Raw genomic sequence first — 112,994 nt, 5'->3', positions numbered from 1 at the left:
CCGGCCCCCCGTTCTAGCACCGTGACCTCCAGGCCCAGGCCGCTCGCGCCGTAGGCGACCTCGGAGCCGATGAAGCCTCCGCCGATCACGCCCAGGCTCCGGGACCCGCGCAGCGCAGTGCGCAGCCGGAGGGCGTCGTCGCGGGAGCGCAGCGTGTGCACGCCAGGGGCCGGCACGGGTGTCCCCGGAAGCGTCCGCGCACCGGCTCCGGTGGCGATGACCAGCCCGTCGTAGGCGACGACCTCGCCGTCGGCGAGACGCACCTCGTGGGCGGACGCGTCGAGCCCCACGGCTCTGCTCCCGAGCCGGACGTCGACCTCGAGCTCGTCCCACTCCTCCTGGTCGAGCAGGGCGATCTGCTGGACCGGCCAGTTCTCCGTGAGCATCCGCTTCGACAACGGCGGCCGGTCGTAGGGGAGATGCGGCTCCTCGCCCACGAGCACGATCCGCCCGGTGTGACCTTCTTCGCGCAGGGCCTGTACGGCACGGACGCCGGCCAGCGATGCGCCGACCACCACCACCTGCTCGGGCACCCTCACCACACCCATGGCAGCAGGCCGATCGGGATGATGGCTCCGGTGACCGCGGGCAGACCGATGACACCTTCGACGGCCGCCGCCACCGTGTCCGGGTCCAGCACCATGCCGCCCAGGTTCCGCGCGGCCCGAGCGCTGTCCGTGCCGGTCCCGGTGGCTCTCGCCTCGACCAGCATCCCCGTCTCGGTGGCGCCGGGCACCACCACGTTGACCCGGATGCCGCGCGGCGCCAACTCGGTGGCGAGGGTGCGTGACCAGCTCACGAGCGCGGCCTTGGTCGCTCCGTAGGCGCCGAGGCTCGGCTTTCCGAACGCCGCTCCGGAGGCGACGTTGACGATGGAGGCGTGGTCGTCGCGCAACCGCTGCGTGGCGGCCTTCACCAACGACGCCGACCCCACGACGTTCACCTCGAAGGTGCGCCGCCAGTCGTCGTCGGAGACCTGGGTGGCCGGACCGGTCGGACGGATGGCCGCCGCGTTGACGATCGCGTCCACCGGGCCGCTCACCCGGTCGAGGGCCGCCCGCGCGGTGTCCGGATCGGAGATGTCACCCGTCACACGGTGCTGGGCCTTTCCGGAGGTGGCTTCGGGGAACGATCTGTCGAGTGCGACCACCTCGTAGCCGGAGGCGGTCAGACGGGTCGCCACAGCGGCTCCGATGCCGGATCCGGCACCCGTGACGATCGCGGTGCGTCGGATCTCAGCCATGGTTCACCTCGGTCTGGTGGCGCGTGCCGGCCGGCTTCATCAGGGATTCCCAGCTCTCGCCCTGGACCAGACGGGCCCAACGGGCGTAGAAGTTGCGCGCGTTCTCCTCGGTCGACCAGTGGGTCGACTCCAGCGCCCCCTCGACAGAGGCGGGGCGGGTCATGCCCAGGCCCTGGGCGTAGTTGTACGGCAGCTCGCTCGCGCGCGTGCCGCGGCTGGCCTGTGTGGCGTAGTCCCAGTTCTCCAGGTCGTCCTGCTCGGTCAGCCCGCCCGGGCCGGAGTAGCGCAGGTAGTAGTGGCGCAGCCACTCGCGGGCGTCGCCGCGGGCGTCCTTGTCGACGACGTACCACCGCCAGATCTCGGTCTCGTGGGCCGAGACGGGATGGGCGACCATGATGGTCTTGGGGAAGCCCAGTGCGTGCAGGGACATGTTCGGGAACATGGTGGCGGGACCGTTCGCACCGACCGGGTGACCGGCGGCGAGCCGGGTCTCGCGGCGCGAACGGGAGAGCTCGGCGAAGTACTCGGTCAGTTCGGGGTGGTCGGCGAACGTCGGCGAGGGCCGGTCCTCGTCGGGCGAGTCGCAGGCGCCGTGGCCGAGCTCGGGCCAGGAGACCGAGCGCTGGAACGTGGCCCGCCGGGCGGCCAGGGCGCCCGGCCCCGTCCCGTGCCGGGTGCCGCCCGCCCCCGCGGGACCGATACCGACCGCTTCGACGCTCGCGTGGGTGGTGTCGGCGTGGTAGGAGTCGCCGAGGAAGTTCTCCGCCACGAACTTCCAGTTGGCGGGCACCCGCCACTTCTGCACCCCGGCGATCGTCTCGGCGCCGGCCTCGATTCCGCCGAGGCTGTCGGCGAGGTTGTTGAGCCAGAAGCGGAAGCTGCCGACATAGTCCTCGAAGGAGGGGGCGTCGGGATCCCAGGTGGCGAAGATCAGCCCGCGGTAGTTCTCGGTCCGTCCCGGCCGCACCAGGCCCCAGTCCTCGCGGCGGAGCTTGCCGCCGTAGGCGTTGCGCAGGTGGGGCACTCCGAACAGGTCCCCGGGGGTGTCCACCAGCTCGCCGTCGACCGAGTAGGACCAGCCGTGGTAGGGGCAGGTGAAGTCCAGGGTGTTGCCGGAGTCGTAGCGGCACACCTTCATGCCCCGGTGCCGGCAGGAGTTGAGGAGGACGTGCACCTCGCCCTCCGTGTCCCGGGTCAGCAGTACCGAGTCGGTGCCCATCCGTGAGGAGAAGAAGTCCCCGGGCTCCGGGATCTGCGACTCGTGGCCGACGAACAGCCAGGCGCGCCGGAACAGGTGGGCGAGCTCGGCCTTGAAGACGTCGTCGTCGACGAAGATCCTGCGGCTGATGATCCCCTGCTCGGCGTCGACCAGCGTCGAGAGGTCGAGAGGATCGTTGCGTTCACCGGGTGTCATCGTTGTTGCTCTCATTTCTGCTCGGCCGCTGGCCCGTCCCGTCGGGTGCGCCTCGGCATGCGTTACAGGAAGATCGTCAGGTTCTTGGCGAGGAGCACGCTCTGGTCGACCAGCACCACCCGCTTGCGGACCAGCCACGAGCCCGCGGCGGGTACGAGCGTGTCGTGGCGCCGCCCGACGAACAGGTCGCTCTCGGTGTCGACGCGGTTGCGCTGGACCACGAAACGGCTGGTGACCTCGACCCGGTCGTCCGCCACGAGGACCGGGCGGACGTTGGTGACCAGGTGCGAGACCCGGGAGACCGGCTCCTCGGCCCAGTGCTCGCCGGTGCTCAGCTGGGTCACCCGCATCGTCAGGGTGCGCTTGTCGTCGTCGAACCACATCGCGTCCTGGCCGCCCCTTGTGTTCTCGCGGGCGAGGTCGCCGGAGTGGACGTTGCGGCGGATCGGCACCTGGTACTCGACGTTGTCGTGGAGCAGGGTGAGCCACTCGTCGAAGCGGCGCTCGTCGAGCAGGTCGGCCTCCCGGTACAGGAACTGCGCGATGCTCCACTGCAGGGCCATGGCGCGCGGGTCGACCTGCTCGAGGGTGTGCTCGACGGTGTCCTTGCCGAGCTCGTTGACGACGGAATTCATGGGGGGCACCTTTCCTGCCTCAGCTGCTCACGGGCCGGCGGCCCGATCCGAAGGCCACGCCCATCCCGGTGATCCACTTCTCGACCAGTTCGTACGAGGTGTGGGTAGCCGGTGTGGAGCCGCCTGCCGCCCAGGCCGCGGCCCAGGTGCGGATCTCGTTGGCGCCGCCGCCCCGCGGGTCGATCTCGGGCTGCTCGACCCGGGCGAACAGGTCTGCCTGCCCCCCCGCCATGCCGGCCAGCAGCGCCTGGTCCCACTCCGGATCGACATAGTCCAGGGCCGTGGCCAGCGAGGCCGCGCGCTGCTCGGGGTCGAACCGGCGGGCGCCGGGCTGGGGCTCGGGGAACGGCGGGTGGTGGCTCAGGCCACCGGTGCCGATGTAGAGGACACGCTCCTCGCGTGCCGCGAGCGCCTGTCCGAAGGCCTCTCCGAGACGTACCGCCCGGGAGACCGGGAAGAGCGGGAAGCCGATGGCGTTCACCACGACGGGCAGCAGCGGCACCGCGCCCGGCTCGTCGAAGAGCTGCAGCAATGTCAGCCCCGTGCCGTGGTCGACACTGACCCCCTCGCCAACCGCGAGGTCGACGCCGTTCTGCACGACGGAGGTGTAGACCTCGGCGGCGAGCGGGTGGACGGTGAGCGGAATCCTCGGGATGTCGAACTCGGGCAGGGTCGAGCCGGACAGGACGCCGGTGAACGGGGGCCGGACCTCCATGAGCATGTTCATGTGGTCGGGCGCGAACATCACCACCAGGTCGGGTGCGAAGTCGGCGATGAACTTCTTCACGTCCTCGACGGCGGCGCGGTAGTCGGGCCCCGCGTCCTGGTTGCCGGGAAGGGTCATGAAGGGGCTGTGCGACAGGCACACCCAGGCGCGATCCGTCTCGACCCCGCTCTGGACGGTGGTCTGACTCACCTCGGCTCCTTTTTTCGTATTCCGAAAGTTTTTTCAGATTAATCACGGATGACTTGTGACGTCAAGACATCGTTCGGGCTTCCAGTGGCGGGCCTCGCGCGCTGCCGTGTGCCGGCCGGGCGCAGCACCATCGGCACAGGGAGACCGGTGGGGGGTGATGCGACCGCGGCGGAGCGCTGTGGACGCACCCCGCCGGTCGCAGGATCCGGAGCGATGCGTCAAGCCCCCTGCTGATCCGTGTTGCCGCGCTGCCGCTCCACCAGCTCCGCCCAGGTGATGAAACCCTCCGAGGCCCGGTAGTTCAGCCCCAGGGCGTCCAGCAGCCGGGAGTTCTCCACCAGCAGCATCCGGACCGGATGCTCGTCGCTGCCGTTGTAGTGGCGGTGCCACTCCATCGGTGGGACACAGACGAAGTCGCCCGCCTCCCACTCCCAGCGCTGGTCACCGATCTCGCTGTACCCGCTGCCGGACAGGATGCAGTGCACCGCCTCGTGATGGTGCTGCTGCATGTCCGAGGCCATGCCGGGGGGCAGCTCCTGCATGAACAGCTCGAAGGAGCGGATGGGGGTGCCCAGCACCGGTGCGAGATGCGAGGGGTTGTGGCCGGGTGGGGTGTACCACTTCAGGTCGGCCCCCCGGATGACCATCCGCGTCTGCTTGTTGCCGCGGGGCAGCGGCTCACGCTGCTCGGCGATGCCCCGACGGAACTCGGCGAGCTCGTCGTCTGTCGTCACGTCCTCGTCTCCTGTTTCTCGGCTCAGGAACCGCTCGGCTTGATCCAACGGATCGCATGGTCTTCCACGTACTCCTGCAGCCCGAGGGCCGTACGCTCACGGCCGATGCCGCTCTGCTTGACGCCTCCGAAGGGCATCGCGAACGACAACGACCACAGGTTGTGGCTGTTGACGAAGGTGCATCCCGCCTCCAGCCGCAGTGCCACCTCGCTGGCGCGGCGGACATCCGTCGCCCACACCGAGGACGCGAGCCCGAACTCGCTGTCGTTGGCCAGCGCCACCGCCTCGTCCACGGTGTCGTACGGGAGCACCGGGAGCACCGGCCCGAACTGCTCGGTGGCGACCAGTTCGGAGTCTTGGCCGATGCCGGTCACCAGGGTCGGCAGGAGGTAGGCGCCACCGCTCGTGGCCGCCTCGTCGGTGAGCGACCCCAGCTCGGCCACGCTCGCCCCGCTCGCGCGGGTACGGTCGACCAGCTCCCGAAGCCGGACTACCTGGGCCTGGTTGATGACGGGGCCGAAGGACACCTCGTCCGTGAGGCCGTGACCGACGGTGAAACCGGCCAGGTGCGCGTGCAGCGCCTCGACGAGCTCGTCGTACCGTGAGCGGGCGACGTAGACCCGCTTCACGCCGAAGCAGATCTGCCCGGCGCGGGTGAACGCGCCCGCGGCCAGTGGTCCGACCACGGACTCGACGTCGATGTCGTCGAGCAGCACCGCCGGGTCGTTGCCCCCCAGTTCCAGACTGATCCGCTTCAGGTTGCTCGCCGCGCCGGCCATGACCTGCCGGCCGACCTGGGTGCTGCCCGTGAAGGAGATCTTGCGGACATCCGGGTGGGCGGTCAGCGCGGGGCCGGCGTCGCCGGTGCTGTTGACGACGTTGACGACGCCGTCCGGCAGGGCCCGGGCCAGCAGCGCCAGCGCCCGGGTCAGCGCCACCGGCGCCTCCGGGGACGGTTTGACCACCACGGTGCTGCCGGTGACCAGGGCCGGAGCGACCTTGCTCGCGGCGAGCACCATGGGGGAGTTCCAGGGCACCACGACGCCCACCACGCCGACCGGCTTCTTGTGGATGGTCACACGGTCGGCCGGGCTGTCGAGCACGACGGGTTCGAGGTGGGCCGGGGCGAGGCCGAGCATGCTGCGGAACAGGGCGATGCTGCGGTCGATGTCCAGCCGGGCCTCGCGCCGCAGGGCGCCGTTCTCGCGGGCCAGGGTCTCCGCCAGGTCGTCTCCGGCGGCGGTCACCGTCTCCAGCCCGGCCTCGATCCGGGCGATCCGCTCGGCGACGGCGGTGGCGGCCCAGCCGGGGCCCGCGGCACGGGCCGCGGCGACGGCTCGGTCCACTTCCGCCGCGCCGCCGTCCGCGACCACGGCGACCACGTCACCGGGGCGGCCGGGATCGCGCACCTCGAAGCTGCCGCGCCCCTCCTCGTGCGACCCGCCGACGAGGTGCGGCAGTGTCCCCACGGTCTCGTGCGCCGTGGCCGTCATCGCGCGGCGGTGGGGACGGCGGCGTACTTGCGGTGCAGCTCGGCCAGTCGCCGGCCGGACTCACGGGCCCCCTCTGCGTACGCGTCGGGGCACTCCACGTACGGCGGCCGGCTCGGACCGGCGTGCAGGTAGCCGGCCTCGTCGATCCGGATCTTCTCCAGCTGCACGTTGTACTTGGAGAACAACTCGAAGCTGCCCTGGGGGAAGAAGGTCTGCGCGGCATGGCGGTAGCCACGGGCGATGGCCTCGGCGTCCTCGGCGCGTCCCTCGCGGATGGCGTCCCGCAGGGCGATCGCGGGAGCGGGCCCGCAGGAGGCGCTGCCGCTCCAGCACGCGGTCATCGCGTCCGGCGCCCAGCGCCAGGTGTAGTACCAGTCCCGTTCGACCGGCAGCAGTCGCATCCGGCCCGTCATGGCGTCGAGATCCGCGAGGAAGGACGGGCCGAGGACGGGGTACTTCGCGGCGATCACCTGAGGGATGGCGGCGAGCTGGGCGTAGGCCTTCGGGGAGATCTTGCCGCCGAAGGAGACCGGGTTGTCGTACACGACGATGCCGAGGTCGGGGACGGCGGCCGCCACGTCACGGTAGTACCCGACCACCGCGGAGTCGTCGCAGGGCGACCACATGGGACGTCCCAGCAACAGCCCCGAGACGCCGATGTCGGCGAAGACCCGGGCCCGCGCGATGGTGTCGCGGGTGTTGAGCGTGGTCGCGCCGGCGAACACCGGCACCCGGCCGGCTGCCTGCTCGACCACCGTGGTCACGAAGGCCCGGTGCTCGTCCCAGGTGAGCGTGGCGCACTCACCGAAGGTGCCGGTGATCATCACGGCGTCGACCCCGTCGGCGATCAGGGCGTCGACGGCCCGCCGTGACTCCTCGTGGTCGACGGTGTCGAGCGCGGAGGGATCCGCCGCGTCCGGGGTCGCCGGGGTCGGCATGATCGCCAGTACCCCGGTGATGTCGTCGAGCTGGATACGCATGCTGTGGCTCCTTCGTGGGTCAGCCGGCCTGGACGGCGGAGGACGCCCTGCCCAGAGCCTCTAGCTCGGCGTCGTGGTCGTACAACCAGAGTCGCAGGTCGACGGTGTTGGTGATCTGGCTGTCCCGCTCCTCGAGGTCGTCGAAGTGGGAGTCGTAGCGCCGGCCGTTGAGCCGAGCCTCGTGCTGCACCCGGCTGGTGCGCGGGCGGCGCTGGGCCTCGTAGGCCTGCAGGGCGGAGGCGATGTCGGCGGCGGTCGCGAGGTGGGCGGCCAGGGCGAAGCCGTCCTCGATCGCCTGGTTGGCGCCCTGGCCGAGGTGCGGGAGCATCGGATGCGCCGCGTCGCCGAGCAGGGTGAGCCGGCCGGAGGTCCAGCGGTCGAGGGGCATCCGGTCGTAGAGCCCCCACCAGTAGGTGGTCTCGACCGCGTCGAGCAGGGTGGTGACGGGCTCGTCCCAGCCCGCGAACGCGGCACGCAGCTCGTCTGCGTCACCCGGCGCCGACCAGGACTCCGCGGCCTGCCGCTGTGAGGGCACGAAGGCGATGTAGGTGATCAGCTCGCCGCGGCGCAGCGGATAGGTCAGGAAGTGTTTCCGTTCGCCCATCCACAGCTGTGAGACGCTCGGCCGCCAGGACGGCACCGCCTTGGCGGGCACGAGACCGCGGTAGGCGACGGATCCGGAGTCGATGACCTCCACGGGGGGTACGACGTGCAGGCGCAACGTGGAGTTGATGCCGTCGGCGGCGATGACGACATCGGCACGGACCTCCTCGCCGTTCGCGAAGATCACCGTGCAGCCGTCGGCGTCCTGGCGGAAGTCGACACACTGGTGACCGGTGTGTATGCGCTCCGTGGGGAGAGCGTCGGCCAGCACCCCGAGCAGATCGGCGCGGTGCATGCCGTACATGCCGTTCCAGCCGTTGGAGTCGGCGGTGAGGATCCGGGAGACCGGTTGACCGTCGTGCCGGTAGTAGGTGGATCCCTCTCCGACGGGCCCGCCCACCCGGGCCAGCTCTTCGGCGAGGCCGACGCGCTCCAGCAGCCGGAGACTGTTGGGGGTGACCAGGACGCCGGCGCCCACCTCGCCGAGCTCGGGTGCCTGCTCGTACACGTGGACGTCGACGCCACGGTGCAGCAGGGCCCCGGCCGCGGCCAGTCCTCCGATCCCTCCTCCGACCACCGCCACGCGGATCTGATCGACCACAATGCACCTCGTTTCGCTATACGAAATATATTCGCTAAGCTATCTTCGGTGTCATGGCCTGTCAAACAGTTCGAGCATCCTTGTCCCTGAATGGGCGGGGCCCGCGGGCGTGGCCCCTCTCCTGCGAGACCCCGGGCGAAGCGTCGCCGCCAGCGCTGCGGGAGCGGGGGCGACGGCTCGCCCCGCGCGGGCGGCACCGGGCTGCCCGGTCTACTGGAAACCGGTTCGCACGCACCGCGGCATGTCGGCCCCTGCGGACCTCGGCGGTGGAGTCATGAGCGGCCCGCGGAACGGGCCCTCGACAGCGCGCCCCGCGCAGGCCGACCGCCCCGGCGTCAGCGCCGCGACGACCTCCGCCGGTCTGGAGGCGCCCTGTGTCATCGTCGGTGGCGGCCCGGTCGGCATGAGTCTGGCTCTCGACCTCGGCTGGCGCGGCATCCCCGTGATCCTGCTCGAACAGAACACCCACACCACGGTCAACCCGCGCTGCAACACCACCAACGCCCGCTCGATGGAGTACTTCCGGCGCTGGGGACTGGCCGACCGGATCCGGCGTGCCGGGCTGCCCGGCGACCAGGCCACCGACGCCGTCTACACCACGAGCATCACCGGGTACGAGCTGACCCGCTTCCGGCTGTCCTCCTCCGACGAGGTGTTCGCGGGCACCGCGCCCGAGGCGGCCGAGTGGCCGACGCCCGAACTCCAGCACCGGATCTCCCAGATCTACCTGGAGCCGATCCTCGAACAGGAACTGCGACGCTACGCGAGCGTCACCGTCCGGCGGGGTGTCCGGGTCGAGGGGCTCACGCAGGACGAGGACTCGGTCACGGTGCACGGGACCGAGGTGGCCACCGGGCGACCCGTGAGCTACCGCGCCGGGTACGTGATCGGCTGCGACGGCGGGGCCAGCGAGGTGCGCCGGGCCGTGGGCGCCAGGTTCGTGGGTGACCCGAGGGTGGGCGACCGACGGATGTCCATCCACTTCCGCAGCGAGAAGCTCGAGATCCCGGGGCCCCGGCCGGGGTGGTGGTACTGGTGGCACGGCGAGCACCACCACGGCGCGTTCATGCAGCTCGACGGGCATTCCCAGTACCTCTGTCACGCCCGGATCCGGGAGGGTCAGGACCTCGCAACCGCCGATCCGCACCTCGCCCTGCGCGAGGCCGTCGGCCGCGACTTCCCCTACGAGATCATCGACGTGGTGCGCTGGACCCCGCGCCGGATGGTCGCGGACACCTTCCGCCAGGGCCGGGTGCTGCTCGCCGGCGACGCCGCCCACATCTGGGTCAATCTGGGGGGCTTCGGGATGAACGCCGGGATCAGTGACGCCGTGGCCCTGAGCTGGCGGCTCGCCGCGATCCACGCCGGGTGGGGGACCCCGGACCTGCTCGACGACTACGCCCTGGAGCGGCGGTCGGTCGGAGAGTCGACCTCACGTGCCGCGGCCTCGATCGGCAGCTACCTCGAAGACGCCCTGGCCGATCCGCTGCTCCACGAGGACACCGCCGAGGGGGCGGCCCTGCGCACCAAGGTCGGCGCACGGCTGCACGAGGTCGACCGTGCCCAGTGGCACAGCCTCGGCATACAGCTCGGCACTCGGTACGTCGGCTCGCCGGGGCTGGCCGCAGGCGCTGACGCGGAGCCGCCGGAAGAGGGGGGAGGTATGGGCAGCTACGTGCCCAGCGTGCTGCCGGGAGTCAGGCTGCCTCACTTCTGGCTCGCCGAGGGTGAGGCGGTGTTCGACCGGCTGGGCCAGGGCATGACCCTGTTGCGGGTCGGCTCCGAGGCCCCCGAGCCGGCCGAGCTGGTCGAGGCCGCCAGGGACGCCGGGATCCCCCTCACGGTCCTCGACCTACCCGACGAGGCCGGGACCGTGTACGACCCGCGGCTGGTGCTGGTGCGTCCGGACATGCATGTCGCGTGGGCGGGCGACGAGGCGCCCGAGGACGGCCGACGCATGCTGCGTCTGCTGTGCGGCTTCGACCGCACGCCTTCCGCGATGGCGGGCCAGGGGGTTTCCTAGGATCTTCGCGGTCCCGCCCGCTCAGGGACCTTCATGTGCCCGCGACGCCGCGGCATACATCCCGTCTGGGCTGTATGCCGCGGCGTCGCGGCTTGTCGGCGAGGGCCTGCGGGGGCGGTTCTGGTTGACGGCGGGTGCCGTCGGGGCGTCCGCCCGGGTTGCCTGGCTTCATGGCGAGCGTCGGCCGGTCGGGGACGGTCTGCGGGGGCGGTCCTGATTCCGCGCGGGCACCCTCAGAGCATCCGCCCAAGGCGCTTGGCCTCCCGGTCGAGGACCGGCCAGTACTCCTTGCGCATCTTTGCGATGCTCACCTGTGCGGCGAAGGCACTCACGCTCATGGCCCCGTGCAGGACGCCGGCGATGTCCCGCACGGGGACCGCCATGGTGCGCACGCCGAGGTCGAGTTCCTCGTCGGTGTAGGCGACGCCCTCGCGGCGCGCCTCTTCGACTCGAGCGAGCAACTCGACCGGGTCCACCACGGTGCGGGGGGTCTTGCGTTCGACGGGGGTCGTTGCGATGAGTTCCTCGACCTGCTCGTTCGGCCATCCGCTCAGCAGGATCCGGCCGGTGGCCGAGGCCAGCAGAGGGAGCGTGGCTCCGAGCCGCACCCCCGCCGAGACAATGCGAGTGGCCTCGGCGCGTGCGACGAACAGTGACTGACCGCCCTCGAGCACCGCCAGCGAGGCCGACTGGCCGAGTTCGTCGCGGACAGCCACCAGACGCGGCTGGGCGAGGGAGGGCAGCACGGCGGTGGCGGTCCAGGCGGCGGTCAGCCGCATCACCCGTGGTGTGGGGGTGTAGTACTTGCCGTCGTGGCTGAGGTACCCCAGCTCCATGAGGGTCAGCAGGCAGCGTCGCGCGGCCGCAGGGGTCGTTCCCGAGGCCTGCGATGCCTCCGTGACCGTGAGCCGGGGCCGCAGCGGCGAGAAGGCCTCCAGGATGGCCAGCCCCTTGGCCAGGCCGCCCATGACCTCCTGGCGCGCCGGGCTGCCGGACGCTGCCGGAGGGCTCTTCTGCTCACCACGGTTCAGCACAGTTATTCGTTATACGAACATCGGAGGGCTGTGTCAAACTCGCCTCCGCTTCGGCTCCAGAGAGACAGGTCAATTCTGGAAGCAGATCGACCCGGAGTTCGTGGGGCAAACCCATGTTCCCGAAGCAGTGCCCCGAGCGAGCCCGCTGCCGCCGCCCCCGGGCGGTCGAGGGCGGCGAGTCTTCCGGCGGCGCTCGCGGTGCCGCCCACGTTCACGACGACGTTGCCGCGAGCCCGGAAGGTGACTCAGATGAGGGCGTTCACCGCCGGGGCGGCGGTGTTCTTGATCCCTCCGTAGAGGGAGTCGATGAAGTCGGTGTCGTCGATGTCCCGCAGGTAGCCGGTGTCCCAGATCTCGAGCGGCCCGATGTGGTTGGACCGCTCGTCCTTGAGGGTGTCGAGCTGGTAGACGTTCCAGATGGCCAGGGGGTGCGGGTAGGGCTTGGGGCTGAGTGCCTGCGACCAGAAGCGCTGGAGGTGGGCGATGTCCTCGGGGTCCTCGATCCCGATCTGGGGGGCGAGGTGCTCCTGCAGGATGTCGCAGACGTCCTGCGGGCGGGTCTTGAAGAAGTGCACGGTCTCGACCATCGAGCGCAGGAACGAGCGGGTGAGGTCCTCGTTCTGCTTCACCCACTCGCGGTTGGCGCAGATGGTGGTGTTGTGGATCACCGGCATCTGCGGAAGGCCGAGCACCTGCAGGCCGCGCTGGGTGCCGTAGCGGTCGAAGGGGATGTCCACGTCGGCGGCGTCGGCCTCACCGTCGAGGACGGCCTGGACCGCGCGCAGCGCCACTCCGGTGCCCTGCTCCTTCCAGACGTCGAACTCCACCGCGTCCACGTCGACGCCGGCGTGGGTCAGCGCCCGCCGGAAGTTGCCGTAGACGCAGGGGGCGGAGGTGCTGACGATGACCCGCTTGCCCTCGAGCCCCTTCAGGCCGTCGACCGCGGGCGAGGCGACCAGGACGTCGTCCCAGTCGTTCTGCGCCTGGGCGAGGTAGACGAAGCGCTTGTCGCCCCGGGCCCGGTAGGCGTAGGTGTCGTGGTGCAGGCCGCTCATGAAGTCGTACTCGCCGGCGAGGACCTTCGGCCCGCGCTCACCCATCTCCACCCGGGGCTGGCCGGGAACGTCGGCGTTCGCGACGTGGGTGACCAGGTCGAAGCCGTGCTTCTGGGTCACGCCGCTCTCACGCCAGACATGGCCGATCGCCATGTGCGAGATGTCGCTGCAGAGCATCCGGACGGTGGTGTTGGCCACGGGGGCCCTCCTTGGTCTTTCGCTGTACGAAGGATTCACATGCGTTGCCCGCCCCGTGCGCCGTCTGACAACCGGCACGCGGGGAGGTGGGGGTCAGGATCGCGCGAGGGCGCGCAGGTCGGTGCCCGGGTCGGCGAGCTGGGCGACCGGGAACGAGGCCGACCGCGCGATCAACCGTCTCGCGGCCACCACGTCCCGGACGGTGTCGAGACCGGCGGCGGCGACGACCCCGCCGTCCCGCAGCCAGAACGCCATGAACTTGCTGGGTGTGGCGTCCTTGCGCAGCACCTGTGTGTCGCCGGGGCGCGGCCGGCCCACCATCTGCAGTTGCAGGCCGTACTGCTCGGACCAGAAGTACGGGACCGTGTCGTGGTCGTGGAGCTCGCCCAGCATGGCCCGCGCGGCGACGACGCCCTGCTGCTGGGCGTTGTCCCAGTGCTCGATCCGCCCCGCCGCTGCCAGATGCGGGTGCGGCTGGACGGTGACGTCGCCGGCGGCGAAGATCCAGGGATCGGAGGTGCGCCCGTGCAGGTCGACGACGATGCCGCCGTCGCAGCGCACGCCCGCCTCGGCGGCGAGCCGGTCGTTCGGTACGACCCCCACCCCGACCACCACCGTGGTCGCGGGGATCCGCTCACCGGAGGCGAGGACCACCGCCTCGACCGCGCCGTTCCCGTCCAGCGCCGTGACCTTGGCGTCCGTCAGCACGCGGACGCCTCGTGCGCGGTGGAACGCGGTGACGAGGTCGGCGAGCTCCCGGCCGAGCGCGGCCAGCATCGGCGCCGGCGCGGCCTCCAGCACGGTCACCTCACAGCCCGCGGTCCGGGCCACCGCGGCCACCTCCATGCCGATGAAGCCACCGCCGAGGACGACGACCGGGCCGCCGTCCCGGATCGCCTTGCCGAGCCGCAGCGCGTCGTCGGGGTCGCGCAGACTCAGTACGCCGTCCAGGCCGATACCCGGCAGATCCGGGCGGCGGGCCGCGACTCCTGTGGCGAGCAGCACCTTGTCGGCGTGCAGCGACGTGCCGTCGGCCAGATGCACCGTGCGGGTGGCCGGGTCGAGACGTTCGACGCGGGTACCGAGGCGCAGGTCGATGCGCCGGTCGGCGTACGACTCGGGGTCGGCGATGGGACGAAGTGCGTCCGGGGTGTCCCCGAGCACCTTCGACAGCTGCGGCCGGCGGTACGGGGCCTCCGTGCCGGCCTCAAGGAGGACCACGGAGCCCTCGAACCCGTGCTGGCGCAGGGCGAACGCCGCCGAGACGCCCGCGGCGCAGCCTCCGACGACGACGTACTGCTCGGTGCCACTCATGCTTCCTCCGGAAGTCGACGTACGGGCCTGGACCGGTGAACGGGGATGGTGCTCACGCGCCCTCGGGCTCCCAGTACGCGAGGCCCAGGCCGGTGACCGCGTGGTGCAGCGGGATGTAGTCCACGACCGTGCCCGCACGGCCGGCGAACGCCCCCGCGACGGTGACCCAGGCGCGGATCTCACCGCTGCCGCCGCGCAGGGTGTCGGAGTCGAAGGCGAACAGCTGCGCGAGTTCCTCGCCCCGGCCCTCCGAGATCCGGCTGAGCACCCACCGGTCCAGCCGCTCGTCGATCCAGCCGGCCCGCGGGCCCATCGGGTCGTGGGTCAGTCCGCCCGACGCGACGAGCACGACGCGCTTGTCGCTGGCCTCAGCGATCTCGCGGAGCGCCTCGCCGAGCTCCCAGCAGCGGCGCCCGGTGGGCAGCGGGTCGTGGTAGCCGTTGAGGAAGACCGGGACCAGCGGGATGTCGGCCTCGGCGATCCCGAGCCTGTGGGCGGGGCGGGTGAACGCGTGCCCCAGGCCCTCGGGGCGGCTGAGGGGGCGCAGTTCGCTCATCACCGCCGGGTCGAAGCCGCGGTCGATCAGCCCCGTTGCGAGTTCGAGTCCGAAGTCGGCGTCACAGGTGAGCGTGAGGTCGTGGTTGATGCCGGGCTTGTCCTGGAAGCGGCGCAGGGTGACTCCGCTGACCTTGGGCCCGGCGTACACGGCCAGGGTGGGGTTGAACGCCTTGCCGAAGACCTCGCTCTGGTCGTCCCCGACGATCACGACCACGTCCGGCTCGGCTTTGGCGATCTTGGCGCTCAGGGTGTCCAGGCCGGCGTCGATCCGCTCCTTGGCGACGACGTTGGCCTCCGGCGTCTCGTCGGCGAGCGCCCTCGGCTGAGGTACGTCGCCGACCAGGGACTTGTGAAGGTCGGGCCACTCCTCGACCGGGACGAACATCGTCGGTGAGTGGGAGAGGGCGATTCCCAGGGCAAGCATGGTGTACCTCCAAGGGGGGCGTGGCCGGGCGGGACGGTGCCGCACCCGGCTCCACGACCGTAGGAATCCGGCACCGGTCACCGCCAGCGTTCCGGGTCGGCCAATGGAACGATGCACCTCTGACCTCGGCTGTCATCCAGCTGTCATCGGAATGTCTCGGAGCCTTGACAGGCGTGGAAGCCGAGCTCACGATCCCGATATGAGGATCACCGACGAGAGGGTCGGCACCACCGTGCTCGGCCGGGCCTTCACGCTCCTGGACGTCCTACGCGAGGAGGCTCCCGGGCTCGGCCTGGCCGAGCTGGCCAGGCGCGCCCGGCTGCCCAAGGCGACCGCGTTCCGGTTGGCCACCCAGCTCGTCGAACTGAAGATCCTCGAGCGCAACGGACTGGAGTACCGGCTCGGCCAGAAGCTCTTCGAGCTCGGCGCCGGCACCCGAAGCCAGGCCCTGCGCGCGGTGGCCACCCCGTATCTGGAGGATCTCTACGAAGCCGTGCACGAGACCGTCCACCTGGCGGTCCTCAACGGCACGGAGGTGCTGTACCTGGACAAGATCTCCGGACGCCGCCGCCCCACGGCCTCCACCGAGGTCGGTGACCGCAAGCCGCTGCACTGCACGGCCCTGGGCAAGGCCATGCTCGCGTTCTCGAGCACGGAACTGCTCGCCTCGGTGGTCGAGCAGGGGCTGGAGCGTCGCACGCGCCACACCATCGCGGTCCCGGGCCTCCTGCACCAGCAGCTGGTCCGGGTGCGCGAGAGCGGGGTCGCCTATGACCGAGAGGAGTACGACCTCGGCGTCACCTGTGTCGCCAGCCCCCTGCTGGACCGTCACGGCCGCGGGCGCGGCGCCATCTCGGTCACCGGTCCGACCAGCCGCTTCCAGCCCGAGCGGGTCGCCGCGGCGGTACGCACGACAGCCCTGGGCATCAACCGCCAGTGGGTCGGGTCGACAGGACACCAGGAGAGCGGCGGTCGGTGAGGGGTACGACACCGAAAGGTGTGGGTCGGGCCCCTCAAGGCCCGACCCACACCCGTTGCAGGCCTGTTTACGCCGAGAAGTCGATGACGTAGTCGGGCTTCATCAGCTCACGGTCGAGCGGGCCCTTCATCAGCACGCTCTCGAGCACGAAGCCACCGAGGTCCGGCGCGGTGTCGAGGTAGGCGAACTCGACGCCGCCTCCGTAGAGCACCGCGCCCATGGCCAGCGGGACGCCGGCGTCGATCAGCCACTGCTGGTCGTCGTGCCAGGCCTTCTCGTCGTCGGTCATGTGCAGCATCAGGTGGTGCACGCCGGAACCGAAGCGGTCGCCGAACTCCCGGTTGTAGTGGCTCGGACCGAGCGTCGGCTGGATGATCTCGAACCCGAAGTCGCTGATCTGGGCGCGGGCCGTGAAGTACTCGTGGTCGACCGACTCGCCCCGGTAGTGCGGCTGTTCAAGCCGGTTCTTCTCGGTGCGCCAGTCGCGCATCTTCCAGGCGGGGACACCGAGGAGCCGGTCGTAGTGGGGCAGGGCGGCCATCACGTCCTGGACGACGATCCCGAGGTGGTTGACCCCGCTGATCCCCAGCGGCTCCCTGCCCTCGGGCCGGGTGTAGCTGCCGGAGTGGTCCCAGAGTTCGGTGACCTCGAGCGCGCCGTCCCCGGCCAGCGGCACCTGGATCTCCACCAGGTAGCCGCCGAGCGTGGACCGGGTGTCGACGAAGTGCCGTTCGAGACGGTCGTCGAGGGTCAGCGAGCCGGCCAGGGACAGCCCCTCCGCCTCCAGCCGGGCACGCAGCCGACTGAACTCCTCGCGGTCACGCACCGCCAGGGTCAGGTGGCTCACGCCCTGTCCGCGGACGAAGCGGAACTCCTGGAACGGGCTCTCTCCCGTCAGAGGCTGCACCAGCTCGAAGGTCACCGGGATGAGCGGGTTGCCCATCAGCGAAGTGCCCTCACCCGGCGGCACGGAGGTCCCGGTCGCCGTGCGGAATGTGGGGGTGGTGGGCCGCCCGTGCGCCGTCGCCGAGGTGACGCGCTCCTGCCCGAAGTCACGTACCTCCCACTTGTCGATGCCGAACAGCTCGGCGTAGCGCCTCGTCGCCGCCTCGAGGTCGCGGACGACCACGCCCATCGAGTAGAGGCGGTCGACCGGTATCAGTCCGGACATGGATGGATCCTCCTTGACGTCCGGACGGGATCGCCGTCTGCACGGGACCCGTCCTGGTGCGGGGCAGCCGCGGTGCGCGGAGTCCCCTCCTGGCCACGGGACCGCCGACGGTGTGCGGGGGCCCGTCCCAGGACGGGCCCCCGCGTGCGCCGCGGGGATCCGTCCTGTGTGGTGTGCCGTCCTCCGGACGGCGGTGTCAGTCGGGCCAGGCGACCGTGTCGGACCAGGCCTCGGGATCGGCGGGAAGCCAGCGGTCGTAGAGGTGGACGAACGACTGCCGGCGGTAGAACTCCACCCCGTTGTCCCCCTGCCCGCGCTCGTGCTGGACGGGCCGTGCGCCGCCGCCTCCCGCTCCGCCGGCCTCACGCACCCGTGTCCGCAGCCGCCAGTGCGCGTCGTACCTGGCCTGGTCGTCCCAGAGCTCCAGGAGCAGTCCGTCCTGGTCGAACTCGACACCGGCGAAGACCTCGAACTGCAGGCAGCCCGGTTCGCGGCGGGTCTCCAGCAGAGCGTCGACCCCGCCGGGCCACGGCTCCTCGGGGGTCGGGCGGGTGCTGGTCTGGATGACCACACGTACCGGCCCCCGGGCCGGCCACGCCACCCGCCAGGCCTCGTCGGCCCGGCCGGTCGGAAGCCAGTTGCCGGAGGCGCGGTCCGTGTAGCCGTGCCGGTAGAACTCGGACACCGAGCCGTCCCCGGCCACGCCTTCGGGCGGACCGGAGGACAGGCCGGGCGGCAGCGTGCCCTCGGTGAGCAGCTCGCCCCAGGCCCGGCCGAACGCAGTGTCGTCGGACCAGAGTTCGACCAGCGCCAACCGCTCCGGGTCGTCGAGCGAGCGGTAGACCTCCGCCTCCAGGCACCCCTTGCTGTCGCGCAGTCCGGCCGCGTGCGCCGACCATGCCGCCTGTGCGGCGGGTTCGACCACACGCTGGTGGACCACGCGCAGGCTCATGCCGGCCTCACGATCGCCGGCGACATCAGGAATTCTCCTTGAGGAGGATGGCGTCGGCCGGGCAGAGCCGCACGGCGTCCTTGACCGAGGGCAGCAACGACTCCGCGGGGGACTCCTGGAGCACCACGGCGATGCCGTCGTCGTTGACCTCGAACACCTCGGGGGAAGCGGCCTCGCACAGCCCGTGTCCCGCACACAGCCATTCGTCGACGGAGACCTTCATGTCCGTCACTCTCCCTTCAGAAGAAGATCGCCAGGTTGGACGACTCCAGCACCGGGGAGGGGTAGAAGATCTTCCGCTCCTCCAGCTTCCAGGGGTCCTCGCCGATGTTGATGGTGTCCTCGCGCCGGAACACCCAGCGGTCGGACTCGTTGGCGAACCGGCTCCGCTCGACGCTCGCGACCGACCGGACGACGGCCCGGCCGTCGACGACCGACGCGATCTCGATGTTGCTGACGGAGTGCACCGTCCGCCCGGCGGGGTTGTCGGTCCACGACATCCGGTGGCGCGTCTTGGACACCCGCATCGCCAGGGCCTCGTAGTCCTCGTCGAGGAAGGAGACGCCCCGCTCCAGCGTGGCGAACTCGAGGTCCCGCTCGGTCGCCTTGCGGACGAACCGGGTCGGCATCCAGTAGCGGATGTCCGGCGACATCCACTCCAGCCACTCCTCGAACCGGGCGTCGTCCAGCAGCCACGCCTCGCGGTACAGGCAGGCGGTCACCCGCCGGTACAGCGCAGGGTCGTCCACGACTCCGTCGGGCGTCCCGACCGAGCCGGGGTCGAGGACCAGGTCACTCTTGCTCGTCGCCATGTCAGGGAGTCCTCATCATGTCGTGCCAGCGCTCCAGCAGCGCGCGCTGTCCGTAGTCGTTGAAGCCGCCGTCCATCCGGTCCGGGACGCCCGGCTCCGAGATCACCTTCTCCCGCCCGAAGCCCATCTGGTAGTTGAAGGGCAGCCGCGAGGCGACCACGCCCCGGGTGGCGGCGGTGGCCTGCTCCCAGTTCTCGCCGTCGTCCTCCTCGAAGAAGCCTCCGGGACCGAAGTGGGAGTCGGTGTGCCGGCGCACCCAGTCCTTGACGTCCTGGGGGGCGGCCTTGTCGACCAGGGGGAGCAGCCACACCTCGGACCGGCCCGGCCCGCGCGGGTGGAAGATGTGGATGGTCTGGGCGCTGGAGTGGAATCCGGCGTTGGGGAAGATGTTGGCGTTGTAGCGCCGGATCGTCGTGCCGCGGAAGTCGCCGAGATGCTGCCTGGTGAGCTCCCGGTTCTCGCGCAGGTACCGTGCCAGCGGCGTCTCGTCCGGCGGGACGGGGGCGCCGCCCTCGGGCTCGGGTCGGCGGTCGCTCCAGTTCACCCCGTGTCCGAAGGAGCTGGTCATGGTGCCGCCCGGGTCGAGCTCCTCGTCGGTGGTGTGCTTGGGGTCGTTCTTGCCGGTCGCGATCGCCCGGTGGCCGATGTCGACGGCCGAGCGGTGGGTCGTACCGCCGTGGTAGAGGTCGCCACCGGAGTTCTCCGCGCCGAACTTCCAGTTCGTCTTGATGTTCCAGCGCAGGAAACCGCCGGCGACCTCGACGCCGCCGGGCCGCGGGTCGAGACTCATGTCGAGGAGCCAGGTGAAGTCACCCAGGTACTCCTCCAACGGCGGAAGGCTCGTGTCGAACGTGGCGAAGATCAGCCCCTTGTAGAGCGCCACCCTGGCCCGGTGCAGACCCCACTTCGACTTGTCGAGGTCGTTCTCGTAGACCTTCTCGAACTGCGGGGCGCCGACGAAGTTCCCGTCGATGTCGTACGTCCAGCCGTGGTACTGGCACATGAAGGCGCGGGTGGTGCCCAGCTCGGCACGGCAGACTTTGTTGCCGCGGTGACGGCAGGTGTTGAGCATGACACGGATCTCGCCCTCCCGGTTGCGGGTGACGATCACCGACTCCTCGCCCATGTAGGACTCGATGAAGTCCCCGGGGCGGGGAATCTGGGTGTCGTGGCCGACCACCAGCCACGACCGGGCGAAGATGAGCTCCTGCTCCATCCGGTAGATGTCGGGATCGCTGTAGATCCGGCGGTCGACCATCCCCTCGGCCAGCAGCTTGGCGGAGTGACCCACCAACTCCTGTGGCCCCGATGTCAGTGCGGTCATGGGTTCAGTGCTCCTCGCGTCGAAGCCCGGATACCGGGCAGGTCGGGAAGGGTACGGCTCGGGAGGGAGACGGACCGGGAAGCGGCGGATCCTCCGGATCCCCGACTCTCCGATCGTGCGACCCGGGCGCCCCTGACAAAAGCGAATCGGATCGGTGAATGGAAAGGCATCCTCCGAACGAGGCCGGGCGCCGTTCGCCGGAAGGCGACCGACCGTGGCCTCAGTGCGGCAGGAAGTCCGCCAGGATGCGGTTGAACGTCTCCGGGTCCTCCCACTGCGGCCAGTGTCCGCAGTCGTCCATCACCTGGAACTCGCACTCCGGCAGGTAGGCGGCGGCCCGCTCGGCGGTGGCCGCGGTGTTGGAGGGGTTGTGGGAGCTCCACAGCATCAGGGTGCGGTGCGTGACCTGCTTCAGCACGTCCGGGGTGAAGTCCAGACCGTCCTTGCGCTCGGGGTTCTTGCCGAGCATCTTCCCCGACTCCTTCATGGACGCGACCGCGTCGGTGCGCTGGTACATGCGCCACCGGATGTCGACGAGTTCCTCGCTGAGGTCCCGGTCCGGCTTGTGGAAGAGCCACTCCATGCGCCGGCGCGTGTTCTCCCGCGTGGGGTCCTTCACGAACTGGTCGGTCAGCCGGCGCAGTTCGTCGCGGCCGGCGTCGGTCCACTTCTGCGACTCCGGGTCCGTCTCGACCTTCAGCCGTGCCCCACAGATGGACACCAGGTTGTCGACCCGCTCGGGCTGGCGCAGCGCCAGCCACATCGCGATCCAGCCGCCCAGGGACTCCCCGCCGAAGTGCGCCTTCTTCACACCGGCGGCGTCCATGAAGGCGGTCATGTGGGAGAGATACGCGTCCAGGTCGGCCGGTCCCTCCGGCTTGTCGGTGAGCCCGGAGCCGAGCAGGTCCACCGCCAGAACCCGGAAGTGCTCGGAGAGCGGGACGACGTTGCGCGCGAAGGCCTCCGCGTGGCCCCCGACCCCGTGGAGCAGGATCAGCGGCGGCCCGTCACCGGCCTCGATGCACCGGGTTCGGATGCCTCCCGCGTCGTACCACCGGACCTCCGAGCCGAGAAGGTCGGCCCATACCGTGCTCCTGGGGGTCGCTGGGGTTGCTGCGCTCACTGGCTGCTCCTCGTCGTCCGTGACGTTCACCAGAACGATGCGGCCCGGGGCAGCACAACGCCCAGCGATCCGGTTCGCTGAACGGATCGCCGGGCGGTGGCGGAGATCAGGAAGTGAACTCCTTCATGATCTCTTCGGCGCAGCTGACCTGGCCGAACCAGTCGGCGATCGCACGCAGCGCTCCGTCGTGCAGCTCCTGGGAGTCGGCGCTGCAGCAGTCCTCGACGACCAGGACCCGCAGGTCACGGTCGCTGGCCGCACGCGCCGTCGACTCCACGACCCGCTGCGTCGACATGCCGGTGAGAATGATCGTGTCGACATCCAGCGACCTGAGGATGAGGTCGAGGTCGGTTCCGTAGAACGAACTGCTACGACGACGAGTCAGCAGCACGTCCCCCTCTTTCGGAGCCAGCTCGTCGATGACGGCGCAGCCCGGCGTACCCTCCACCAGCAGGCCGTGTTCCTTGATCGGGGCCGCCAGCCGCGGGATCACGTCGACGTAGTCGGGCCGGTAGCCCACACAGGAGTAGATGACGGGCATGCCCTGTTCCCGTGCCCAGGCGATGAACTTCCCGATCTCGCCGACCACACGGTCGGCCTCCTCGGGCCGCTGGTGAAAGCGCGCGATGTCGTTCTGCATGTCACACACCATCACGACTGCGTTGCCCATGAATTCGCTCCTTGTCTCCTGGTGGATCGACGTCGGGTCGCGGACGGACGGGGCGGGCGCCGGGAATGCCGCCACCACGACCGGGCCATGGACGGTCCGGGTGATGCCGGGTCCGACCGGCATACCCCACAGGCCTCGGACATGGGGCGGCACTCGCCGTGGACGGCTGTCCACGGCCGGTGCCGTCCGCGCGGGCGCGTACCGGGTTGTCCTCGCGGGCCGGGCCCCGGCGGCGGAGACGCGTCCCCCGCGGCCGGAGTGACGCGGTCGGGTGTTCCCTCTGGTCCCCATCCAGCGTCCGGTCCTTGTCGAACCCGACATCTGCGGCTCCCGGAGGCAGGGCGTGTGACCCACCTCATGGAGGTGCGGTCAGGGTAGGGCCGTGACGCCCACCCGCCCAACCCTGCATTCCGCTCACCGGTACGCGATATGTGTAGCGCCTGGCGATGCCCGGGTCCGCCGAGCGCCCTTCTCCGCCGCCGGCGCCGGTGTCCGCCGACGGACGGGGCGGGCGTTGCCGTCGATGCCTGTGTGCGCCCGTGATCTCGCGGGTCCGGGCGTCGCGGGCGTCGGCGGGATTGACCTCGCTGTCCGGAACCGGCTTGCCGTCCCTGCCCGGCCTCGTCCGCTCCAGGGCTCCACGGCAGAGCGCCGACGGTCGGACCACGGGCGCTGTTCTGAGCGTCGGGGCGCCCCTCGCGAACCCCTCGCTCAGGCCCCGTAGACCGGAGCCGGAGCCGGGGCGTCGGCGAGTAGTTCGCGGACCGCCGATCCGACCTCGTCGGGAGCCCAGCGGCGGTCGCGTGTCCGCTGCGGGCCGTGCTGCCAGCCGTCGGCGAGGCCAAGCACCCCGCCCTCGGCCTCGAACACCCGGCCGGTCACGTCGCCGGAGTCCGTGGAGGCCAGCCACACCACGAGCGGTGAGATGTTGCCCGGGTGCATGGTGTCGAAGCCGGACTCCGGTATCCGCATCCTGTCGGTGAAGGCCTCGACCGCCTCCGTCATCGGCGTGCGGGCGGACGGGGCGATCGCGTTCACGGTGACGCCGTAACGGGCGAGTTCGGCGGCGGCGATCACCGTGAGGGCGGCGATGCCGGCTTTCGCGGCACCGTAGTTGCCCTGGCCGACGCTGCCCATCAGCCCGGCGCCCGAACTCGTGTTGACGATCCGGGCGTCTACCGGGTCCCCTTGCTTGCTCCGCTCCCGCCAGTACGCGGCGGCGTGGCGCAGCGGCGCGGCATGCCCCTTGAGGTCGACCTTCAGCACCAGGTCCCACTCCGCCTCGGTCATGGAGACCAGCATCCGGTCACGGTTGAGACCCGCGTTGTTGACGAGCGCGTGCAGCGTGCCGAACTCCGCCACCGCCCGGCCGACCAGCCGCTCCGCGTAGTCCCAGTCGCTCACGTCCCCCAGGTCGGCGACAGCCGTCCCACCGGCAGCGGCGATCTCCTCGGCCACGGCCTTCGCGGTCTCGCCCAGGTCGTTCACGACGACCCGCGCGCCCTCGGCGGCCAACGCCAGGGCGTGCTCCCGGCCCAGCCCCTGACCGGCGCCGGTCACGACAACGACCCGGTCCCGGCAGATCCCGTCGTCGTTCGCGCCTCCGCTCACGGTCCGCTTCTGGACCCCGCTCACCATCCCGCCCTCCGCCTCCCTGTCGTTCCCACTCACAGTTCCGCTCCTTCGCAGATGCCCTCGGCCGCTCCGGTGAGTCCGAGCCGCCGCGCGATGAACTCCCGGTGCTCCGCCGGGCCACCCCAGTCCGCGGCGAGCGCCCAGGCCCGCTTGGTGTACAGGTGGAGGTCGTACTCAGTGGTGTAGCCCATGGCGCCGTGGCACTGGATCGCCGTACGGGCCACCGCACGCGCCGCGTCCGAGGCGAGGACCTTCGCCATCGCCGTTCGCACCGCTGTCTCGGGGTCCCCGGCCGCCTGAGCCCAGCCCGCCGCGAGGACCGCCGGGCGGGCGAACCGCACGGCGAGCTCCGCATCGGCCAGGGCGTGTTTCACCGCCTGGAACGAGCCGACCGGCACGCCGAACTGGTGGCGCTGCCCGACATAGCTCACCGTCAGATCGAGCATGCGCCGGCTGAGCCCGACGAGGAGGGCGGAGGTCGCCAGCACCCCGCGCCACCGTGCGGCGGCCAGCGCGTCCGCCCCCTCGGCGAGCGGCAGCCCCACGCCGGCCGGGGCGGTGACCCGGGCGAGCGCGCGGGAGCCGTCCAACGAGCCGACCGGCTCGATGCGCACCTCGTCCTGCCGGTACAGCAGCAGCCGGTCCTCGCTCGCTACGGCGATCAGGTCGGCATGCGCTGCGAAGGGCACCGGGGCCCCGGGCAGGAGCGAGACCGTCAGCGTCGCCGATCCCGCGAGCACGTCGGGGAGTTGACGCGCTCCGGCGGCGGCGAGCAGCGGAGCGCCGACCGCGACACTCTCCGCCGCGGGCACCGGCAGGCCGCTGTGGCCCAGGGCCTCCATGAGCGGGGGCAGTGCGTTTTCGTCGAGCCCGAGACCGTCCGCGCTCTCCGGCACCAGCGCGGCGGTGACACCGACCCCGGCGAGGGTGCGCCACACGGCATCGACCTCCTCGGCACGGCCGCCGGGCCAGCCGGCCCTGATCCGGTCGGGACCGGCCAGCTTGGCCAGCACCTTGCCGGCGGCCTCGGCGAGGGCCGTGTCCTGTTCGGCCACTGCGAAGCGCATGGTGCGCTGTCACCTCCTCGGCAGGCCGAGCAGCCGCTCGGCGACGATGTTGCGCTGGATCTCGTTGGTGCCGGCGTAGATGGGGCCCGCCAGGGAGAACAGGAAACCGCGGCTCCAGGGGCCGTCGACCTCGGCCTCGGGCCCGAGCAGGTCGATGGCGGTCTCGTGCAGGGCGATGTCGAGCCGGGACCAGAACAGTTTGTTCAGGCTGGACTCCGCGCCGATCTGCCGTCCCTCGACCATGGACGTGACCTGGTCCAGGGTGAACAACTCGTAGGCCTGCGCCTCGATCCACGACTGCACCACCCGGTCCCGGTGTGCCCCGGGCCCGCTCGGCGTGCCGCGGGCCAGGTCGAGCAGCCGGTCGGCGGCGTGCAGGAAGCGGCCGGGGGAGCGCAGGGTCAGACCGCGCTCGGAGCCGGTCGTCGCCATGGCCACCCGCCATCCTTCCCCGACCGCGCCCAGCACGTCGGCGTCGGGGACGAACACGCCGTCGAGGAACACCTCCGCGAACCCCTCGTCGCCGTCGAGGCGTTCGAAGCCGCGGACGGTGACACCGGGGGCGTCCAGGGGGACCAGGAAGTAGGTCAGCCCGCGGTGGCGCTCGGCGTCAGGGTCGGTGCGGAAGAGACCGAAGAGGTGGGTGCAGAAGGCGCCGCGGGTGGTCCACGTCTTCTGGCCGGTCAGCCGCCAGCCGCCAGACTGCTCGTCACGGACCGCCCGGCTGCGGGTCGCGGCCAGGTCGCTGCCCGCGCCGGGCTCGGACCAGCCCTGCGCCCACAGGTCCTGGGCGGCCGCCATCCTCGGCAGGATGCGCTGCTGCTGCTCCTCGGTGCCGAACGCGAAGACGGTGGGCGCCAGCAGGAAGATGCCGTTCTGGGTCACCCGGGAGGGCGCCCCGGCCCGGTAGTACTCGTCCTCGAAGATCAGCCACTGCCACAGGGAGGCGTCCCGGCCGCCGTATTCCTCGGGCCAGGAGACCACCGACCAGCGGGCCTCGAACAGGGCGCGTTCCCACTCCAGATGGGCGGCGAAGCCTTCCCGGGTGTCACCCGACGGCAGCGGCCCGTCCGGCACGTTCGCCGCGAGCCACTCCCGGGCCTCGGCCCGAAAGGCCCGCTCCTCGTCGCTCCAGGTGAGGTCCATCGGTCACCTCTCCTGGTCCGTGGCGCGGCCGAAGGTGTCGCGGACCTCGGCGGCGACGCCCGACAGGTTGACCTCGAAGGTGAAGCCCTGCTCGTAGCGGTAGCTGCGCTTGACGTCCCACAGGTCGATGCCGTTGAAGGCCTCCTTGGCGGCGCGGATCACCGCCGTGTTCTTCCCGGCGATCTCGGCGGCGACCTCCAAGGCCCGCTCGCGCAGCCGGGCGCCGGGCACGACGTCGAGCACCGAGCCGAAAGCGTGCAGTTCGGCGGCGGACGCGGTCGCGCAGGTGTACATCATGGCCCTGGCCTTGTGCTGCGGGACGAGCCGGGACAGGTGCGTGGCGGCCCCCAGCGCGCCGCGGTCCACCTCGGGCAGCCCGAAGTACGCGTCCTCGGCCGCGACGATCACGTCCGAGTTGCCGACCAGGCCGATCCCGCCGCCCACACAGAAGCCCTGGACCGCGGTGACCACGGGCACCGCGCAGTCGTAGACCGCGGCGAACGCGGCGAAGCAGCCGCGGTTCACGCCGATGATCGCGGTGTGGCCGGTGTCGGCCTGGAGTTCCTTGATGTCCACGCCGGCGTTGAAGCCGCGGCCCTCGGCCCGCAGCAGCACGACCCGTACGTCCGGGTCGCGGCCGAGCTGCTCGACGGTCTCGGCCAGCTGGAACCAGCCCGCCACCGGCAGGGCGTTGACGGGCGGGCAGTCGACGACGACCTCGGCGATACCGTGCTCGTCGATCGTGGTCCGGATGATGTCAGTGACCATGGGGACTCCGTGGGGTGTCGGGGCGCCCGGGGAGGGCCGCTGGGATGGGGGCTGGAGGGAAGGCGGGAGGGTCGGGTGGCTTGCGAGCGCCGGGGCGTGCGGGAGGGCGCGAGGTGTCGAGGCTGCCGGTCCGTGGCGGTGAGCGAGGGGCCGGGGCGGCCGGGAGGGGGAGCGGGCCGCGGTGGCCGGGACGGCGAGAGGGGCCGGGCCGGGAACGTCGGGCCACCCAAGCGCCTGGGCGCCAGGGATGACCGGGGCGGCGGCCGGGGACAAGGGCGGGCCGGGGCGGTGGCCGGAGGAAGGCCGGCGAGCCGTCACCCCCGCGCTCCCGGCGCGGTCAGGCGCCTCAGTACGGCGTCGGCTTCCGCGACGATTCCCTCGATGAGCTCCTTGCAGCCGGGCAGGTCCTCGATCACGCCCGCGATCTGGCCGGAGGCGAGTGTGCCGAGGTCTGTCCGGCCGTCGACCATGCTGGCCCGCAGCATCATCGGCGTGTTCGCCGCCATCATGACCTGGGACCACCCCAGGTCATGATGGCGGCGCATGGCCAGGCCTTCGCGGACCATGTCGGACCACGACGTGCCGGATGTCCTGCGGAAGGCGACGGCGTGCCGCAGGGAACGGACGAGACGCGCCGGCGCTCGTTCCTTCAGGAGTCGTTCCACCGGTTCGGTGCGCAGCACCCGCTGGGGTATGGCGTCGAGAACCGCAGTGACGACGGTGTCGGTGACCCCGCGTCTGAGGTACTCGGCCTTGACCGAGTCGCGCACCGTGCTGTCGCTGGTCAGCAGGAAGCGGGTGCCCATCGCGATACCGACGGCGCCCTGTGCGAGCGCGGCCACCAGGCCGCGGCCGTCACGGAAACCGCCGGCCGCGATGACCGGGATGTCGACGGCGTCCACGACCTGCGGGACCAGGATCGAGGTGGGTACGCCACCGGTGTGCCCGCCCCCCTCGGCACCCTGGACGACTACCGCGTCGACGCCCCATGCCTGCACCTTCTCGGCGTGGCGGCGGGCGCCGATGGACGGGATGACCACCAGCCCGGAGTCCTTGAGTGTGCGGATGACGCGTTCGTTGGGTGCGAGCGCGAAGGACGCGATCCGCACGCCTTCGCGCACCAGTAGGTCCCCGCGCTCCAGCACGTCCGGCGCGTCGCCGCGCATGTTCACGCCGAACGGGGCGTCGGTGCGTTCCCGTACGGCGCGGATCGCGTCCCGTGTCTGTTCCAGGGTCAGTGTCGCGCTCGCCAGAATGCCGAGCCCGCCGGCCGCCGCGGTCGCGGCGGTGAGCTCGGGGCCAGAGACGTACCCCATCCCGGTCTGCACGATCGGGTAGCGGACGCCGACCAGGTCGCACAGCGGGGTGCGCAGGGCGGGGTGAACGGGATCGACGGGGTCGGTCATGCCGGTTCTCCTTCTCGCGCCGCTCGCCCGGACCGGGGCGGTCTCGGCAGGCCGGAGGGAATCCTGGGGCCCGTTGTGTGTCAGCAACGTCCTTCGGAACGCAGGGAGTTCGCGCTTTGCCGGACTGTCGGGCCCGGCATCGGAAGACTCCCCCCTCGGGATCGTGCGGATACGCACTTTACCAAGCGCTTGATTGGTTGCGTAGGCCTTCGCGCAGGTCGGGCGTTGAGGTGGGGCGGGACGAGCACCGGCTCGGCGTCTCCGTCCGCCCTGGCGAGCGCCGGCGTCGTCGGCGCCGCCCCGGCCGACGCCGGATGTGGCCGGACGGGGGGCCCGGCTCACCGCCGGTGGCTCTCAGGGGGCAGAGGTGGCGTGGGGGACGATCTCCTTCTGCTCTGGCACGGCGTCCTCGGAGACGGCCGGACGGACACCGGTGAACCGCTCGATATCGGCCTGCAGGTCACCGGCGACGCGCACTGCCCCCAGCGAGTCGTCCCCGCTGACCACGAGGGGCGCTGAACGCCGCGCTCTACGGCACAGACCAGGCCTCCTTCGTCTACACCACATCGCCGTCGTTCCTCGTTCCGCCCGGTGACGAGCCGTTGTTCCGCGTGTACTTCACCGAGGTGGCCGCGCTCGCCGAACGGAGGGTGGTCTGACATGGATCCGGCGGAGCCGCGGGTCTTCCGGCAGGAGCGTGTGCACAACCAGGTCGACCGCGGGATCCTCGAGGCCTTCCGCCGCAGTAACGTCGACGGGCCGTACCCGTTGGACTGGGTGACGGTGCGTGCCGAGGCGCGCCGAGGCGGTGTGACCCGGCTGTACTTCGGCATCGCCGAGGACCTGGGCGAGCCGATCCACGGGAGCGAGCCAGGCGCCGCACCAGTGTTCTTCCGGCACGAGATCCCGACCGCCGACGAGCCCCTCTACCGCGCCTCCTTCGCCGAACTCGCCCATCTGGCCCACCGTCCGATCGCCTCGTAGGAGCGGAGCCGGGCTACCGACGGCCAGGGCCTCGACGCCGGTTGTCCCGAACACCGTTGTCCCGGGTCCGGTTGTCTCGACGGAGGCTGTCCCGAATGCAGGCTGTCCCGGCTCCGGTTTTCCCGGACACCGGCTCCCGCGTCCCGGCCGCACGCGGAACACGGCGGCTCGGCTCGCCGAAGCAGCGCCCGGGTGGGCGGACGACTGGTTCCGGGTCGGCGGCTCAGCTGACCGGCTCGGCTAACCGGCCCGCCCGAAACGAACCCGCCCGCCTGTGAGTACGGCGTCCCTCTCCCGGGCCACCTCGAAGGCCGCTCCGTCCCCCTCGGCGTCCCGCCAGGCGGCGACATCGAGGGTGTCCCCGGGCAGGACGGGCGACGCGAACCGCCCGTCCACCTCGGTCAGGTCGGCGGGATGGGCGCCGAGGACATCGGCGAGCCGCAGAACGGTGCCCGCCAGGGTGCACAGGCCGTGCAGGATCGGGCGCGGCTGTCCGATGGCCGCCGCGGCAGCCGGATCGACATGGATCAGGTGCCGGTCGCCGGTGAGACGGTACAGCGCCGCCTGTGCCGGGAAGGTGTGCTGCCGCGTGCGGTGGCTGGGGTCGCCGTCGTGCGCGGGTGGCCGGCCCGGCCCCCGTTCGCCGCCGAACCCGCCCCGGCCCGGGGCGAAGACGGACCAGACCGCGTGGAAGTACGCGCTGTCCACCGCCACTTCGAAGACGGCCGCACCGCCCTTGTCCCACACGTCGGTCACGGCGGCCGAGCACGTGACCTCCCCGGTCGGGGGCAACTCCTTGTGGACCATCAGCCGTTGCGCCCCGTGCAGGGCGGTGGCGTCGCCGAACGCCCCTTGTCCGGCCAGGACGTCCGGGGCCCACTGGGCCAGGGAAAGCGCGAAGGTGGGCAGCACCCGCAGCCCGCGCTCGAACACCAGGTCAAGGTCCTCGACGGGCCGGGCGCCCACGGCAAGCGCGTAGAGGATCGCGTCCCGCTCGTCGTAGGAGACCGTCCTGGTGCCGAGGTCACGTCCACACCAATCGCCGGCCGATTCGAGTCGTCCTTCTCCCGGGCCGGTCACATCACCCATCGGGTAGTCCATCGCATCGCCCATCCCGTTGACCAATCAAGCGCTCGCTTGGTGTGCGGAGGGTAAGGAAAGGGCCCGGGAGGAGTCAACGGCGCCGTGGCGTGGCCCTCGCGTCTCCCGGCCGGCTCCCGCTCAGTGAGAGTGGGCCGATGCCTTGTCGGGGCGGTCGCGGTAGGCAGGGGGATGCGGAGCGAAGGGAGCCGGAGATGCTGATGGTTCGGGAGCGTCGGGCCTCGCGGCGGCCGGAATGACCGCGCGGCCGTGCCGTGAGGCCGACCTACGTGAGTGGGACGGCGAGGCGGAGGTCGTGGTCGTCGGATACGGCGTGGCAGGTGCCGCCGCCGCGATCGGCGCCGCCGTGGAGGGCGCCGACGTGCTGGTCCTCGAACACACCGGAGGCTGGGGTGGCGCCGCCGCGCTCGCGGGCGGGTTCGTCTACCTGGGCGGCGGCACCGGGGTGCAGAAGGCCTGCGGCTTCCACGACACCCCGGAGGCCATGCACCGCTTCCTGACCGCCGCCATGGGACCGGCGGCCGACGCCGCCAAGATCGAGGTCTACAGCGAGCGGAGCGTCGAGCACTTCGACTGGCTGGTGCGCTGCGGAGTGCCCTTCCGCGCGGCCTTCCACGACCGTCCGGCCTGGGAACCTCCGGGCGACGAGGGCCTGATGTACTCCGGTGGTGAGAACGCCCACCCGTTCGCCGACATCGCCCCGCCCGCACCCCGCGGACACCTGCCGCGCATGGCGGACAAGCGCACCGGCGAACGGGGTGCCGGCTACCAGCTCATGCTGCATCTCGCCACCAACGCCGAGCAGACGGGAGCCCGAGCGCGCTACGGCATCCGCTTCCGGCGGCTCGTCGTGGCCGACGACGGCCGGGTGCGCGGAGTGGTTGCGCGCAGCCTCGGCGAGGACGTGGCGATCCGGGCACGCCGAGGTGTCGTCCTCGCGGCCGGGAGCTTCACCTTCAACGCGGACATGGTCGCCCGGTACGTCCCGGCGCTCGGCGGGCGCCCCGGCTCGGCGGTCGAGCAGCACGACGGCCGGGCGATCCGGGCCGCGCAGGCCGTCGGCGCGGACACCGCCCACCTGTGGGCCTGCGAGGCAGCCGTGCACGCCGACCCCGGCCTGATGGTCCGGGGCGTCGTCGTCAACGGCCGCGGTGAACGTGTCATCAACGAGGACACCTACCCCGGCCGCATCGGCCAGGAACTGCTCCTCCACCACGGCAGCCAGAGCTTCGTGGTCGCCGACGAGGAGGCCGCCGAAGCGGCCGCCGCCGACCGCGCGGCCACGTCGATGCGGGTCCCTCCGCCGACCTGGGTTTCCGAGGACATCGCCGAACTGGAGCAGGCCATGGGCGTGCCGCCCGGAGCACTCGCGGCCACGCTCGGCCTCTACAACCGGCACGCCGCCGAGGGCCATGACCCGGTCCACCACAAGGCCGCCCCGTGGGTACGTCCGCTGCGCCCGCCGTACGGGGTCTACGACCTGCGCGGCCAGACCTCCGGATTCACCCTGGGCGGCCTGCGCACCGACATCGACGGCGCCGTCCTCGACGTCGACGGCGAGGCGATCGAGGGACTGTATGCGGCGGGGCGTACGACCGCTGGGATCGCCGCGGGCGGATACGCGAGCGGGATCTCCCTCGGCGACGGGAGCTTCTTCGGCCGCCGTGCCGGACGCGCGGCGGCACGCGGGTGAGACGGCGGGGCGGGTGCCCGGTTCGACGTATGCACACAGGCCAGGGGCCGGAAGGGAGAGGCCATGCCCAGTTCGGTGGAAGTGTTCGGCGGTGGAACCGCCGTGATCACGGGGGCGGGCGCCGGCGTCGGAGCGGGGCTCGCCCGTCACGCCGCGCTCGCCCTCGGGATGAACGTCGTCCTCGTGGACGTCGACGAGGCCGCGCTGGAGCACACCTGCGCCGACATCACGCGCGACGGGGGGCGGGCGACCGCGGCCCTCGTGGACGTGCGGGACGCGACCGCCGTACAGGCACTCGCCGACCGCGTGGTCAAGGAGTCCGGACCGGTGCGCCTGCTGGTCAACAACGCGGGCATCCTGCAGTTCGGTTACCTCTGGGACACCCCCGTGGCCAACTTCGAACGTCTCGTATCGGTCAACATCAGCGGCGTGTTCCACGGGATACGGGCCTTCATGCCACATCTGTTGGCCCAGTCCGAACCGGCCTGCGTGCTCAACATGGCGTCCGTCGGCGCCGTGACCGCGTGGCCGCTGCAGACCCCGTACATCATGAGCAAACACGCCGTCCTGGCCATGACCGAGTGCCTCCACCAGGAGGTCGGCCTGGCCGGAGACGGGCACATCCAGGTGGGCGCGGTGCTGCCCGGGGCCGTGACCTCACGCATCTTCGACCGGGCGGGCGGGGTCGACAGCGGTGACCTGGCCGCGGCCGAGAAGGAGCGCGAGGCCATGTTCCGGGTCCGCGAACGGGCCATCGGCGCCGAGGAGGCCGCCGCGACCATCCTGCAACAGGCCGCCGACGGGGAGTTCTACATCGTCACCCAGCCCGAGTCGGTGCTGGCCGCCATGCGCGACCGCGCCGACCAGCTGACCGCGCGCCGCCCACCGGCCCCCGCACGCAGCCGCTTCACCCCACCGCCTTCCCAGTGAATCCGGCCGCCGTCCCAGTGAACCCGGCCACGACACCGAGGAGATGAGCCATACATGGCCACGAAGAACCCCGCACCCGAGCGCACACCGCCGACGACGGTCCCCCTGCCGAGCACGAGCCTGGGGCACCTCGCCCTCCACTTCCGCCCGGGGGAACGGGCGCTCGCGACCCGGTTCTTCGAACTGCTCGGGGCCAGAGTCCAGGAGTTCCCCAACCAGTTCTCCGACGAGCCGCTTTACGTCATCGCGATGGACCGGGACACCCCCGCCCGCGCCGACAACATCGTCTACCTGTTCGCGCTGAAGCCCGCACAGCTCGAACTCGAAGCCGTCATCGCCCGGCAGTTGGGCGCCGGCACCGACGACGAGCACCCCGCGCTCACGGCGTTCCTCGAACAGCGGTCCCAGTGGCCGGAGTCGTACCTGCACTTCGGTCTCCATTACGGCCGGCTGGAGGACCTGGAGGCCGCGGTGACCGGGCTGCGCGAGGAGATCGCGGCGAACCCGGAGTTCGCCGCCCGTGTTCAGGGCCTGCAGGTCCTCAAGGCCCGCGGTGAGGACGGCGACCGGGAGATCGACGAGCGCATGGCCGCCTCCGAGGTGTTCTCCCGGACCGAGGAATACGCTTACGGTCGTCACGGCGCCCAAGTCCACATCCGCACCGACCTGTTCGCGACCGGACTCAGTCTCTTCGGCTCGGTGGTGGAACTGGACTTCGTCTTCACCGGTCCGGGACGCGAACGCAACGCGTTCAACTCGCCCATTTCCTAGACCTCGTCGTCACCGGCGTGCCAGGCGATCAGGCTCATCGCGTCGTCGAGGCGCTGAGCTGCCGACAGGTACCGACAGCGCGCCGGCACGGTCCGGATCTCACACGCGGCCTTCCTTCCCGGCGAGTCGGTGCCGCCGGGACCGGTGACAGCCCCCCGGATCATCGAGGACAGGGGCGAAGAGTCGTGCCGGCCCCGAAGACCACGAACCCGAACCGGGTTCCGCAAAGAAGGCGATGGGGGAAGGAAGCCGACCCCAGGAGCGAAGACGGACCCGCGGCGCCTCCTCGCCGCAGCGGTTCCAGCGCCATGGTCTCCTCAGAGAGAACTCACCGCATGACGACGGCTCTCTACGCTCCAGTGGCTGTCAGCCAGGTCCAGACACCGGTCTCGCCGAGGTCCGCCGCTCGCCGGCCGAGTGCGTCGGCCCAGTCCCGTTCGGTGGCCACGGCGTCGCGCCAGGCCCACAGCCGGCGGGTGAGGTGGTGCAGCGGATACTCCTGGGTGATGCCCATGGCGCCGTGCAACTGGTGTGCCATGCGCGCGACTTCGGTCGCCGTGCGCGCGGTGGTGAGGCGCGCCACGGCGACGGCGTCCGGAACCCGCGGCCCGGCACCGGCCGCGTCCGGGCCGCCCGCCGTCATCGCCTCCCGGGCGAGGGCGAGTGCGGCGTCCGCCTGCAGCAGGTGCACCTTCATCAGCGCCAGCCCCGACGACACCGCTGGCAGACGTGTCAAAGGGGCGCCGAACTGATGGCGTTCGCAGACGTAGGCCTTCGTCAGCAGGTACGCCCCGCGCGCGGTACCGGCCACCGCCGCCGACCACAGCAGGGCCAGACGCGCGCGCACCGCCTCGTACCCGGGCCCGGCGGCGACCGGCAGGGCGGGCGTACCGTCCAGCAGTACGGTGTCCCGCGGCTCTCCGGCCAGGTTCTCACCCGGCACCACGCTCACCGACGCGTGCCGCAGGTCGACGACCAGGGCCTCCAGCCCGGGCCGGCACACCACCAGGAACGCCGCGTCGCGTGCCCAGGGGACCAGTGGGATCTCCCCGGTGAGCGTCCCGCCGTCCATGTCGTCCCCTACCGTCGGCGGCCCGTCCGGCAGCACCAGGGTGGCGGGGGAGTCGTCCAGCGGCCGACCGTGGCAGATCACCCAGTCCGCGACCGACGACTCCACCACCGGCACGCCGACGCCGCGGGCGGCCAGCGCCCCGACGACCACCAGCAGGTCCTCCAGGGCGCCGCCCGAGCCCCCGCGTTCCTCGGGCACGCCGATCCGGGGCAGCCCCAGACCGCGCAGGCTCTCCCACACCTCCCGCGCCCCGTCGGGCCCCGTCGCCGACGTGCGGTCGGGGACGACGGACGCCACCAGGTCGCGCAACTCCTCCGCGTACTCGCTCATGCACGTGTCTCCTGACGGGCGACGAGGGACAGCAGGACCTCGGCGGCGCCACCGCGCAGCCCGAAGCCGGGGGAGGCTAGCAGGGCCTGGCCGTAGACACCGTCGGGGGAGGGCTCGCGGCACCGGCCGGTACGGCGCAGGGCCTCCACGACGTCGACCTCGAAGGCGTTCCCGAGGTACTTCAGCGCGGCAGCCTCCTGTACGGGCGCCTGCCCGGCGTCCAGCCGACCGGCCACCTCCCGGCACAGCCGCCGCAACACGGCGAGTCGCGCGACCAACGACCCCACAAGAGAGCGGAGTTCGGCGTCGTCCCGCTCCTCGGCTGCGTGCGCGACCAGCTCGGCCAGGACCGGATAGCTGGACAGGACGCGCTCCGCGCCGCCGCGCTCGAACGACAACTGCTCGACGACCTGCCGCCAGCCGTCGCCGACCGTCCCGATCACCCGGTGGGCGGGTACGAACACCTCGTCGAAGCGCACCTCGTTGAAGTGGTGTTCACCGGCGAGGTCCGGGATCGGCGTGGTGGACACACCGTCGGCGTCCATGTCGAGGATGAACTCCGTCAGGCCCTCGTGCTTGCGTTCCGTCCGCGCGGTGCGCGCCAGGACGTAGGCGTGGGTCGCCCGGTGGGCGTGGCTGGTCCAGATCTTGTGTCCGGAGATCAGCCATCCGCCGGTGACCGGGGTCGCGGACGTGCGCACGGCGGCCAGGTCGGAGCCCGCCTCGGGCTCGCTCATGCCCAGGCAGAACACGGCCTCGGCGGCGGCGATCCGAGGCAGGATCTCCGCACGCAGCGCAGGGCTGCCGTGCCTCAGGATCGCCGGGCCGATCTGCCGGTCGCCGATCCAGTGGGCCGCGACCGGCGCCCCGGCCCGCAGCAGTTCCTCGGTGACGGCCAGCCGCTCCACGTTGCTGCGGCCCGCGCCGCCGTACTCCTTCGGGTACGTCATGGCGATGAGCCCGTCCGCGGCGAGCGCCTTGCTGAACTCCAGGTCGAAGGAGCGCAGCCAGGAGTCGCTGCGCGGCACGTACCGGCCGGCCGCACGCCAGGACGCGGTCAGTTCCCTGACCCGGGCGCGGAGTTCGGCGCCGGCGTCGAGGGGCGGAGGTGGGCTCATGACGGGCCTCTCTGGGGTTCGGGACATCGGCGGTCAGCCTCCGGTGAAGACCCCGGCACGCTTTTCCCGGAAGGCGGCGTACGCCTCGGCCGAGTCCCGGGTCGACGTGATCACGGCCTGGTGGGAGGAGATGAGGTCGAGGGCGGTGCGCAGATCGTGCCGGGCGCCCTGGTGCACCGCGCGTTTGATCATCTGGATGGCGGCCGGGGGCCGTTCGGCGAGCCGTGCCGCGAAGGCGTACACACGGTCGAGGAGCTCCTCGGCCTCGTACACCTCCTCCACGAGGCCGATCCGCAGCGCCTCGTCGGCCGCCACGAAGTCGCCCGTCCACAGCAGCCGCAGCGCGGTCGCGGTGCCCACCGCGCGGGGGAGCAGCCAGCAGCCGCCGTCGCCCGGCACGAGTCCCACCTTGATGTAACCCTCGCTGAAGCGGGCCGTGCGCGACGCGAAACGGATGTCGCACAGCAGCGCCATGTCCATCCCGGCGCCCACGGCCGGCCCGTCGACCGCAGCGAGCACCGGCTTGGAGACGTCCTCCAGGGTCAGCGCGACCCGGTGCACCCGGCGGGTCAGCAACTCCTTCTCGCCCAGCGGGTCGCGCTGTTCGCCCTTGAAGTCGGACAGGTCCACCCCGGAGCAGAAGGAGCCGCCCGATCCCGTGACGACGATGACGCGGACCCGCGGATCGTCCTCGGCCCGGCGCAGCCGGTCCGCCCAGGCGTCGACCATGTCCAGGGTGAACGCGTTCCTGCGGTGCGGACGATTCAGCAGAATCGTCGCGATGTGGTCCTTCACGGAGTATTCGAGATCTGCCATAGCCGTCCCAGTCGGTGTCGCCAGTGGTGCGGGTGTCATGCGAGTCGCCCCGTCGAGCCCAGCGCCGCCCTGGGCGCCGGACGTCCGGTGCGCGGGGCGGCGCCACGGGGTGCGCCCAGTGCCCCCGAGGCGAGGAGCAGCCGGATCTCGGCCTCGTCCAGGCCGGCCTCACGTGCCACGGCGAGACCGTGTTCCCCGAGACCCGGGGCGTGCGAGACCTTCCCGTCCCCCGCCGTCACGGGCCGCGGGTCCGGCCCGAAGCCGACGGGCTGTCGGGGCAGCCGGAGCGGTCCCTCAGTGGGGTGCTCCACGCTCTCGAAGAAGCCGGTCGCGCGCAGATGCGGGTCGTCGAACAGGTCGGTGACGGTGTTGACCGGCGCGGCGGGGATGTCCCGCCGTTCCAGCTCGGCGAGCCACTCGTCGGTCGTCCGGCCCGCCATCTCGTCGTTGAGGAAGGCGTACAGCTCGTCGATGTGCTCGGTACGCTCCCGGATCGTGCGGTATCGCGGGTCGTCGGCGAGCTCCGGCCGGCCGACACAGTCGAAGAACGCGCGCCACTGGGCGTCCGTGTAGATCATCACGGCCAGATGGCCATCCTTGGTCCGGCACGGCCGCCGGTGCGGTGACGCCGTACGCGCGTACCCGGGCGGCCCGGCGGGCGGATCGAACACCCAGCCGCCCTGCTGCTCCAGGAGCATGAACTGGGTCATCGTCTCCAGCATGGGTACCTCGACCGCCTGACCCCGGCCCGTCACCTCGCGGCCGTGCAGCGCCGCCAGCACGGCCGCCGTCCCCATCAGTCCGACGATCTTGTCCGCCGCGGCCGTGCGGACGTACTCCGCTCCGCCCGCCCCGCCCTGCAGCGCGGCCATGCCGCTCGCCGCCTGGATGACGTCGTCGTAGGCCGGCCGGTCCTCGTACGGCCCGCCCGCCCCGAACCCGCGGAACGCGCAGTGTACGGCACGCGGATTGACCCGCAGCACGGCGTCCGCCGACAGACCGAGGCGTTCGGCGGCGCCGGGCCGCATGTTGTGCACCACCACGTCCGCCCCCGCCACCAGGCGGTCCAGGAGGTCACGGGCCCCGCCCTGCTTCAGGTCGAGCACCACACTCCGCTTGCCCCGGTTGACGTTGAGGAACACCGGCCCCATCGAGGTGCCGCGCACGTCACCGATCCTGCGGACCACGTCACCGCCCGGTGGCTCCACCTTGATCACCTCGGCGCCCCACTGGGCGAGGAGCATCGTGCAGTACGGCCCCATGAACGTGGAACTCACGTCGATGACGCGGACGCCCGCCAGTGGAAAACCCACGGTCCTGGCCCTTCCTGTTCGGTCGGTCTCGGTGAGCGGACCGGCGCCGGCACCCCTTGGATGCCGACGCCCGTCGTACTCAGCGTGTGTGGCTCCCGCCGTTGAGGTCGACCGTCTGGCCGGTGAGCCAGGACGCCTCGGGGGAGGCGAGGAAGGCGACGGCCGCGCCGACGTCCTCGGGCCGGCCGAGACGGCCGACCGGGATGCCCTCCGCGATCCGGTCGATCCCCGGGCCTCCGGCGCTCTGCATCAGCCCGAGCGCCAAGGTGTTCGCCGTGATCCCGGCCTTCGCCTCCTCCTGGGAGACGTGCCGGATGAACCCCTCGACGCCGCTCTTGCCCGCCCCGTACAGCGACACCCCGATGGCGAGGCCGGTCCGTCCCGCGCCCGACGAGATCTGCACAACGCGGCCCCAGCCGGCCTCCCGCATGCCCGGCAGAACGGCGTGCACGCAGTTCATCGCGCCGAACAGGTTGATCTCGACCGGACCGCGCCAGCGCTCCGGAGCGATGTCCCGGAACGGCCCGTAGCCCATGTCGGCGGGGATCCCGGCGTTGTTCACCAGGATGTCGACGGTCCCGTCGAGCGCGTCCGCGGCCCGCGCGACTCCCGCCCGTACGGCGTCGATGTCGGTGACGTCGAACGGAACCGGCACCGCCCGGCCCCCCGCCTTCTCGATCTCGGCGCACGTCTCCTCGGCCCGTTCCGGCCGGAGGTCGTTGACGGCCACCGCGGCGCCCTGCCGCGCCAGCGCGCGGGCGATGCCGGCCCCGGCGTTCTGGCCAGCACCGGTCACCAGTGCCACGTGTCCGGTGAGGTCGAACATGCCCATGGTCGTTCGGTTCCCTTCGTTCGTGCGATGCGGGCCCGCCCGTGCCGGGTCCTGTGCAGTGCCCTTGTCGTACTTGTGGTATGGGAGTTCAGTCCGCCGTGGTCCGGTGGGCCGAGGCCCCGGCCGGCCCCCGGTGCAGGAGCAGCGCGTCGGGGTCGGGCGCCCGGAGCATCGTCCAGAAGTCGACGAGCCGCCACGGGCAGGTGACCCAGGCCCGCCCGGCGGCGTTGCGGTAGTAGCCGTTCGCGGTGCCGGGGTGCTGCCAGACCGTGCGGTCCAGTTCGGCGTCGACCCGCTCGTTGTACTCCCGCGTCGCCTCCGGCGTGGGCTCCATCGCCGTGTAGCCGTGGTCCACGAGGTGGCGCAGGCACTCGACGGCGTAGTGGACGTGCTCCTCGCTCGTCACGTTGTGACCGCCGCCGTGGTTCGGCGCGGCGTTCGGTCCGGCGGTGACGAAGAGGTTGGGGAACCCGGGGACGGTGATGCCCAGGTGGGCGCGCGGGTCCTGGCCACCGTCCCAGCGCTCGGCCAGGGTGATGCCGTCCCGGCCCACGACGTCGAGGAAGCCGAGGAACTCGAGCCGGAAGCCGGTCGCCCAGATGATGACGTCTGCGGGAAGGAACTCCCCGTTCGTCAGCAGTACCCCGTCCGGCTCGATCCGTTCGAACGCGGTACGGTGCAGTGCCACGTCGTCACGGCGGACCGCGGCCAGGAACCCCGGATCCTTGACGATGCGCTTGGCGAACGGCGGGAAGTCGGGGGTGAGCATCTCCACCAGGTCGGGCCGGTCGCCCAGTTGCTCGTGCAGATGCTTCAGACAGATCTGCATCAGGGCGTCGTTGGCCGGTGAGGCGGAGACGTGGGTGGTGTACCACTCCTCGTCGATCCGGGGGATCGGATAGCTCTTGTCCGCGGTGAACCAGTGGGTCACCAGCCGATACCACTGCTGGTAGTACGGCAGATGCCGCATCGCCCACCGGGTGGCGTCGTCGACCGTGCCCACCACGGCCCGCTCGGGGGCGATCCAGTGCGGCTGGCGGAAGACCACGTCCAGATGGCGCGCCCGCCCGGCGAGGCTCGCCACGACCTGCACCGACGTGCATCCCGTGCCGAGCACGACGACCCGCTTGCCGTCGAGTGCGACGGAGTCGTCCCACTCGGCGGTGTGCATCGCGGTACCTGCGAAGGACTCCAGGCCGGGCACATCCGGGACGGACGGGCCGTTGAGGATCCCGGTCGCGGTGATCACGGCGTTAGCCTCGTATACCTGCGTGTCCCCGTCCGGGCCCGCGACAGAGACCCGCCACAGCTGGCGCTCGTCGACCCAGGTGCAACCCAGCACCCGGTGGGAGAGGGCGACATGCTCCCGGATGCCGTACTTGTCCGCGACATGGTGGAGATAGCGCAGGTACTCCGGGCCCGGCGGATAGTACTTCGACCAGTCCGGATTGAGTTCGAAGGAGTACGAGTAGAAGTGGCTCGGCGTGTCCACCGCAGCGCCCGGATAGGTGTTGTGCGCCCAGGTCCCGCCGATGTCGTCGCCCGCCTCGAACACCCGGTACTCGAACCCGGCCTCGCCGAGCTTTACCGCGGCGTTGATCCCGACCATCCCCGCGCCCACCACCGCGATCCGGAAGCCGGACGGCACCGGCCGGTGCCGGGGGAGGGAGTCCGGCAGGTACGCGAACCCCGCCTGCTCCCGCAGGTAGGGCACGTACTCCGGGCCGACGGCCTCGTCGGTGGCGACCCGGACCATGTCGAGGAACAGGGCGTCGTCGGGGATGTGGAGTGCGGGCACGAGCCCCTCACCGCGCAGGACCGCGTGCGCGCGTCGGCGCACCTCGTCCGCGACCTTCCCCGGGTACTGACCCGGCGCGAGTGTCTCCCCGGGGCAGGCGGCCTTCGCCGCGGCGAGGCGCTCCCGGAACTCGGTGAGCAGTGCCCGGTCCCCGGTCAGGTGCACCAGCGTCATCAGCAGGGCGCCCGGCTCGGCGGCCTCGACCGCGGCGCGCAGCTGGTCCGGGTCCGCGTCGTTCACCGGGTTCACCACCCGGGTCGGCCGGTCGTCGGGGATCACGGACGTCGTCATCGGTCCTCACATCGGGGGAGGGGGCGGGAGGGGGCGGTCAGGAGGGCTCGGTGCGGAGCGCCCGGGGCCGACGGGTGACTCCGACTCCCCGGGCGGGCGGGCCGGACCTCACAGGTGGCTCACCACGGCAGCGGGTGCTGCGTCTTCGCCCGCAGCAGTCCGGCGATCTCGGCGAGTGCCTGCCTGCCGCGCGCCAGGTGGTACAGCTGCATGAGGAAGCCGTGGCCGACACCCGGGTAGCGGGTCACCGTCGTCTGCACGCCCGCGTCGCGCAGCCGGGCCGCGTAGCGTTCGGACCAGTCCCGCAGCGGATCGAGTTCGCCCACGGCGACGATCGCGGGTGGGAGTCCGGTGAGGTCCTGCGCGTACGCTGGCACCTCGTCGGGGCCGGTGGGCTCGGGCCACCCGGCCCGGGCGAGGCCGTGCAGGTAGAAGATGTCGTCGCGGCTCAGACCCGGCGCGTCGGGCAGTTCGCGGACCGAGGCGGCGGCCATGTCCCGGTCGAGCCCGCCGTACATCAGGACCTGGCAGAACAGCCGGGGCCCGCCGCGGTCGCGGGCGCGCAGCGCGACGAGCGCCGCCAGCGTCCCTCCCGCGCTGTCCCCGGCGACGGCGATCCGGTCCGGCGCCACACCCAGCTCGGCCGCGTGCGCGGCGACCCACTCGGTGGCCGCCCAGGCGTCGTCGACCTGACCGGGGGGCGGATGCTCGGGCGCGAGGTGGTACCCGACGGCGAACACCCGGTGTCCGGTGTACGCCGCGATCGCCCGGGCGAACGGTTCGAAGGAGTGGTTCGTGCCCATCACCATGCCCCCGCCGTGGAAGTACACGACCGCGGGCACATCGGTGTCGGTGGTGGGACTGTAGACCCGGATCGGCAGCAGCCCGTGTCCGCAGGGCACGTCCAGGTCCTCCACGGCGGCCATCTTCGGCATGTCCGCCGGGTGAGGCATGGCCTCCAGCCCCGCGCGCACGGCCTCCAGCCCGGTCTCCCGCATCCCGCCGGCACCGCGGGCCCGCCGTGCCGCGTAGAGGGCCGCCGCGTCCGGGTCGGGTGTAGGGACGTGCTGCGACATTGCCGCACCCTTCTGTACGAGTACTGAGGCGGGCGCCGGGGAAGGCGGCGCAGCCGGTGCGAGCCGCGGACCGCGGGCCCGCGACGGACGCGCCTGCTCACCGCACCTGCTCCGCAGTCTGCGTCGGGGTCCGCGCGACCACGGAGGAGAGATCCCGCTGACCGGGACCGTTCGGGATCGCTGGACGGAGCCCGTCGGGCAGGGATCGCCGTCGCCGCCCACACCCGGTTCCTCCTCCGCGCGGCCCACGCCCCCCACCGCCTCGCGACAGCCGCGGGCGGGCCCGCCGGTCCGAACCACCGGCAGCCGTCGGCTGCTGCCCGCTGTCGACCCGGCCCTGCACACCGGGCGGTCGGTCCGCCGGCCGCGGCGCCGGCCGCGACCCGGGCCGAGCCCTCCGTCGACGCCCCGGCCCCGGAGTCCACTGAGCGGACCAGGGCGCTGGTCGATCGCGGTGCCGGGTACTTCAATCTCCCCACCAGGACCGCAACGTGGCGGTCGCCGCACGGGAAGGCCGAGTCGATGCCCGCATACATCATCGCCCGCAGTCACCTCAAGGACTCCAGCGAGGAGTCCAAGCGGGGGATGCAGGAGTACGTCGAGGCATATCTCCGGGTGGCCGGCGACCACCCGCACACACACCTCGCGCAGGGCGTGGTCGCCGAGGTGCTCGAAGGCGAGCCGCGGGAGGGTGCCTACTTCATCCAGGAGTTCCCTTCGAAGGAAGCCGCGTTGGCGTTCTACCACTCGCCGGAGTATCAGAAGGCCGTCGCGATCCGGCAACGGCACTCGGTCACCGAGATGATCCTCGTCGACGGGCTCTACGAGTACGAGGCCGACTGAATCGTCGCCGTCGGTCCACTCAACGATCCGGAAGAGTGGCGCCTGTTCTGTCGCCGCCGTTTCCTGTCCGGGATCCGCCCGCTCAACGACGACAGGAGGACACGATGTTCGAACCGGCCAATGACCGGCAGCGTCACATGGTGGGGGTCTGGGAGCGACATGGTTACGCCGAGTTCGCTCTCCACGACCCCGACGCGGCCATCGCGACGATGTGTGACGACCCCTACATCTACTGTGCTCCTCTGGGACAGTTGCTCAACGGTCGGGACGAGGTCTACGAGTTCTACTCCCAGCACTTCCTGCCGAACGTCCCGGCCGACGTCGAGCAGGAACTGACCACCCGGGTGATGGACGACAACCACATCTGGGACGAGTTCTTCTTCCGCTTCACACACGACCGCGAGATGCCCTGGAAGATCCCGGGTGTCCCCCCGACCGGCAAGCCGGTCGAGGTGGTGATGAACGTCGTGGTCGGCTTCGAGGGCGACCTGATCAAGTACGAGCACCTGATGTGGGACCACGCCTCGCTGCTCACCCAGGTCGGCGTGCTGGACGCCCCCATGGCCGGTATCGGGGTCAAGGCGCCCGCGCTGCTGCGTGGCCTGCACACATGAGAGGGGCGGGCGCTTCGCAGGACGGTCGGTTCCGGTGACCGGCACCGACCGGGGCCGCGGAGCCGGGGCCCGGCCGTCGCGGTCGTGTTCACCCACGGGAGGCCCGCTGACGTCGCCCGAAACCCTGGTCGAGCGCGACTCACGGTTCCGGAGGCCGCTGTGCCCGCCGAGGGCGGCCGGCTTCCCGGCCATGGCCTTCGTCGTAGGGCTCGATGGGTGCTCGTGGCCTCGGGGGCCGGTGCGACTCCTCGTTTTTGTCCTCGGCGACCCGGGGGTGCTGCCGTCGGTCCGGGCGGCGTCGGATGCCGGAGCGCCGACACCGAGGGCATGTCCGGGTGTGACGGCGCGGACGGGACGCCTTGCCCGACAGCAGGCGGTCCGGCGGCCACGGCTTCGTGGAGGACGGCCACTTCGGCGATGTGGAGGTCCTGATCCGCGGTGCGGGCACTGCCCCCGGATCATGGTCGTCTCGCGAACGGCCATCTCTCCGGGGTCGACCGGCACCGCGTCGTGGGTCGGAGCATCGGCGGCCACCGCCTTCGGCCATGGCTCTCGTGGACGGCGACGCGTGAGGGGGCGGTGTGCGCCGAAGGCGTCACGACGGCCGGACGTCCGACACCGGAAAGACCCCGGCACGGGCCGCCGTCCTCCGGTCGGCCACGGCGGGGACCCCGGCCCGGTGAGCGGGGCGCGCCCCGCGCGCCGCCGGTGGTCGTGTCGCACCGGCGACGGGCGGGGCGGTGTCGTAATCAGCGTTTGGTGTAGATGAAGCCGATCTTGTCCAACTCGTTGCCGGCGCGGCCGTGGAAGCCCGCGATCTGCCAGCCGGTCGGAGCGGTGCGGGTCACGCAGTCGGAGGTTGTCGTACCGGCCGCGAGGGTGTGACCCAGGTTGGTGGTGAATCGGGTGTAGAAGATCCGCGTGGTGTTGTTGTACTTGCCCTCGCACAGGTATGCGGTGGTCACGTACTCGCCGCTGCCCAGCGTCAGCGAGGACGCCGTGCCGCCGGTGCCGCCGTGGGTGAGCGTGGTGCCGTCGCCCAGGGTGATGCCGACCTGGTCGACGCGGGAGCCGCCACGCAGCGAGATCTGGGTGGCGGGGGCCGACGCAGGGACGCGGGCGATGTCCTGGTAGTAGTCGCCGTGCGGTCCGCCGAACTGGTCGCTCAGCTGGTAGTCGGGGCTCTGCGACCAGGTGAAGCCGACGGTGATCGGATCGTGGTCGGAGAGCATCTTCCCGTCGTCGGTGAGGAACTTGGCGTGCTCGTTGTTGTACGACGTCGCGTTGAGGCTGACCAGTCTGCTGCTGCGGTAGAGGACCTTGTCGACGACCTCGCAGGTGTTGGGCACGGTCGCTCCGGTCTGGTCGCAGACCAGCGCGTCGCTGCCCTTGGCCGGCGCGCTGCCGCCGCGGATCAGCTGGACCCAGGCGTCGGTCAGCCCGTTGGCCGCGGCGAACTCGCCGATCGTGTCGGCGGAGCGGGTGTAACGGGCGTTGGTGTCACCCATCACCACGACGGCGTTGCCCGCTGAGTGGGAGTTGATGAAGGCGGTGAGCTGGTTGAGGTTGTCGGCGCGGGAGGCCTCGTCGCCGTCGTTGGTGCCAGCGTTGGTGTGCAGGTTGTAGAAGTCGACGTACACCCCCTCGGCGAGGCGCTCCCGCATGAAGGTGAAGCCCTTCGGCGTGAGGCAGTCGCCCGAGTCGATCTGGCAGGAGTTCCACCGGACCCGCTCGAAGTCGTCGCCGTCCCACGCGTAGTCCGACACGGTGTTCAGGCCGCTGCCGACGCCGGCTCCCCCGCTGGTCGCGGTGCGGTAGGGGTGGGTGTCGGTCGAGTACAGGTAGGCGTGGTAGTTGAAGTCCTCCTCCACGTTCACGATGTCGTACGGGGCGATGCGCCGGCCGATCTCCGTGGTGCTGGTGTCACGCGGGGTGGAGGCGCTGGACAGCGCCGCGGGAAGGCCGGCGACATTGTAGGTGAGCACGCTGAAGCTGCCCGAGGCCGCGGCGGCGGCCGGGGTACCGGCCAGCGCGAGCCCGCCCAGGGCCGCGGCGGCGGCTGCCAGACAGGCGAGAAGTCTGCGCATGGGGATGTGTCTCCAGAGGAGGTGGGGAGTGGCGGTGTTGCATACATGCCAAAATGTAGCCCCGTGGAACGCGCTTGCATCCCCTTCCGGACCACCGGAAACGGAATTCCGGTTGACGCGGGGGTGTCCAACCGCCTTGACGGCGGGGCGGGTTCGGACGCACCGGTCGATGCCGGTTCAGAGCCGCTCGAGGATGGTGACGTTGGCCTGACCGCCGCCCTCGCACATGGTCTGCAATCCGTACCGGCCGCCCGTGCGTTCCAGCTCGCCCAGCAGCGAGGTCATCAGGCGGGTGCCGGTGGCGCCGATAGGATGGCCGAGGGCGATGGCTCCGCCGTTGACGTTGACCCGCGCCAGGTCGGCGCCGGTCTCCGCGGCCCAGGCGAGGACCACCGAGGCGAAGGCCTCGTTCACCTCGAACAGATCGATGTCACCGACTGTCATTTTCGCCCTGTCCAGGGCGCGCCGGGTGGCCGCGATGGGCCCGGTCAGCATCCACACCGGGTCGTCGGCGTACACGGAGAGGTGGTGGACACGGGCACGGGGCGTGAGACCGTGCTCGCGCACCGCCCGCTCCGAGGCCACCAGCAGGGCCGACGCGGCGTCGCTGATCTGCGAGGCCAGCGCGGCGGTGAGCCGGCCGCCCTCCCCGAGCGGGGCCAGCGCGGCCATCCGCCCCGGTGAGGTGTCACGGCGCGGGCACTCGTCGGTGGCGAAGTCCCCGACCGGCTCGATCTCGTCCTTGAACCGCCCCTGGTCGATCGCGGCGAGCGCCCGCCGGTGGCTGCGCAGCGCGAAGGACTCCATCTCCTCCCGCGACAGCCGCCACCGCTCCGCGATCATCTCGGCGGCCCGGAACTGGGAGACCTCCTGCTCGCCGTAGCGGGCCACCCAGCCCGGCGACTCGGCGAACGGCGTGGTGAAGCCGTACCGCTCACCCAGGGTCATGGACGCGGACATCGGGATCGCGGACATGTTCTGCACCCCGCCGGCGACGATCAGGTCGGCGGTGCCGGACATGACGCCCTGCGCGGCGAAGTGCACCGCCTGCTGGCTGGAGCCGCACTGCCGGTCGATGGTCACACCGGGCACGTGGTCCGGGAGCCCCGCCACCAGCCAGGCGGTGCGGGCCACGTCCCCGGCCTGGGAGCCGATGGTGTCGTTGCAGCCCAGGATGACGTCGTCGACGGCGGCCGGGTCGATGCCCGAACGCCGTACGAGCGCGCCGATCACATGGGCCGCGAGGTCCGCGGAGTGCACGCCGGACAGGGAACCGCCGCGCCGCCCCACCGGGGTGCGCACGGCGTCGACGATGTAGGCCTCAGCCACGCTTTTCCTCCTTCTACTCGGGGGACGGGGACTTCAGGCGTGCTGGCTGCTGACGGAGAGGACCTCACCCGTCATGTACGAGGAGTACGCGCTGGCCAGGAACACCATCACGTTGGCCACCTCCCAGGGCTCCGCGGCCCGGCCGAACGCCTCGCGCCCCTTGAGCTCGTCGAGGAACTCCTCGGTGGTGACCTTCGCCAGGAACGGGTGCAGGGCCAGGCTCGGCGAGACCGCGTTGACCCGGATGCCGTGCGGGGCCAGGTCGGCCGCCGCGCTGCGGGTGAGGGCCATCACCCCGGCCTTCGCGGCGGCGTAGTGCGCCTGCCCCTCCTGGGCCCGCCAGCCGACCACCGAGGCGTTGTTCACGATGACACCCCGGCGCTGTGCACGCACCATCCGGTTGCCGGCGGCGCGGACACAGCGGAACGTCCCGGTGAGGGTGATGTCCAGGACCCGCGACCACTCCTCGTCGGTCATCTCCAGGACCGAACGGGTCCCGCCGAGCCCGGCGTTGTTCACCATCACGTCTACCCCGCCGAACGGCTCCGCCGCGTCCAGCAGGGCGTTCACCTGCTCCTCCCGGGTCACGTCGCACAGGGCGGTGGCGACCCGTTCCGCCCCGAACTCCTCGGCCAGTTCCCTTCCGGCCTCGCCCAGCCGCCGCTCGTGGACGTCGCCGAGGACCACGGCCCGCGCCCCCTCCTCCAGACAGCGCCGTACGACCGCGGAGCCGATGCCCGCACCGGCGGCGGCGGTGACCACCACGGTCAGGTCCGCCAGCAGTCCGTGTCCGGGTACGTAGTCGGGCGGTGCCTGTCCGGCTCGTTGCGTGTTCATGCCTTCGGCTCCCTGGGCAGGCCGAGCACCCGCTCGGCGATGATGTTGCGCTGGATCTCGTTCGAGCCGCCGTAGATGGTGTCGGCCCGGCTGAACAGGAACAGCCGCTGGAAGGCGTCCAGGTCGTACGGCGGTCCCTGCGCCACCAGCGAGGAGGCGCCCGCCACCTCCATGGCCAACTCCCCGAGCCCCCGGTGCCAGGTGCCCCACAGCAGCTTGGCGATCGACGCCTCAGGCCGCTGGGAGCCCGAAGTGCCCAGCATCCGCAGCGCGTTGAGCCGGATGACCTCGAGGCCCATGTGGGCGCGGGTGATCCGGTCCTGGATCACGGGGTCGTCGATGGCGCCCGTCCGCCGGGCCAGCGCCACCACCGCGTCCAGTTCGCGGGCGAAGCCGATCTGCTGGCCGAGCGTGGAGACGCCCCGCTCGAACCCCAGCGTGGCCATGGCGACCTTCCAGCCGTCGCCGGGCGCGCCGACCACGAGCGAGCCGTCGGTCCGCGCGCCGTCGAAGAACACCTCGTTGAACTCGGAGGTGCCGGTCAGCTGAATGATGGGCCGTACGGTGACGCCCTCCTGGCGCATCGGCACCAGCAGGTACGACAACCCGGCGTGCCGCACGGAGCCCGGTTCGGTCCGTGCGACCACGAAGCACCAGTCCGCCAGGTGCGCGAGGGAGGTCCACACCTTCTGGCCGTCGATCACCCACTGGTCCGGCTCTCCCGCCCCCGCGGCCGGCTCCAGCCGGGCCCGGGTGGACACCGCGGCCAGGTCGGAGCCCGCACCCGGCTCGGAGTAGCCCTGGCACCACAGCTCCTCGACGGCGCGGATCGCGGGCAGGAAGCGGTCCTTCTGCTCCTGGGTGCCGAAGGCGATGAGGGTCGGCCCGAGCAGTTCCTCCCCCAGGTGGTTGACGCGCGCGGGCCCGTCGGCACGGGCGTACTCCTCGTGGAACACCACCTGCCGGGCGAGGTCGAGCCCTCTGCCGCCGTACTCCTCGGGCCAGCCGATACAGGTCCAGCCGTGGCCGGCGAGATGCCGGTCCCAGGCCAGCCGTTCCTCGTACGCCTCGTGCTCCCGGCCGGAGCCGCCGAGGCCCTTCAGACCGGCGAAGTCGCCGGACAGGTGGGTCTCCAGCCAGTCCCGGACCTCACGGCGGAAGGCCTCGTCCTGCGCTGTGCCTGGCAGTTGCACGCTTTCCCCCTCGAAGGTGCCGTCGGTTCACGATCGTGCTGTTCGGGAGCTGGGGCATCGCCTACACTAACCCACCAAGCACTTGTTTGGTATGCATCCGTGGTTCGTGTGAAGGAGCTGGCATGTCCGCTGCGGAGAGCCGCCCGGCCGAGGAGCAGGTCGTCACCTACGAGGTCCGCGGCCCGGTCGCCGTGGTGACGGTGAACCGCCCCCGGTACCGCAACGCGCAGAACTCGAAGGTGACGTACGCCCTCGACGCCGCCTTCACCCGGGCCGTCGACGACGACGCGGTGAAGGTCGTGGTCCTCGCGGGCAGCGGCGAGCACTTCAGCGGCGGCCACGACATCGGCACGCCGGGCCGTGACATCCACGAGAGCTTCGAGCGCAGGGCCGTCATCATGTGGGACCACACCGACAAGGAGGGCGTCGACGCCCGCCTGGCCCGGGAGTCCGAGGTGTACCTCGGGATGTGCCGCCGCTGGCGGGAGATCCCGAAGCCGGTGATCGCCATGGTCCAGGGCGCGTGTGTCGCCGGCGGGCTGATGCTGGCCTGGTCCTGCGACTTCATCGTCGCCTCCGAGGACGCCTTCTTCTGCGACCCCGTCGTGCGCATGGGCATCCCCGGGGTGGAGTTCTTCGCCCACCCGTGGGTGATGAACCCGCGCGCGGCCAAGGAGTTCCTGTACACCGGCGACCGCTTCAGCGCCCAGCGGGCGCAGCAGCTCGGCATGGTCAACCATGTCGTGCCCCGCGAGGACCTGGAGTCGACCGTCTTCGCGTTGGCCGAGCGGATCAGCGCGATGCCCCGCTTCGGCCTCGCGCTCACCAAGCGGGCGATCAACCAGGCCGAGGATCTGCAGGGCATGCGCTCCGGCATGGACTCGGTGTTCGGCCTGCACCACGCGGCCCACTCCCACAACGCCGAGGTGAGTGCCGACTCCCTGGCGGGCATGGACGCGCGGGCGATGCGCGACTCGGGACGGCAGGCGGCGGGCGACGCCTGAGGCCGGCCCGCGTTCTGCCCAGGACTCTTCCCGAAGGGGGACCGGATGACGTTCGCGCCCACCGAGGAACAGAACGAACTCGCCGTGACCGTACGGCGTCTGCTGGAGCGCCGCAGTGACAGCGGCGCGGTGCGGGCCGCCGCCGCGCGGGCTCCCGGTTACGACACGGGCCTGTGGCGCACCCTTTGCGATCAGGTGGGTGTGGCGGCCCTGGCCATCCCGGAGTGCTACGGCGGCGCGGGGTTCACCCTGTTCGAAACGCACATGGTGCTGGAGCAGTTGGGCGCCTCGCTGACGCCCTCTCCGCTGCTCGGATCCGGTGTGCTCGCGGCCCGGGCGCTGCTGCTCAGTGGCGACGAGGCGGCCTGCGAGCGGCTGCTGCCCGGCCTCGCCGAGGGCACCTCGGTGGCGGCCGTCTGCTGGGCCGGTGAGGACGGTCACTGGCGCACCGACCGCAGTGACGTGCGCGCCACGGGCGGGAGCACCTGGTCCCTGACAGGGACGGCCCCCCTGGTCCTGGAGGGAGTCCATGCCGACGTCCTGCTGGTGGTGGCCCGGACCGGCCCGGGGCGGGTCGGCCTGTTCGAGGTGGACCCGGACGACGACCGGGTGCGGCGTACGCCCACCCCGGCGATGGACACGACACTGAGCCTGGCCGGGATCGCGTTCGACGCGGCGCCTGCCGCCCCCCTGACCCTCGACGCGTCCGGCCTGCTCGGCACCCTGCACTGCATCGCCGCCGTCGCCGTGACCGCCCTACAGGTGGGCACCGCCCAGCGGGCGCTGGACATGACCGTGGCCCACAGCAGGGAGCGCGTCCAGTTCGGCCGCCCCATCGGGTCGTTCCAGGCGCTGAAGCACCGTATGGCCGACATGCTGGTCGAGGTCGAGACGGCGAGGTCCGCCTCATGGGCGGCGGCCCGCTCCGCCGCCGCGGAAGACGACCCGGAGCTGCCGGCGCGGGCGGCGCTGGCGAAGGCGTGGTGCTCCGAGGCGCTGAACAAGGTCGCGGCGGAGACCGTCCAGCTGCACGGCGGAATCGCGATCACCTGGGAGCACGATGCCCAGCTCGTATTCAAGCGGGCCCACGCGTTGTCCCAGCTGTTCGGTCAGCCCCACGAGCACCGGCAGCGGCTCTTCCGCCGGGTCATCGGTGCGGAACCTCGATGAACACCGCCTCGGCCTCGACCGTGCGCACGCCCTCGCACTCGATCCGTCCGATGACGCCGACCTTGCGGCCGGAGTGCTCCACGATCTCGGAGCGCAGCCGCAGGGTCCGCTCCAGCGGTGTGCGGGCGAGATAACGCACGGACAGCGTCCCGGTCACACACAGCAGCCCGGTGGACTGGACGAGGATGCCCAGCATGTTGTCCATCAGCCGGGCGCAAACACCGCCGTGCACCGAGTCGGTGGGGCCTTCGTACAGGGCGTTCACGACGGTGGCGGCAGTCGCGCTGCGGCCGTCCTGGGCGAAGGACACCTCCAGGGGGAGGTGCACCGGGTTGTACCGGTCGAGAAGCACTCGCCGTACGCCGACGGTCTCCGCCACGGGCAGCGGCACGCACCGGGTCCCGGCCCGCTTCTCCAGGGCCCGGGTCACGGACGCGAGGGTCTCGGTGGCACGGGCCAGCTCGCCACCGGGGACGTCGGTCACTGCGACGGCGTGGGCCAGTGCCCGCGTCGCCTCGACGAGGCCCTCCCTCGCCCGGTTCTGCTCCGTCTCCCGTGGCCCACGGCCCACCCCGCTCCTCCTGACGGTCACGCGGACTGTCCGCCGTCGACGACGAAGTCCTGGCCGGTGCAGTAACTCGCCGCGTCACTGGCGAGAAAGGCCACCATGGCGGCCACCTCCGAGGGCGTGCCGACCCGGGGGATGGGCTGCCCGGCGACCGCCCCGCCGCCCGCCCGGGTCTCCTCGCTGATCATCGCGGTGTCGACCGCTCCCGGGCAGACGCAGTTGACCCGGATCCCGTACCCGCCCAGCTCCTTGGCCGCCGACCGGGTGGCGCCGCGCAGCGCCCACTTCGACGCGGAGTAGGCGAGGCCGCCGGGGTAGCCCGTGAGTCCGGCCGTGGAGGCGATGTTGACGATGGAACCGCCGCGCCCACGCATCAGAGGAAGCACCGCCTGCATCCCGAGGACGGCTCCCACGAGGTTGACCCTGAGCGTGGCCTCCAGACTCTCCTCGGACAGCTCGGCGAGTGGCTCCCGGATCGAGATGCCCGCGTTGTTGACCAGGATGTCGACCCGTCCGAAACGGTCCGCGGCCTGTGCCATCGCGGCCGCCCAGGCGCCCTTGTCCCCGACGTCGAGCGGACAGGTCAGTGTCTCGCCCCGGATCCGGTCGGCGACCGCCTGCGCGTTGCTCTCGTCGAGATCGGTGAGAACCACCCGCGCGCCCAGACCCGCCAGGGTCCGCGCGTGCTCCGCGCCCTGTCCCTGGCCCGCTCCGGTGACGAAGGCGATCCTGTCCCTGAGGTCCACGGCGTGCACGACCACTTCCGGGCTCCTCCCGGCCGATATCCTCAACCAAGCAATTGCTTGTTAGTCTAACTCCATGAGCCGTCAGGAGGGCCACCGTGACCTACTCGGTCAACCATGTGGGAATCACCGTCAGCGACCTGGACCGTGCGCTCGACTTCTACGCACGGATCCTCGGGGGCGAGCGGGTCGGTTCCTGGGAACGCAGCGGCCCAAGGATCGACGCCGTGACCGGGTACCCGGGCGTCGTGGTCCGTCAGGCCTTCGTCCGCCTGTCCCGGGGGGCGACGCTCATCGAACTGCTCCAGTACGTCGGCGGTTCCCCGGAGGTGACCGACCCGGACCACGGCCGGGCAGGCTCGGTCCATCTCGCCGTGGACGTGACCGGACTCGACGCCCTGCTCGCCCGTGTCCGGGCGGAGGGCGTCACCGTGCTGTCGGAGCCCATCACGGCCGGAGCGGGCCCGCTGGAGGGCTGCCGTCTCGTCTACGTGCTCGACCCGGACCGGGTCCGGGTCGAACTCGTGGAGCCGCCGGACGCGGGGAGCGCTCCCTGACCGGGGCCCGATCGTCCCTCTGATCAGGGCTCGTCCCGCTCCAACCGCGCCAGTTCCCCGCCGCTGAGCGCGAGGCCGGCCGCCGCGGCGGAGTCCCGGACCGACTCCGGCCGGCTCGCCCCCGGGATCGGGACCACCACCTGTGACCTGTGCAGCTGCCAGGCGAGCACCACCTGGTACGTGCTGACACCCCGCTCCCGTGCGACGTCCTCGAACGCCGCGTACCGCGCGCCGAGTCCCTTCGCCTGACGCATCCCGCCGAACGGCCCCCAGGCCAGGAACGCCAGGCCCAGCTCCTCGCACAGCGCGATCTCCGGTTCGCTGGAGCGGAAGCCCGGCGAGTACTCGTTCTCCACCGCGACCAGCGCGTCACCGAGGATCCCGTGCGCCAGCCGGATCTGCTCCGGGTTCGCGTTGGAGATCCCGGCGCGCCGGATCAGCCCCGCCTCGTACAGATCGCGCAGCCCGCCCATGGTCTCGGCGTACGGGACCTTCGGGTCGGGCCGGTGGTGCAGGTACAGCGGCAGGGCCTCCAACCCCAGGCGGCGCAGCGAGTCCTCGCACGCGCGGCGCAGGTGCTCGGGCCGGCCGTCGGTGTCCCACTCCTGGTCGCCGGGCCTGAGGTGGCCGCCCTTCGTCGCCACGACCACGTGGTCGACCGAACCCGGGTAGTCCGCGACGGCCTTGGCCAGCATCGACTCGTTCACGCCGTACCCGGCCGCGGGGCCGTACACGTCCGCGGTGTCGAAGAGCGTCACTCCGGCGTCCAGGGCCGCGTGCACCGTACGGACCGCCCGTGCCTCGTCGTAGCCGGGCACCTGGGTCAGCGTCATCGCGCCCATGCCCACCGGGAAGACCCGGGTCCCGCCCAGGGGTCGCGTCCTCGGACTCGAAGCGGAGTCGGTCATGTGGTCTCCTTCGCGGGTGCTCCGCCCGTTCCCGGTCGCCGGGCAGTCATCGGTCGGCCCGAGTCAACCTAACAATTGCTTCGTCACCAAGCAAGCGCTAGGTTAATTTGGGAGCTTCGGCCCTCCGGACGTGAGAGGAAGTGTCCATGGGTGACAAAGCGATGTCCCTGGAGGACTTCGCCGGGACCGTCGAGTCGGGCATGACGGTCGGCATCGGCGGCTGGGGATCACGGCGCAAACCGATGGCGCTGGTGCGTGAACTCCTGCGCACCGACGTCCGCGACCTGACCGTCGTCACGTTCGGTGGCCCGGACGTGGGCCTGCTGTGCGCTGCGGGCCGGGTCCGCAAGCTCGTCTACGGCTTCGTCTCGCTGGACAGCATCGCCCTCGACCCGCACTTCCAGGCCGTACGGGAGCGGGGCGCCGTCGAGACCGCGGAGTACGACGAGGGCATGTTCGTCACGGGGCTGCGCGCCGCGGCCAACCGGCTGGACTTCCTGCCCACTCGCGCCGGCCTCGGCTCCGACGTCCTCACCATGAACCCCGATCTGGTGACGATCGCCTCCCCGTTCTCCGACGACGAGTACGTGGCGATGAGGGCCCTGCGGCTCGACGTGGCCCTGGTGCACGTCAACCGCGCCGACGCCGCGGGCAACGCCCAGTACCTGGGCCCGGACCCCTACTTCGACGACCTGTTCGCGATGGCCGCGGACCGCTGCTTCGTCAGCACCGAGCGGATCGTCGGGCCCGGGGAACTACTCGACGCCGGGCCCGCGCAGTCCGTGCTGATCAGTCGCCTCTTCGTGGACGGGGTGATCGAGGCACCCCGGGGCGCGCACTTCACGTCGTGCGAGCCCGACTACGCACGGGACGAGGCCTTCCAGGCGCACTACGCGGCGGCCGCGCGGGACACCGACTCCTGGGAGCTGTTCCGCAAGACGTTCCTCGACGGTGACGAGCAGGCGTACCACGCGGCCGTGGCGGACTTCCACGCCCGGCGCGACGGACAGGAGGAGGGCCGATGACGGAGATCACCCGGGCCGAGGTGTGCGCCGCCGCGTGCGCCGACGTGTGGCGCGACGCCGGCGAGGTGCTGGCGCACGCGGTCGGTGTGCTGCCATCGGTCGGGGCGCGGCTCGCGCGTCTGACGATCAGCCCGGACCTGGTCCTCACCGACGGCGAGGCGTACTTCATGAGCGAGCCGCCGCCGCTCGGCCGGACCGCCGCCGACGGGGGAGTGGTCGAGGGCTGGGTGCCCTACCGGCGGGTCTTCGACATCGTCGCGAGCGGGCGCCGGCAGAGCATGATGGGGGCCAGCCAGATCGACCGGTACGGCAACCAGAACATCTCGCTCATCGGCGACTGGCGACGTCCGAAACGGCAGCTCATCGGGGTGCGCGGGGCGCCCGGCAACACGGCCAACCACCGCACCGACTACTGGGTGGCCCGGCACACCCCGAAGGTCTTCGTCGAGAAGGTCGACGTGGTCTGCGGCGTTGGCAACGACCGCGCCCGCGGCGCCAGGGGCCTGGGCTTCCACCACCTGGGCGTGGTGATCACCGACCTGGCGGTCCTCGACTACGACGACGAGGGGCACCTGCGCGTACGGTCGCTGCATCCCGGTGTCACCGCGGACGAGGTCCGGATGAACACCGGGTTCGAGATCGACACGAGCGGCGCCACCGAGACCCGCCTGCCCGACGCGAACGAACTGCGGCTCATCCGCGAGGTCGTCGACCCCCGGGCTCTGCGCGACCGCGAGGTCCCCGTCACCCGGTGACGAGGCCGCCGTGCAGCATGCGCAGGTACTGCTCGGCCAGCGCCTCGGCGCGGAACTTGCCGCGCGGGCGGTACCACCGCACACTGCACCACACGGTGTCCCGGATGAACCGGTACGTCAGGCTGACGTCGACGTCGGCGCGGAAGACCCCCGACCGCTGGCCCGACGTGAGCGTCCGGAGCCAGATCTTCTCGATCTTCTTGCCCAACTGGTCGACGTACTCGAAACGGGACTGTCCGACGAGCGTGTCGGCCTCGCTCTGATAGAGGGCCACGGCCTCCGGGGTCTCGTGGATGGTGGTGAAGGCGTGGGTGATGAGTTCGTCGAGGACCACTCCCGGGTCCGTGCCCTCGTTCTCGATCTCCGCGAAGCGCTCGTGGAGCCGCTCCAGGAAACCCCGGAGGATCTCGTCGAGCATGTCCTCCTTCGAGTTGAAGTGGTGGTACAGGCTGCCCGACAGGATGCCCGCCTCGTCGGCGATGTCCCGCACGGTGGTCTGCGTGTACCCCCGGGTGGCGAACAGGCCGGCCGCGATCTGCAGCAGTTCCGCCCTGCGCTCGGAGCCGGTGCCGTTCCTGGCCGCCGTCCGTGCCGGGGCTGCCGCCCGGGCGGGGCGTCGTGCCGCCATGTCGTTCGTCCCTTCCGCCGGGGGCCTGCCCGCCCGGCGTCTGCTCGAATCCTGCCACGGGCCCCGTCCCCCGCCGTCCCGCTCAACGGGACGGCGGTTTGCGGATCGTGAGCCCGGGTCGTGCACTGCCCAGCATACCTACCAAGCATTTGGTTGTTCGGAGGCCTCGCGTGATCGAAGAGCCGGCTCCCTCGACCGTTCCCCGGCTGCTGGCCCGGGCGGCGGAGCGCCACGGTGACCATCCTGCGGTCGTGGACGGCGCCGTCGAGGTCGGTTACCGGCGGTTGGCCGAGCTCGTCGGGCGGGCCGCGCGGGCCTGTACCGCCGTGGGGGTCCGCCCGGGGGACCGGGTCGCGGTCTGGGCCCCCAACCGGCTGGAGTTCATTCTCGCCCTGCTCGGCGCCCAGTGCGCCGGCGCGTCCGTGGTGCCCATGAACACCCGCTACCGCGGTCATGAGGCCGCGGTCGTGCTGCGGCGCTCGCGCACCTCGGTACTCGTCCTCGCGAACGGCTTCCTCGGCGTCGACTACGTGGAGATGCTGCGGACGGCGGCGGCCGAGGAGGCGGTGCCGGAAGAGACCGGTCCCGTCCCGGGGCTGCCCGCGCTGCGGACCGTGGTGGACATAACCGCGGAACGGTCCTGCGACCCCGTCCTGTCCTGGGACGCCTTCACCGCCCGCGCGGACGAGGTGCCCGAGGAGGAGGGGGCGCGCATCGCGGCGGCGGTCGGCCCCGACGACATCTGCGACATCATGTTCACCTCCGGCACGACAGGTGTGCCCAAGGGGGTCATGAGCGCCCACCGGCAGACCATCGGGGCGGCCCTGGTCTGGGCCGACGGCGCGGCCTTGAGCCCCGCCGACCGCTACGCGATCGTCAACCCGTTCTTCCACGGCTTCGGCTACAAGGCCGGCGTGATCGCCGCCCTCACGGCCGGAACCACCGTCTACCCCGTGGCGACGTTCGACGCGGGCCGCCTCCTGGAACTCATCCGGTCCGCCCGCATCTCCGTGCTCCCGGGTGCGCCGACCGTCTTCGTGTCGCTCCTGGACCACCCCCGGCTGACGGAGCTGCGCCCCTCCACGCTGCGCTTCGCGACTGCCGGAGCCGCCACCGTCCCCGAGTCGCTGTTCCGGCGCATGCGCGAGGAACTGGGCTTCGAGACCGTGGCCCAGGCGTACGGCCTGACCGAGTGCACCGTGGCCACGAGGTCCCGCCCCGGAGAGGATCCCGCCCATGTGGAGCAGACGACCGGTCCCGCCGTGCCGGGTATCGAGATCCGGGTCGTCGACGCGGACGGCGAGGAGGTGGCGACCGGCCAGGACGGCGAGGTCCTGCTGCGTGGCGACAACGTGATGCTCGGCTACTTCGAGGACGAGGCCGCCACCCGGGCGGCGATCGACGCCGACGGCTGGCTGCGCACCGGGGACGTCGGGCGGCTCGACGAGCACGGCTGTCTGAAGATCACCGACCGGCTCAAGGACATGATCATCGTCGGCGGCTTCAACGTCTATCCGGCAGAGGTGGAGAACGTCCTGGCCAGCCACCCCCTGGTCGCCGAGTCCGCGGTGGTCGGCATGCCCGACGCCCGGCTCGGCTCCGTGCCCTGCGCCTACGTGGTCCCGCGCCGGGGCTCGGAACCCTCGGCGCGGGACGTCATCGCGCACTGCAGAGAACGGCTGGCCAACTTCAAGGTGCCACGCAGGGTGATCGTGGTGCCCGAGCTGCCGAGGAACGCCGCCGGTAAGATCCTCAAGACAGGGCTGCGGGAGCGGCTCGGCTGAACACCGGCCACCCGGTGACCGGGCGGCCGGGCCGCCGGGGTGACCGCCGGGCCGTTCGGTGCGGGGGTGGCTCGCCGCGTCGCGGGCCCGGCCGCTCGACCACCACGACCACGCACGCGGCCCGGCACCTGCCCTCTCCGGGCCCGGCCGCCGGGCAACCGCTCAGCCGAGCCGCTCGATCACCATGGCCATGCCCTGGCCGCCGGCCACGCACATGGTCTCCAGGCCGAACCGGCCGTCCCGCTCCTGGAGGGCGTGGATGAGTGTCGTGGTGATCCGGGCCCCCGTCATGCCAAAAGGGTGACCGAGCGCGATCGCGCCGCCGTTGACGTTGACCCGTTCCGGGTCGGCCCCCAACTGGCGCACGGAGGGGACCACCTGCGCGGCGAACGCCTCGTTGAACTCGAACAGGTCGATGTCGCCCACGGTGAGTCCGGCCTGCCGCAGCGCCTGACGGCTCGCCTCCACCGGTCCGAGGCCCATGATCTCCGGGCTGAGCGCGGACACCCCGGTGGAGACGATCCGCGCCAGCGGGGTGAGGCCCAACTCGCTCGCACGGCGGTCGCTCATCACGACCAGGGCCGCCGCCCCGTCGTTCAGCGGGCAGCAGTTGGCGGCGGTGACGGTCCCGTCCGGCCGGAACACCGGCTTGAGTGCCGACACCTTCTCCACCGTCACCCCCTTGCGGGGCCCGTCGTCGGCGGCGACCACGCTGCCGTCCGGAAGGGTCACCGGCGTGATGTCCCGCTTCCAGAAGCCCCGTGCCTCGGCCGCCTCCGCCAACTGCTGACTGCGGACCGCGAACTCGTCCTGCTCGCGCCGCGAGACCCCGCACATCAGTGCCACGTTCTCGGCGGTGTCGCCCATGCCGATGTAGACGTCGGGCAGGTCACCGGCCACCCGCGGATCGGTCCAGTCCGTACCCTCGCCTGCGGCGCGGCGGGCGGTGCGCTCGGCGGCGCGCGCGTACACCGGGTTGCGGGTGTCCGGCATCCCGTCGGCCTTGCCCCTGCCGAACCGTGAGACCATCTCCACCCCGGCCGACACGAACACCTCGCCCTCTCCCGCCCGGACGGCGTGGAAGGCCATCCGGGTCGTCTGCAGCGACGAGGAGCAGTACCGCTGGACCGTGGTGCCCGGCACGGTGTCGAGGCCGAGCCGCAGCGCGGTCATCCGGGCCAGGTTGTAGCCCTGTTCACCGGCCGGCTGCGCACAGCCCAGCATCAGGTCGGCGACCTCGGACGGATCGAGCGCGGGCACTTCGGCGAGCGCGGCCCCGACGATCTGTGCGGCAATGTCGTCGGGGCGCAGATCCCTGAGCGACCCCTTGTGCGCCCGCCCGATCGGGGAGCGCACGGCGGACACGATCACTGCTTCGGGCATGGGGACTCCCCTTGGTGGTCGGGATTCATCGTTCGCGTGACCTCGCGGCCAGCACACCGGTGTTGGGCGAGTGTTGGAGGAAGGCCGGCCACTCGCCCCCTCCGTCCACGTTCAGCACGGCGCCGGTGATGTGCGCGGCGAGCGGGGAGGCGAGCAGGAGACAGGCCCCGCCGATGTCGTCGGGCCGGGCGAAGACCCCGCGCGGGATGGTCGCCGCGACGCGGGCGGTCTGCTCCGCGTCGCCGTAGTGGTCCGTTGACCCCGGTGTCGCCACCAGCCCGCAGCTGACCGCGTTGACCCGCACCCGGGGTGCCCACTCCACGGCCAGGGTGGCGGTCAGGCTCTCCAGGGCCGCCTTCGCCGCGCCGTAGACGGCGGACCCGGGGCTGGGCCGCCGGGCGCTGATGGAGCTGATGTTGAGCACCACGCCGCCGTCGTCCTGGGCGTCCATGACCGGGAAGACCGCGCGGCTGACGAAGACCGGGGCGAGGAAGTTGAGGTCGGTGACCTTGCGGTGGAAGCGGGGCGAGGCGGTGGCGAAGTCGGCGAACGGCGCACCGCCCGCGTTGTTGACCGCGACGTCGATCCGGCCCCGGCGGGCCGTGATGTCCTCGACCCAGCGGTCGACCTGGTCCGGGTCGCGTACGTCGACCTTGCTGAAGTGCGCCGCCCGGTCCTCGACCGTTCGCGCGGCACCCGGCATGCCGCGCCCGCAGGTCTCGACCTGCGCGCCCGCCCTCAGGAACACCTCCACGATGCCCTCACCCACGCCCCTGGCCCCTCCTGTGACCAGGACGACCTTCCCCGACATGTCCAACTGGATCGGCATGGCGACACCCTAGCCACGAAGACCAATCAAGCGCTAGGTAGGTACACGGCAACAACCAAGCATTTGTTTGGTTCCTGTAGTCGGGGGCGAAGGCCGTTCCCGGTCGTCGGGACCTGTCGTGGCAGGCGGGCTGTCCCGGTCCGACACTCGCTCCACCGGCCTGTTCGTCCGTACCTGCCACCGACCGGAGGAATCACCATGACGCTCGCTACCGTCCCGCCGCCCGAGCAGGGGCCCACAGACCATGCGCACGCGGACGGCGCGGAACTGCGCGCCCTGGCCGAGCGCTACGCGGCGGCGCTGGACCGCGGGGACCGCGAGGACTACCTCTCCGTGTTCACCCGGGACGGCGTCGTGGTGATCCACGGCCCGGACGGATCCGTGGTGCAGGAGCGCCGGGGGCCGGCGGAACTCCTCAAGGAGTTCGACGACCTCGGCGGGTTCGACCGGGTCCACCACCTCGTCGGTGGACATGTGGCGGAGGTGACCGACGGCGGCGGATCGGCCACCGCGGTGGTCTCGGCGGAGGCACATCACCACAGTACGGGGACCGACGGGAACGCCACCGATCTGTACTGCCCGGTCCGTTACCACGACTCCTGCGTACGGACGGCCGAAGGCTGGCGGATCGCCCGCCGGGAGGTCTTCCCGCTCTGGTACGACCTGCGCACCGTCACCGCGCCCCGCTGGTGACACCGGCCCCGCCCATCGCTCCCTCCCCAGCCACCCGCACGACCGAGGAGTCACGGACATGACCGACGAGGCGACGACCACCGACTGGGACGAGGAGTGCGACGTTCTCGTTATCGGCTCCGGCGGAGGCGGGCTGACCGGCGCCTGCACGACCGCCGCCGCCGGGCTCGACACGCTGGTGGTCGAGAAGACCGGCTACTACGGCGGAACCACCGCGTATGCCGGCGCCTGCCTGTGGCTGCCCGGCAACGCGGCCCAGTCGAGAGCCGGGGTCGAGGACTCGGCCGAACTGGGCAGGTCCTACTTCCGGGCGATCGTCGGCGACAGCACCCCGGCCGACCTGCAGGACGCGTACATCGACAACGCGGGCCCGACAGTCGACTTCCTGGAGCACGACCACGACGTCCTCTTCGAACACCGGCCGTTCCCCGACTACTTCGACGCCCCCGGCCGGTTCCCGCTCGGGCGCGGTGTGTTCCCCGTGGAGTACCCGACACCGGAAGCCGGCGACGACCTGCTGGCGGCGGTCCGGCCCGCGGCCTGGGAGGAGCGCCTCGGCGTCCGGGGCCCGGAGGGACCGTTCACGGACGGACGCGCGCTGATCGCCCGGCTGCTGGTGGCCCTGCGGGCGACCGGGCACGGCAGGACCCGCCTGCGCACCGCCCTCACCGCCCTGGTCACGGACGCCGACGGGGCCGTCACCGGCGCGGAGCTGAGCACCTCCGACGGGGAGGGAACGCTTCGCGTCCGCGCCCGCAAGGGTGTCCTGCTCGCGGCCGGCGGCTTCGAGGCCAGCCACCGGCTGCGCCGCGAGTGGCAGCGACTGCCCGGCGCCGAGTGGACGATGGGTGCCCCCGGCGGCAACACGGGCGACGCCATCCTCGCTGCCCAGGCGATCGGGGCCGACACCGCGCTGCTCGCCGAGTCCTGGTGGTGCCCGTCGGTGCTCTTCCCGGACGGCTCGGCCAACTTCGCCCTGGGCTTCCGCGGCGGAGTGTTCGTCGACCGCCACGGCCGCCGCTTCGCCAACGAGTGCCTGCCCTACGACCGCATGGGCCGCGCGATGCTCGCCGCCAACGTCGGCAACGCGCCCGACCGGCCGGTGTGGTGGGTCTTCGACGGCCGTTGGGGAGAGGAACCGCCCGGCATCGTCGTGGTCCCGGCCGACCGCAAGTCCTTCGCGGAGGCGGGTCTCTGGCACACCGCCGACACCCTGGACGAACTGGCCGCGTCCACCGGTGTCGACGCCGCAGGACTCACCGAGACCGTACGTCTCTTCAACACCTACGCGGCCGACGGTGTCGACGCCGACCACCACCGGGGCGAGGACGCGTACGACAGGTTCTTCGCCGACGGCACCGGACCCAACCCGGGCCTTGTGCCGATCGAGCGGGGCCCCTTCCACGCGGTGCGGCTCGTGCTGGGCGACCTCGGCACCAAGGGAGGACTGCGCACGGACACCACGGCCCGGGTCCTGCGCGCGGACGGGGCGGTGATACCGGGCCTCTACGCCACCGGCAACACCATGGCGTCGGTGGCGGGCCCGTACTACCCCGGGCCCGGGGCGCCGATCGGCTCGGCGATGGTCTTCGGACACCTCGCCGGGCGTCACCTGGCCGACCGCGGAGCCGGCTCCGGGCGGATTCCGTAGCGGGGCACGGGAGGGCACGACGGAGGTGCCGCGGTGACCGGGCCCGGCGTGAGGCCGCCGCGAGCGGTCCGAGGCCGAACCGGTCCCGGACGTCCCGTGCTCCGGGGAGGGCGCAGGTTCGGCCGCCGCCGGCGCGGTGGCCGCGAATCGCCGGTCGACCCCTCGCAGCGGACCGGCGGCGAGGGGCCGGAGTGGGGACGCGGGGCGGACCCTCAGTCGTCGAGGGCGCGGAACGCCACGTCGAGGAAGGTGTCGGACGCCGTGGCCCGCAGACTCTCCCTGTACGACGAGATCGACGACACGGGCATCGTCGCCGGGACGACAGCCACGGCCCCCGCCCAGCCTTTCGCCACCGGCACGCCGGATGCCGGGCGCAGGACGGCGTTCTGGGGTGCTCCCCGCGCCCCGCTGTCGCTCGCGCTCTCCCCGGACGGGGGCCGTTCCTGGTCCCGTGCCCTGGACCTGGCCACCGGCGACGGCCACTGTCTCACCAACAACTCCCGAGACCGCCTGAACCGCGAGCTTTCCTCCCGTCGGCCCGGCAGACCCCGGACGGGTCCCTGCACGTCGCCTTCACGCACTGGCGGCAGGCTATCCGCTACCTCAGGATCCCGCCGGAGGAGATCCGCTCCGCCTGAACCGGCCAACCGGCGGCAGAGCACCACCAGGGCCCTGCCGCCGGAAGCCGCCTGCCGTGCCGTCACCGCGTCAGGACATGTTCCAGGCGAGGCTGTTCGCGCCCCGCTCCGGTGCCCTCCTGGTCCACCGCCGCGCCCTGGGCCGTCGACCCGGCCACGCCGAGGTTCAGACCGCTGCCCACGTTGACGAGCATGTAGCTGCTGCCGGAGCAGCCGTCGACCAGGTCCAGCGCCCACTGCTGGTTGGTGCCGCCGTTGCAGGTCCACTGCTGCACCTGCCACCGCTGCTCTTCGGCTGGTCCGGCACGTCCAGGCACAGCCCGCTGTTGACGTTGGTCAGCGTGTAGATGTTGTCCACCTGGGTCAGGTTCCACTTCCGGTTGGCACCGCCTGTGGACGGCCACTGGATGACGGGGCCCCCGTTGAACTTCGAGGCCCCGGAAGCGTCCATCAGCAGTGAACTGCCCGCGTTGGTGAGGGTGTGGACGCCGACGCCGGGTATGCCGCTGCCCGGCGACCAGGTTCCGGCGGCTGCGTCGAGCGACCAGGAGGGGTACTGGCCGAGGCTCACCGTCGTCCCCCGGATGGTCAGCGGGAGCCAGATCAGCTGTGAGTCGCCGAGGTCACCGGTGTTCCAGCGGTCGCCCGCGTACAAGTAGGTCGTGCCCGCGGTGCCCTGCACGGTGACGATGTTGGCCGTCTGACTTTGTACGTGTTGGTGCCGGGCGCGGCGAGCGTCCAGAAGGACGACCACGGGCCGCCGGGGGAGGTGGCGGTGGCGTAGACGTTGTCGTTGGTGCCCATCCGCTCAGGTGCGAGCCGAACGGGTAGTAGGTGCCGCCCACCTTCACCATGGCCGGCGTCTCGTAGTCGCCGACCAGCGCCACCGAGCTGGTCACGGAGAGGTAGTCGGCGGACAACGTGTCGATGCGTAGTCCGTTGGCCCGCTCCTCGCTGAGCAGGTAGGCGGTGCCGTCGGTGTTCCTGGAACAGGCCGAGGTTCCGGCTCTGGAAGCCCAGCGGACGGAAGCTGCCCTGGCTGACGATGCGCATGTACATCACGTAGGTGCTGGTCGACGCGTTGTAGATGACCTTGGGCCGCTCCACGATGCGGTTGGGGCCGATGTCACCGCTGCTCTGCTTGGCCAGCGCCACCCCCTGGTACGTCCAGTCGGACAGGTTGGTCGAGGTGGAGCAGGGGATGTCATGGAACGAGGTGTTCCCGGAGTTTGACGATGCCGAGACCGTGAAGCTGGAGGGTGTTCCTGTTCTGGTCGGTTCGGGTGGCGCCCAGGGTGAAGGACACGGAGGCCGCCTTTGCCTGGGCGGCGGGCAGCAGCAGCGCCGCGAGGGAGGCGAGCAGGGTGAGGATCGAGGCCGACACGACCCGCCACCGGCGGGTCGGGCGTCCGGGACGCGGTGTTCTGGGGGACATGGGCGTACCTCTCCTTTAGGACTGTGCGCCGCGTGGGAACGCGGCGGGGGAGTCGAGCGGCGGGGGGCCGGCCCAGGGACGGGGACGAGGTCCCGAGGCGGATCCGGGAAGGCGGCGGCCTGGGGGAGTCGGCCGGCCGTGTCTCCTCCCGCGTCCCTGAGCCGGAGTCATGGGGGTGTCTGGCTGTCCGGCGGATGCCGCGTCGGACAGCCCGGCCGGCGGAGGCGGGGACCCTCTCCAGCGACGGGGCGGTGGTGAGCCGCGTGTCCACTTCTGGTTCGCCTGACCGTTGCAGTCGTACAGCGCGAGGGGTGAACCGCCGGCGGTGGCCTCGTTGCTCACGTCGACGCAGCGTCCCGACTGGAGGCCGGCGATCGCCCCGCTCTCGGTGAGCGTCCACTTCTCGTGGGCACCGCCGTTGCAGGTGTAGATGCCGAGCTTGGTCCCGTTGGCCGTGCCCTGGCCGTAGGCCTCCCGGCACTGGTCGCCGTAGCCGCGCAGCTCACCGCCTCCGGTCAAGGTCCAGTTCTGGTTGGCGGCACCGTTGCAGCCGTGGATGATGACCCGGGGCCGTCGGCGGTGGAGGCCCCGGGGGCTTCGGGGCGGTTGACCCGGGCGGATGCGGGCCCCTATTGTTTGAAGTCAAACGATATTCTCCGAACCGTGCTCTTCGCCGTCCGTATGACCGTCGGTCTGCCGCCCGACCGGGACCCTGAGGCGCGCGCCTCGGCACTCGCGGCGGAGAAGGAGTACGCGCAGCAGTTGCAGCACACCGGAGCGTGGCTCCGCCTGTGGCGGTGCGCCGGCCAGGACGCCAACCTCAGTGTCTTCGACGTCACCGACAACGACCAACTCAACGACATCCTCTGGGGACTTCCGCTCGTCCCCTACATGGGTATCACCGTCATACCGCTGGCCCGGCACCCGTCGGCCATCGGCTGAGGCCCGGGAACCGGGTTGACCCGGTGGGAAGGGAGCGTCCACGGCCTGCCTCCGGCCGTGGACGCTCCCTTCCCGGAGGGGGCAGCAGCGCTAATTGCGCACGACGCGCCACCGGTTGTCGGCCGTGCCGTCGTCCGAGTCCTGGACCACGAACGCGCCGACGGCGGTGGAGCCGCCCGCGACTGTGAGGAGTTTGCCGCTGTTCTCGTTACGGATCTTGTAGGTGCCGTCGTTCTGGTCCAGCAGGCTCCAGCGGTGGTCGGCGGTTCCGGAGTCGGACCATTGCAGGACGGTCGCGTCGTCGGCCGTGGACATGTCCTGGACGCCGAGGACCTTGCCGCTGTGGGCGTTGCGGATGCGGAAGGCGGCGCCGTCGTTGACCAGCTCCCAGTTGTGGTCGGCCGTGCCGCTGTCGTTCCACTGCAGGGCCCGGCCGCCGTCGGCCGTGGACATGTTCTGGATGCCCAGGACGAGACCGCTGCTGGCGTTGAGGAGGCGGACGGTGGGGGCAGAGCCGATGCTCCAGTAGACCGTGTAGTTGTGGCCGTGCGCGTCATGGAACGGTCCGAGGTCGACGGTGGTGCCGTTCGCGGTGGCGGTGAAGGTGAGCGGGCCGGTGGCGGTCCGCTTGATCGTGGACGTGTCCAGGGAGGGCGGGGAACTCAGCGCGGTGTCACCGTAGTCACCGGACAGGACGAGCGGTCCGTAGGTGATCGCGGCGACCTTGGAGTTGTCGTTGGCCGGCCGCATGATGATCCGCATGGGCAGGCGGACGGTCACCGTGTCGCCGGCGGTCCAGGAGCGGGTGAGGGCGGCGTAGCTGCCGGGGGTGGCGGTGACGTTCTGCGGTGTGCCGTTGACGCTGATCACGGCCCCGGTGGTCCAGCCCGGGATACGGATGCGCATCGTCCACGTCCCGGAGGCGTTGCCCGTGACGACCAGGGTGCTGGTGTCGGTCGCCGGGAAGGACGTGGTCTGTGTGACGGTGAGGCCGCGCTCGGTCCAGGTGAGGACGGACGGCACGAACAGGTTCACGGTGAGGGTGCTGCCGCCGTCGTGGAAGTAGACGGAGTCCATCAGCCGGGTGTGCATCTCCAGGCCCGTGCCCTGGCAGCACCAGAAGGTGGTGTAGTCGGTGCTCCAGGTGCCACCGCCCCAGGCCGGTCCCACACCACGCCGGCCCCCGGGCTTGAGGGGAGTGAAGTAGGTGACGTGGCCGTGCGGGTCGGCCGGGTTCTGCTGGCCGATCATCTGGTTGAGCCATGCCTGCTCGTAGTAGTCGAACAGAGCCGCCCGGTCCGGGGTGAGGGCGTAGAGCTCCCGGGTGAGACTGAGCATGTTGACGGTGTTGCAGCTCTCGCAGGTGTCCTGGTTCAGGTAGGCGGCGATGGAGTTGGCAGCGCGGAAGTGCTCTGCCTGGCTGTTGCCGCCGATCGCGTAGGTGTGGGTGCCGACGCAGATGTTCCAGGCGTTGGTCGCGATGTCCCGGTAGCGCGTGGTGCCGGTGGCCTTGTACTCACGGGCGGCGCCGATCCACTTCGGTACCTGGGTGTTGGCGTGCAGCCCGCTGAGTGCGTCCGTGCCGGCCGCCAGCGGGTCGAACACCGCGGCGTGGTCGAACCGCTTGGCCACGGTCAGCCAGCGGTCGTCACCCGTCTGCTGGTAGAGGTCGGTCAGTACGGTGTTCATACCGCCGAACTCCGTGCCGAGCATGGCCTGTGTCTGCGCCGTGGTGAGCCGGCCGGTGCGCGTGTCGACCCAGCCCGCCAGGGCCAGCAGGACGCTGCGGGCCTGGGTGCTGCCGACGTAGCGCCACACGTCCAACAGGCCGGCGAGGGTCTTGTGGAGCGTGTAGTACGGCACGTTGCCGTTGCTCAGGGTGCGTGCTTCCAGGGCCGTGAAGTCGGACTCGGGGTAGCCGGAGAGATATCCGGTACCGAAGCCGACGGCGCCGTTGTTGGCCTGGCACTTGGCCAGTTCCGCGACCATGTACGTCGCCTTGTCCCGGCACACGGTGTCGCCGGTCACGGCGTACAGCTGGGCCCAGGCGGTGAGGAAGTGGCCCTGGACGTGGCTGCGGAAGGGGAACGACGGCGCGTCCCAGCCGCCGTTCGCGGTGGCGCCGCCCGTGGACAGACCGTGGTTGGCGCGGAAGACGTACAGCAGACGGTCCACGTCGACGAACCGCAGGTAGCTGCTGGTGCGGTTCTGGTTGTCCAGCCACCGGCTCGCGGTCAGCCGGACCTGGCCGAAGTCGAAGGGGTGTGCCAGCACCCCGATGTCCGCGCGGGCCGGAGGTACGACGGCGGCGCGCGCGGGGGCACTGCCGAGCAGGGGCCCGGCGGAGGAGGCGACGACTGTGGCCCCGGCCACCTGCAGGAGGCGGCGTCTGCTGACGGAGGAAGACATCGTGTGCCCTTTCCATGACGGGGGAGACTCTGGTCGGTGGTTCGGACGATGGGGAAGGACCGGTCGGTGTACGAGGGCGGGCGCCTTCCCCCTGGCTGGAGGGCCGGGCCCCGCTCCCGTCGCTGTCCTGTTCCTGGTTGCGCGGAGGTTCTTTGCCCGGGCCGTCGCCACGACCGGCGGCGGGTTGTGAGCCGCCGAGGTGGCACGCGAGGTGAGCGCGGTGTCCGGCGATTTTTTTCGGTGACGGCCGACGCGAGCGCCGGGTCCCGGGCGGGGCACGCTCCGCCGACCACGCAGGGGCGGTTGCCCGGTCAGGGGCTGGTCAGTTCGAACCGGGTGACCTTGACCGAGCCGCCGAGCGCCTGGGTGGCGTAGTTGAAGATGGCGTACCGGTAGCCCATGAAGAACCGCCACTCGTTGCCCATCGTGAACGCGGGCCCGAGACGGACGAAGGTGGTGCCGTCCGTGCTGTAGGAGAAAGTTCCCGGTCGGGCCGCGCCGGGGCGGATGTCCGCGTCCGCGCGCAGCCAGACGCGGCTTCCCGAGACGTCGGCGCTCGCGACCTCGGTGCCGGTGCCGGTGGTGTTGTAGCTGCTGTCCATGGTCAGGCCGTTCACCATCACCACCCGCGTCGCGCCGCTGTCGCGCTTGACGCCGATCCAGGCCGAGGAGTTGCGCAGCAGCGCGAGCCCGGCTCGGTCGCCGTCCTTCATGGCCGAGTGGTCGAACTGGATCGTCGCGGTGGACGTGGGCCCCTGGATCCGGTGGGTGAGGGTGTTCCGGGCCCAGTACAGGTCGTCCGTGACCGTGGCGGTCCGGAGGGTGAGGCCGTTGTTGACGGACCACCTGCTGTTGTCGGGGTTGTGGTTCCACTCCCACTTCGGAGTGAGGGTCGTCCCGGCGAAGGTGTCGACGCCGGTCAGCGGGGTGACCTGGCGGGGCGGGGCCGGGACGGCGGGGGTGGGGTAGGAGGCGCCCCAGGCGCTGCTGACGAGTTGTACGGTCGGCCAGCCGTCCGAGGTCCAGGTGATCGGGGCGAGGACGGGGATGCGGCCGCCGGGGTAGGCGTCGACGAAGGCCATGTAGTACCAGGCACCGTTCTGGGTCTGGACGAGTCCGCCCTGGTGCGGGACGCCGCCGCCGGAGACCGGTCCGGGCAGGTCGAGGAGAACCTGCCGCAGGGTGTAGGGCCCGAAGGGGCCGCTGGTGGACTTCAGGACGTACTGCCCGTTCGCCGGACGGGTGAGAAAGATGTAGTGGTTGCGGTTGATCTTGTAGAAGCGGGAGCCCTCGAGGGCCCCGACACTCGAGGGCGTGGTGAAGACCTGCTGGGTCCGGACCTGACTGCGTCCGTCCGCGGAGAGTTGGGCGACGTTGATGGTCGTGTTGCCGTAGGCCACGTACATGGTGTCGTCATCGTCGATGAGCAGGCCCGCGTCGTAGTAGGCGTTGTCGATCGTTGTGAGCCTGCTCCAGGTGCCGTCGACGGACGTCGCGGTGTAGATGTACGTCTTGGAGAAGTCGATCTGCCCCAGCCAGTAGAACGTCTTGTTGCTCGGGCGGTAGTTGAGGGACGAGGCCCAGACGCCCCTGACATAGCCCCGCGCGCCGTTCAGGTCGTACTTCGCGCCGAAGTCCAGCGTCGGCACGGAGTGACCGGCGAACTCCCAGTTGACCAGGTCGTAACTGCGCAGGACGGGTGCCCCCGGCGAGTAGTGCATCGTGGAGGCCGAGCAGTAGTAGGTGTTGCCGACCCGGATGATGTCGATGTCCGCGAAGTCCTGCCAGATCACCGGGTTGGCGTAGGAGGCGGCGACGGACTCGGGACTCGCCGCGGTGGGCGTGGACGCTGCCGCGCGTGCTCCGGACGCGGCAGGCACCGAGGCCCCGGCCAACAGACCGGTGGCCGTGGCCAGCGCTGAGCGGCGACTGCGCTCTTGGTTGAGCCATGACATGGGCGATCGCTCTCCTTCGTGTGACGGGACCGGACGTCAGCGGGTGACGGTGGTACCCGACGAGGTGCGTTGCGTCAGGGGGAGATGCCGGGGCGTCGGTTCCCCGGCGCACAGACCTCGGGTGTCGCGCGTGGCAGTGGGCCGGGCCAGGGTCACGGACCGATCACCCGGGGGCTCCCGCCCGATGGTGGGGGTACCCGGCTGCCGTGGTCATGTTCTGGTCGTTGCTGTTGCTGTGCCGTTGCGGACGAGTACGCCGTGGCTGATGTCCTCAGGACGGTCAGGGCTGCACGGTGGAGGCGCGGACGAAGACGTGGTGTGTCCACAGGCATACGGACTCCATGGGCGGTCGGGGCCCGCCGTACGACCACCATGCGCGTCGTTGTGCGTCCGGCGTGGTGGCGCGTGGGAGGGCCTTGCCGGTGCTGATGATGCGGGTGCTGTCGTGCCTGGGTCGTGCCGCGTGCCCGGATCGACCCGACGGTCATGTTCGATATCACGACCATCGACCGGCCCGTCGGTCGCCATGGATACTAGAAGGCTCGGAGGGAACGTCAATACCTCTCGCACCGAACGTCTCGACCGCACCCGTCCGCGCTCGCCAGGGGTGCGGCATCCCGTGCTCGGAGATGACGGACGACGACCGCCTCAGCGATCTCCTCCGCGGCCTACTGCCCTGCCCGCGTTCGGACGTCACCGTCACCGTGCTCGCCCGGAACACATGGGTGATCGTCCCGTTCCACGGAGTGGGCGACGGGAAGGAGAAGGCGGAAAGTACAGCCCGGGCCGGGAAGGGTGTCCAGTTCCAGCCGACCGCCATGGGCCGCGGCTATGGCCGACGCGATGGCGAGGCCGAGACCGGACCCCGCTTCGGCCTCCGCGCCGGGGCCTGCGGTGGCTCGGTAGAACCGGTCGAAGACGTGGGGCGCCTCGTCCGGTCCGATGCCGGGGCCGCCGTCGGAGACCTCGACCACGCAGACCGGGACGCCCGGCGGCAACGGAGGACAGACACTGCTCCGTCCGGGGCGGTCCGCGCCCATGGCTCCCGCGTCGGTCCGCGTGGTGCCGACCCCGACACGGACCCAGGTCCCGGCGGGGGTGTGGACACAGGCGTTGGTCACGAGGTTTTCCATCACCTGAGCGAGCTGGTGCGGATCGCCGAGTGTCTCCACAACGGAGAGCTCGCCGTCCTGGCCGGCCTCGTGACCGTCGCCCACCGGCTCCAGGCTGACGCGGTGGCCGCTATGACGTACGGCTGCGGTCGTCACCGCATCGGCGGCCAGGGCGAGCATGTCGACGGTCTCCCGTTTGAGCAGTGGCGCGTCGCCGAGCTTGGCGAGCGTGAACAGATCGCCCACCATGCGCGTCATACGGTCGGCGTTGTGCGCGATCTGCTCATACGCCTCGGTGCGCCGCCGGTCGCGCATCCCGGGCTCGTGGAGGAGGAGTTCCGCGAAGCCCTGGATCGAGGTGAGCGGCGTGCGCAGCTCGTGGCCGGAGTCGGTCATGAAGCGGCTCAGACGGGTCTCGGACGCCTCCGCACGTCGCAGGGCGGCGCGCAATCGGTCGAGCATGGTGTTCAGGGCGATACCGAGGCGGCCGACCTCGGTGTTCGGGTCGAGTGCGGGAACACCGAGGTCCAGGGCACCGTCTGTGATGCGCTGCGCCGCGTGCTCGATCCTGGTGAGCGGTCGCAGGCCGAGACGGACCGCGGCGTTGCTCAGCAGGACGACACCGAGGGCGACACCCGCGTCCAGCACGAGTCCGAGCCAGAGGAGTGTGGTGGTTGCGCCGTCCACGGTGTCCAGGGGGAGCGCCACCACGGCGCGCATGTTCCGGGGCCCGGAGTCGGTCACGAGGCGCCAACTCCGTTCCCGGTTCCCGGTGTCGTCACGTACTGTGACGGGCTCGTTGTCGGCCGGGTGCAGACCGGCGTCCGTCTCCGGCAGGGGAGGGCCCGCCCCGTCGCCGAGGGAGTCCGCGAGCAAGAGGCCGTCGGTGCCGTAGAAGTACACGTGGTAGTCCGAGGGCAGACCGTCGTCGGGGTCGGGATGCCGGAGGGCTCCGGTGTCGGCGATCTGCAGGTACACGTGGGCGGGGGGACGGAAGTCGAGGAGCCGGTCGTCGATCTGGTCGATGAGCCAGGACCGCAGCACGATCAGCCCGGTGATCTGGCACACGAGCACCGCCGCCGCGGCCGGCAGGCAGGCCATCCAGATGAGGCGTCCGCGCAGGGAGCGAGGTCGTGACGGTCGCAGCCGCATTCTCACGGGGCGGCCGTCCCGGCCCCCTGGCGGGGCAGGCGCAGGCAGTAGCCGACCCCTCGGACGGTGTGGATCAGAGCGGGCGGTGTCTGGTCGATCTTGCGGCGGAGATTCTTCACGTACGTGTCGACGATGCGTGTGTCGCCCGCGAAGTCGTACCTCCACACCAGCCGTAGGATCTCGGCCTTCTCCAGCACACGCTCGGGGTGGGACAGCAGACAGGTCAGCAGCCGGAACTCGGTGGGGGACAGTTTCAAAGCCCGGTCGGCACGCTGTACGTCGTGTGTGCCCTCGTCCAGGATCAGATCGGCATAGCGCAGCTCTCGCCGAGGGCTCCACGCGGACGCGGGCGCGCTGCCCCGGCGCAGGATGGCCCGGATCCGCAGCAGTACCTCCTGTACATGGAAGGGCTTGGTCACGTAGTCGTCACCGCCGGAGCTGAGCCCGACGATCCGGTCCTCTACCTCGCCTCGGGCGGTGAGGAACAGGACAGGGGTGTACGCACCCAGCGTCCGTAACTCCCGGGTCAGCACGAACCCGTCGGTGTCCGGGAGCATCACGTCCATCAGAATGAGGTCCGGGCTGCGGCGGCCCGCTTCGAACATGGCCTCCTGCCCGGTACCGGCGGGCACCACCGCGTAACCCGCGGCGCGCAGGGCGGACGTGAGCAGGGCGCGGATACCCGGGTCGTCCTCCACGACCAGAACGGTGTGGCGGGCACCGGGCGTCGACGGGGCGGCATCGTTCTGGCTCACGGCTCCGACTCACCTCGGACATGTAGGCAGACCGGGCCCGAGGGCCCGGTCTGGGACGGAGGCGCGATGCTATCCACGGTTTCTGTGCGGGGGATGAGTGAGGGGTCCTCGCTCCCTGAATGCCCGATGAGATCGCGCCAGGTGCGAGGACCCCTGAGGGTCGGACGGTGACGTGAGCCGGCATCCCGGGCGGGCATGACAGACGGGAAGCCCGGGATGCCGGCGGCTCAGCCGGTCACCTGCGTGTCCTCGGCGAGTGCCTCGGTCCGCTGGGTGACGGTCTGTTCGAGGGTCGAGGCCGCGGTGTCGAGGTCTTCGCTGGCGGCTCCGGCGGCGCGGGCCTCCTCGGAGATGGTCTGCAGCGCATCCGCGGCGGTTCCCGATCCGTAGAGCTTCTGGTAGAGCGACCGGTAGGCGTCCTTGTAGACATCGTCCAAGGAGTCGGACTCCAGGAACCGTTCCTTCAGGATGTGTCCCGAAGAGAATCCGCCTCCGCCGCCTCCGCCGGCGAGGTCCTGGCCTTCCCCGCCCCCGTTCTGGCCGCCGCCTGCGCCGGGCATTCCCTGGGGAGCACCGGAGGGAATGCCCTGGGGCGCTCCGCCCGCCGCGCCGTCCTGTCCGGCCTCCGGTGCCGTGCCGTTCCCCGCGGAAGCGCCCTGCTCGCCGTTGCCTCCTCTGCCTCCTCCGATGCTGAAGGTTTCGTCCGGTCCTGCTGTGGCGTCTCCGCTGAAGGTGAGGTTGTAGTCCCAGCCGAGGACGGAGAACTTCTTGGTGTCCAGGTCGTACCACAGCAGGTAGTTCTTGCCGGGGCCGGCCATGTCGTCGCCGTTCATCAGGAGGTTCTGCATGGCGACGTAGTTGGCCAACGACTCGACGTCGACGTACGTGTCGAGATCCCGCGCGAACTCCTCGTCGGAGGCGCTGTTGACCCACTTGACGAGCTGCATGACCGGTTCGAGGTCCTGACTGCCCTTCTTGTTCAGCTGCTTGAACGAAGACTCGTAGTCGGTCGGGTCATCGCCGATGTAGGCGAAGCTGCCTCCGGCCTTCGCCTTGTAGAGCACTCCGTTGCCCAAGTCCTCGGCGTAGTCCGTGTCGGGGCTCTCCACCATCAGGCGGGTGACGGCCGGCCGGTTGTTCACCTGCACGGATGTGAAGCCGAACTGCTCGGCCGTCTGGCCGCTCTCCTCGGTCAGCGACAGCGAGAGCGCCTCGTTCAGCGGCACCTGCGCGTCGCTGCCCGGCCTGAGTGAGATCTCCCTTTCACTCTGGTAGGCACGCCCCTCGACATACTCGTCGATCTTGATGAGCCACGGGAGTTCCTCGGGCTTGTCCTCGGACAGGTTGTACGACACCATGCCGCCACCCATGCCGCCGCCGTCCGCGTTCCGGGCGCCGTCCTGACCGCCCGTTCCGTTCGTCGCTTCCCCCGATGCACCTGCGTCGGCCTCACCGGCGCCTTGCGGAGCGCCCTGCGCGGCATTCGGCATGGTCCGGCCGCCACCGGCCATGCCCGAAGTGCCACGCAGGGACATCAGTGTGGAGTTCCCCTTCAACCGGATTCCGACGTCCTCCAGATGGACCCCGTCGATGGTGAGGTCGGCCTGTATGTAGTCCTTGGTGCCATCCTCGCGGAACTCCTCCATCACCTTCTCGAACCTGCTCTGGTCGTAGGTGAGCTGGATCGAGTGGGACACCGTCCGGTCGTAGAGGTCCACCGTGCCCTCGACGTTCTCGGTGATGGGGTCGGACTCCACCTGCGACGCGGAGGTGACGTAGGGAGAGACACGCGCGTTGCCGAGGAAGTACACCATCGACGCGAGCCCGACGCTCAGGACGGCGGCCGGCCTCCAGTGGTGGCGCAGGCGGACCGGCAGCCGGTCCCGGAGCCGTCGCCCGGGCCTCCTTGGACGGCCCGCCATCACAGGTCGGTCGTGTCGTAGCCGGTCAGGACCGTCACGCGCTGCCCGGACGTGCGTGCCTGGAGAGCCGAGACCAGGTCGCCCGGCTCGGTGCCCTTCTTCATGCGGACGGTGTAGAACACCTCGGTCAGTGCCCCGCCCCGGATCGTCTCGGTGCTCACCAACTCGAACTCGCTGGTGTACTTGATCAGCACGTCCGTGATGGCGGGGGTGTGGTTCTCCCCGGCCGGGACCTGGACCTTGACGACCTGCCGCTGGACGTTGAGCGCGAACCAGTTGAACTTGAACATGACGATGACGACGGTGCAGATGACCACCGCGCCGACGGCGGCCAGGGTGTAGAAGCGGGCTCCGCAGGCCATGCCGATCGCCATCGCCAGGAAGACGAAGCCCACGTCCCTGGTTTCCTTGATCGCGTTTCGGAAGCGGATCACGGACAACGCGCCGACCAGTGAGAATGCCCGGGCCAGGTTCGATCCGACCACGAGCATGATCAATGCGACGATCATGCCGACGATGACAAGGGTCTGTACGTAGGACTGGCTGTAGGAGACGTTGCGGTGCGTGTAGCGGTAGGCGTATCCGATCGCCGTGCTCAGGATGAACGACAGCGCCATGGCCGCCACCACGTCGGCCACACTGAACGTGCCGCTGAGTTCCTGTAGTTCGAAGTTCACTGTGCTCCTGCCTTCATCGGCGCGCCCGGCGCCGGCCGCTGGTGTTGCGGCGGTTGTCCTGTGGAGGTGGGGGGCGGGTAGTCCGCCTCGTTGACGTGGAAGACCGACCGGGGTGCCAGGCCGAAGGCCTCGACGGACTGCACGTACTTGGATATCCGGACGAGGTTCAGATTCCGGCGGGCCGCGAGATCCGTGATCCAGTGCGGAGTGCGCTCGTTCACCTTGATCTCCATCACTGACAGGTGCGCAGGGATGGTGAACCGGTTCTCGGGCGTGGGTATGCCGAAGTGGAAGTCCCGGTCCCGGCCGCGGACGCGCCGGTCGAAGGTCACGCGCAGCCCGGTGTCCGCGTCGCGTCCCACCAGGGCTTCACGCTGGTAGCCGGTGATCGCGGTGGGTTGGAGGTTCAGCCGCACGATCAGCTCCAGCACCTCCTGGATGAACGCGCTCTCCCTCAGTGAGTGCTCCACCATCTCTTTGCCGTCGCACAGTCTGCGCGCGACCTGGTAGGGGAGGGTGATACGGCGCTTCTGTGTGACCCGGTTGACCCGCTGCTTGATCTCCACGCACACCGGTGACTCGTCGGTCACGCCGTCGAGGTCGCCGTAGTGGCGGAGGCGCAGCTTGCGGCGGAACTTCAGCCCCTCGATCTTCTCCCAGTAGAAGCGAAGCTGCGGGGTGTCGTAGTACAGGCTCCACACCCCGTAGCCGCCGACCGGACTGTGCAGGTCACGGTCCATCCGCTCGGCCAGTTCGTCCCGGATCTCGGCCGCCTGTTCGACCGGTACGAGATATTTCAGTTCGAACCGGTTGAACGCGTGCAGACGACTGGCCACGTGCAGCGGAGCCGTTGCCTCGTGTTGGCCGGCGTTGCTCTCGCCTTCGTCCGCCCGAGCCCCACGGGCCCGTGCGTGCCTGGGCGCGGCTGCTTTCGACCGGAACACCATGCGTCTCCTTGCTCTCCGTGCGGACCAGCCAACGACGCATACGCAACCAGCGGCTCCTGAAGGGCCGATGAGAATGACGGGTGTATTTCAGGAGCCTTTTGGATGGCTCTGAGATGAACGACCGGGGGTCCCCGCTCGGGAGTCCGGCCGAGCTCGCGTTGGTCTCCGCCGTACCGTGCTGGTCGAGGAGTCCACCGCCCACCCGCCTGGAGAAGGTCACCGGACCGGCGGACGAGCCCCGGCTGGTCCTGCATCCGCGCAAACGCCACGTCACAGGCCCCACCGCCGAGACCCTGACCAAGGCTGCGGCCGCCGCGCTCATCAGGAACTTGCCGCCGACCTCCTGGCCGGCGAGAACCGCCTCCAGTGCCCCTGGACGGCCCTCATCTGCCTCGAACCCTTCATGGCTCCAGACATGGGATGCTTCAGGGAAGAGAAATGGAATAAAAGGGATGTTATGGGTCTGGTGTTGAAGTTGAAGCGCTTTTCATCCCAGCAAGATGGTTGACACAGTTCGGTTACATGCAAGAAATTCATGCCTGACATCCGGCGACGCCCGCCCGTGGCCGAGGTGGCATACCGCGTCGGCTCGAAGCCGTCGACACCGCAGTGCTGCCATCCGTTCGCAGGGCGTCTCCCCATACTTCGTGGATCGGGAGGGTTCACCCCATCACCGCATTCCGGCGGGTCCATCCCTGTCCACCCCATGAACCGAAGCCGCCGAGGCGCGACCCTCGGTGCCGGACACCGCGCCCTTCTGAAACCAGGAGCCAGAACATGTCGTCAGGAAGTCCGTCCCGCCGTTCCGTCCTGACCGTCGGCGGGGTCACCGCCGCCGCGGCGGCGCTGCCCACGCTCTCCGCCTCCCCGGCCGCAGCCGCCGACAAGCCCGGGACCGCGCTGAGAAGACTGGTGGACATGCGGTTCGGCATGTTCAACCACTTCAACATGGGGACGTTCACCGACGAGGAGTGGGCCGCGCCCAACCAGAACCCCGCCCTCTTCGCCCCGTCCCAGGTGGACTGCGCGCAGTGGGCCGAAGCAGCCAAGGCGGCGCGGATGAGCTACGGCGTGCTCACCACGAAGCATCACGACGGCTTCTGCCTCTGGCCGACGAAGTACAACGACTACAACGTCGCCAACAGCGGCTACCGACGGGACATCGTCGAGCAGTATGTGAAGGCCTTCCGGGCGGAGGGGCTCCGTGTCGGCCTGTACTTCTCGATCTGGGACCGGTCGTACAACGTCCAGGGGTACGACACCCGGCACGGGGTGGGGGCGGACCAGACCATCGTGCCCGGTGACCTCACGTACATGCTCAACCAGATCACCGAACTGCTGACCGGCTACGGCACCATCGACATGTTCGTCACCGACGGCTACGGCTGGCAGATGGGACAGCAGGCCGTCTCGTACCAGCGGATCCGCGAGCACGTCAAGTCCCTCCAGCCCGACATTGTCATGATCGACCACGGCGGACTGTCGGTTCCGTTCCTCGGCGACGCCATCTACTTCGAGGAGCCTCTGGGCATCACGGCGCCGGAGGGGAACACAAACGCCGCCCTGCAGGGGCAGACGATCAGCGACGGATGGTTCTGGCACCCTTCGACGCCGACCACCGACCCCATCAGCAAGGCGTCGATCCTGTCCCATCTGGTCGACCTGGAGCCCAAGTACACCTCGTTCATCCTCAACTGCCCGCCCAACCGCGACGGCAGACTCGACGACAACATCGTGAAGAGACTGGCCGAAGTGGGATCCGCCTGGCGGCCCGACAAGTCCCGCCCGCCGCTGCCCGCGCAACTTCCGCGCGCCGAGCACCCGGTGACACCGGTCAGTGCCTACGCCACCGGTTTCCATGACGGCGAGGGCCCGATGAACGCGATCGACGGGCTCAGCGACAGGAACTTCGAGACCTGCTGGTCGACGTGGAGCCTGGACCTGCCGCACTCGATCACCATCGACCTCGGCGGGGTGTGGAGCAACGTGTCCACGCTCGAGTACCTGCCCAAGCAGTGGGGCCGCAACAACACGAGCGACGGCGACATCATCTCGTACAAGATATCCACCAGTACCGACGGCACCCGCTTCACGGAAGTGGGGGGCGGTATCTGGGGCGGCAGCCGGGCCCTGAAGGTCGTGGAATGGAGTCCGCGCAACGTGGGGTACGTGCGGATCGAGGCCGTGGAGGGCACGGGCGGCTACGCGAACATGGGCGGGGTGCGGATCGGCGGCAGGAGGAAGAAGCCCACCCTGGTGTCGCGTGTGCTGCCGGGCAACTCGACCGTGTACCAGCTGGTGAACCGCGCCAGTGGCAAGGTGGCCGACGTGCTCGCCGACGGCACCGCCAACGGCACCGAAGTGCGCCAGCAGCCCTGGCGGAACCAGGCGAACCAGAAGTGGACCTTCGTCTCCACCGGCGACGGCTACTACACCATCCGGGGGGTGAGCAGCGGCAAGGTCCTGGAGGTGGGCGGACTCTCGCGGGTGAACGGCGGCAAGGCAGGCATCTGGTCGGACGACAGTGTGCCGCAGCAGCACTGGGCGGTGACCCCGACCGGCGACGGCTACTTCTTCCTCACCAATAGGCTCTCCGGGCTCGCGCTCAACGTCGACAACGGATCGACGGCGGACGGTGCGGCCGTCAACCAGTGGACCTACACCCGGGCAGAGCGGCAACAGTGGCGGATCGTGTCCGTGTGACCGCCGCTCGTCAGGTCGTCAGGCTTCTCTCGGCGGTCCGGCAACTGCTGTGCCTCGGCGAGGTCCCGCCGAGGCGCTTGGGCGCCTAGCCACCCTCTACGGGCTCCCCGAGGCTTCCCGCGGGGGCACCCGACGCACATCCGTCAGCCTAGCCCGGCACGGGTACGCCGGCTTCCAGCAGTCCGGCTGTGCGCAGTTCGTGCCACAGGGCGTCGGGCACAGGCCGACGGAACTGCTCGACGGCATCCAGGACCTGCTCCCCGCTGCGTAGTCCGATCAGCACCGCGGCGACAGCCGGGTGCCCGAGGGGGAAACGCGCGGCGGCTGCCCTTAGCGGTACTCCGTGCCGCTCGCAGAGCTCCTGGAGCCGCAACGCGTGCCTTAGCAGTCCCTCCGGCACGGGCGCGTAGTCGTAGGTGATGCCGGGCGACGGGGACGCCAGCAGGCCGGAGTTGAAGACGCCCCCGACGACGACCGAGGTGCCGCGCCGGTGGGCCTCCGGCAGCAGGTCCGCGAGGCCGCTCTGGTCGATCAGGGAGTACCGGCCCGCCAGTAGCACGACGTCGATGTCGGTCTCGCGGATGAAGTGGGTGGGGACGGCGGTCTGGTTCATGCCGATGCCGATGGCCTTCACCAGTCCCTCGGTGCGCAGGCGCTCCAGCGCCGGGTACGCCTCGGTGAGGGCCTGCTCGGTGTGCTGGTCGGGGTCGTGCAGGTAGACGGTGTCCACGTGATCCAGGCCCAGTCGTTCCAGGCTGGCCTCGAGGCTGCGCCGTACGCCCTCGGCACTGAAGTCCCACACCCGTCGGTGGGTCGCGGGTACGGCGAAGCCGTTGGCGAGGTCGTCGCCGACCGCGTCGGCCAGGGGTTCCAGGACGCGGCCGACCTTGGTGGAGACGGTGTACTCCTGGCGGGGCCGGTCGCGGAGTGCGGCACCGAGGCGGCGCTCCGAGAGCCCGAGCCCGTAGTGGGGGGCGGTGTCGAAGGAGCGGATGCCCGACTCCCAGGCCGCGGCCAGGGCTTCGTCGGCCTCCTGGTTGGTCACCGGGGTGAACAGGTTGCCGATTCCGGCGGCGCCGAAGGACAGTTCGCCGACCCAGGTGTCGCTGTGGCCGATCCGTCTGCGCCTGATCGGTCTCGTCTGTGTCATGACAGATCCTTCAGTTTCCGGCCGACCGCAGCCGCAGACCCGCCATGCCGCCGTCGACGGCCAGCGCGACCCCGGTGATGGAGGCGGCGGCGGGGCTTGCCAGGTAGGCGATGGACGCGGCGACCTCACGAGCGGAGACCAGACGTCCGGTGGGCTGACGGGCGTTCAGGGCGGCACGCTCCGCCGCCGGGTCGGCCGCCGAGTCGAGGAGGCGGCCGACCCACGGGGTGTCGACGGTGCCCGGATTGACGCAGTTGACCCGGATGTCCTCCCGGACGTGGTCAGCGGCCATCGCCAGGGTGAGCGACAGCACCGCGCCCTTGCTCGCGGAGTACAGGGCGCGCTGCGGAAGGCCGGCGGTGGCCACGATGGAGCAGGTGTTGACGATGGCCGCGTGCCGCGACCGGCGCAGATGGGGGAGGGCGGCACGGGTCGTGCGGACGACGCCCAGCACGTTGACGTCCAGGACCCGCTGCCACTGCTCGTCCGGGTTGCCCTCCACGGTTCCGGTTGCGCCGATGCCCGCGTTGTTGACGAGGATGTCGATCCCGCCCATGGCTGCGGCCGCGGCTTCCACCGCCGTACGCACCGACACGTCGTCGCTCACGTCGGCCCGGAACCCATGGACGGCGTCGCCAGGTTCGAGGTCCAGCACGGCGACCATCGCGCCGCGTCCGCTGAGTTCCTCGACCGTGGCGCGTCCGATGCCGGAGGCTCCGCCGGTGACGATCGCCCGCAGTCCGTCGAAGTCGCTCATGCGCGAACCCCCTTGTCTGCAACGGTGACGGTGCCTGGCGCTCGGTACGCGATGGGACGGCCGGGTTCGTTGGGAATGCTGGTCGGCGCGGTCATGGAGTCCTCCCTCTTACGCCCGGGCGAAGGTCTGGCGCTGGGTGCCCAGGCCGTCCACGCTCAGTTCGACGACGTCGCCGGGACGCAGGAACGGTGTGCCGGGCAGGCCGAGGGCGACGCCTGCGGGGGTGCCGGTGTTGATCACGTCGCCGGGCTCCAAGACCATGTACTGACTCAGGTACCAGACGATGTACGCCACGTCGAAGATCATGTTCTTGGTGTTGCCGTCCTGGTGCTGCTCCCCGTTGACGGACAGCCGTAGGCCCAGCGCCTGAGGGTCGGTGATCTCGTCGGCGGTGACCAGCCAGGGGCCGAGCGGGTTGAAGGTCTCGCACGACTTGCCCAGGTCCCACTGACCCGAGTACTCCAGCTGGAACTCACGCTCGGAGACATCGTGGCTGATCGCGTACCCGGCGATGACGTCCGCAGATTCCCGAGGAGAGTCCAGATAGCGGGCGGGCCGACCGATCACGACCGCCAGCTCCACCTCCCAGTCCGTCTTGACTGAATTCCGAGGGATGAGGACCTGGTCGTAGGGGCCGACCACGGTGGACGGGGCCTTCATGAACACCACCGGGCGAGGAGGGATCGGCGCGCCGGTCTCCTCGGCGTGGTCGCGGTAGTTCAGCCCGATGCAGATGATCTTGCCGGGCCGGGCGATCGGTGCGCCGGTACGCAGCCCGGTGATGTCGATCTCCGGCAGCACGCCGGCGGCCAGGGCCTCCCGTACCCGGGCCGTCCCGTCCGCGGCGAGGAAGGTCGCGTCGATGTCGTCCGTCAGGGACGTCAGAGCGTATGCCCGGCCGTCCGGTCCCGCGACGGCGGGTGTCTCCTGGCCGGGCGGGCCGACGCGCAGGAACTTCACAGGGTACCTCCAGGGCGTCCGGAGACTGCCTCGGGACGGGATGGGGATGAGGGGGCGGACTCGGTCCGGGTGGGAGGGGAAGGCGAGGCCGGGCTCGCCTTCCGGGCCGACGGCCGTACGGCTCACCGCAGGCGCGCTGATGGTCAGCGGACGGTGGCGGAGCGGATCCGTTCCAGCGCCGCCTGGAGGTGGGCGGTCATCGCGGCTTCAGCCGCGTCGGCGTCGCCCCGTGCGATCGCCTCGGCGATGGCGCGGTGTTCCTGCCAGGCCAGTTCGGTGGCGCCGGCCTGGTGGTAGGCGTGGAACTGGCGCAGCTTGGGGGCGAGCCGGCCCAGCACGTCCCCGAGGACTACGTTCCCGGAGGCGTCGGCGACCAGGCCGTGGAAGGTGAGGTCCTGGTCCTGCACGCCGGCGTACTCGTGGTAGGACAGCGCGTCGGGGGGTGAGGGAGGTGCGCCGCACATCGCGTCGAGCCGGTCGAGCTGTTCGGCGGTTGCGTGCGTGGCCGCCTGCCCGGCCGCCCAGGGTTCCAGACGGAGCCGTACAGCGTAGAGGCTCTGCAGCGTGCTGTGGTCCAGCAGGTCGCCCACGACGTAGCCCTGACGCGGCCGCTTGGCCACCAGACCCTCGGCCTCAAGCAGGGAGAGCGCCTCGCGCACCGGTGTCGGCGAGACCCCGAACCGCTGCGCGAGGTCGGAGACGAGCAGCCTGTCGCCCGGCAGGAGTTCACGCTCCAGCAGGAGTCGGCGCAGCGCGTCACGGACCTCGTCCGCCACTCGCGGCCTGCGTGCGATCTGCGCGGTGTCTCGCTGGTTGACCGGCTGTGTCATGGACTTTTCGTCCTTCTGGATTCCGCGGAGGACCGTCGGAGCGGGGGGTGACCGTTCGCGACCACAATAGATTCCGGATTTGGGATTTCCAAGGTGTCTGTCCGGTTCGGGCGGTCACTCCTTCGATGCACCCGCGAGCATCCCGGAGACCAGAGAGCGCTGCGAGAAGAGGAACACCAGCAGCACGGGGAGGATCGTCACGAGGGCGGCGAGAGCGAGTTCGGGGCGCCCCATGCCGCTGGCGGCCGCCGGATAGACGATTTGGGAGGAGGCCAGCAGGTTGCTTAGGCCCACCTGGGCAGGGTACTGCGAGCTGGACGGCAACATCACGAACGGCAGGAAGAAGTTGTTCCAGCTGCCGACGAAACTGAAGAAGCCGACCAGCGCGATCACCGGCCGGGCCAGCGGCAGCGCGACCCGGGTGAACACCTGCCACTCGCCGCAGCCGTCCAGGCGGGCCGCCGCGAGAACGTCCGCCGGGATGGTCGACGAGAAGTAGATGTAGGTGAGGTAGACCCCGAACGGGAAGAACGAGAGCGGCATGACGACCGACCAGATCGTTCCGGTCAGATGGACAGCGTCGACCTCCAGGTAGATGGGGAGCACGAGGACCGACGCGGGCATGATCATCACGATCAGCGTGATGGTCAGGAGCAGCTTGCGGCCGGCGAACTGCGTCAGCGCGAGGGCATAGCCCGCGGGGACCGAGGTCACCAGGGTCAGGGCGAGCGCGCCGAACGAGTAGACGGTGGAGTTCCCGATCCAGGTGAGGACGGCACCGTCCTGGTAGCCGTACAGCTTGTGCCAGGTGCGGGCCAGGTCCGCCATCGAGCCCAGCGCAAAGGGGTGGCCGCTGATGATCTGGGCGTCGGACTTGGTGGGCGCCAGCACCAGCCACACGATCGGCACCGCGAAGAACAGCACGAAACCCGCCGAGCAGAGCCACCACAGACCGCGTGCCGCGGCGGAGCGTGCCGTGATCCGGCGGCGGCCGGCGGGCGTCGCGGCAGGGGCCGCGACCGTGGTGCGGGCGGGTGGGGAGTCGATGACGGACACAGGGCATCAGTCCCTCTCGAACAGGCCGCCGCGGAAGACCACGGCCGCCGCGGCGATCACGCCGATGAGCAGCAGGTCCACCGACAGGGCGGCGGCGCCGTTGAAGTCGTTGGCCTGGAAGGCGTACTGGAGGCTGAGCTGGTTCAGCGACCAGGAGTCGGAGACCATCCGCTGGCTCGCCGTGGTGACCAGCTGCGGCTCCACGAACAGCTGGGTGCCGCCCGCGAAGGCGAGGATGACCATGTAGGTGATCCACTTCCGCAGCATCGGCAGCTGGATCCGCAGCACGGTCTGCAGCACACCGGCGCCGTCCATGCGGGCGGCTTCCAGGAGCTCGGCCGGGATGTTGTTGAGTGCCCCGTACATGACGATGATCCAGCCCCCGGCGCCGGTCCAGAAGGCGATGATGGTGAACACGACCGGCAGGTGCTCCGGCAGGATGACCGTGGGCAGGGAGTCCTGGCCCATCGCCCGCAGGAGGAAACCGACGGGGCTGACGGCCGGGTCCAGCATGATCAGCCACAGCACCACACTGGCCGCGCCCGCCAGAGCCCCGGGGATGTAGTAGACGAACCGCAGGACCTTTCCGGTGCGCGGCATCCGGCCGTGCAGCATCAGGGCCGCGGCCAGGACCAGGGCGGTCAGCGAGACCAGCCAGATGATGACGTACAGCATCACGTTGCCCAGGGCGGCGGCGAAGCGGTAGTCGGCGAAGGTGCGGGTGAAGTTGCCCAGACCGACGAGCTGGTGACGGCTGTTCGAGAGCGCCAGCCAGATCGCGTACGCGGCCGGCAGGATCCCGAAGGTGATCAGCAGGACGGTGTAGCCGCTGACGAAGAGGTAGCCGGCCCGGCTGGAGAGCGGCGAGCGGGGGCCGGGCGCCCGCCCGCCGCGCGTGCGGAGGGCGGGGTCGGTTGCCAGTCGCATGGTGTCACTTCACCTTGTATCCGAGCGACGCGGCCTTGTCGTCGATCGCCTTCTGCAGATCGGGCAGCAGCGAGGTGATCGTGGCGCCCTGGGTCACCTTCGGCAGGACGGTCGACTTGTACAGCTCGGTCACGTTGAACTCGGTGGTGTCGGTCCAGCCGGGCCAGATCTGGGCGGAGGCCTGCATGAAGGCCGGGGTCACGTCACCGGCGAAGTACGAGGTGTTCTTCGGGTTCACCAGCCAGGCCTTGGCAGCCTGTTCGTACGCCGGAAGACTCGGGTTGACCACCTGGACGGAGTTGTCGGTGGTCAGCCATTTCACCAGGTCGGCGGCGCCCTTGAGGTTCTTGCTGTGAGAGGAGACGAGCCAGACGCCGCCGCCGTAGTCGCCGGTGTAGGTCCGGTCGTCGTCGGACCACTTCAGCGGAGCCGCCGCGGCCATCCGGTCGGCGGGGACCTTCAGCGGGCCGGCGAACAGGTACTGGCCGTACCAGGTCGGGCCGGGCATCATCAGCACCCTGTCCGCCTTCGTCTTGGCGAACGAGGCGTCCCAGGGGCTCTCCGCGGTGAGGGAACCGGACTTCAACAGTTCGTCGAGCATCTTGGTCATGCGGGTGCACTTCGGGTCCGAGAGATCGACATGGATCTCCTTGGGACCGGTGAGCCCCTCGGCCGGGCAGCGGCTGGGCCAGAGGTAGGTGTTCGGGGCGACGTCGACGGAGCCGACCAGGTAGCCCGGGTGCTCCTCGGCGACCTTCTCGCCCAGCTTCTGGTAGTCCTCCCAGGTCGTGGGCACCTGGTACCCCCACTTGGTCATCAGCTTCTTGTCGTACCAGAGCAGGGTCGGGGCCACGTCGTTGCGCAGGCAGTGGACGGTGCCCTTGGAGGTACAGGGGTCGAGTGCGCCCTTGGAAAAACCGGAGATGGTCGCCTCGGGCAGCAGGCCCTTGTTGAGCGGGGCGGCGTAGGGGTGCGCGCCGGTGCTCGTCCAGGAGGCCGTGGTCAGCGAGGTCGAGAAGACGACGTCCGGCCAGCCGCTGCCGGAGCGGTCGAACAGCTGGATCTTGGTGCGCAGGTCGGTGTCCTGGCCGCTGTAGGTGACGAGGTCGATCTTCACGTCGGGGTGCGCCTTGCGGAAGGCCTCCACGGCCGGCTGGCGGGTGGAGTCGGCCCAGACGGTCAGGGTGCTGCCGGGCTCCTGCTTGACGGGCTTGAACGCGGCCGCCTGGGGGGCGGACTGATCCGGGGGCGTGGCGTCGCCGCAGGCGGCGGCGGAGAGGGCGAGCGCGGCGACGAGCACGGCGGCGCGGAGCGGGGTTCTTCTCACGGGTGACCTCGCAGGGAGGGAAGGGACGGTCGGCTCGGGTGGGGGAGGGTGCGTCCGCTCGTGGGGCGATGTCCGGCCCGGTGAGCGGTGGGTCTGGGGGGATTGACGCAAGGGAAGCACGACACCTACCGTCCGACAAGAGATTTGAGATCTGAGATTTCAAATTGAGTTCTGAGGGCAACCGCCGCTCACCCGCCGAAAGGACCCGTACCGTGCGTATCACCAGCGTCGATGTCCATCTCGCAGACCCGAAGGACATCGGACCCCAGTTCAAGTGGCGAGACGGACTGCCCGGCTCGGAGCGCGTCAACACCACCGGTTACCTCGTGATCGGCACCGACGAGGGCATCAGCGGGATCGCACCGGCCGCCCGCGGCGTGATCCTCGCCGACATCGTCGAGCGACGGCTGCGCGAGGAACTCCTCGGCGCCGATGCCCTGATGCGCGAGTTCCTCTGGCACCGGGTGTGGGAGCTCGACCGTGTCGAGGAGATGCCGATCTACGTCCTCGGGGCCGTCGACATCGCCCTGTGGGACATCGCGGCCCAGGCCGCGCAACTGCCCCTGTACAGGCTGCTGGGCGGCTTCCGTCATGCCGTCCCCGCCTACGCCTCCACCGTCACGTTCGACAGCATCGAGCAGTACCTGCACGTCGCCGACCAGTGCCTGGACCTCGGCTACCCGGCCATCAAACTGCACGCCTGGGGCGACGCCCGGCGCGACGCCCGGCTGGTGACGGCCCTGCGCGAGCACGTCGGCGACGACATCCCGCTGATGTACGACGGCTCGGCCGGCTTCGACCTCGCCGACGCCGTCTATCTCGGCCGCGCGCTCGACGATGCCGGGTACCTCTGGTACGAGGAGCCGATGCGTGAGTTCAACGTCACCGCGCACAAGTGGCTCGGTGAGCGGGTGCGCACCCCGTTGCTGGTCGGCGAGTGCTCGGACGGTGCGCACATGAACACCGCGGACTTCATCGCCTCGGGCTGCGCCACCATGGTCCGCACCAGCTGGCACCTGCGCGGCGGCATCACGGGCGCCCTGCGTACAGCCCACCTCGCCGAGGCCTTCCATCTGCGGGCCGAGGTCCACAGCCCGGGCCCGATCAGTGCCCATATCGGTGTGGCAATCCCGAACAACACGTACTACGAGTCGCTGATCGCCACGGACCCCGTCCAGCGGGAACCCGCGGTCGGCCCCGACGGCATGGTCCGCCCGCCCCAGGTCGCCGGCATCGGCTACGACGAGAAGGTGTTGCAGACGTGCGGCCTGCCCGCGCGTGGCCAGTAGCGCCGGATCGGGCACCGTGCGAGGGGCTGGGGATCGCGGGTGCCGTTGGGCGGGCGGCTCGGAGTAGGCCAGGTCCGGTCCACACAACGGCCAGGGGAACACGGTGACCGGGGGAAGGTCCGCCGGGCCCGGGATGGGCCGAGGCGGTCCTGGTCGACCTGCGGCCGGTCTACAAGGGGGCGGTACCTGCCGACCGCAGGGGCTCCGCGAAGAGAGGCGGCAGCCGCGGCGGCCGCCTCAGTCGAAGGCAGGGTGCCGAGCGGATCAAGGCGGCCATGTCGCTCCCGGAGGATGATCGCGCCTGGCTACATGATCGGCGAGGCGGAACTCCTCAAGCGGTGGGAGCGGCGGCCCGCCGGCCTTCCCGAGTGCGTGGTACACGGCGACGCGTGGGTCGGCAACGTCGCGCGCACGCCAGAGGGACCAGTACTCCTCGACTTCCCCCACCACCTCCGAGCAGCTGATCGAGGTCAGGCAGCGTCTGGAGATCCTGACGGCGGAACTGCTCAAGCACGGCCAGCGCCGGGGCGAGGTCCGTGCGGGCCCGGTCGAGCACATCAGCTTGCCGACCACCGCCGCGGTGCTCGGCTTCGGCATCCTGGCCATGGGTGGCACGGGTCCCGCAGACCAGATCGAGCGGTGTCTCGAAGACACGGTCGGGCTTATTCGCGGCTGCGCGCCGTGAGTCGTTTAGAGGTCGTTTTCTCCTGTTGTTTCATCCCGGAATCTACCGTTTTCCCTGCGGTGTCGAGTCGCGCCAGGAAATGGTGTTTTCGCTGGTGAGGCGGCGGGTCATGAGGTCGGTCATGGCGATATGGATCATGGCTTCCGAGTGGGCGGCGAGGGTTTCGTAGTCGCGGGCCAGGCGGCGGTGGAGCATGAGTCAGCCGTAGGTCCTCTCGACCGTCCAGCGTTTCGGAATGGGGGTGAATCCCCTGGTCCCGGCTCTGCCTGGAGTTCAGGATTTCTGAACGGTTCTCAGCGGGAACTCGGGCTGTTACCTGCCGTTGTGCCGGGTTGTGGCTTTGGGTTCGGCTCCTGACCGGGTGGTTCGACGAGGAGTTGCCGAGCGAGGATCGCGTACTTCACGGCCGTGGTCTCGGAGAGGTCGAACAGCGTGGTCAGATGGATGGGGTCGGCTCCGGTGGCGAGAGCCTCGCCGAGGACACGGTCAGCTCGGACCCGGTCGAGGCTGACACCGTGCAGGGTGAGCTGGCGTTTGAGGAAGTACGGGCTGACCGGGCCCGTGCCGTTCGCGCTCACTCGTGAGAGCAGGACGTGCCGGTTCAGGGTGTGTGGCCAGCGGGATCGCCGCTCGTCGAGCCAGGTCCGGAGAGCGGTTCGGGTGAGGTCGGCCATCGACTGGACGCTGCCGTCGAGGGTGATGCGGCCCTGGGAGAAGTCCAGGTCTTCCAGTAGCAGGGACCGGATTGCTTCGCCTCCGGCGGCGTGAACGGCAGCCAGGGTGACGGCCAGCCGCGGGGCGGCGGCCTGAGCGGTCTGCTGGACGTGGCTGATCTCGGCGTCGGACATCGGTAGCACTGGGCCCGGTGGGCGGCGTCCGACTCGGATGCTTCGCATGGGGTTGGCAAAGACGCGCCCGTACTTCTTGGCGTAGCGGAAGAGCGACCGCAGGGCCGTGACGGCCCCGGTGTACTGGCTGCCGCGAAGCCCGTCGACCGAGCTGATGACATCCTCGCGGGTGACCTCCCGCAGGTGGGACCGGCTCGTGGCCCACCGCTCCACGATCGGGCGGACGGAACTGAAGTAGGAGTGCAGAGTGCCCAGGGCCCTGGGCTGTGTGCGGGCGTCGCCGTCCAACAGCCAGAGCAGCCAGCCGTGCACGTCTGCGCGAAAGCCGTCAGGCAGCTCGTCGGCGCGGCGGTCTGCCCAGAGCCGGATGGTGTCCTGCCGGTCCTCGACCAGGAGGTCCAAGGCGGCGAGGATCTCAGCAGTGCGGCGCATCGGCAGGTGGGTGCCGGCCAGCTGCTCCCGCAGGTGGGAGTGGCTCACACGCTGACCTTCGGGCAGGTCCTTCAGGAGAAGGCCCAGAGCCCGGTGCACCCCGTGATGGAGGTGGACCGTCCAGCCGTGTTCCGCGCCGAGTTTGAGGGCGTACTGTCGTGCACTTCGCAACACACCCTTGCCCGTGAGGCTCGGCATTCTCGACGTCGCAGCCGGCCGGCCCGCCGCCTTCTGGCGAGCGCGGTTCACCCGGGCCTTGCAGGCGGCCGAGCAGTAGGAGCGCGGGCGGCCCGCCGGTGCGGCAGGCGGGAGCGGTCCCGAGCAGCCCAGGCAGCTCACCGCGGAGGCAGCGATCGGCCGCCGCGCGAGCGGGGAACGACCGTCGGGGTGGGCCCAGCTTGTCCAGCTGCCCTGGCGGCGGGAGTTTCGTCCCGCGTGGCACGGGTTACGTTCTCCGGCTCGGGTGTCATCAGCTCGGTGATCTCGCAGCCCAGAGCCACACAGATCACTTCGAGATCGGACAGCTTGATGCTGGCCGGCGTACTCGACCACAGGCCGGACATCTTCCCCGCGCTGATGACAAGACCATGCTCCGCCAGCAGACGTTGCAGCTCGCTAGCCTTCCAGATCTCCCGGTGGGCTGCGGCCAGTCGCAGGTTCCACTTCATCGGGCCAGTCCCTTCCAACGCTCCTCGGCGCGCTCGTTGGCGGCCGTCCAGGCGTCTTCGACGTGCGTGCGGTGTACGTGGATGTAGCGCATGGTGGTGGCGATCCAGGTATGTCCCAGCAGTTCCTGGACGGCCAGCAGGTCCATCCCGGACAGGTAGAGCTGGGAGGCACAGAAGTGCCGCAGGACGTGCGGGGTGAGCTTCCCGGCCCACGCTGGCAGGTGTCGGGTGGTGGCTTCAGCGAGCGCGGTGCGGAAGACCTCGTTGCCGGCGCGGCCGGAGATGGAGCGGCGCTCGGAGGGGAAGAGGGGTGCCCCGGGAAGTGTGTGGTCGTTGCCGAAGTGGCCCCAGACGTCTTCGACGAACCAGCGCAGGCTCTGGTCCGCGCCGTTGATCAGTGGAACCATTCGTTGTCGGGGGCCGGAGCGGCGCGATCCTTTACCGAAGCGCACGTTGAGCTTGCCGAACCGGCCCAGGTCCCAGCGGACGTCGTCCAGGTCGAGTTTCCGGGCTTCGTTGATCCGCAGGCCGACATCGGCGGACAGACGGGCAACGGCATAGTTCCTGGCGGCGGGGGCGAACTTGCGGCAGATCGTGAGGTCATCGCGCCACCCGGAGAAGAGGTGCTCGATCTCCGCGGCGCTGGGCGGGATCCGCAGTTGGGGTGTGACGGTCGCGCGGGGACGGTTCATCTCGTCCAGCGGGCAGTTCACGAGGCGCCCCGTCAGCTGGTGGAGCTCCGCCCGGTGCCGCAATTCGAGGAAGTCGAAGAAGACACTGATCGCTCCGGCACGGCCCGCCCGGAGCGAAGGTGTCGCGTTGCGGATGACCTTGCCGAAGTAGGCGTCAGCGTCGGGTGGCTCCATCTCCCACAGCGGCCGGCCGAACCAGTCCCGCACCTTCTCCAAGTGGCCCACGTCGCCCTGGATGGTTCCGTCGGTCAGACCGGCGGACGCACGGGCCAGCACGAACCCGGCGAGAACATCTGTCTCGAAGGCATCCAGCTCATCCGGGCCCGGTATGGCGCGGGCCTGACGGAGATCTTGCACGACAGCCAGATTCAACCCGCACCTCCCCACTTCAGCATCGCCGAATGGCGACACCTGAGGATGAAACAGGTTCAGGAATCCTGAAGGGCCTTCATTGGGTGGCCAGCCACTCGATCGAGTGAGGAAGGGCCTGGCCAGCAGACAGAAGACCGCTCACCAGACCGACGCCGTGGTGGGGAACAACAGGCTTATTGCATAGCGTGCGTTGAGTGATTTGCATGTCGATGCTGAGAGTGGCCGCGTGTTCGACGAGGTGCTGGCGGTATCCGCCGTCGAACCACACCTTGCGGACGCGGGGATGCTCGGCGGCGACATGGTCGAGGAGTTGGGTGCCAGCGACGGAGTTCTGCACGCTCGCAGCGGTGACCAGCACGGCAAGCGGGAGGCCGATGGTGTCGGTGACGATGCTCCGCTTCCTGCCCACGATCTTTTTGCCTGCGTCGATGCCCTGGCCGGCGGCGGGGACGCTGGTGGAGGTCTTGACGCTCTGGGCGTCGATCACACAGGCCGACGGTTCGGCATCCCGTGGTCCGGCGGGCGGCCGATATCCAGTCCGCGGCCGCGGCGTTTGTACGCCGCGACCCTCGGCATCGACATGTACATCGTCCGCCGCGACCCCACCAGCAGGGGTTTCACCGCCCTACCCCGCAGGTGGGCCGCCGAGAGAACGCCGGGCTGGCTGATGGACCACGGCCGCCTGGCCCGCGACTACGAGGCCAAGCCGCATCGCTCCGAAGTCATGGTCCACCTCGCAATGATCAACCTCATGACCCGCCGCCTCACAGCCGAATCCACCCCGAGCTGGCGCGGCACCTAGATCCCCAACGAATCAGGGCATATAGAGACTAAACAGCGGAACGAAACACCCTCTCACAGGGGCTGCCGCACCGTGGTGCATCCCATGTGCCGGGGAGGACTAGGGTGCCGCGCGGCGGCGGTGCGGCGCTGTGTCGGGCGCACGCAGGATCAGACGATGCGCGTTGCGGCGCTCGGTGACGCCGTGCCACCAGCCGTCGTGGACTGCCGATGTGCTGTCCCGGGTGCCGATGACGCGGAAGCCGGCCGGAGTGCTGGTGCAGGGCAGAGGCTGGGCGTGTTCCAGGGAAGATCCTGGACGCGGCATGATTTAGCGGTGGCAGGTAGCCCGCTCTTTGAAGAGGGTGAAGCCGCGCTGCAACATCGCGACGGCGCGGTCGGTGGCCCGGTGGAGAAGCACCGGCGAGCTGGTCAGCTGCGTCAGGTTGACGCGTCCCTCGGTCGCCACGATGTTGCGATCGAGGAAGCTGAGGGTCCCGTAGGTGTCGCCGTGCGCGAGCGAGCTGCAACCACTCCAGATGACCTCGGCCTGATCGGCCCCCATCGAGGTCAAGGCTCCCGCCTCGCGCACGATGTCCTTGTAGCTCGGCGACCTCAGTGCCTTCTTCGCCTCTTCCTGGGGCGTGCCCGCGGCCACAATTAGGGCCGTCAGCTGCCCCATCCGCTCATCCGTGCTGCGCCGCGGCTGCTGCTGCAGGACTTCGAGTAGATGGTCCGAGTGCCGGTACTCGCTGGCCTGCAGGGAGAGCCGACGCTGCACACGTACGAGGCGCTTGGGCGGTGCGAGCGTCCATACCGCCCGGGCGCTGTTCTCGAATGCCCCCCTCAACAGGGAGTACTGCCCGTGTGTGTACAGCGTGATGGGGACCTCACTGCCCTTCTGCTCCCCCACCAGGGTCGAGCGATAACAGTGCAGATGGTCGACGGCGACGCTGAGGGCGTTCCAGGCGTTGTGCGATACCTGGTAGGGGTTCGTCTTGGCGTCGTCGCCTGCGAGGGCGCTGCCCGGCTGCACCTGCCACCCTTTGGAGTCGGACCGGATGAGGTCCTCATAGGGCCGGGCGCCGTCCAGCAGCGCCAGGATCCGCCTGAGGTATTGATCTTCACCGGTCGTGGTTGTCACGGCCTGAGCGTAGGAGTGAAGGTTGCGGTCGTGCGCGGCATTTAGGTAGGTCGCCGCATTAACGAGTCGGGAACGCAGGAGGCAGGTCCCGTTCGGAAGAAGCTGTCCCGGCACTCCGGGTGCGTCAAGTCGGCACGACGGCCGGAGCCACTTCGGGGTCGAGGGCGCGGGGAGAGGTTGACGACGTCACTGGTCTCGCGCAAACGCCGGGATTTTCGTGCGGGTGGAGGGCGAGGCGACCTTGATGTAGCCGTTGTCGTCCAGGTCGCGTTGGCTATCGAACAGCTCCGTCCACGTGGGATTTGGCGACCCCTGGGGTTGTCGGGAAGCTCTCTGCCCGTCGGTGGCCCGGACGTAGCTGCTCACAGCATCTTCACTCGCTCGTAGGTCCTCGCGGAAACAAACCTGTCTCTCCATGACGTTCTCGATCTTCGAGTCGAGGAGGGGAAGGTGTCGGGTCTGAAGCTGTTCCGAACGACGAACAGCGGCGTGACAGAGGTCGTGTCGCATCTTGCTGAGGCCGAGGCGGATGTGCAGGACCTCGTCGGGGCGCACATGGAGACGATGCTAGGGGTGCGGTTCCTGCGCGTGAGTACATCATCGACTGTGCCAGCGGCGGACGGATCGACTCGCTGGGGCTTGACGAGAACGGTGCGCCGGTGATCGTGGAGTACAAGCGAGGCACTGACGCGGGGGTGTTCTCTGAACTATCGGTTGGTTCCCGCCGAATGAGCTGTCGAGCTCAGCCATGCCGGTAGGCACGGGCCTGACGACCCTCAGTGCATCTTCCCGATCTTCAATGCCCGCGCCCGCTCTCCGGTGTTCTCTGGGCGGATTCGCTCGGCCAGGCAGCGCCGGTGGGAGATGAGGGTGTGGCTTCCTGGACCGTCGTTGCTCCGCGAGTCCAGGACGAGGGCGTCTCCACCTGGGCTCAACGTGATCCGTTCACCACAGAAGTCGCAGCTCCAGGCCAGCGACTCCAGGTCGGCAGGTCGGATGCTGAGCCGCACTGATACCGGCGGATGCCAGCGGTGGATTTGCTCGATCACTGCATCGATCTGCGAACCGATGGGTGGAAAGAGCGCGAGTAGTTCGTTATGGCTGCTCGTAGTCCGGGAGAACTGCTGGATCATGTCGATAGAGGCCGACAGACCGGCGTTCTCATAACCGACGATCTCAACGACCACACCCCATGGGTGATGGCTGAGGACCGTGGCCTGAACCTTCTGTCCGGGCATGAGCGCCAGACTCTCCGTCTCGAACCTTTCCATGAACCGCTTCCCCATCCTTTAGCGCAGCAGGCCGCGCCTGGTAGCGCTCATGCGCGTATGTCGTCGACGTCGGAGCCGATCACCGCGCTCAGGGCCCGCAAGGCGTCATCGTATTGGTGACGGTCGAACTGGAACGGGCCGAATGCCACGTAGTCGCGGGTCTTGCGGTGCGGTTGCTCGAAGGCGTCCCAGGTCACGAGGTCGGTTGTCGCGGTGATGCGGGCCATGAGCGGCCAGCATCCCCATTCGCCGCATTCACAACCGAGAACGGGTGTCTTCGGCCCCATGGCGTTGGTGGACCGTCCGAGGAAGTGGTCCTGCATCGGGCCGAACCGGAAGAACTTCGGGATCAGACCGCCGTAGGCGTCACCTGCGGGCTGCATCCCGGCCGCGATCTCGAACCCGTCGATCAGCTCGGTGAGTGGTGCTCCGTCGATGCGTGGGACGATCACGAGCGGGCCGCCGTCGCCCCGATGCTGGCAGTCGAACTGGATCTCATTGCTGGTCATCCAGGGATTGTCTCAGCGAAGCTGTTCACTCCTCCGGGATAGGTTGAGCTGCGGCTATGCCTGGCATGCCGAGGTTGATCGTCGTGCCGCCGGAAGCTCGTCGGTCCATTTGAGCAAGCTTGTCTTCGGCGCCGGCCAGGCTGACCTGAAGCCCCTCGACCTCGCCGAGCCATCCTTCGCGTTCGGCCTCGGCGACGCGGGCCAGGAGGTTGTCTCGGATCTCAACGAGCCGGTCACGCTGAGCGGGGTCGGGCCAGAGCATCGGGCAGCGGACGCAGGCGTGTTCGTGGATGCAGGGGGTGCCGAAAGCGCGGCCGCATGCACCGATGGAGACCTTGCGCCGCTCGAAGTGGCCGAGGAATTCCTGCCATTCCTCGTCGGTGGGGACGCGGTATTCCTCGCTTGGGCGGAGGGACCGGCGGCGGGCCAGGAAGGCCATGTGCGCCTGGATCGCCTCCTCGGGGTAGACGGCTTTGTAACCGAGAGTCACGTTGATGTCCTGGTGGCCTGCGATCACCTGGGCGATGTGCGGCGGCAGTCCGTTGAGGATGGCGTCGGTGATGAACAGCCGTCGGAAGTCGTGTGGTGTGTAGCGGAGCGGGGCACCAGTAGCGTCGGTCAGACCGGTGTCGATGAGGGCCTGATCCAGCATGGTGCGGACGGTTTCATCGGTGAACGCGCGGTCCTCGCCGCAGATGCGCCGCTGGAACAGCAGCGGGGCCGGCTCCTGCCACTCACATTCGCCGCGGTCGTAGGAGCGGACCAGGGGAACGGCGCCAGTGGTACTGCGGACTCGGCAGATGATCGCGCTGAGGACGTCCGCGAGCTCGGGGCTGACCAGTAGGAGCCGCTCAGTGTCCGTCTTGGACGGAACGATCTGCAGAAGGGGGACGAGTTCACCGGAGGTGGGCAGCCGGTATTGGACCAGACTGTGGTGGCTGAGTTCCAGGAGTTCCTCGATGCGGATGCCAGTGGCCCGCAAGACCTCGACTACGGCCCAGGTCCAGAAGGCGCGCTCGTCCTCGAGTCCCAGATCGCGGCGCTTTCCGGTGTGCGGGTCCTCGGCCCAGATTCGGCTGGCTGTTCCATGCGGAACCACGGCACGTACGAGTTGCTGACCGGCAGCGGTGAACACCTCGCCGGGGCCGGCATGCCGGGCTGCTTCCAGTACCGCGGCGACGTCCCTGCGGCGCTGGTCGACCGAGCGGACGAGGACGGGCAGGACCGGCAGGCGCTCGCGGGTGCGGGCGTCCATCCTGGCTTTGCGGCGTCGTTGTACTTTGCGGTTCTCCAACTCATCAGCCCTCACCGGGCTCGGTGCCACCCACGGGCCCCAGCGGCCGGGGTCTTCCAGGGCCCACTGGGCGATATCGAGGTAGAAGGCCCGCACCTGTGTGAGCGTGTCCCGGTGGTTGAGCCTCTCGACCTTGGTGCTTGTGCGCCGGCCGTCGGGGGTGGTGACGGTCTTGTCCTTGGTGCGGATCCTCTGCTTCCACTGCCCGATGACGTCCGGGGCGAGGCGGAGGCTGTCGGCCTCGGGGTGGTAGTGCTCGATGTCCTGCCAGAAGCGTTTGCCCAGGTGGTAGGAGAGTGACTTCAAGCTGTTGTAGTCCAGCGCGGGCTGACGTTCACGGAGATAGTCCACCAGCAGGTCACGGACAGCACGGCAGCGCAGGCCGTATCGGTCGATCAGCTCCTCCGGGGTCCGTTGTCCCAGGTAACGGACCTCGCGCAGATTCTGTGGGGCATCCTCTCCGAGGGCTCCGAACTGGTGCAGCAGGCGGTAGAACACTTCGGTCCCCGCCATCGACCGCTTGAGCACCACGGCTTGCGTCTCAAGAAGCTCCAGGACGTCGCCGACGGTGATGTCGGCGATCGTGCCGCCCTTCGCTGCGAGGATGAGGGCGCTGCGGCAGAGCGTCGCGGTGACGGCGCCCGGCCGCACGCCCTGGTCTTGAACGCCAAGCTCGCGCAAGCGCTCAAATCCGTCTGCGTCTCGGCTGTGTGCCATGGAGCGGACCAACACTCCTTGGCGGCTGGCCCCGGCGGCCAGCCAGTCCACCGAAGGCCGCAACAGCTCAGCGCTGATCACTGTCGTCAGGGCCCGGCCCACCACCGGCATGCGCCAGGCTGCCTTGAGACCGCGCTCGTGAAGCCATTGCTTGATCACCGGCCGCCAAGCGGCGCCGGCCTGCTCGATGCCGCTGGCCTTCCACCGTTCCTGCCAGGTCTGCCCGGGCTGATCTTCCAGCCAGTCCAGCACCATGACGATGCCGTGTTTATGGTGCAGTTCGCTGCCGGCGTTCTCCAGCGTGTAGGGCGGACGGGACAGCAATCGGGCCGCCTCGGCGCGCGAGCGCTCGGTGCCCGGCCAGTTGTTGGGAACACCGCGGGCCGGGAAGCGCTGCCGGGCGGCCATCGCACGAGTGAGATGAGGCTCCAGGCCAGCGGCCGGTGTGCGGATGCCGACACTGGCCGACGAGGTGACGGTCACCGGGCACCGGTTCCGAACAGCACATCGCGACTTTCCGGCCGGTAGTCGGCGGCTGGAGGGGGAGCCATGCGGGCGGCTGCCTGCCGTGTCTGCTCTGCGTGGTGGGCCAGCAGGCGCCGGATCACCACCTCCTTGCGAGGCGTGAGGTAGAGCTGTGTCGTGGTCAACTGCGCGTGGCCGAGGACGAATTGGACATCGGTGAGGGGAAGACTCGGGTCCTCGGCCATCCGGTAGGCAGCGGTGTGCCGCAGCGCGTGCAGAGTCGCGGACGTCCCCGCCTTGGCGTTCGCCCGCTCGAACATGCGATGCACCGCGTGGTAGGTCAGCGGCCTCGACGGGGATCGCAGGGTCCACCACAGCGGCAAGCGCCGCCCGCGCGGGATCGCATCGTCCATCTCCACCTGGTAGAGCCGCAGCCAGACGAACGCGTCGGTCGAGGCGGGAAGCTCCTGAACCTCGCCGGTGCCCTTGCGGACAACCGAGATCAGCTGGCGGCCCGGGTCGGCGCCAGCCTGCCAAGTGCTGAGCAGTTCGCTGGCCCGGGCGCCCGTGGAGATGTAGAAGGCGACCAGGGCCCGGTCGCGATGCGACGGGAGCCGAGCGAAGATCTCGTTGAACTCCTCGTCAGGGACACTGCGGGGCACCCGTTTGGGCACTCTCGGTCGGTAGAGCCCGGTGCGTTCGTTACGGGCCGGGTCCATCGGGTTGCGGTGGGCGTGGACCCGCCGGCCGCGACGTGATCGGTCCAGCGGGAACGGGTTGAGGACCGGCCCGGTGCCGATGTCACGGTGGAAGTCGTAGAAACTCCGCAGCACCGTCTCGCTGTGCGCTCGCACCGACGCCGCGTACGGCTTGCCACCTGCGGCCCACCGTCCCGCCTGGTCCGGGCGCCGCCAGTGAGGACGCCGCGGCTGCCCGGCGACTTGCAGCCAGCGGGAGAAGTCCCTTGCCTCGACCCGGCTCGCTCGATCCCACGGCACCTCGACAGCCCACAGGAAACGCAGCCAGCGCAGCAGATCCATCCCGTAGGAACGGGCGGTCGCCGCCGAACGACCGGCTCCCTGCAGATCACGCAGTAAGGCACCAGCTCCCTCGACCGGCTCGCCTGCCGGGTCGACGAGCCGGTAGGGCTCCCACGGATCCTCCATAGCCAACAGTTGCCCGACCAGCGGGACGGACAGAGCCGGCAGGTCTCGCGATACTTCCATGGCCGACTCAACGACGCCTCCGCCACAAGGTCACTGACCTGCGAAAACTCCGCCAGTAGTTCAGTCAACAGGTCATTAACCAGGGTCTCTATTACATGGCATGGCTGATGGCCCACAAGGACGTCTTCCGGAACATGGTCCGCGACCGGCTCGGGGCCTCGGCCGCGGCCCAGGTCCTGTGGAGCGCACCCCGGCTGATCTGCGTCGCCGGCGACTTCACCCGCTACGACTTCCACGCGGTACGCGAACACCGACGCAGCATCGACCTGGTCCGCTACCGGTTCTTCGGCCAGGAACTCCTTGGACTTGAGACCGTAGCTTCTGTCACCGGGAGGGCGCCGACTGAGAAGCGGGCGCGACGGGGCGCGGCAGGGCTGCCGCCGGTCCGTGGGCAGGCCGGAGCATTGGCGGAGCTGGCGGAGGCGGTCGATGACATGCTGCTCGGCCTCGGGGACGGCATCAGTCGGGTGCAGCGCAAGCAGTATCGGGCGTATCAGCGCTTGCGGAACTTCGCCTGCGTCTGCCCGCCCCAGAAGACCAAGCTTCTTGTCTACCTCAAGTCTGATCCGAACGAGGTCGACCTCGTGCCGGGCTTTACCCGGGATGTGACAGGACTGGGCCACCACGGCACGGGCGACCTGGAGGTGCAGTTGCGGTCCGAGCGGGACGTAGAGCGGGCTGTGGACCTGTTCCGCGCCAGTTATGCGGCGGCGTAACCGTTCGTTGCGTCCGTGACGTGAGAGCGGGTGCGGACTGGACCGTTGTGGATGTTGTGGTGGTCGCGCCTTCCGACGTACGGGCAGGTAGTGGAGGCGGTCCTGGAAGCAGGCTGCGCTTATCTGCTGCGAGCCGTTGTCAGCTTTCCGGTGGCGTCGGCGGCGCTTGCGGGGCGTGCCCGGTGGCCTGCGGTGCCGTCCGCAGCTGCCCTGGGCCGTTACCGGCAGGGGGAGGGTCCTTGACCCGAATCGGTTGGATGGTAGAGGGCTCGGCCGCTCGTGTGGCTCGCTGTTGCCGGCCCCATAGCCGGGGGTGTGGTGTGGAGTTGCCTGCCGCGCTCGCGTGGTGAGGCGCGGGTCTGGCGGGTGCCGGTTCGGTGGGCGAGGGCGTCGGCTAGGTCGGCGAGCAGCGAGTTGGGGGTGTAGGGGGATGCCGTCAGGGTCCAGGTGGCGTGGTCGATGCTTGGGCCAGCCCAGATGGTCCAGGTGGAGAGTGTGCTGTTCGGCTGTTGGGCGGCGAAGACGTCGAACTGGATGCCGGCGTCTCCGGATAGATTCGTCCAGCGGATCCAGCGTCCGTCGACGGTGTGCTTCCAGCCAGCGTCGGTGAAAGGCTTCGTGGCGGCGGTGACGGTCTTCTCGTTGACGGGGCTACCGATGGCGGTGTCCCACGCGTCGCCTTCGGCGAGGTGGTGCAGCAGGGTTTGGAGCACGGGGGCGGGGGTGGTGCCGGTCGCGGTGAGGTGCCACATCCTGTCGGAGACGGGCGTCTCGTAGGCGGCCACAGTCCAGGCGGTCTCGCGGGGGTCGGATTCGTGGACGCGTTCGATGCGCAGGGTCTGGGATTCGTGGATCGCGTGGGTGGTGTCGTCGGTCCAGGTGCGCCACTTCCCCCAGTCGCCGTGTGCGGCAAGGAACTGCTCGAGGAGGACATCGTGGTCGCTGGCATCGGCGGTGTAGGCGGGCACGATCTCCGGTTCTGGGGCGGGTGTGTCGAGCGAGGTGCGGGCGCGGGTGGCGGCGCGTTCGATGTCGGTCATGGGCGCGGGGCCGGGCCGCATGGCGTCGCCGTGGAGACGTTCGAAGGAAGTGAGGGCCTTTGCGGGTGAGTCGAAGGTGTCGGCGATCTGCCGCAGGTGGTTCTCGCCGTGGAGGTAGACGTTCTTGCCGCTGTCGCGGTAGGTGCCGACGGCGACCGTGGTGCCGCTGTCGTCGGCGTGGGCGTGGATGATGAGCCGACCGTGGCGGATGTCATCGTGGATCTTCTGGGCTTCGTTCGACACCTCCCGGATCTCCGCCCGGGTACACCAGCGCATCGGGTGGTTGGCCCAGGTCCACTCTTCCTCCATGGCTTCGCGGAGCCGAGGGGTGATCTCGGTGGTGCAGCCGTCTGCGGTCAGGGCCTGTGCGGCCTTCTCGGCCCAGTAGGGCTCGTGGTCGATGCGGGCCAGGACCAGGGTCTCGTCGTGGGGGGCCTCGGAGCCGTGGGCAGTCAGCACAGCGTGGGCTGGCTCTCGTTGGGAGCCGGTGATCGTGGCAGTTACGGCGCTGGTGTGCGTGGGGTGGGTGTCGAGGCGGACATACGCGTCGGCGGAGGGGGACGTCACGAAGGGGTGCTCGCTTCTGCCGGTGGCCGGATCGTTGGAGGCCCGGCCACCGGCGGGTTCGGGAGCAGCGGGAGATACGGGCGGGGGGCGCCGTGGTCCGTGGCGGGCCGGCCCGGGGCGGTGCCGTGGTCCTGGTGCGCGTGGTCGTGGGTGCGGGTGAGGTGGCGTGGTGCCAGCGGGCGCGTGCGGCGGACAGTTCGGCGAGCGCGCGGCGGCTGCCGAGGATGAGCTGGTACGGCGTGGTCGCCGGGTCATCGGTGATTGCCTCGATGCGCAGGCCCACGTGACGCGCGGTCGCGAGGACGGAGCGCTGGAGGATCCGCTCGCCCCAGTACTCGGCGGAACCGGCCGGTGCTCCGAGGAGGTCGAGCAGCTCTGCCGGTTCGGCCCCGGATGCGAGGAGACCGCGCTGTTGGGCCTCCCACAGGACGGTGACCGGGTCAACGGGGGCACGGCGCCGGGCCAGAGAGGCCAGGCACTGCCACAGACCGGCGTGCAGAGAGTGGGTGAAGTCGTCGGCGTTCAGCCACCGCATCTGCTCGACATCAGCAGGGTGCGCCGTCGCGGTCGCGAGCAGCAGCCGCTCCTCATCGACCGCTTCCTCATCGTTGTCGGAGTTGGTTGCCGACGGGGGTGCGGGGATGCGGGTCAGGGAGCCGGAGAGTGACGGGAGCCTTGCGGCGATGTCGTCCACGGCGCGGGCGAGGGCGTCGGCTTCGGCGAGGGTGCTGGGCACCGGGTGCGGGAGCGTGACGTCCGTCGCGGTCAGCACGAGGCGCTCGGCGCGGGCGCGCAGGGTACGGCGGGCATGCTCGGTCTCGACCATCCGCGCGTACGCGGACGCATGCCTAGGCCATGGGCAGACCTGGATGAGCGTGTGCAGGTAGGAGGCGGTCAGCCCGGGGGCGGGCTCGCGGGCTGCGGTGAGTACCGCCTTCAGCCAGCTGGTGTCCTGCGTGTGCTGGTTCGGGTCGGGGGCAGGCAGGGCGCGGATTGCGGCGAACAGGGCGCCGTGCGCGGGGTTGGAGAACGAGTCGGGCTCGATCCCGGCGATGTCGGTGAGGCGGTGGGGTTCGAGGAGGAGGGCGCCGAGGAGGGCCTGTTCGGCGTAGTACACGGGCTGCGGCGGATGCGTATCGGGCAGGTCGTCGAGGTCGTCCTCGGGTTGGTCGGGGCCGGGGGTCCGGGGCATCAAGCAGCCAGGGTGAAGTCGTCGGGGTTGAGGGGAACGCGCAGGTGCGGAGCAAGGATGTGGCCGGCGAGCAGCGGGGGCACGGCGTTGCCGATCTGGGAGAACTGCTGGCCCTTGTTGCCCTGCCACGGGTAGTCGGCGGGGAAGGTCTGGAGGATGCCGGCCTCGCGGGCGGTGATCCGGATCGGCTCCGGCGTGGCTTCTGTCTCGTTCTCCGGCGCGGTGCCGACGGGCTCGGCGATCCAGGTGCACTCGTTCGCGCGGTGCCCGAAGAACAGCGTCCCGGCCGGCTCCTCGATCGACCTGACCGTGGCGTTGGCCTGGTTGTTGCTGCGCAGGGACCAGGACCAGCGGTGCGCTTCCGCCGTAAAGGTCGGAGCGGGGGCGTCGGCCAGCCGGTTGTCCCAGACTCTGTGCCGTACGGCCCAGCCTGCTCCTTCCCGGCGGGACTGCAGGACGATCTCGTCGGCGCGGGGTGCCCAGGTGCCCCGGTCGCGGGCGTCGGAGAGGGTCTTTCGTGAGCCGGAGGGGAAGGGTTCGGGGCCGCCTCCTGGTCCGCCGCCGGCGCACACGGTGGGGACGGGCCGGTCGGTGGCGCCCCAGCCGAGGGCCTTGGCCATGGACACCCACCGGGTGCGACCCGGCCCGAACAGCGACTCGGGCTCGGCGACCTGGGCGTGGGTGGGCGAGGGCGGTTCGGCCGTACGAACGCGGGAGGCGAGCAGGATGGCGCGCTTTCGTGTCTGGGGTACGCCGTAGTCGGCGGCGTTGAGGATGCCGGTCCATACGGAGTAGCCCCACCGGCGGAGGGTGGCCGCGTACTGGCGCCAGAGCGGCAGGACGTCGGGGACCTCCTCCACGGCGACCCACTCCGGTTCGCCCACCGTGTTCAGGGCGTGGAGGTAGCGCATGGGCTCGGCGGCCAGGAGGCTGCGCTGATCCTGGCAGGCGGAGAGCAGCTGCGTGCGGGTGTCGCGGCCAGCGGCGAGATCCGCGACAGCCTGGTGCACCAGTGGCTGGTCCACCAGGCCGAGGCGTTTGCCGGCCATGGACCATGCCTGGCAGGGCGGGCTCGCGATGAGTCCGGTGGTCCGTCCGAGGAACGGCCAGACGGGATACAGGGCCACGTCCGTGCGAATCGTCAACTGCCCCGCTGCCGCACGGGTCTTGCAGGCCCACTGGTCCCATTCCAGCCCGATGTCCCGGACGCCGAGGACGTTCAGTGCGTGGCTCCATCCACCCGGTCCCGCAAACAGGTCCAGGGTGATCAAGAGGCCAGTCCGAAGTCGTCCTGCACCGGCTCGACTTCACCGCGGCAGGCCCACGGGGAACAGCCGTCGATGACGCCCTTCTCCAGCTCCTCAAGGTCCGGTCCGGTGGCGGTGAGTTCCTGCTGCATCGCCGCCCATTCGGCGGCGGTGACGTGGTCGATCGGGGCTTCGCTGAGAGGGACGCGGGAGCGGTGGAGAAACGCCTCACCGAGGAGCCTGTTGCCAGTGGCGTTGGCGCGGGCGTTCCCCTTTCGGATGGCCGCATCGAACTCCACCACGTCCTTCCATTCCTCAGGGGAGTTGTCGCGGATGTGCCGCCATTGGGCGTTTCCGTGGAATGGACAAGTTATTGAGAATCGAGACAGGAGCGTGACCTTTCGTTCGGTGTAGTGGAGTTCGTCCGACGGGGCTGATGGCCTGGCCCTCTGGGCATTTCGGTCGGGTGTCAGTGGTGTCTGGGACCGTGTGCGTCGTGGATGAACTCGTGGATCGTGTCGATGCGCAGGACCGTGTGTTGGGAGTGGTCAGCCACCAGCTGCCGCACCAGGGTGTCGGTGAGGTCTTCCAACCGAGGGGTTCCGGCACTGAGAAGAGCGTCGAGGACCGCGTTGCCGACCTGCCACTCCAGCAGGTGCGGGGAGGTCTGCCAGGAACTCAGCGTCTCCTCGACTGCACGCAGTGCGGGCGCGGTGGCTTCGGGGCCGAAGGCCAGGTCCGCGAGCCTGTGCAACTGGTTGATCCCGGCAGTGTGGTGCAGGCGGTGATACCCGCCGAGGCGGTGTCCGAGGGCCGCGATGTGCAGACGGGCCGGGCCGGCCGTGAGGGAGACTTCCGCCCAGGTGGCTTCGTCCCACGACTGGTAGGAGAGACCGCGGGCACGGACTGCGTCGAGTACCCGATTGCGTGTGGCGCGGCCGGATTTGCGGGGCCATTCCCGTACGGCTTCGTCGACGGGGCCCATCAGGTCGAGCAGGGTCTCACGCGTCATCGTGCCGGTGGGGGCTTGATCGGTGTCGGCTGGGTTCATGGCTCCTCCAGCAGTGCGGCGAGCAGCTGTTCGCGGTCAGCGTGGATGGTGGCGTTCGCGCGGTGGAAACGGGCGGCCAGCTCACGGCCGGACAGGTGGATGTAGCGCATGGTGGTCGCGGGATCGCGGTGGCCGGCGTACTGGGCGATCTGGTCGATGGTCCAGTCGGCCCGGGCCAGGTCGGTGAGCCGCAGATGCCGGAAGGTGTGGGTGGACAGCCGGTCGGCCCGCGCACTGCGGGCGATACCTTCGACGGCCTTCGACCAGCTGGAAGGGCCCAGCGGGGCACCGTAGTTGCGATTCGACGCCGACCGGAACAGAGGCCCATCGATGTGGCCGAACTGCGTGCGGCGTTCGCGGAGATAGGCCAAGAACAGCTGCGACGAGGTGGTGCCGAAAGCCACCTCCCGGGCTCTTTGGGACTTGGTGGTCTCCGCCCGCAGGTGGATCAGACGGTGCGCGGGCTCGAAGTCCTCGACATCGAGCTGGACGAGCTCTTCACGTCGCAGAGCACCGTCGTAGGCGAGCGTGACCATCAGCCGGTTGCGCAGCGACTCCGCGGCGCAGGCGGCCAGGATCCGGTGCCAGACGTCCTCGTTGGGGATCCAGGGAGCTTGCTCGATGTGCCGTACGAGGCCCTGGCGGGGTCTGCGGCCTCCACGGCCTACCTGTCCACGGCGAACCGGGTTCTGTTCGCGCAGGCCGTCTTCAACCAGGTACTCGTAGAAGGAGCGGACCGCGACCAGGCGCTGTTGGATGGTTGCGTTCGCCAAACCGGTCTCGGACCGAGTCGGAGCCTTCGACGGCCGACGCGGTGGCCGGTCCAGCATGTCCCTGATCCAGGCGGCAACAGTATCCGCGCGGGCCAGGAGTGGGTCCGTGCCTTCTGCGGCACAGAAGCGCAGGTGGTCCTCTACCGCCCGCCCGTACGCGTCGATCGTGTTCGGTGCCCGACCGATGTTCGCTGTGAACTGCAGCCAACGGTGAGCCAGTTGATGCTCTGCGACAGTGGGGAACTTTCCCCACGGGATCGGGGCCATGACTGCAGGCTAGACCCGCCCGATTCCACATAAGGCACCCGAGGCAGCTCGATTTCGGCGTGTCGGCCAGACCGAGCGAGGTCAGGTAGCGGACGCAGTCGGATCGCGACCACCCCAGGTCGATGAGGGGGTGCCGGTTGCGCATGTACTTCACGTCGGCGTCCTTGGCCCGGTGAAACTCGTCAGTAGATATGCCGACCCACTGCTCGACGAAGACACTCTTTGGGATGCGTGCAGGATATGGGTAGCCGGGTACTTCTCGGACCTTCTTTTTGATCGGTGTTATTTTGTATTCCCCTGTGCTTCTCTGCACTTCACTCGAAAGGGTGAGTAGGGGCATGAGGCTCAGAGCGGTGCTCCTTGCTTGAGGGGACAGTTCATCGGTTGCTGATACTTGGGGACGGCGGACGAACCGGGAAGCCGTGACGTTTCCAGCAGGGAGAACACCCTGTCCGCCCGCCGCCGATGGTTGGCTGGCTCGGCTTCTGGGGAGGTCGTTGACGGCAACTTCGGGAGTCGCGTTGGGGCGCCTGGCACGATCAACAGCGGTCAGTGTGATGTCAGGCAGGAGCCGCCGATGAATGAGACCGAGCCACTACCCGCCGCACGTGTATCCGCTTATGCGGGCGTAGGAGCACAGCTCTCGTTGCTCAGCGACCGAAGGCTCGGCAAGGCGGTGGCTGCCGCGCCGGCACTTGGCTCGGGCATCGGTGGCAGGCGGGCCGAGATGGAGGTCGCGGGAATACCCGTCTTCGTCAAGCGGGTCCCGCTGACGGACATCGAGTTGCGGCCGGAGTATGTGCGCTCGACCGCCAACCTGTTCGACCTCCCGCTCTTCTATCAGTACGGGGTGGGGTCGGCGGGGTTTGGGGCCTGGCGTGAACTGGCCGCGCACGTCATGACCACTGCTTGGGCTCTGAGAAGCGAGTACGCGGGATTCCCGCTGCTGTATCACTGGCGGGTCCTGCCGGATCGTCCCCCTGCCGACTTCGCCGATGCGTTCGGAGGCATCGAGGGAGCCGTCGCGCATTGGGAGGGGGCGCCTGCCGTGCGCCAGCGGCTGGAGGCCATCGGCAGGTCCTCCTTCAGCCTGGTGCTCTTCCTGGAGCACGTGCCTCAGACACTCGCGGCCTGGCTCAGCGATACCCGTGGTGCGGCTTGGACGCAGTCGGGAGGCGACTCCTCCTACCGGTGGGTGGAAGACGCGCTGCTGCGGGGGACGGAGTTCATGAGCTCACGTGGGCTGGTCCACTTCGACACGCACTTCGCGAATCTGCTCACCGACGGCCAGCAGGTGTATTTCGCGGACTTCGGGCTCGCTCTCAGCCGCGACTTCGAGCTCTCGGCGCAGGAAGCCGCCTTCCTTGCTGACCACCTCGTGTATGACCGCTGCTACGCACCGTGGCACCTGCTGCGCCACCACCTGCCCGAGGCCGTGCGCGGTGACACAGAACACGGGACTTTCCTGCGCGATTGGATCGCAGGCCGCCGTCCCGACGGCGTTCCCCCCGGAATCATGGCGATCATTGACCGCCATGCCTCGCACGCCGTCGTCCTGGACGACTTCCACCGTCAACTTGTCACGGAGAGTAAACGGACTCCCTTCCCGGCAGCTCAGATCCGGCAGGCCCTGGCCAACGCGTCAGCGTCGGAGTGAACAGCGGGCCGGAGTCGTGCCTCACGGGTTCTCCTTCATCCTGCGAGGTGTGGGGATGCCGAGATCGACAGATGGACGCGAGGCTCGTCGTTGGGTTTCCTCGCGCTTGGCACGCAGGAAAGTGAGCGTGAGCTGGATGCCTTCGACCTCGCCGAGCCAGCGCTCCTCCTGCGCCCGGTGGAGGCGTGCGAGGAGGTCGGTTTCGAGTTCTTCGAGTCGGCCGAGCATCTTCGGGTTGACGTGGAGCATCGGGCAGCGGATGCAGGCGTGTTCGTGCTGGCAGGGGGTGCCGTAGGGGCGTGCGCAGGCGCCGAGTTCGACCTTGCGGCGGTCGAAGTGCTCCTCGAACTCCTCCCATTCCTGGTCCGTCGTGTCGCGGTACTCGCCTTCGGGCCGGACCTCGCGGCGGTGGTGGAGAAATTCCTGGTAGTGGCGGACGACGTCCTCGTCGAAGACCGCGACGTAGCCACGGGTGGTCTGGATGTCGAGATGGCCGAGCAGAGCGGCGCCGATGTGGATCGGCAGGCCGCTATTGACCAGCTCGGTGGCGAAGATCCTTCGGAAGTCGTGCGGCGTGAACTTCAGTCCGCGGAACTCCTGGTGTTTTTCGGCCAGTTGCTCGCAGACCCGGCCGAGCATGACCTGGGTGGTCGCGGTGCTGAAGACCATGGGGGTGGTCCCGTTCTGCCGTTGGAAGAGGAACGGCATCGGGGGACTCCACACCTCGTCATCGCCTCGATCATCCGCCGCCACGGCCGCACCGGCCGTCCGATCCCGCTGATCAGCCGGTTCGACTACCACGACAACGCTGGTATTGGCGGATGCTCAGGTGGGTCAGCTCGACGAGCTCCTCGATGCGCACACCGGAGTGGCGCAGGGTCTCGACGGCCGCCCATTCCCAGAAGGCGCCTTCCTCCTCGGTGCCGATGTGAACGATCCGGCCGCTGTCGACTTCCTGGACACGGGTGGGGACGGTGTCGCCGTGGCGGAGGAGCTTTTGGTCGGCTTCGGTGCGGATCCGCCGGTACTCGGTGCCCTCGTGGGTGAACACCTCGTCTTCGGCCGCCTTGTCTGCTTGTTCCAGGAGCAGGCGGGCGCGGTCGTAGCGGGTTTCGACGTGGTTGACCAGCAGGGGAAGGAGGGGCTGGCGCTGGCGGGTGCGGTCGGCGGAGCGTTCGTTGATGCGCCGGCGGCGCACTCCGAGCCCGCGTAGTTCGCTGGGCGGGACCGGACAGGGCGCGACCCATACCGCCCATCGCTCGGGCTCGTCGGCGGCCCAGGTGTGCAGGTCGTAGTAGAAGGAGCGGAGCGCGATGACGATGCTGTCCTGGCCGACGCGGGGTTTGCCGTCGTCCTTGACGGTGATCGTCTGCCGCCAGGCCGCGTAGTCCTCCGGCGAGATACGCAGGTCCTTCTGGTCGGGGTTGATCTTCTCGATGTTCTTCCAGAAGTGGCGGGTGAGCTTGCAGGCGAGGTCCTTCAGGGTGGAGTAGTCGGTGTCGGCCTTGCGACGGGTGAGGTATTCGATGAGCAGTCCGCGGACGGCCTGGTTGCTGATCTCGTACTGGTCGACGAGTTCCTCGACGCTGAGCTGTCCGCGCAGCAGGGCGGCCCGCATGCTCTCCGGGGTAGACGGCGGGAAGTGCCCCATGGCATGCAGGACGTTCCAGATGCCACGGCCGATCAGCCGGTTGGACACCTGGCTGCCCGGTTGCAGGGTGCAGCGCGCCTTCCGGTTCTCGTGGGTGAAGTGCAGCAACGCGGCAGGAGTGACATCGCTCAGGGCGACGCCCTGGACGGTCAGCAGCATGCACAACTCGTTGATCGCGTCGCGGCGGTGCACTTGGCGGAACTGGTGGGCGCGGACCTCCGCCGCGTACTTGTCCAGGAGCGGGTCCCCCTGGGCGGCGATGAACGTCACCCCGTAGTTGGGCAGCGGGTTACGCCGGAAGGCGAGCAGCGTCGGCTGGATAACGCGCAGGCAGTACAGAGCCCGGATTCCAGGGACCACGCTTATCCCCGTAGTTCGGCGCGACCCCACCTCATCAGCGGTGATCTGGCCCTGGCCGAGCGGACTGGCGTCCCATCTCGCCTGCCAGGTCTCCCCTGGGAAGGTGAGGAGGTATTCAAGCAATGCGCGGGTTGAGTTCTTCCAGTTCAGGCGTGTCGCGCGCTGCGTCTCGGGCCAGATCGAGGAGGAGCCGGCCACCTGCGACAAGAGCGACACGGAGGCAGTGGCGAACTCACCGTGCGGTCTCGGCGGGGTGGCCGCAACGGCGGGCTCCGGCTCGATTGGGCCCCCGACAAAACGGCTGGGGAACTGGAGTCCTTCCACGACCGGGCCATGACGGCGGCTGAGACCGGTGGTACGAAGCGGAGTCTTAGGCACCGAACACCGCCGCGATGTCGTCGGCGTCGTAGCCGGATGGGTAACTGCGTTCAACACGCGGGGTGTTGTAGTGCTCGGTGAGCTTGTCGAAGATCTCCTCGACACGGACCGCCAGATAGCGGCTGGTGGTCTGGATGTTGGCGTGGCGCAGGACGGCCTGCACCTCCGGCAGGGTGAGCTTGCCGCCGTTCGCCATCCGGCTCGCCGCGGTGTGGCGCAGGTCGTGAAGCGTCCAGTTCGTGCCCAGCGCCTCGTTGGCCCGCTGGATGACGCGGCGCATCGCCCAGTACGACATCGGCCGGTCCGTGCCGCGGCGGGTCCGCCACAACGGCTCGTCCGTCGGCGGGGTGCCGATCTCGTCCAGGTAGCTGGCCAGGCGGAGGAATGCCTGCGGCGATGCCGGGACGGCTTGCCTCTCCCGCGTGCCCTTGGAGATCACGTAGACTTTCTGGCCCGCCCAGTCGACGTCCGGGATGCCGATACCCAGGAGTTCCTCGGCGCGAGCGCCGCTGGAGACGTAGAACTCCAGCAGGGCGCGGTCACGCTCGCACCCCATCCGCTCGAACAGCTCGTCCCACAGACGGTCGGGGATCGACCGCGGCGGACGGTCGGGGACCTTCTGCCTCAGCCGGGCCCGGCCCAGCACCGGCTTGGGCTCCAGCAGGCTGCGGTGAGCAAGCGCCCGGCGTCGCTGCGGGGAGACCGGCACCGGGTTGGCGACCGGCCCGTTGCCCTGGTGGGCGTGGAACTCGTAGAACCCGCTCACCACCGACAGCGCATGATTGATCGTCCGCGGCGCGTACCCAACTCGCAGTACCCGCTTGCCCGTTCTCAGGTTCACCGAGTCCGGCGCCGGGCCGCCAACGGTCTTCCGCTGGCGCTGAGGGTTCGAGGCCGTCCGTAGCCACCCAGCCAGCACCGCCGTCTCAGCCTCGGTCGCCCTCTCCCAAGCCACTCCGAGCAGCCACAGCAACCGGAACCAGCGCAGCAGCCCGTACCCGTAGCTGCGGACCGTCAGCGGACTGCTGTCATTCAATGCCAGGTCCCGCAGGTAGGCGGTGACCGGTTCGATCTCGTCGTCGTACCCGTTGACGACGATGTACGGAGGATGGACACCCCGCGCCGGGAACACCGCCCCGACGCGGGGGATATCCGCGCGCCCCTCCATCAGTTCGTGTCGCAAGTCCACTCTCACTCCTCGTTGATCTCGGGGACGGTCACTGAGATCAACGAGCAGAGATGGTGCAGATAACTGTGCACTGCCGCCTGGTCATGCCCTGCTTGCCGTCCTGGTTGAGGATGTACAGGGGCATGGAGGCGAAACGGTGCGCGGGGTCGAGGGCGTCCTTTCTGATGTTCCCGGCGGAGACCCGGAGAATAGGTATTCCGGCGGGTTCGGCTATGTCGCGTTCGAGCCGTTCGAGATGCCGGTAGACGGCGGCAGGTTCCCAGCCGGTGTCGGCGAAGATAGCGTAATCGGCCTTGGGTAGGACGCCGTTGGCGGACAGGGCGAGCATGGCGCTGGACTGAATACCGGCGCCCAGCGAAATGCATATGTGAGTGGGAGAGGAGTGAATCGGGATGTCCTTGCGTGAACGAGGAGACGGCAGACGGTGCGGGGTGCGGGCGGTGCTGTCAGCGGCGGGAGCGGGCGGTGGCGGGCACACTGGGGGTGGGCACGGGCATGGGGGCGGGGCTGCCGGCCGGCCGACTGAGGTAGTGAGGGAAGACGATGACCGTGCTGAGGGCGCAGGTTCCCAGGGCTGTCAGGCGGGCGCGGTCGCGCGGCGGCCCGCCGTGAAAGAGCGGGGGTGCGGACGCGGGCTCGTAGGTGAGGAGGCCCTCGGATTCCAGGCGGCGCAGCGTCTCGGCGTCCACCGGCATGTTGTGGTGGTAGACGCGCTGGTACCCGTCGTGGCCGGTGACGGCGATGTGGCCGCGGGCGACATCGAGCAGAGCATCGCGACGGTCCGCGTCCATGCCGGGGACGGTGGTGGTACTGCGGACCCTGGCTGGCAGCCTGGCGGCGATGTGCCCGGCGGAGTCGGTGATGGTGAGGGGCGCAAGCGCGGTGAGTTCGCGGGCCAGCCGTAGGTGGCGGGCGAACCCGCTCCGGGGGTCCAAGCGGGTGTGCTCCGCGTCCGGCGTGGGCTGTACCTGCTGAGCGGCGGTGAGGTAGCGGGTGGCGCCGCCTGCCAGGTGGGCGAGTTGCTTCAGCCGTACGACGGCGCTCGTGACCGGTTCTATGGCTGGCAGGGGTTGTTGGCGGATCGCCGTGATGGCTGCGAAGGTCTCCCGGTCCAGGCGGTGAGCGGACGCCGTGCAGGCATCCGGGTCGGGGTGCGGGAGGCGGCCGAAGAGGAGGAGGTCGAGCCGGTCGTTGTGCCGGGTGTAGAGGCTGGCGAGCGCCAGCAGCCGCTCCACAGGCGTCGGCGGCGCGGGCACGTCCACGTCGAACAGGGGCGCGTCGTCGGGGTCGGACGGTGTCGTCATCAGAGGGGAAGGTCCGTGAGGAGGAACGGGTTACGCTTCAGCGCCGGGGCGCAGGCCGCTGGGCGGAAGACGGCGGCATCGGCGGTGCACGCGCAGGCGGTCGTGGATGTCGATCGCGTCCAGTTGCTTCTGCAGGGTCTGCTGTGCACCGCTCCTGCACAGGGCGGGGACGGGAGCCACGGCCTGGGCGTAGTGGGCTGTCGCGCGGCCGATGTGCCCGGCGGCTCGGCTGAAAGGCTCGGCCCGGGCCTGGTCCGCGGCGTCGGCGTGGTCGAAGAACAGGCAGTACTGGGTCTCGCCCGTCACGCGAGCTGTGAGATGGCACAGCAGGTCGATGTGCTGCAGCATGGTGGACAGGCCGCGGGAATCGGGGGTGACCGGATGGTCGAGCAGGTCAGTGAGGACTGCGTCGAGGCCCTCGACGAGCGTCATGTCTTCGAGATCGGCTGGTTCGTAGCGGTAGTTCGTTAAATCCGGTGGTGGCATGGGTTGACGGCAAGTCGGGTTGGTCGTAAGCCGGTGGTAGGAGCCAACTGGCTTGCTGGGGGCTGA

103 protein-coding genes and 9 pseudogenes (1 of these 112 running past the window's edge) are annotated in these 112,994 nt (G+C 70.2%); 25 read left to right on the top strand and 87 right to left on the bottom strand.

The annotated features are described in order from the left end of the window. The 9 genes from ACIRF9_RS42815 to ACIRF9_RS42775 all read right to left on the bottom strand — a co-directional run. On the bottom strand, positions 1-539 hold the 5' end (the start) of the coding sequence (locus tag ACIRF9_RS42815) for an NAD(P)/FAD-dependent oxidoreductase (RefSeq protein ID WP_403834127.1). The gene continues 709 nt to the left of window position 1, outside the view; only the first 539 of its 1,248 coding nucleotides appear in the window; its start codon is at positions 537-539; the stop codon falls past the left edge of the window. Continuing rightward, a complete protein-coding gene (locus tag ACIRF9_RS42810) occupies positions 536-1,243 on the bottom strand; it encodes an SDR family NAD(P)-dependent oxidoreductase (protein WP_403834125.1) in 708 nt (235 codons plus the stop codon). The genes ACIRF9_RS42815 and ACIRF9_RS42810 overlap by 4 nt, the downstream gene beginning before the upstream one ends. Further along, positions 1,236-2,657 (bottom strand): SRPBCC family protein, encoded by a 1,422-nt coding sequence (locus tag ACIRF9_RS42805; RefSeq protein WP_403834123.1) that lies wholly within the window; start codon positions 2,655-2,657, stop codon positions 1,236-1,238. The genes ACIRF9_RS42810 and ACIRF9_RS42805 overlap by 8 nt, the downstream gene beginning before the upstream one ends. 62 nt (positions 2,658-2,719) lie before the next feature. After that, a complete protein-coding gene (locus ACIRF9_RS42800) occupies positions 2,720-3,292 on the bottom strand; it encodes a 3-phenylpropionate/cinnamic acid dioxygenase subunit beta (RefSeq protein WP_403834121.1) in 573 nt (190 codons plus the stop codon). A 19-nt stretch (positions 3,293-3,311) separates the two neighbouring features. Then, positions 3,312-4,208: a hypothetical protein gene (locus ACIRF9_RS42795; protein ID WP_403834119.1), complete on the bottom strand. Its 897-nt coding sequence runs from the start codon at positions 4,206-4,208 to the stop codon at positions 3,312-3,314. Between the two features lie 218 nt (positions 4,209-4,426). Next, positions 4,427-4,942: a cupin domain-containing protein gene (locus tag ACIRF9_RS42790; protein ID WP_403834116.1), complete on the bottom strand. Its 516-nt coding sequence runs from the start codon at positions 4,940-4,942 to the stop codon at positions 4,427-4,429. Between the two features lie 23 nt (positions 4,943-4,965). Beyond that, complete coding sequence (locus ACIRF9_RS42785) at positions 4,966-6,435, bottom strand: aldehyde dehydrogenase family protein (protein WP_403834114.1); 1,470 nt, start codon at positions 6,433-6,435, stop codon at positions 4,966-4,968. Continuing rightward, positions 6,432-7,415 carry a dihydrodipicolinate synthase family protein gene (locus ACIRF9_RS42780; RefSeq protein ID WP_403834112.1) on the bottom strand — a complete coding sequence of 328 codons (984 nt, stop codon included), beginning with the start codon at positions 7,413-7,415 and terminating at the stop codon, positions 6,432-6,434. The genes ACIRF9_RS42785 and ACIRF9_RS42780 overlap by 4 nt, the downstream gene beginning before the upstream one ends. Positions 7,416-7,434: 19 nt before the next feature. Beyond that, entirely contained in the window at positions 7,435-8,619 is a 1,185-nt protein-coding gene (locus tag ACIRF9_RS42775) for an FAD-dependent monooxygenase (RefSeq protein ID WP_403834110.1), read from the bottom strand. A gap of 274 nt (positions 8,620-8,893) precedes the next feature. Here ACIRF9_RS42775 and ACIRF9_RS42770 point away from each other — a divergent pair, with 274 nt between their 5' ends. Further along, positions 8,894-10,642 (top strand): FAD-dependent monooxygenase, encoded by a 1,749-nt coding sequence (locus ACIRF9_RS42770; protein WP_403834108.1) that lies wholly within the window; start codon positions 8,894-8,896, stop codon positions 10,640-10,642. Positions 10,643-10,875: 233 nt separating this feature from the next. On the opposite strand, the gene ACIRF9_RS42765 is transcribed toward ACIRF9_RS42770, so the two are convergent. The 4 genes from ACIRF9_RS42765 to ACIRF9_RS42750 form a co-directional block, all read right to left on the bottom strand. Further along, positions 10,876-11,676: an IclR family transcriptional regulator C-terminal domain-containing protein gene (locus ACIRF9_RS42765; RefSeq protein WP_403834106.1), complete on the bottom strand. Its 801-nt coding sequence runs from the start codon at positions 11,674-11,676 to the stop codon at positions 10,876-10,878. A 245-nt stretch (positions 11,677-11,921) separates the two neighbouring features. Next, complete coding sequence (locus ACIRF9_RS42760; RefSeq protein WP_403834104.1) at positions 11,922-12,929, bottom strand: ABC transporter substrate-binding protein; 1,008 nt, start codon at positions 12,927-12,929, stop codon at positions 11,922-11,924. Between the two features lie 93 nt (positions 12,930-13,022). Beyond that, on the bottom strand, positions 13,023-14,243 hold the full coding sequence (locus ACIRF9_RS42755) for an NAD(P)/FAD-dependent oxidoreductase (RefSeq protein WP_403834102.1): 1,221 nt from the start codon (positions 14,241-14,243) through the stop codon (positions 13,023-13,025). Between the two features lie 52 nt (positions 14,244-14,295). Continuing rightward, complete coding sequence (locus ACIRF9_RS42750; protein ID WP_403834099.1) at positions 14,296-15,225, bottom strand: hypothetical protein; 930 nt, start codon at positions 15,223-15,225, stop codon at positions 14,296-14,298. 199 nt (positions 15,226-15,424) lie between these two features. Here ACIRF9_RS42750 and ACIRF9_RS42745 point away from each other — a divergent pair, with 199 nt between their 5' ends. Continuing rightward, complete coding sequence (locus tag ACIRF9_RS42745; RefSeq protein ID WP_403834097.1) at positions 15,425-16,204, top strand: IclR family transcriptional regulator; 780 nt, start codon at positions 15,425-15,427, stop codon at positions 16,202-16,204. 67 nt (positions 16,205-16,271) lie between these two features. Here the strand turns inward: ACIRF9_RS42745 and ACIRF9_RS42740 are convergent, their stop codons facing one another. The 13 genes from ACIRF9_RS42740 to ACIRF9_RS42680 all read right to left on the bottom strand — a co-directional run bounded on the left by ACIRF9_RS42740 (position 16,272) and on the right by ACIRF9_RS42680 (position 28,785). Continuing rightward, complete coding sequence (locus ACIRF9_RS42740; RefSeq protein ID WP_403834094.1) at positions 16,272-17,375, bottom strand: VOC family protein; 1,104 nt, start codon at positions 17,373-17,375, stop codon at positions 16,272-16,274. A 196-nt stretch (positions 17,376-17,571) separates the two neighbouring features. Then, entirely contained in the window at positions 17,572-18,327 is a 756-nt protein-coding gene (locus ACIRF9_RS42735) for a putative quinol monooxygenase (RefSeq protein WP_403834091.1), read from the bottom strand. 25 nt (positions 18,328-18,352) lie between these two features. Beyond that, entirely contained in the window at positions 18,353-18,550 is a 198-nt protein-coding gene (locus ACIRF9_RS42730; protein WP_383708472.1) for a ferredoxin, read from the bottom strand. Between the two features lie 16 nt (positions 18,551-18,566). After that, a complete protein-coding gene (locus ACIRF9_RS42725) occupies positions 18,567-19,139 on the bottom strand; it encodes an aromatic-ring-hydroxylating dioxygenase subunit beta (protein WP_403834089.1) in 573 nt (190 codons plus the stop codon). Position 19,140: 1 nt separating this feature from the next. Continuing rightward, positions 19,141-20,463 carry an aromatic ring-hydroxylating dioxygenase subunit alpha gene (locus tag ACIRF9_RS42720; RefSeq protein WP_403834087.1) on the bottom strand — a complete coding sequence of 441 codons (1,323 nt, stop codon included), beginning with the start codon at positions 20,461-20,463 and terminating at the stop codon, positions 19,141-19,143. Between the two features lie 220 nt (positions 20,464-20,683). Next, positions 20,684-21,586 (bottom strand): alpha/beta fold hydrolase, encoded by a 903-nt coding sequence (locus ACIRF9_RS42715; protein ID WP_403834085.1) that lies wholly within the window; start codon positions 21,584-21,586, stop codon positions 20,684-20,686. A 106-nt stretch (positions 21,587-21,692) separates the two neighbouring features. Further along, positions 21,693-22,256, bottom strand: coding sequence for a cysteine hydrolase family protein (locus ACIRF9_RS42710; RefSeq protein WP_403834083.1), 564 nt, complete (start codon positions 22,254-22,256; stop codon positions 21,693-21,695). 711 nt (positions 22,257-22,967) lie between these two features. Next, positions 22,968-23,894, bottom strand: coding sequence for an SDR family oxidoreductase (locus tag ACIRF9_RS42705; RefSeq protein ID WP_403834147.1), 927 nt, complete (start codon positions 23,892-23,894; stop codon positions 22,968-22,970). Positions 23,895-23,923: 29 nt separating this feature from the next. Beyond that, positions 23,924-24,958 carry an acyl-CoA dehydrogenase family protein gene (locus tag ACIRF9_RS42700; protein WP_403834080.1) on the bottom strand — a complete coding sequence of 345 codons (1,035 nt, stop codon included), beginning with the start codon at positions 24,956-24,958 and terminating at the stop codon, positions 23,924-23,926. A gap of 9 nt (positions 24,959-24,967) precedes the next feature. Continuing rightward, positions 24,968-26,104 carry an acyl-CoA dehydrogenase family protein gene (locus ACIRF9_RS42695; RefSeq protein WP_403834078.1) on the bottom strand — a complete coding sequence of 379 codons (1,137 nt, stop codon included), beginning with the start codon at positions 26,102-26,104 and terminating at the stop codon, positions 24,968-24,970. 3 nt (positions 26,105-26,107) lie between these two features. After that, on the bottom strand, positions 26,108-26,872 hold the full coding sequence (locus ACIRF9_RS42690; RefSeq protein ID WP_403834076.1) for an enoyl-CoA hydratase family protein: 765 nt from the start codon (positions 26,870-26,872) through the stop codon (positions 26,108-26,110). 314 nt (positions 26,873-27,186) lie between these two features. Next, a complete protein-coding gene (locus ACIRF9_RS42685; protein WP_403834073.1) occupies positions 27,187-28,278 on the bottom strand; it encodes an NAD(P)H-dependent flavin oxidoreductase in 1,092 nt (363 codons plus the stop codon). A 354-nt stretch (positions 28,279-28,632) separates the two neighbouring features. Continuing rightward, positions 28,633-28,785, bottom strand: a complete 153-nt coding sequence (locus tag ACIRF9_RS42680) for a hypothetical protein (RefSeq protein WP_403834070.1) — start codon at positions 28,783-28,785, stop codon at positions 28,633-28,635. A 153-nt stretch (positions 28,786-28,938) separates the two neighbouring features. Here ACIRF9_RS42680 and ACIRF9_RS42675 point away from each other — a divergent pair, with 153 nt between their 5' ends. After that, positions 28,939-29,262, top strand: coding sequence for a hypothetical protein (locus ACIRF9_RS42675; RefSeq protein WP_403834067.1), 324 nt, complete (start codon positions 28,939-28,941; stop codon positions 29,260-29,262). Positions 29,263-29,502: 240 nt separating this feature from the next. Here the strand turns inward: ACIRF9_RS42675 and ACIRF9_RS42670 are convergent, their stop codons facing one another. Next, entirely contained in the window at positions 29,503-30,351 is an 849-nt protein-coding gene (locus ACIRF9_RS42670) for a MaoC/PaaZ C-terminal domain-containing protein (RefSeq protein ID WP_403834064.1), read from the bottom strand. Between the two features lie 247 nt (positions 30,352-30,598). Here ACIRF9_RS42670 and ACIRF9_RS42665 point away from each other — a divergent pair, with 247 nt between their 5' ends. From ACIRF9_RS42665 to ACIRF9_RS42655, 3 genes are all read left to right on the top strand, one after another. Next, the gene (locus ACIRF9_RS42665) at positions 30,599-32,056 is read left to right on the top strand and encodes an FAD-dependent oxidoreductase (protein ID WP_403834062.1); all 1,458 of its coding nucleotides are present in this window, start codon (positions 30,599-30,601) and stop codon (positions 32,054-32,056) included. 63 nt (positions 32,057-32,119) lie between these two features. Continuing rightward, positions 32,120-32,986 (top strand): SDR family NAD(P)-dependent oxidoreductase, encoded by an 867-nt coding sequence (locus ACIRF9_RS42660; RefSeq protein ID WP_403834060.1) that lies wholly within the window; start codon positions 32,120-32,122, stop codon positions 32,984-32,986. Positions 32,987-33,040: 54 nt separating this feature from the next. Continuing rightward, on the top strand, positions 33,041-33,757 hold the full coding sequence (locus ACIRF9_RS42655; protein ID WP_403834058.1) for a hypothetical protein: 717 nt from the start codon (positions 33,041-33,043) through the stop codon (positions 33,755-33,757). Between the two features lie 349 nt (positions 33,758-34,106). Here the strand turns inward: ACIRF9_RS42655 and ACIRF9_RS42650 are convergent, their stop codons facing one another. From ACIRF9_RS42650 to ACIRF9_RS42620, 7 genes are all read right to left on the bottom strand, one after another. Beyond that, positions 34,107-35,159, bottom strand: coding sequence for an acyl-CoA dehydrogenase family protein (locus tag ACIRF9_RS42650; protein ID WP_403834056.1), 1,053 nt, complete (start codon positions 35,157-35,159; stop codon positions 34,107-34,109). Beyond that, positions 35,156-36,277, bottom strand: coding sequence for an acyl-CoA dehydrogenase family protein (locus tag ACIRF9_RS42645; protein WP_403834054.1), 1,122 nt, complete (start codon positions 36,275-36,277; stop codon positions 35,156-35,158). The genes ACIRF9_RS42650 and ACIRF9_RS42645 overlap by 4 nt, the downstream gene beginning before the upstream one ends. 33 nt (positions 36,278-36,310) lie before the next feature. Then, the gene (locus ACIRF9_RS42640) at positions 36,311-37,093 is read right to left on the bottom strand and encodes an enoyl-CoA hydratase/isomerase family protein (protein WP_403834052.1); all 783 of its coding nucleotides are present in this window, start codon (positions 37,091-37,093) and stop codon (positions 36,311-36,313) included. A gap of 35 nt (positions 37,094-37,128) precedes the next feature. Next, positions 37,129-38,406 carry a CaiB/BaiF CoA transferase family protein gene (locus tag ACIRF9_RS42635; RefSeq protein ID WP_403834049.1) on the bottom strand — a complete coding sequence of 426 codons (1,278 nt, stop codon included), beginning with the start codon at positions 38,404-38,406 and terminating at the stop codon, positions 37,129-37,131. Positions 38,407-38,485: 79 nt separating this feature from the next. Further along, positions 38,486-39,238 carry an SDR family NAD(P)-dependent oxidoreductase gene (locus tag ACIRF9_RS42630; protein WP_403834046.1) on the bottom strand — a complete coding sequence of 251 codons (753 nt, stop codon included), beginning with the start codon at positions 39,236-39,238 and terminating at the stop codon, positions 38,486-38,488. 88 nt (positions 39,239-39,326) lie between these two features. After that, the gene (locus tag ACIRF9_RS42625) at positions 39,327-41,327 is read right to left on the bottom strand and encodes a flavin-containing monooxygenase (protein WP_403834043.1); all 2,001 of its coding nucleotides are present in this window, start codon (positions 41,325-41,327) and stop codon (positions 39,327-39,329) included. Positions 41,328-41,446: 119 nt separating this feature from the next. Then, entirely contained in the window at positions 41,447-42,403 is a 957-nt protein-coding gene (locus tag ACIRF9_RS42620) for an alpha/beta hydrolase (RefSeq protein WP_403834040.1), read from the bottom strand. Between the two features lie 522 nt (positions 42,404-42,925). Here ACIRF9_RS42620 and ACIRF9_RS42615 point away from each other — a divergent pair. Next, a complete protein-coding gene (locus tag ACIRF9_RS42615) occupies positions 42,926-43,246 on the top strand; it encodes a DUF1330 domain-containing protein (RefSeq protein ID WP_403834038.1) in 321 nt (106 codons plus the stop codon). Between the two features lie 104 nt (positions 43,247-43,350). Beyond that, positions 43,351-43,860 (top strand): nuclear transport factor 2 family protein, encoded by a 510-nt coding sequence (locus tag ACIRF9_RS42610; protein ID WP_403834035.1) that lies wholly within the window; start codon positions 43,351-43,353, stop codon positions 43,858-43,860. A gap of 749 nt (positions 43,861-44,609) precedes the next feature. On the opposite strand, the gene ACIRF9_RS42605 is transcribed toward ACIRF9_RS42610, so the two are convergent. The 4 genes from ACIRF9_RS42605 to ACIRF9_RS42590 form a co-directional block, all read right to left on the bottom strand. Then, on the bottom strand, positions 44,610-45,947 hold the full coding sequence (locus ACIRF9_RS42605) for a jacalin-like lectin (RefSeq protein ID WP_403834032.1): 1,338 nt from the start codon (positions 45,945-45,947) through the stop codon (positions 44,610-44,612). Between the two features lie 177 nt (positions 45,948-46,124). After that, on the bottom strand, positions 46,125-47,276 hold the full coding sequence (locus ACIRF9_RS42600) for an acetyl-CoA C-acetyltransferase (protein WP_403834029.1): 1,152 nt from the start codon (positions 47,274-47,276) through the stop codon (positions 46,125-46,127). Between the two features lie 33 nt (positions 47,277-47,309). After that, positions 47,310-48,113, bottom strand: a complete 804-nt coding sequence (locus tag ACIRF9_RS42595) for an SDR family oxidoreductase (RefSeq protein WP_403834025.1) — start codon at positions 48,111-48,113, stop codon at positions 47,310-47,312. After that, positions 48,110-49,306, bottom strand: a complete 1,197-nt coding sequence (locus ACIRF9_RS42590; RefSeq protein ID WP_403834023.1) for an acyl-CoA dehydrogenase family protein — start codon at positions 49,304-49,306, stop codon at positions 48,110-48,112. The genes ACIRF9_RS42595 and ACIRF9_RS42590 overlap by 4 nt, the downstream gene beginning before the upstream one ends. 122 nt (positions 49,307-49,428) lie before the next feature. On the opposite strand from ACIRF9_RS42590, the gene ACIRF9_RS42585 reads away from it, so the two are divergent. Then, complete coding sequence (locus tag ACIRF9_RS42585; protein ID WP_403834020.1) at positions 49,429-50,310, top strand: enoyl-CoA hydratase; 882 nt, start codon at positions 49,429-49,431, stop codon at positions 50,308-50,310. 45 nt (positions 50,311-50,355) lie between these two features. Then, a complete protein-coding gene (locus ACIRF9_RS42580; protein WP_403834018.1) occupies positions 50,356-51,480 on the top strand; it encodes an acyl-CoA dehydrogenase family protein in 1,125 nt (374 codons plus the stop codon). On the opposite strand, the gene ACIRF9_RS42575 is transcribed toward ACIRF9_RS42580, so the two are convergent. Beyond that, positions 51,458-52,051 (bottom strand): PaaI family thioesterase, encoded by a 594-nt coding sequence (locus tag ACIRF9_RS42575; protein ID WP_403834015.1) that lies wholly within the window; start codon positions 52,049-52,051, stop codon positions 51,458-51,460. The genes ACIRF9_RS42580 and ACIRF9_RS42575 overlap by 23 nt on opposite strands. A gap of 17 nt (positions 52,052-52,068) precedes the next feature. Next, entirely contained in the window at positions 52,069-52,809 is a 741-nt protein-coding gene (locus ACIRF9_RS42570; protein WP_403834013.1) for an SDR family NAD(P)-dependent oxidoreductase, read from the bottom strand. 80 nt (positions 52,810-52,889) lie between these two features. Between ACIRF9_RS42570 and ACIRF9_RS42565 the strand changes: the two genes are divergently transcribed. Beyond that, positions 52,890-53,348: a VOC family protein gene (locus ACIRF9_RS42565; protein WP_403834011.1), complete on the top strand. Its 459-nt coding sequence runs from the start codon at positions 52,890-52,892 to the stop codon at positions 53,346-53,348. A 23-nt stretch (positions 53,349-53,371) separates the two neighbouring features. Here ACIRF9_RS42565 and ACIRF9_RS42560 read toward each other — a convergent pair whose 3' ends face one another. Then, positions 53,372-54,256, bottom strand: coding sequence for an aldo/keto reductase (locus tag ACIRF9_RS42560; protein ID WP_403834009.1), 885 nt, complete (start codon positions 54,254-54,256; stop codon positions 53,372-53,374). Between the two features lie 146 nt (positions 54,257-54,402). On the opposite strand from ACIRF9_RS42560, the gene ACIRF9_RS42555 reads away from it, so the two are divergent. Both ACIRF9_RS42555 and ACIRF9_RS42550 read left to right on the top strand, forming a co-directional pair. Then, entirely contained in the window at positions 54,403-55,281 is an 879-nt protein-coding gene (locus ACIRF9_RS42555; RefSeq protein WP_403834007.1) for a CoA transferase subunit A, read from the top strand. Next, entirely contained in the window at positions 55,278-56,036 is a 759-nt protein-coding gene (locus ACIRF9_RS42550) for a CoA-transferase subunit beta (protein WP_403834005.1), read from the top strand. The genes ACIRF9_RS42555 and ACIRF9_RS42550 overlap by 4 nt, the downstream gene beginning before the upstream one ends. Here the strand turns inward: ACIRF9_RS42550 and ACIRF9_RS42545 are convergent. Continuing rightward, positions 56,026-56,664 (bottom strand): TetR/AcrR family transcriptional regulator, encoded by a 639-nt coding sequence (locus tag ACIRF9_RS42545; protein WP_403834003.1) that lies wholly within the window; start codon positions 56,662-56,664, stop codon positions 56,026-56,028. The genes ACIRF9_RS42550 and ACIRF9_RS42545 overlap by 11 nt on opposite strands. A gap of 170 nt (positions 56,665-56,834) precedes the next feature. Between ACIRF9_RS42545 and ACIRF9_RS42540 the strand changes: the two genes are divergently transcribed. After that, complete coding sequence (locus ACIRF9_RS42540) at positions 56,835-58,448, top strand: AMP-binding protein (RefSeq protein ID WP_403834001.1); 1,614 nt, start codon at positions 56,835-56,837, stop codon at positions 58,446-58,448. A gap of 162 nt (positions 58,449-58,610) precedes the next feature. Here ACIRF9_RS42540 and ACIRF9_RS42535 read toward each other — a convergent pair whose 3' ends face one another. Then, the gene (locus ACIRF9_RS42535; RefSeq protein ID WP_403833999.1) at positions 58,611-59,831 is read right to left on the bottom strand and encodes an acetyl-CoA C-acetyltransferase; all 1,221 of its coding nucleotides are present in this window, start codon (positions 59,829-59,831) and stop codon (positions 58,611-58,613) included. 25 nt (positions 59,832-59,856) lie between these two features. Beyond that, positions 59,857-60,660 carry an SDR family oxidoreductase gene (locus tag ACIRF9_RS42530; RefSeq protein WP_403833997.1) on the bottom strand — a complete coding sequence of 268 codons (804 nt, stop codon included), beginning with the start codon at positions 60,658-60,660 and terminating at the stop codon, positions 59,857-59,859. A gap of 198 nt (positions 60,661-60,858) precedes the next feature. Between ACIRF9_RS42530 and ACIRF9_RS42525 the strand changes: the two genes are divergently transcribed. Both ACIRF9_RS42525 and ACIRF9_RS42520 read left to right on the top strand, forming a co-directional pair. Then, positions 60,859-61,353 (top strand): nuclear transport factor 2 family protein, encoded by a 495-nt coding sequence (locus ACIRF9_RS42525; RefSeq protein WP_403833995.1) that lies wholly within the window; start codon positions 60,859-60,861, stop codon positions 61,351-61,353. A 58-nt stretch (positions 61,354-61,411) separates the two neighbouring features. Beyond that, positions 61,412-63,004, top strand: a complete 1,593-nt coding sequence (locus ACIRF9_RS42520) for an FAD-binding protein (RefSeq protein ID WP_403833992.1) — start codon at positions 61,412-61,414, stop codon at positions 63,002-63,004. Positions 63,005-63,216: 212 nt separating this feature from the next. Here ACIRF9_RS42520 and ACIRF9_RS42515 read toward each other — a convergent pair whose 3' ends face one another. The 3 genes from ACIRF9_RS42515 to ACIRF9_RS42505 form a co-directional block, all read right to left on the bottom strand. Continuing rightward, positions 63,217-63,495, bottom strand: a complete 279-nt coding sequence (locus ACIRF9_RS42515) for a hypothetical protein (protein ID WP_403833990.1) — start codon at positions 63,493-63,495, stop codon at positions 63,217-63,219. Between the two features lie 209 nt (positions 63,496-63,704). Continuing rightward, positions 63,705-63,872 (bottom strand): hypothetical protein, encoded by a 168-nt coding sequence (locus tag ACIRF9_RS42510; RefSeq protein WP_403834145.1) that lies wholly within the window; start codon positions 63,870-63,872, stop codon positions 63,705-63,707. Next, complete coding sequence (locus ACIRF9_RS42505; protein WP_403834143.1) at positions 63,809-64,144, bottom strand: RICIN domain-containing protein; 336 nt, start codon at positions 64,142-64,144, stop codon at positions 63,809-63,811. Before ACIRF9_RS42505 ends, ACIRF9_RS42510 begins: the two co-directional genes overlap by 64 nt. On the opposite strand from ACIRF9_RS42505, the gene ACIRF9_RS42500 reads away from it, so the two are divergent. Next, entirely contained in the window at positions 64,050-64,301 is a 252-nt protein-coding gene (locus tag ACIRF9_RS42500; RefSeq protein WP_403834153.1) for a hypothetical protein, read from the top strand. The genes ACIRF9_RS42505 and ACIRF9_RS42500 overlap by 95 nt on opposite strands. Positions 64,302-64,846: 545 nt before the next feature. On the opposite strand, the gene ACIRF9_RS42495 is transcribed toward ACIRF9_RS42500, so the two are convergent. Then, entirely contained in the window at positions 64,847-65,077 is a 231-nt protein-coding gene (locus ACIRF9_RS42495; RefSeq protein WP_403833987.1) for a hypothetical protein, read from the bottom strand. Between the two features lie 15 nt (positions 65,078-65,092). Next, positions 65,093-65,635 carry a ricin-type beta-trefoil lectin domain protein gene (locus ACIRF9_RS42490; RefSeq protein WP_403834140.1) on the bottom strand — a complete coding sequence of 181 codons (543 nt, stop codon included), beginning with the start codon at positions 65,633-65,635 and terminating at the stop codon, positions 65,093-65,095. Between the two features lie 105 nt (positions 65,636-65,740). On the opposite strand from ACIRF9_RS42490, the gene ACIRF9_RS42485 reads away from it, so the two are divergent. After that, positions 65,741-66,019, top strand: coding sequence for a muconolactone Delta-isomerase family protein (locus tag ACIRF9_RS42485; protein ID WP_403833985.1), 279 nt, complete (start codon positions 65,741-65,743; stop codon positions 66,017-66,019). Positions 66,020-66,109: 90 nt separating this feature from the next. Here ACIRF9_RS42485 and ACIRF9_RS42480 read toward each other — a convergent pair whose 3' ends face one another. From ACIRF9_RS42480 to ACIRF9_RS42450, 7 genes are all read right to left on the bottom strand, one after another. Continuing rightward, entirely contained in the window at positions 66,110-68,428 is a 2,319-nt protein-coding gene (locus tag ACIRF9_RS42480) for a beta-L-arabinofuranosidase domain-containing protein (RefSeq protein WP_403833982.1), read from the bottom strand. Between the two features lie 311 nt (positions 68,429-68,739). Further along, positions 68,740-70,383, bottom strand: coding sequence for a glycoside hydrolase 43 family protein (locus ACIRF9_RS42475; protein ID WP_403833980.1), 1,644 nt, complete (start codon positions 70,381-70,383; stop codon positions 68,740-68,742). A 668-nt stretch (positions 70,384-71,051) separates the two neighbouring features. Then, positions 71,052-72,596 (bottom strand): ATP-binding protein, encoded by a 1,545-nt coding sequence (locus ACIRF9_RS42470; protein WP_403833978.1) that lies wholly within the window; start codon positions 72,594-72,596, stop codon positions 71,052-71,054. A gap of 53 nt (positions 72,597-72,649) precedes the next feature. Continuing rightward, entirely contained in the window at positions 72,650-73,402 is a 753-nt protein-coding gene (locus tag ACIRF9_RS42465; protein ID WP_403833976.1) for a response regulator transcription factor, read from the bottom strand. Between the two features lie 227 nt (positions 73,403-73,629). Then, positions 73,630-75,324 (bottom strand): CotH kinase family protein, encoded by a 1,695-nt coding sequence (locus tag ACIRF9_RS42460; RefSeq protein WP_403833974.1) that lies wholly within the window; start codon positions 75,322-75,324, stop codon positions 73,630-73,632. Further along, the gene (locus ACIRF9_RS42455) at positions 75,324-76,001 is read right to left on the bottom strand and encodes a DUF4956 domain-containing protein (RefSeq protein WP_403833972.1); all 678 of its coding nucleotides are present in this window, start codon (positions 75,999-76,001) and stop codon (positions 75,324-75,326) included. The genes ACIRF9_RS42460 and ACIRF9_RS42455 overlap by 1 nt, the downstream gene beginning before the upstream one ends. Beyond that, complete coding sequence (locus ACIRF9_RS42450; RefSeq protein WP_403833969.1) at positions 75,998-76,837, bottom strand: polyphosphate polymerase domain-containing protein; 840 nt, start codon at positions 76,835-76,837, stop codon at positions 75,998-76,000. Before ACIRF9_RS42450 ends, ACIRF9_RS42455 begins: the two co-directional genes overlap by 4 nt. Positions 76,838-77,725: 888 nt before the next feature. Here ACIRF9_RS42450 and ACIRF9_RS42445 point away from each other — a divergent pair. Next, positions 77,726-79,651: an alpha-L-fucosidase gene (locus ACIRF9_RS42445; protein WP_403833966.1), complete on the top strand. Its 1,926-nt coding sequence runs from the start codon at positions 77,726-77,728 to the stop codon at positions 79,649-79,651. 148 nt (positions 79,652-79,799) lie between these two features. On the opposite strand, the gene ACIRF9_RS42440 is transcribed toward ACIRF9_RS42445, so the two are convergent. From ACIRF9_RS42440 to ACIRF9_RS42410, 7 genes are all read right to left on the bottom strand, one after another. Then, positions 79,800-80,801, bottom strand: coding sequence for an aldo/keto reductase (locus ACIRF9_RS42440; RefSeq protein ID WP_403833964.1), 1,002 nt, complete (start codon positions 80,799-80,801; stop codon positions 79,800-79,802). A gap of 10 nt (positions 80,802-80,811) precedes the next feature. Beyond that, a complete protein-coding gene (locus tag ACIRF9_RS42435) occupies positions 80,812-81,558 on the bottom strand; it encodes an SDR family NAD(P)-dependent oxidoreductase (RefSeq protein WP_403833962.1) in 747 nt (248 codons plus the stop codon). 108 nt (positions 81,559-81,666) lie between these two features. Beyond that, the gene (locus tag ACIRF9_RS42430; protein WP_403833960.1) at positions 81,667-82,518 is read right to left on the bottom strand and encodes a fumarylacetoacetate hydrolase family protein; all 852 of its coding nucleotides are present in this window, start codon (positions 82,516-82,518) and stop codon (positions 81,667-81,669) included. Positions 82,519-82,661: 143 nt separating this feature from the next. Next, positions 82,662-83,348, bottom strand: a complete 687-nt coding sequence (locus tag ACIRF9_RS42425) for a GntR family transcriptional regulator (RefSeq protein WP_403833957.1) — start codon at positions 83,346-83,348, stop codon at positions 82,662-82,664. A gap of 114 nt (positions 83,349-83,462) precedes the next feature. After that, positions 83,463-84,395: a carbohydrate ABC transporter permease gene (locus ACIRF9_RS42420; protein WP_403834138.1), complete on the bottom strand. Its 933-nt coding sequence runs from the start codon at positions 84,393-84,395 to the stop codon at positions 83,463-83,465. Between the two features lie 15 nt (positions 84,396-84,410). Beyond that, complete coding sequence (locus ACIRF9_RS42415) at positions 84,411-85,331, bottom strand: carbohydrate ABC transporter permease (RefSeq protein WP_403833955.1); 921 nt, start codon at positions 85,329-85,331, stop codon at positions 84,411-84,413. A gap of 4 nt (positions 85,332-85,335) precedes the next feature. Beyond that, positions 85,336-86,658, bottom strand: coding sequence for an ABC transporter substrate-binding protein (locus tag ACIRF9_RS42410; RefSeq protein WP_403833953.1), 1,323 nt, complete (start codon positions 86,656-86,658; stop codon positions 85,336-85,338). Positions 86,659-86,870: 212 nt separating this feature from the next. On the opposite strand from ACIRF9_RS42410, the gene ACIRF9_RS42405 reads away from it, so the two are divergent. After that, a complete protein-coding gene (locus tag ACIRF9_RS42405; protein ID WP_403833951.1) occupies positions 86,871-87,947 on the top strand; it encodes an enolase C-terminal domain-like protein in 1,077 nt (358 codons plus the stop codon). A gap of 562 nt (positions 87,948-88,509) precedes the next feature. Further along, complete coding sequence (locus ACIRF9_RS42400; protein ID WP_403833949.1) at positions 88,510-88,632, top strand: hypothetical protein; 123 nt, start codon at positions 88,510-88,512, stop codon at positions 88,630-88,632. Between the two features lie 42 nt (positions 88,633-88,674). Here ACIRF9_RS42400 and ACIRF9_RS42395 read toward each other — a convergent pair. The 5 genes and pseudogenes from ACIRF9_RS42395 to ACIRF9_RS42375 form a co-directional block, all read right to left on the bottom strand. Further along, positions 88,675-88,884, bottom strand: a pseudogene (locus tag ACIRF9_RS42395) (transposase); the annotation flags it as partial. 41 nt (positions 88,885-88,925) lie between these two features. Then, positions 88,926-89,960, bottom strand: coding sequence for a hypothetical protein (locus ACIRF9_RS42390; RefSeq protein ID WP_403833947.1), 1,035 nt, complete (start codon positions 89,958-89,960; stop codon positions 88,926-88,928). 287 nt (positions 89,961-90,247) lie between these two features. After that, complete coding sequence (locus ACIRF9_RS42385; protein ID WP_403833945.1) at positions 90,248-90,580, bottom strand: helix-turn-helix domain-containing protein; 333 nt, start codon at positions 90,578-90,580, stop codon at positions 90,248-90,250. Then, positions 90,577-91,629, bottom strand: a complete 1,053-nt coding sequence (locus ACIRF9_RS42380; protein ID WP_403833943.1) for a tyrosine-type recombinase/integrase — start codon at positions 91,627-91,629, stop codon at positions 90,577-90,579. The genes ACIRF9_RS42385 and ACIRF9_RS42380 overlap by 4 nt, the downstream gene beginning before the upstream one ends. 202 nt (positions 91,630-91,831) lie before the next feature. Continuing rightward, positions 91,832-92,155 (bottom strand): annotated as a pseudogene (locus ACIRF9_RS42375) (transposase); the annotation flags it as partial. Between the two features lie 45 nt (positions 92,156-92,200). On the opposite strand from ACIRF9_RS42375, the pseudogene ACIRF9_RS42370 reads away from it, so the two are divergent. Further along, positions 92,201-92,446, top strand: a pseudogene (locus tag ACIRF9_RS42370) (IS5/IS1182 family transposase); the annotation flags it as partial. 99 nt (positions 92,447-92,545) lie between these two features. Here ACIRF9_RS42370 and ACIRF9_RS42365 read toward each other — a convergent pair. From ACIRF9_RS42365 to ACIRF9_RS42355, 3 genes are all read right to left on the bottom strand, one after another. Then, entirely contained in the window at positions 92,546-92,752 is a 207-nt protein-coding gene (locus ACIRF9_RS42365) for a hypothetical protein (RefSeq protein ID WP_403833941.1), read from the bottom strand. A 3-nt stretch (positions 92,753-92,755) separates the two neighbouring features. Beyond that, the gene (locus ACIRF9_RS42360) at positions 92,756-93,568 is read right to left on the bottom strand and encodes a hypothetical protein (protein WP_403833938.1); all 813 of its coding nucleotides are present in this window, start codon (positions 93,566-93,568) and stop codon (positions 92,756-92,758) included. Between the two features lie 186 nt (positions 93,569-93,754). Then, positions 93,755-94,123: a hypothetical protein gene (locus ACIRF9_RS42355; RefSeq protein WP_403834150.1), complete on the bottom strand. Its 369-nt coding sequence runs from the start codon at positions 94,121-94,123 to the stop codon at positions 93,755-93,757. On the opposite strand from ACIRF9_RS42355, the pseudogene ACIRF9_RS42350 reads away from it, so the two are divergent. Continuing rightward, positions 94,019-94,275: pseudogene (locus ACIRF9_RS42350) on the top strand (endonuclease NucS domain-containing protein); the annotation flags it as partial. The gene ACIRF9_RS42355 and the pseudogene ACIRF9_RS42350 overlap by 105 nt on opposite strands. A 69-nt stretch (positions 94,276-94,344) precedes the next feature. Here the strand turns inward: ACIRF9_RS42350 and ACIRF9_RS42345 are convergent. From ACIRF9_RS42345 to ACIRF9_RS42330, 4 genes are read right to left on the bottom strand one after another with little or no spacing between them, the layout of a single operon-like run. Next, positions 94,345-94,839, bottom strand: a complete 495-nt coding sequence (locus ACIRF9_RS42345; protein ID WP_403833935.1) for a hypothetical protein — start codon at positions 94,837-94,839, stop codon at positions 94,345-94,347. Between the two features lie 47 nt (positions 94,840-94,886). After that, positions 94,887-95,348, bottom strand: a complete 462-nt coding sequence (locus ACIRF9_RS42340; RefSeq protein WP_403833933.1) for a hypothetical protein — start codon at positions 95,346-95,348, stop codon at positions 94,887-94,889. Positions 95,349-95,373: 25 nt separating this feature from the next. Continuing rightward, positions 95,374-97,842: a tyrosine-type recombinase/integrase gene (locus tag ACIRF9_RS42335; RefSeq protein WP_403833930.1), complete on the bottom strand. Its 2,469-nt coding sequence runs from the start codon at positions 97,840-97,842 to the stop codon at positions 95,374-95,376. After that, positions 97,839-99,050, bottom strand: a complete 1,212-nt coding sequence (locus tag ACIRF9_RS42330; protein WP_403833928.1) for a tyrosine-type recombinase/integrase — start codon at positions 99,048-99,050, stop codon at positions 97,839-97,841. Before ACIRF9_RS42330 ends, ACIRF9_RS42335 begins: the two co-directional genes overlap by 4 nt. A 71-nt stretch (positions 99,051-99,121) precedes the next feature. Here ACIRF9_RS42330 and ACIRF9_RS42325 point away from each other — a divergent pair. Continuing rightward, positions 99,122-99,766, top strand: a pseudogene (locus ACIRF9_RS42325) (DUF5655 domain-containing protein); the annotation flags it as partial. A gap of 218 nt (positions 99,767-99,984) precedes the next feature. Here ACIRF9_RS42325 and ACIRF9_RS42320 read toward each other — a convergent pair. From ACIRF9_RS42320 to ACIRF9_RS42290, 7 genes and pseudogenes are all read right to left on the bottom strand, one after another. After that, a complete protein-coding gene (locus tag ACIRF9_RS42320) occupies positions 99,985-101,373 on the bottom strand; it encodes a DUF317 domain-containing protein (RefSeq protein WP_403833925.1) in 1,389 nt (462 codons plus the stop codon). Positions 101,374-101,776: 403 nt separating this feature from the next. Beyond that, positions 101,777-102,565, bottom strand: a pseudogene (locus ACIRF9_RS42315) (DnaB-like helicase N-terminal domain-containing protein); the annotation flags it as partial. Next, positions 102,565-103,833, bottom strand: a complete 1,269-nt coding sequence (locus tag ACIRF9_RS42310) for a DNA cytosine methyltransferase (protein ID WP_403834136.1) — start codon at positions 103,831-103,833, stop codon at positions 102,565-102,567. The pseudogene ACIRF9_RS42315 and the gene ACIRF9_RS42310, both read right to left, overlap by 1 nt. Next, positions 103,833-104,114, bottom strand: a complete 282-nt coding sequence (locus tag ACIRF9_RS42305) for a hypothetical protein (RefSeq protein ID WP_403833922.1) — start codon at positions 104,112-104,114, stop codon at positions 103,833-103,835. Before ACIRF9_RS42305 ends, ACIRF9_RS42310 begins: the two co-directional genes overlap by 1 nt. A 167-nt stretch (positions 104,115-104,281) precedes the next feature. After that, entirely contained in the window at positions 104,282-104,863 is a 582-nt protein-coding gene (locus ACIRF9_RS42300; protein ID WP_403833920.1) for a hypothetical protein, read from the bottom strand. Continuing rightward, entirely contained in the window at positions 104,860-105,903 is a 1,044-nt protein-coding gene (locus ACIRF9_RS42295) for a tyrosine-type recombinase/integrase (RefSeq protein WP_403833917.1), read from the bottom strand. Before ACIRF9_RS42295 ends, ACIRF9_RS42300 begins: the two co-directional genes overlap by 4 nt. A 34-nt stretch (positions 105,904-105,937) precedes the next feature. Beyond that, positions 105,938-106,243 (bottom strand): annotated as a pseudogene (locus ACIRF9_RS42290) (hypothetical protein); the annotation flags it as partial. Positions 106,244-106,480: 237 nt separating this feature from the next. Here ACIRF9_RS42290 and ACIRF9_RS42285 point away from each other — a divergent pair. Further along, positions 106,481-107,560, top strand: a complete 1,080-nt coding sequence (locus ACIRF9_RS42285) for a protein kinase family protein (protein ID WP_403833915.1) — start codon at positions 106,481-106,483, stop codon at positions 107,558-107,560. 21 nt (positions 107,561-107,581) lie between these two features. Here ACIRF9_RS42285 and ACIRF9_RS42280 read toward each other — a convergent pair. The 5 genes and pseudogenes from ACIRF9_RS42280 to ACIRF9_RS42260 form a co-directional block, all read right to left on the bottom strand. Next, a pseudogene (locus ACIRF9_RS42280) lies at positions 107,582-109,895 on the bottom strand (site-specific integrase). Positions 109,896-109,941: 46 nt separating this feature from the next. Further along, positions 109,942-111,138, bottom strand: a complete 1,197-nt coding sequence (locus ACIRF9_RS42275) for a tyrosine-type recombinase/integrase (protein ID WP_403833913.1) — start codon at positions 111,136-111,138, stop codon at positions 109,942-109,944. Positions 111,139-111,202: 64 nt separating this feature from the next. Continuing rightward, a pseudogene (locus tag ACIRF9_RS42270) lies at positions 111,203-111,505 on the bottom strand (hypothetical protein); the annotation flags it as partial. Positions 111,506-111,584: 79 nt separating this feature from the next. Next, a complete protein-coding gene (locus ACIRF9_RS42265; protein WP_403833911.1) occupies positions 111,585-112,442 on the bottom strand; it encodes a hypothetical protein in 858 nt (285 codons plus the stop codon). A gap of 30 nt (positions 112,443-112,472) precedes the next feature. Then, a partial coding sequence (locus ACIRF9_RS42260; protein ID WP_403833909.1) for a hypothetical protein occupies positions 112,473-112,994 on the bottom strand: 522 nt, incomplete at its 5' end.

The sequence above is a fragment of the Streptomyces sp. NPDC096132 genome (assembly GCF_044763345.1).
Classification (GTDB): domain Bacteria; phylum Actinomycetota; class Actinomycetes; order Streptomycetales; family Streptomycetaceae; genus Streptomyces.
The sequence above is the reverse complement of the archived record's forward strand: the minus strand, read 5'-3'. Positions and strand labels throughout refer to the sequence as shown.

What these genes read in the sequence shown, in the direction of transcription:
- ACIRF9_RS42810 (WP_403834125.1), bottom strand. Translation starts at nt 1,243, where the DNA reads ATGGCTGAGATCCGACGCACCGCGATCGTCACGGGTGCCGGATCCGGC.
- ACIRF9_RS42805 (WP_403834123.1), bottom strand. Translation starts at nt 2,657, where the DNA reads ATGACACCCGGTGAACGCAACGATCCTCTCGACCTCTCGACGCTGGTC.
- ACIRF9_RS42800 (WP_403834121.1), bottom strand. Translation starts at nt 3,292, where the DNA reads ATGAATTCCGTCGTCAACGAGCTCGGCAAGGACACCGTCGAGCACACC.
- ACIRF9_RS42785 (WP_403834114.1), bottom strand. Translation starts at nt 6,435, where the DNA reads ATGACGGCCACGGCGCACGAGACCGTGGGGACACTGCCGCACCTCGTC.
- ACIRF9_RS42780 (WP_403834112.1), bottom strand. Translation starts at nt 7,415, where the DNA reads ATGCGTATCCAGCTCGACGACATCACCGGGGTACTGGCGATCATGCCG.
- ACIRF9_RS42770 (WP_403834108.1), top strand. Translation starts at nt 8,894, where the DNA reads ATGAGCGGCCCGCGGAACGGGCCCTCGACAGCGCGCCCCGCGCAGGCC.
- ACIRF9_RS42755 (WP_403834102.1), bottom strand. Translation starts at nt 14,243, where the DNA reads ATGAGTGGCACCGAGCAGTACGTCGTCGTCGGAGGCTGCGCCGCGGGC.
- ACIRF9_RS42750 (WP_403834099.1), bottom strand. Translation starts at nt 15,225, where the DNA reads ATGCTTGCCCTGGGAATCGCCCTCTCCCACTCACCGACGATGTTCGTC.
- ACIRF9_RS42745 (WP_403834097.1), top strand. Translation starts at nt 15,425, where the DNA reads ATGAGGATCACCGACGAGAGGGTCGGCACCACCGTGCTCGGCCGGGCC.
- ACIRF9_RS42740 (WP_403834094.1), bottom strand. Translation starts at nt 17,375, where the DNA reads ATGTCCGGACTGATACCGGTCGACCGCCTCTACTCGATGGGCGTGGTC.
- ACIRF9_RS42735 (WP_403834091.1), bottom strand. Translation starts at nt 18,327, where the DNA reads ATGAGCCTGCGCGTGGTCCACCAGCGTGTGGTCGAACCCGCCGCACAG.
- ACIRF9_RS42730 (WP_383708472.1), bottom strand. Translation starts at nt 18,550, where the DNA reads ATGAAGGTCTCCGTCGACGAATGGCTGTGTGCGGGACACGGGCTGTGC.
- ACIRF9_RS42725 (WP_403834089.1), bottom strand. Translation starts at nt 19,139, where the DNA reads ATGGCGACGAGCAAGAGTGACCTGGTCCTCGACCCCGGCTCGGTCGGG.
- ACIRF9_RS42720 (WP_403834087.1), bottom strand. Translation starts at nt 20,463, where the DNA reads ATGACCGCACTGACATCGGGGCCACAGGAGTTGGTGGGTCACTCCGCC.
- ACIRF9_RS42710 (WP_403834083.1), bottom strand. Translation starts at nt 22,256, where the DNA reads ATGGGCAACGCAGTCGTGATGGTGTGTGACATGCAGAACGACATCGCG.
- ACIRF9_RS42705 (WP_403834147.1), bottom strand. Translation starts at nt 23,894, where the DNA reads ATGGTGAGCGGGGTCCAGAAGCGGACCGTGAGCGGAGGCGCGAACGAC.
- ACIRF9_RS42700 (WP_403834080.1), bottom strand. Translation starts at nt 24,958, where the DNA reads ATGCGCTTCGCAGTGGCCGAACAGGACACGGCCCTCGCCGAGGCCGCC.
- ACIRF9_RS42695 (WP_403834078.1), bottom strand. Translation starts at nt 26,104, where the DNA reads ATGGACCTCACCTGGAGCGACGAGGAGCGGGCCTTTCGGGCCGAGGCC.
- ACIRF9_RS42690 (WP_403834076.1), bottom strand. Translation starts at nt 26,872, where the DNA reads ATGGTCACTGACATCATCCGGACCACGATCGACGAGCACGGTATCGCC.
- ACIRF9_RS42685 (WP_403834073.1), bottom strand. Translation starts at nt 28,278, where the DNA reads ATGACCGACCCCGTCGATCCCGTTCACCCCGCCCTGCGCACCCCGCTG.
- ACIRF9_RS42675 (WP_403834067.1), top strand. Translation starts at nt 28,939, where the DNA reads ATGGATCCGGCGGAGCCGCGGGTCTTCCGGCAGGAGCGTGTGCACAAC.
- ACIRF9_RS42670 (WP_403834064.1), bottom strand. Translation starts at nt 30,351, where the DNA reads ATGGGTGATGTGACCGGCCCGGGAGAAGGACGACTCGAATCGGCCGGC.
- ACIRF9_RS42665 (WP_403834062.1), top strand. Translation starts at nt 30,599, where the DNA reads ATGACCGCGCGGCCGTGCCGTGAGGCCGACCTACGTGAGTGGGACGGC.
- ACIRF9_RS42660 (WP_403834060.1), top strand. Translation starts at nt 32,120, where the DNA reads ATGCCCAGTTCGGTGGAAGTGTTCGGCGGTGGAACCGCCGTGATCACG.
- ACIRF9_RS42655 (WP_403834058.1), top strand. Translation starts at nt 33,041, where the DNA reads ATGGCCACGAAGAACCCCGCACCCGAGCGCACACCGCCGACGACGGTC.
- ACIRF9_RS42650 (WP_403834056.1), bottom strand. Translation starts at nt 35,159, where the DNA reads ATGAGCGAGTACGCGGAGGAGTTGCGCGACCTGGTGGCGTCCGTCGTC.
- ACIRF9_RS42645 (WP_403834054.1), bottom strand. Translation starts at nt 36,277, where the DNA reads ATGAGCCCACCTCCGCCCCTCGACGCCGGCGCCGAACTCCGCGCCCGG.
- ACIRF9_RS42640 (WP_403834052.1), bottom strand. Translation starts at nt 37,093, where the DNA reads ATGGCAGATCTCGAATACTCCGTGAAGGACCACATCGCGACGATTCTG.
- ACIRF9_RS42630 (WP_403834046.1), bottom strand. Translation starts at nt 39,238, where the DNA reads ATGGGCATGTTCGACCTCACCGGACACGTGGCACTGGTGACCGGTGCT.
- ACIRF9_RS42625 (WP_403834043.1), bottom strand. Translation starts at nt 41,327, where the DNA reads ATGACGACGTCCGTGATCCCCGACGACCGGCCGACCCGGGTGGTGAAC.
- ACIRF9_RS42620 (WP_403834040.1), bottom strand. Translation starts at nt 42,403, where the DNA reads ATGTCGCAGCACGTCCCTACACCCGACCCGGACGCGGCGGCCCTCTAC.
- ACIRF9_RS42615 (WP_403834038.1), top strand. Translation starts at nt 42,926, where the DNA reads ATGCCCGCATACATCATCGCCCGCAGTCACCTCAAGGACTCCAGCGAG.
- ACIRF9_RS42610 (WP_403834035.1), top strand. Translation starts at nt 43,351, where the DNA reads ATGTTCGAACCGGCCAATGACCGGCAGCGTCACATGGTGGGGGTCTGG.
- ACIRF9_RS42605 (WP_403834032.1), bottom strand. Translation starts at nt 45,947, where the DNA reads ATGCGCAGACTTCTCGCCTGTCTGGCAGCCGCCGCCGCGGCCCTGGGC.
- ACIRF9_RS42595 (WP_403834025.1), bottom strand. Translation starts at nt 48,113, where the DNA reads ATGAACACGCAACGAGCCGGACAGGCACCGCCCGACTACGTACCCGGA.
- ACIRF9_RS42585 (WP_403834020.1), top strand. Translation starts at nt 49,429, where the DNA reads ATGTCCGCTGCGGAGAGCCGCCCGGCCGAGGAGCAGGTCGTCACCTAC.
- ACIRF9_RS42580 (WP_403834018.1), top strand. Translation starts at nt 50,356, where the DNA reads ATGACGTTCGCGCCCACCGAGGAACAGAACGAACTCGCCGTGACCGTA.
- ACIRF9_RS42560 (WP_403834009.1), bottom strand. Translation starts at nt 54,256, where the DNA reads ATGACCGACTCCGCTTCGAGTCCGAGGACGCGACCCCTGGGCGGGACC.
- ACIRF9_RS42555 (WP_403834007.1), top strand. Translation starts at nt 54,403, where the DNA reads ATGGGTGACAAAGCGATGTCCCTGGAGGACTTCGCCGGGACCGTCGAG.
- ACIRF9_RS42550 (WP_403834005.1), top strand. Translation starts at nt 55,278, where the DNA reads ATGACGGAGATCACCCGGGCCGAGGTGTGCGCCGCCGCGTGCGCCGAC.
- ACIRF9_RS42545 (WP_403834003.1), bottom strand. Translation starts at nt 56,664, where the DNA reads ATGGCGGCACGACGCCCCGCCCGGGCGGCAGCCCCGGCACGGACGGCG.
- ACIRF9_RS42535 (WP_403833999.1), bottom strand. Translation starts at nt 59,831, where the DNA reads ATGCCCGAAGCAGTGATCGTGTCCGCCGTGCGCTCCCCGATCGGGCGG.
- ACIRF9_RS42530 (WP_403833997.1), bottom strand. Translation starts at nt 60,660, where the DNA reads ATGCCGATCCAGTTGGACATGTCGGGGAAGGTCGTCCTGGTCACAGGA.
- ACIRF9_RS42525 (WP_403833995.1), top strand. Translation starts at nt 60,859, where the DNA reads ATGACGCTCGCTACCGTCCCGCCGCCCGAGCAGGGGCCCACAGACCAT.
- ACIRF9_RS42520 (WP_403833992.1), top strand. Translation starts at nt 61,412, where the DNA reads ATGACCGACGAGGCGACGACCACCGACTGGGACGAGGAGTGCGACGTT.
- ACIRF9_RS42500 (WP_403834153.1), top strand. Translation starts at nt 64,050, where the DNA reads ATGACGGGGCCCCCGTTGAACTTCGAGGCCCCGGAAGCGTCCATCAGC.
- ACIRF9_RS42495 (WP_403833987.1), bottom strand. Translation starts at nt 65,077, where the DNA reads ATGTCCCCCAGAACACCGCGTCCCGGACGCCCGACCCGCCGGTGGCGG.
- ACIRF9_RS42480 (WP_403833982.1), bottom strand. Translation starts at nt 68,428, where the DNA reads ATGTCTTCCTCCGTCAGCAGACGCCGCCTCCTGCAGGTGGCCGGGGCC.
- ACIRF9_RS42475 (WP_403833980.1), bottom strand. Translation starts at nt 70,383, where the DNA reads ATGTCATGGCTCAACCAAGAGCGCAGTCGCCGCTCAGCGCTGGCCACG.
- ACIRF9_RS42470 (WP_403833978.1), bottom strand. Translation starts at nt 72,596, where the DNA reads ATGGCCTGCCTGCCGGCCGCGGCGGCGGTGCTCGTGTGCCAGATCACC.
- ACIRF9_RS42460 (WP_403833974.1), bottom strand. Translation starts at nt 75,324, where the DNA reads ATGGCGGGCCGTCCAAGGAGGCCCGGGCGACGGCTCCGGGACCGGCTG.
- ACIRF9_RS42445 (WP_403833966.1), top strand. Translation starts at nt 77,726, where the DNA reads ATGTCGTCAGGAAGTCCGTCCCGCCGTTCCGTCCTGACCGTCGGCGGG.
- ACIRF9_RS42440 (WP_403833964.1), bottom strand. Translation starts at nt 80,801, where the DNA reads ATGACACAGACGAGACCGATCAGGCGCAGACGGATCGGCCACAGCGAC.
- ACIRF9_RS42435 (WP_403833962.1), bottom strand. Translation starts at nt 81,558, where the DNA reads ATGAGCGACTTCGACGGACTGCGGGCGATCGTCACCGGCGGAGCCTCC.
- ACIRF9_RS42425 (WP_403833957.1), bottom strand. Translation starts at nt 83,348, where the DNA reads ATGACACAGCCGGTCAACCAGCGAGACACCGCGCAGATCGCACGCAGG.
- ACIRF9_RS42415 (WP_403833955.1), bottom strand. Translation starts at nt 85,331, where the DNA reads ATGCGACTGGCAACCGACCCCGCCCTCCGCACGCGCGGCGGGCGGGCG.
- ACIRF9_RS42385 (WP_403833945.1), bottom strand. Translation starts at nt 90,580, where the DNA reads ATGAAGTGGAACCTGCGACTGGCCGCAGCCCACCGGGAGATCTGGAAG.
- ACIRF9_RS42365 (WP_403833941.1), bottom strand. Translation starts at nt 92,752, where the DNA reads ATGCCGCGTCCAGGATCTTCCCTGGAACACGCCCAGCCTCTGCCCTGC.
- ACIRF9_RS42345 (WP_403833935.1), bottom strand. Translation starts at nt 94,839, where the DNA reads ATGGAAAGGTTCGAGACGGAGAGTCTGGCGCTCATGCCCGGACAGAAG.
- ACIRF9_RS42340 (WP_403833933.1), bottom strand. Translation starts at nt 95,348, where the DNA reads ATGACCAGCAATGAGATCCAGTTCGACTGCCAGCATCGGGGCGACGGC.
- ACIRF9_RS42330 (WP_403833928.1), bottom strand. Translation starts at nt 99,050, where the DNA reads ATGGAAGTATCGCGAGACCTGCCGGCTCTGTCCGTCCCGCTGGTCGGG.
- ACIRF9_RS42300 (WP_403833920.1), bottom strand. Translation starts at nt 104,863, where the DNA reads ATGAACCCAGCCGACACCGATCAAGCCCCCACCGGCACGATGACGCGT.
- ACIRF9_RS42295 (WP_403833917.1), bottom strand. Translation starts at nt 105,903, where the DNA reads ATGGCCCCGATCCCGTGGGGAAAGTTCCCCACTGTCGCAGAGCATCAA.
- ACIRF9_RS42285 (WP_403833915.1), top strand. Translation starts at nt 106,481, where the DNA reads ATGAATGAGACCGAGCCACTACCCGCCGCACGTGTATCCGCTTATGCG.
- ACIRF9_RS42265 (WP_403833911.1), bottom strand. Translation starts at nt 112,442, where the DNA reads ATGACGACACCGTCCGACCCCGACGACGCGCCCCTGTTCGACGTGGAC.